Annotated in this window: 103 protein-coding genes (1 of these 103 only partly in view); 47 read left to right on the top strand and 56 right to left on the bottom strand. The window is 70.4% G+C overall.

Annotated features, from left to right (window positions below; genetic code table 11):
- The 5 genes from BLT59_RS14385 to BLT59_RS14365 all read left to right on the top strand — a co-directional run.
- Window positions 1-851, top strand: partial view of an MFS transporter gene (locus BLT59_RS14385; RefSeq protein WP_091781168.1) — the 3' portion only. It extends 421 nt beyond the left edge of the window; 851 of the gene's 1272 nt are visible here — the last part of the coding sequence; the start codon falls outside the window, past its left edge; the stop codon is at window positions 849-851.
- A gap of 28 nt (window positions 852-879) precedes the next feature.
- Window positions 880-1641, top strand: coding sequence for a 5-oxoprolinase subunit PxpA (locus BLT59_RS14380; RefSeq protein ID WP_091781165.1), 762 nt, complete (start codon window positions 880-882; stop codon window positions 1639-1641).
- On the top strand, window positions 1638-2372 hold the full coding sequence (locus tag BLT59_RS14375) for a 5-oxoprolinase subunit B family protein (RefSeq protein ID WP_091781162.1): 735 nt from the start codon (window positions 1638-1640) through the stop codon (window positions 2370-2372). Before BLT59_RS14380 ends, BLT59_RS14375 begins: the two co-directional genes overlap by 4 nt.
- On the top strand, window positions 2372-3388 hold the full coding sequence (locus BLT59_RS14370) for a 5-oxoprolinase subunit C family protein (protein WP_091781159.1): 1017 nt from the start codon (window positions 2372-2374) through the stop codon (window positions 3386-3388). Before BLT59_RS14375 ends, BLT59_RS14370 begins: the two co-directional genes overlap by 1 nt.
- Before the next feature lie 93 nt (window positions 3389-3481).
- A complete protein-coding gene (locus tag BLT59_RS14365) occupies window positions 3482-4270 on the top strand; it encodes an aldolase (RefSeq protein WP_091781156.1) in 789 nt (262 codons plus the stop codon).
- 7 nt (window positions 4271-4277) lie between these two features.
- On the opposite strand, the gene BLT59_RS14360 is transcribed toward BLT59_RS14365, so the two are convergent.
- On the bottom strand, window positions 4278-5570 hold the full coding sequence (locus tag BLT59_RS14360; RefSeq protein ID WP_091781153.1) for a lytic murein transglycosylase: 1293 nt from the start codon (window positions 5568-5570) through the stop codon (window positions 4278-4280).
- A 154-nt stretch (window positions 5571-5724) separates the two neighbouring features.
- On the opposite strand from BLT59_RS14360, the gene BLT59_RS14355 reads away from it, so the two are divergent.
- The 3 genes from BLT59_RS14355 to BLT59_RS14345 all read left to right on the top strand — a co-directional run bounded on the left by BLT59_RS14355 (window position 5725) and on the right by BLT59_RS14345 (window position 8009).
- Window positions 5725-6219 (top strand): SRPBCC family protein, encoded by a 495-nt coding sequence (locus BLT59_RS14355; protein WP_091781371.1) that lies wholly within the window; start codon window positions 5725-5727, stop codon window positions 6217-6219.
- Between the two features lie 153 nt (window positions 6220-6372).
- Entirely contained in the window at window positions 6373-7785 is a 1413-nt protein-coding gene (pyk, locus tag BLT59_RS14350) for a pyruvate kinase (RefSeq protein WP_091781150.1), read from the top strand.
- A 95-nt stretch (window positions 7786-7880) separates the two neighbouring features.
- Window positions 7881-8009, top strand: a complete 129-nt coding sequence (locus tag BLT59_RS14345) for a hypothetical protein (RefSeq protein ID WP_012320301.1) — start codon at window positions 7881-7883, stop codon at window positions 8007-8009.
- An 81-nt stretch (window positions 8010-8090) separates the two neighbouring features.
- Here the strand turns inward: BLT59_RS14345 and BLT59_RS14340 are convergent, their stop codons facing one another.
- A complete protein-coding gene (locus BLT59_RS14340) occupies window positions 8091-9278 on the bottom strand; it encodes a patatin-like phospholipase family protein (protein ID WP_091781147.1) in 1188 nt (395 codons plus the stop codon).
- Between the two features lie 437 nt (window positions 9279-9715).
- Between BLT59_RS14340 and BLT59_RS14335 the strand changes: the two genes are divergently transcribed.
- Window positions 9716-10243, top strand: a complete 528-nt coding sequence (locus BLT59_RS14335; RefSeq protein ID WP_091781144.1) for a GcrA family cell cycle regulator — start codon at window positions 9716-9718, stop codon at window positions 10241-10243.
- Window positions 10244-10255: 12 nt separating this feature from the next.
- Here the strand turns inward: BLT59_RS14335 and BLT59_RS14330 are convergent, their stop codons facing one another.
- The gene (locus BLT59_RS14330) at window positions 10256-11254 is read right to left on the bottom strand and encodes a TAXI family TRAP transporter solute-binding subunit (RefSeq protein ID WP_091781368.1); all 999 of its coding nucleotides are present in this window, start codon (window positions 11252-11254) and stop codon (window positions 10256-10258) included.
- Window positions 11255-11484: 230 nt separating this feature from the next.
- Here BLT59_RS14330 and cysK point away from each other — a divergent pair, with 230 nt between their 5' ends.
- From cysK to BLT59_RS31290, 5 genes are all read left to right on the top strand, one after another.
- Complete coding sequence (gene cysK / locus BLT59_RS14325) at window positions 11485-12459, top strand: cysteine synthase A (protein WP_091781141.1); 975 nt, start codon at window positions 11485-11487, stop codon at window positions 12457-12459.
- Window positions 12460-12767: 308 nt separating this feature from the next.
- The gene (locus BLT59_RS14320; RefSeq protein ID WP_091781138.1) at window positions 12768-13265 is read left to right on the top strand and encodes a hypothetical protein; all 498 of its coding nucleotides are present in this window, start codon (window positions 12768-12770) and stop codon (window positions 13263-13265) included.
- An 89-nt stretch (window positions 13266-13354) separates the two neighbouring features.
- On the top strand, window positions 13355-13534 hold the full coding sequence (locus BLT59_RS14315; RefSeq protein WP_091781134.1) for a hypothetical protein: 180 nt from the start codon (window positions 13355-13357) through the stop codon (window positions 13532-13534).
- Window positions 13534-13848, top strand: coding sequence for a hypothetical protein (locus BLT59_RS14310; RefSeq protein ID WP_091781129.1), 315 nt, complete (start codon window positions 13534-13536; stop codon window positions 13846-13848). Before BLT59_RS14315 ends, BLT59_RS14310 begins: the two co-directional genes overlap by 1 nt.
- The gene (locus BLT59_RS31290; RefSeq protein WP_175544013.1) at window positions 13845-14003 is read left to right on the top strand and encodes a hypothetical protein; all 159 of its coding nucleotides are present in this window, start codon (window positions 13845-13847) and stop codon (window positions 14001-14003) included. Before BLT59_RS14310 ends, BLT59_RS31290 begins: the two co-directional genes overlap by 4 nt.
- A 428-nt stretch (window positions 14004-14431) precedes the next feature.
- On the opposite strand, the gene typA is transcribed toward BLT59_RS31290, so the two are convergent.
- The gene (gene typA, locus BLT59_RS14300) at window positions 14432-16255 is read right to left on the bottom strand and encodes a translational GTPase TypA (protein WP_091781123.1); all 1824 of its coding nucleotides are present in this window, start codon (window positions 16253-16255) and stop codon (window positions 14432-14434) included.
- A 406-nt stretch (window positions 16256-16661) separates the two neighbouring features.
- Between typA and BLT59_RS14295 the strand changes: the two genes are divergently transcribed.
- Window positions 16662-19310, top strand: coding sequence for an ABC transporter ATP-binding protein/permease (locus tag BLT59_RS14295; protein WP_091781120.1), 2649 nt, complete (start codon window positions 16662-16664; stop codon window positions 19308-19310).
- Window positions 19311-19387: 77 nt separating this feature from the next.
- On the top strand, window positions 19388-20824 hold the full coding sequence (locus BLT59_RS14290; protein ID WP_091781117.1) for a cytochrome P450: 1437 nt from the start codon (window positions 19388-19390) through the stop codon (window positions 20822-20824).
- On the opposite strand, the gene BLT59_RS14285 is transcribed toward BLT59_RS14290, so the two are convergent.
- The 5 genes from BLT59_RS14285 to minC (BLT59_RS14265) form a co-directional block, all read right to left on the bottom strand.
- Complete coding sequence (locus tag BLT59_RS14285) at window positions 20814-21698, bottom strand: alpha/beta fold hydrolase (protein WP_091781114.1); 885 nt, start codon at window positions 21696-21698, stop codon at window positions 20814-20816. The two genes, BLT59_RS14290 and BLT59_RS14285, sit on opposite strands and share 11 nt — an antisense overlap.
- Before the next feature lie 159 nt (window positions 21699-21857).
- Window positions 21858-22199, bottom strand: coding sequence for a cell division topological specificity factor MinE (gene minE, locus BLT59_RS14280; protein ID WP_091781111.1), 342 nt, complete (start codon window positions 22197-22199; stop codon window positions 21858-21860).
- On the bottom strand, window positions 22196-23011 hold the full coding sequence (minD, locus tag BLT59_RS14275; RefSeq protein ID WP_091781108.1) for a septum site-determining protein MinD: 816 nt from the start codon (window positions 23009-23011) through the stop codon (window positions 22196-22198). Before minD ends, minE begins: the two co-directional genes overlap by 4 nt.
- 13 nt (window positions 23012-23024) lie before the next feature.
- Entirely contained in the window at window positions 23025-23753 is a 729-nt protein-coding gene (gene minC / locus BLT59_RS14270; protein ID WP_091781105.1) for a septum site-determining protein MinC, read from the bottom strand.
- Window positions 23754-24051: 298 nt separating this feature from the next.
- Complete coding sequence (minC, locus tag BLT59_RS14265) at window positions 24052-24816, bottom strand: septum site-determining protein MinC (protein ID WP_091781102.1); 765 nt, start codon at window positions 24814-24816, stop codon at window positions 24052-24054.
- A gap of 115 nt (window positions 24817-24931) precedes the next feature.
- Between minC (BLT59_RS14265) and addA the strand changes: the two genes are divergently transcribed.
- Window positions 24932-28429 (top strand): double-strand break repair helicase AddA, encoded by a 3498-nt coding sequence (addA, locus tag BLT59_RS14260; protein ID WP_091781099.1) that lies wholly within the window; start codon window positions 24932-24934, stop codon window positions 28427-28429.
- Between the two features lie 225 nt (window positions 28430-28654).
- Window positions 28655-28978, top strand: a complete 324-nt coding sequence (gene trxA, locus BLT59_RS14255; protein ID WP_091781096.1) for a thioredoxin — start codon at window positions 28655-28657, stop codon at window positions 28976-28978.
- A 122-nt stretch (window positions 28979-29100) separates the two neighbouring features.
- On the opposite strand, the gene BLT59_RS14250 is transcribed toward trxA, so the two are convergent.
- The 4 genes from BLT59_RS14250 to trpA form a co-directional block, all read right to left on the bottom strand.
- Entirely contained in the window at window positions 29101-30000 is a 900-nt protein-coding gene (locus BLT59_RS14250; RefSeq protein ID WP_091781093.1) for an outer membrane protein, read from the bottom strand.
- Between the two features lie 233 nt (window positions 30001-30233).
- Window positions 30234-31559 carry a bifunctional folylpolyglutamate synthase/dihydrofolate synthase gene (locus tag BLT59_RS14245; protein WP_091781090.1) on the bottom strand — a complete coding sequence of 442 codons (1326 nt, stop codon included), beginning with the start codon at window positions 31557-31559 and terminating at the stop codon, window positions 30234-30236.
- A 7-nt stretch (window positions 31560-31566) separates the two neighbouring features.
- The gene (accD, locus tag BLT59_RS14240; protein WP_091781088.1) at window positions 31567-32463 is read right to left on the bottom strand and encodes an acetyl-CoA carboxylase, carboxyltransferase subunit beta; all 897 of its coding nucleotides are present in this window, start codon (window positions 32461-32463) and stop codon (window positions 31567-31569) included.
- 76 nt (window positions 32464-32539) lie between these two features.
- Window positions 32540-33379, bottom strand: coding sequence for a tryptophan synthase subunit alpha (gene trpA / locus BLT59_RS14235; RefSeq protein ID WP_091781085.1), 840 nt, complete (start codon window positions 33377-33379; stop codon window positions 32540-32542).
- Between the two features lie 209 nt (window positions 33380-33588).
- Here trpA and BLT59_RS14230 point away from each other — a divergent pair, with 209 nt between their 5' ends.
- The 3 genes from BLT59_RS14230 (at window position 33589) to BLT59_RS14220 (ending at window position 37912) form a co-directional block, all read left to right on the top strand.
- Window positions 33589-34254 (top strand): HAD-IA family hydrolase, encoded by a 666-nt coding sequence (locus tag BLT59_RS14230; RefSeq protein ID WP_091781082.1) that lies wholly within the window; start codon window positions 33589-33591, stop codon window positions 34252-34254.
- A gap of 102 nt (window positions 34255-34356) precedes the next feature.
- Window positions 34357-35139, top strand: a complete 783-nt coding sequence (locus tag BLT59_RS14225) for a fumarylacetoacetate hydrolase family protein (RefSeq protein WP_091781079.1) — start codon at window positions 34357-34359, stop codon at window positions 35137-35139.
- Window positions 35140-35239: 100 nt separating this feature from the next.
- Window positions 35240-37912, top strand: a complete 2673-nt coding sequence (locus BLT59_RS14220) for an MGH1-like glycoside hydrolase domain-containing protein (protein WP_091781076.1) — start codon at window positions 35240-35242, stop codon at window positions 37910-37912.
- 42 nt (window positions 37913-37954) lie between these two features.
- Here BLT59_RS14220 and BLT59_RS14215 read toward each other — a convergent pair whose 3' ends face one another.
- Window positions 37955-38362, bottom strand: a complete 408-nt coding sequence (locus tag BLT59_RS14215) for a Ros/MucR family transcriptional regulator (protein WP_091781364.1) — start codon at window positions 38360-38362, stop codon at window positions 37955-37957.
- A 301-nt stretch (window positions 38363-38663) separates the two neighbouring features.
- On the opposite strand from BLT59_RS14215, the gene BLT59_RS14210 reads away from it, so the two are divergent.
- Entirely contained in the window at window positions 38664-39761 is a 1098-nt protein-coding gene (locus BLT59_RS14210; RefSeq protein WP_091781073.1) for an NAD(P)/FAD-dependent oxidoreductase, read from the top strand.
- Window positions 39762-39765: 4 nt separating this feature from the next.
- Here BLT59_RS14210 and BLT59_RS14205 read toward each other — a convergent pair whose 3' ends face one another.
- The 6 genes from BLT59_RS14205 to BLT59_RS14175 all read right to left on the bottom strand — a co-directional run bounded on the left by BLT59_RS14205 (window position 39766) and on the right by BLT59_RS14175 (window position 44495).
- A complete protein-coding gene (locus BLT59_RS14205; protein ID WP_091781070.1) occupies window positions 39766-40482 on the bottom strand; it encodes an LrgB family protein in 717 nt (238 codons plus the stop codon).
- A 3-nt stretch (window positions 40483-40485) separates the two neighbouring features.
- A complete protein-coding gene (locus tag BLT59_RS14200; RefSeq protein ID WP_091781067.1) occupies window positions 40486-40890 on the bottom strand; it encodes a CidA/LrgA family protein in 405 nt (134 codons plus the stop codon).
- Between the two features lie 15 nt (window positions 40891-40905).
- On the bottom strand, window positions 40906-41367 hold the full coding sequence (locus BLT59_RS14195; protein WP_091781064.1) for a tellurite resistance TerB family protein: 462 nt from the start codon (window positions 41365-41367) through the stop codon (window positions 40906-40908).
- Window positions 41368-41640: 273 nt separating this feature from the next.
- Complete coding sequence (gene tenA, locus BLT59_RS14185) at window positions 41641-42339, bottom strand: thiaminase II (protein ID WP_091781060.1); 699 nt, start codon at window positions 42337-42339, stop codon at window positions 41641-41643.
- A 3-nt stretch (window positions 42340-42342) separates the two neighbouring features.
- Window positions 42343-43017 carry a response regulator gene (locus BLT59_RS14180; protein ID WP_012320334.1) on the bottom strand — a complete coding sequence of 225 codons (675 nt, stop codon included), beginning with the start codon at window positions 43015-43017 and terminating at the stop codon, window positions 42343-42345.
- Window positions 43014-44495 carry an ATP-binding protein gene (locus BLT59_RS14175; RefSeq protein WP_091781057.1) on the bottom strand — a complete coding sequence of 494 codons (1482 nt, stop codon included), beginning with the start codon at window positions 44493-44495 and terminating at the stop codon, window positions 43014-43016. The genes BLT59_RS14180 and BLT59_RS14175 overlap by 4 nt, the downstream gene beginning before the upstream one ends.
- A 279-nt stretch (window positions 44496-44774) precedes the next feature.
- Here BLT59_RS14175 and BLT59_RS14170 point away from each other — a divergent pair, with 279 nt between their 5' ends.
- Entirely contained in the window at window positions 44775-45656 is an 882-nt protein-coding gene (locus tag BLT59_RS14170) for a hypothetical protein (RefSeq protein ID WP_091781053.1), read from the top strand.
- A gap of 52 nt (window positions 45657-45708) precedes the next feature.
- On the opposite strand, the gene BLT59_RS14165 is transcribed toward BLT59_RS14170, so the two are convergent.
- On the bottom strand, window positions 45709-47460 hold the full coding sequence (locus BLT59_RS14165) for a DEAD/DEAH box helicase (protein ID WP_091781050.1): 1752 nt from the start codon (window positions 47458-47460) through the stop codon (window positions 45709-45711).
- 403 nt (window positions 47461-47863) lie between these two features.
- Here BLT59_RS14165 and BLT59_RS14155 point away from each other — a divergent pair, with 403 nt between their 5' ends.
- Entirely contained in the window at window positions 47864-48961 is a 1098-nt protein-coding gene (locus tag BLT59_RS14155) for a calcium:cation antiporter (protein WP_091781044.1), read from the top strand.
- A gap of 102 nt (window positions 48962-49063) precedes the next feature.
- Here the strand turns inward: BLT59_RS14155 and BLT59_RS14150 are convergent, their stop codons facing one another.
- Window positions 49064-49825, bottom strand: coding sequence for an FAD-binding oxidoreductase (locus tag BLT59_RS14150; protein ID WP_244513984.1), 762 nt, complete (start codon window positions 49823-49825; stop codon window positions 49064-49066).
- The gene (locus BLT59_RS14145) at window positions 49800-50405 is read right to left on the bottom strand and encodes a sulfite oxidase-like oxidoreductase (protein WP_091781041.1); all 606 of its coding nucleotides are present in this window, start codon (window positions 50403-50405) and stop codon (window positions 49800-49802) included. The genes BLT59_RS14150 and BLT59_RS14145 overlap by 26 nt, the downstream gene beginning before the upstream one ends.
- A gap of 158 nt (window positions 50406-50563) precedes the next feature.
- Here BLT59_RS14145 and BLT59_RS14140 point away from each other — a divergent pair, with 158 nt between their 5' ends.
- Window positions 50564-50866, top strand: a complete 303-nt coding sequence (locus tag BLT59_RS14140) for a hypothetical protein (protein ID WP_091781038.1) — start codon at window positions 50564-50566, stop codon at window positions 50864-50866.
- Here BLT59_RS14140 and BLT59_RS14135 read toward each other — a convergent pair.
- The 3 genes from BLT59_RS14135 to BLT59_RS14125 form a co-directional block, all read right to left on the bottom strand.
- On the bottom strand, window positions 50836-51804 hold the full coding sequence (locus BLT59_RS14135; RefSeq protein WP_091781035.1) for a DMT family transporter: 969 nt from the start codon (window positions 51802-51804) through the stop codon (window positions 50836-50838). The two genes, BLT59_RS14140 and BLT59_RS14135, sit on opposite strands and share 31 nt — an antisense overlap.
- Window positions 51801-52076, bottom strand: coding sequence for a translation initiation factor IF-1 (infA, locus tag BLT59_RS14130; RefSeq protein ID WP_091781030.1), 276 nt, complete (start codon window positions 52074-52076; stop codon window positions 51801-51803). Before infA ends, BLT59_RS14135 begins: the two co-directional genes overlap by 4 nt.
- A gap of 211 nt (window positions 52077-52287) precedes the next feature.
- A complete protein-coding gene (locus BLT59_RS14125) occupies window positions 52288-53424 on the bottom strand; it encodes a branched-chain amino acid ABC transporter substrate-binding protein (protein WP_091781027.1) in 1137 nt (378 codons plus the stop codon).
- 212 nt (window positions 53425-53636) lie between these two features.
- Between BLT59_RS14125 and BLT59_RS14120 the strand changes: the two genes are divergently transcribed.
- From BLT59_RS14120 to BLT59_RS14110, 3 genes are all read left to right on the top strand, one after another.
- Complete coding sequence (locus BLT59_RS14120; RefSeq protein ID WP_091781024.1) at window positions 53637-54842, top strand: amino acid aminotransferase; 1206 nt, start codon at window positions 53637-53639, stop codon at window positions 54840-54842.
- Between the two features lie 5 nt (window positions 54843-54847).
- Entirely contained in the window at window positions 54848-55885 is a 1038-nt protein-coding gene (locus BLT59_RS14115; RefSeq protein WP_091781021.1) for an NAD(P)-dependent oxidoreductase, read from the top strand.
- 451 nt (window positions 55886-56336) lie between these two features.
- Window positions 56337-58361, top strand: a complete 2025-nt coding sequence (locus tag BLT59_RS14110; protein ID WP_244513983.1) for a TonB-dependent siderophore receptor — start codon at window positions 56337-56339, stop codon at window positions 58359-58361.
- Window positions 58362-58369: 8 nt separating this feature from the next.
- Here BLT59_RS14110 and BLT59_RS14105 read toward each other — a convergent pair whose 3' ends face one another.
- The 3 genes from BLT59_RS14105 to BLT59_RS14095 form a co-directional block, all read right to left on the bottom strand.
- Window positions 58370-59167: a hydroxypyruvate isomerase family protein gene (locus BLT59_RS14105; RefSeq protein ID WP_091781018.1), complete on the bottom strand. Its 798-nt coding sequence runs from the start codon at window positions 59165-59167 to the stop codon at window positions 58370-58372.
- A gap of 3 nt (window positions 59168-59170) precedes the next feature.
- The gene (locus BLT59_RS14100; protein WP_091781015.1) at window positions 59171-59842 is read right to left on the bottom strand and encodes an aspartate/glutamate racemase family protein; all 672 of its coding nucleotides are present in this window, start codon (window positions 59840-59842) and stop codon (window positions 59171-59173) included.
- Between the two features lie 102 nt (window positions 59843-59944).
- Window positions 59945-60934, bottom strand: a complete 990-nt coding sequence (locus BLT59_RS14095) for a LacI family DNA-binding transcriptional regulator (protein ID WP_244513982.1) — start codon at window positions 60932-60934, stop codon at window positions 59945-59947.
- A 265-nt stretch (window positions 60935-61199) separates the two neighbouring features.
- Here BLT59_RS14095 and BLT59_RS14090 point away from each other — a divergent pair, with 265 nt between their 5' ends.
- The 7 genes from BLT59_RS14090 to BLT59_RS14060 all read left to right on the top strand — a co-directional run bounded on the left by BLT59_RS14090 (window position 61200) and on the right by BLT59_RS14060 (window position 70535).
- On the top strand, window positions 61200-62507 hold the full coding sequence (locus BLT59_RS14090) for an alpha-hydroxy acid oxidase (RefSeq protein WP_091781012.1): 1308 nt from the start codon (window positions 61200-61202) through the stop codon (window positions 62505-62507).
- A gap of 374 nt (window positions 62508-62881) precedes the next feature.
- A complete protein-coding gene (locus BLT59_RS14085; RefSeq protein ID WP_091781009.1) occupies window positions 62882-63946 on the top strand; it encodes a lactonase family protein in 1065 nt (354 codons plus the stop codon).
- A 156-nt stretch (window positions 63947-64102) separates the two neighbouring features.
- Window positions 64103-65398, top strand: coding sequence for an MFS transporter (locus tag BLT59_RS14080; RefSeq protein WP_091781006.1), 1296 nt, complete (start codon window positions 64103-64105; stop codon window positions 65396-65398).
- A gap of 16 nt (window positions 65399-65414) precedes the next feature.
- On the top strand, window positions 65415-66248 hold the full coding sequence (locus BLT59_RS14075; protein ID WP_091781003.1) for an NAD-dependent epimerase/dehydratase family protein: 834 nt from the start codon (window positions 65415-65417) through the stop codon (window positions 66246-66248).
- Window positions 66249-66520: 272 nt separating this feature from the next.
- Window positions 66521-67222 (top strand): molybdate ABC transporter substrate-binding protein, encoded by a 702-nt coding sequence (locus BLT59_RS14070; RefSeq protein ID WP_091781000.1) that lies wholly within the window; start codon window positions 66521-66523, stop codon window positions 67220-67222.
- 206 nt (window positions 67223-67428) lie between these two features.
- Window positions 67429-69060: an ABC1 kinase family protein gene (locus tag BLT59_RS14065; RefSeq protein ID WP_091780997.1), complete on the top strand. Its 1632-nt coding sequence runs from the start codon at window positions 67429-67431 to the stop codon at window positions 69058-69060.
- 248 nt (window positions 69061-69308) lie between these two features.
- Window positions 69309-70535, top strand: coding sequence for a sensor histidine kinase (locus tag BLT59_RS14060; RefSeq protein ID WP_091780993.1), 1227 nt, complete (start codon window positions 69309-69311; stop codon window positions 70533-70535).
- A gap of 316 nt (window positions 70536-70851) precedes the next feature.
- Here BLT59_RS14060 and BLT59_RS14055 read toward each other — a convergent pair whose 3' ends face one another.
- Window positions 70852-71193 (bottom strand): Hpt domain-containing protein, encoded by a 342-nt coding sequence (locus BLT59_RS14055; RefSeq protein WP_091781354.1) that lies wholly within the window; start codon window positions 71191-71193, stop codon window positions 70852-70854.
- A gap of 538 nt (window positions 71194-71731) precedes the next feature.
- Here BLT59_RS14055 and BLT59_RS14050 point away from each other — a divergent pair.
- The 5 genes from BLT59_RS14050 (at window position 71732) to BLT59_RS14030 (ending at window position 77411) form a co-directional block, all read left to right on the top strand.
- Complete coding sequence (locus BLT59_RS14050) at window positions 71732-72517, top strand: YfdX family protein (protein ID WP_091780988.1); 786 nt, start codon at window positions 71732-71734, stop codon at window positions 72515-72517.
- A 70-nt stretch (window positions 72518-72587) separates the two neighbouring features.
- Window positions 72588-72941 (top strand): hypothetical protein, encoded by a 354-nt coding sequence (locus BLT59_RS14045; protein ID WP_091780983.1) that lies wholly within the window; start codon window positions 72588-72590, stop codon window positions 72939-72941.
- 160 nt (window positions 72942-73101) lie between these two features.
- On the top strand, window positions 73102-74559 hold the full coding sequence (locus BLT59_RS14040; protein ID WP_091780980.1) for a sensor histidine kinase: 1458 nt from the start codon (window positions 73102-73104) through the stop codon (window positions 74557-74559).
- Window positions 74544-75944, top strand: coding sequence for a sigma-54-dependent transcriptional regulator (locus tag BLT59_RS14035; RefSeq protein WP_091780977.1), 1401 nt, complete (start codon window positions 74544-74546; stop codon window positions 75942-75944). Before BLT59_RS14040 ends, BLT59_RS14035 begins: the two co-directional genes overlap by 16 nt.
- A gap of 147 nt (window positions 75945-76091) precedes the next feature.
- On the top strand, window positions 76092-77411 hold the full coding sequence (locus BLT59_RS14030) for an MFS transporter (protein ID WP_091780973.1): 1320 nt from the start codon (window positions 76092-76094) through the stop codon (window positions 77409-77411).
- Between the two features lie 57 nt (window positions 77412-77468).
- Here BLT59_RS14030 and BLT59_RS14025 read toward each other — a convergent pair whose 3' ends face one another.
- Window positions 77469-77696 carry a hypothetical protein gene (locus tag BLT59_RS14025; RefSeq protein ID WP_091780969.1) on the bottom strand — a complete coding sequence of 76 codons (228 nt, stop codon included), beginning with the start codon at window positions 77694-77696 and terminating at the stop codon, window positions 77469-77471.
- 170 nt (window positions 77697-77866) lie between these two features.
- On the opposite strand from BLT59_RS14025, the gene BLT59_RS14020 reads away from it, so the two are divergent.
- The 3 genes from BLT59_RS14020 to eda all read left to right on the top strand — a co-directional run bounded on the left by BLT59_RS14020 (window position 77867) and on the right by eda (window position 81888).
- Complete coding sequence (locus tag BLT59_RS14020; RefSeq protein ID WP_091780965.1) at window positions 77867-78988, top strand: asparaginase; 1122 nt, start codon at window positions 77867-77869, stop codon at window positions 78986-78988.
- 421 nt (window positions 78989-79409) lie between these two features.
- Window positions 79410-81236, top strand: a complete 1827-nt coding sequence (edd, locus tag BLT59_RS14015) for a phosphogluconate dehydratase (protein ID WP_091780962.1) — start codon at window positions 79410-79412, stop codon at window positions 81234-81236.
- A 22-nt stretch (window positions 81237-81258) separates the two neighbouring features.
- The gene (eda, locus tag BLT59_RS14010) at window positions 81259-81888 is read left to right on the top strand and encodes a bifunctional 4-hydroxy-2-oxoglutarate aldolase/2-dehydro-3-deoxy-phosphogluconate aldolase (RefSeq protein ID WP_175544012.1); all 630 of its coding nucleotides are present in this window, start codon (window positions 81259-81261) and stop codon (window positions 81886-81888) included.
- An 89-nt stretch (window positions 81889-81977) separates the two neighbouring features.
- Here eda and BLT59_RS14005 read toward each other — a convergent pair whose 3' ends face one another.
- The gene (locus BLT59_RS14005; protein ID WP_091780959.1) at window positions 81978-84089 is read right to left on the bottom strand and encodes an ABC transporter ATP-binding protein/permease; all 2112 of its coding nucleotides are present in this window, start codon (window positions 84087-84089) and stop codon (window positions 81978-81980) included.
- Between the two features lie 152 nt (window positions 84090-84241).
- On the bottom strand, window positions 84242-84559 hold the full coding sequence (locus BLT59_RS14000; protein WP_091780957.1) for a hypothetical protein: 318 nt from the start codon (window positions 84557-84559) through the stop codon (window positions 84242-84244).
- 291 nt (window positions 84560-84850) lie between these two features.
- Here BLT59_RS14000 and BLT59_RS13995 point away from each other — a divergent pair, with 291 nt between their 5' ends.
- Both BLT59_RS13995 and BLT59_RS13990 read left to right on the top strand, forming a co-directional pair.
- Window positions 84851-85483, top strand: a complete 633-nt coding sequence (locus tag BLT59_RS13995) for a 2OG-Fe(II) oxygenase (RefSeq protein WP_091780954.1) — start codon at window positions 84851-84853, stop codon at window positions 85481-85483.
- Between the two features lie 21 nt (window positions 85484-85504).
- Window positions 85505-86164, top strand: coding sequence for a peptidase inhibitor family I36 protein (locus BLT59_RS13990; RefSeq protein ID WP_091780952.1), 660 nt, complete (start codon window positions 85505-85507; stop codon window positions 86162-86164).
- Window positions 86165-86166: 2 nt separating this feature from the next.
- Here the strand turns inward: BLT59_RS13990 and lpxB are convergent, their stop codons facing one another.
- From lpxB to BLT59_RS13945, 9 genes are all read right to left on the bottom strand, one after another.
- Complete coding sequence (lpxB, locus tag BLT59_RS13985) at window positions 86167-87327, bottom strand: lipid-A-disaccharide synthase (protein WP_091780949.1); 1161 nt, start codon at window positions 87325-87327, stop codon at window positions 86167-86169.
- The gene (lpxI, locus tag BLT59_RS13980) at window positions 87324-88187 is read right to left on the bottom strand and encodes an LpxI family protein (protein WP_091780946.1); all 864 of its coding nucleotides are present in this window, start codon (window positions 88185-88187) and stop codon (window positions 87324-87326) included. Before lpxI ends, lpxB begins: the two co-directional genes overlap by 4 nt.
- An 11-nt stretch (window positions 88188-88198) precedes the next feature.
- Complete coding sequence (lpxA, locus tag BLT59_RS13975) at window positions 88199-89017, bottom strand: acyl-ACP--UDP-N-acetylglucosamine O-acyltransferase (protein WP_091780943.1); 819 nt, start codon at window positions 89015-89017, stop codon at window positions 88199-88201.
- Window positions 89014-89490, bottom strand: a complete 477-nt coding sequence (fabZ, locus tag BLT59_RS13970) for a 3-hydroxyacyl-ACP dehydratase FabZ (RefSeq protein WP_091780940.1) — start codon at window positions 89488-89490, stop codon at window positions 89014-89016. The genes lpxA and fabZ overlap by 4 nt, the downstream gene beginning before the upstream one ends.
- Before the next feature lie 109 nt (window positions 89491-89599).
- Window positions 89600-90661: a UDP-3-O-(3-hydroxymyristoyl)glucosamine N-acyltransferase gene (gene lpxD / locus BLT59_RS13965; protein WP_091780937.1), complete on the bottom strand. Its 1062-nt coding sequence runs from the start codon at window positions 90659-90661 to the stop codon at window positions 89600-89602.
- A 48-nt stretch (window positions 90662-90709) separates the two neighbouring features.
- Window positions 90710-93280 (bottom strand): outer membrane protein assembly factor BamA, encoded by a 2571-nt coding sequence (gene bamA / locus BLT59_RS13960; RefSeq protein ID WP_091780934.1) that lies wholly within the window; start codon window positions 93278-93280, stop codon window positions 90710-90712.
- 422 nt (window positions 93281-93702) lie between these two features.
- Window positions 93703-94857 (bottom strand): M50 family metallopeptidase, encoded by a 1155-nt coding sequence (locus BLT59_RS13955; RefSeq protein ID WP_091780931.1) that lies wholly within the window; start codon window positions 94855-94857, stop codon window positions 93703-93705.
- 166 nt (window positions 94858-95023) lie between these two features.
- On the bottom strand, window positions 95024-96610 hold the full coding sequence (locus tag BLT59_RS13950) for a DHA2 family efflux MFS transporter permease subunit (RefSeq protein WP_091780927.1): 1587 nt from the start codon (window positions 96608-96610) through the stop codon (window positions 95024-95026).
- 8 nt (window positions 96611-96618) lie between these two features.
- Window positions 96619-97869, bottom strand: a complete 1251-nt coding sequence (locus BLT59_RS13945; protein ID WP_091780923.1) for an HlyD family secretion protein — start codon at window positions 97867-97869, stop codon at window positions 96619-96621.
- A gap of 138 nt (window positions 97870-98007) precedes the next feature.
- On the opposite strand from BLT59_RS13945, the gene BLT59_RS13940 reads away from it, so the two are divergent.
- Window positions 98008-98646 (top strand): TetR/AcrR family transcriptional regulator, encoded by a 639-nt coding sequence (locus BLT59_RS13940; RefSeq protein ID WP_091780920.1) that lies wholly within the window; start codon window positions 98008-98010, stop codon window positions 98644-98646.
- Between the two features lie 8 nt (window positions 98647-98654).
- Here BLT59_RS13940 and dxr read toward each other — a convergent pair whose 3' ends face one another.
- The 6 genes from dxr to BLT59_RS13910 form a co-directional block, all read right to left on the bottom strand.
- Window positions 98655-99833 carry a 1-deoxy-D-xylulose-5-phosphate reductoisomerase gene (gene dxr, locus BLT59_RS13935; RefSeq protein WP_091780916.1) on the bottom strand — a complete coding sequence of 393 codons (1179 nt, stop codon included), beginning with the start codon at window positions 99831-99833 and terminating at the stop codon, window positions 98655-98657.
- Between the two features lie 19 nt (window positions 99834-99852).
- Window positions 99853-100710 (bottom strand): phosphatidate cytidylyltransferase, encoded by an 858-nt coding sequence (locus BLT59_RS13930; RefSeq protein WP_091780912.1) that lies wholly within the window; start codon window positions 100708-100710, stop codon window positions 99853-99855.
- A 19-nt stretch (window positions 100711-100729) separates the two neighbouring features.
- A complete protein-coding gene (gene frr, locus BLT59_RS13925; protein ID WP_091780909.1) occupies window positions 100730-101293 on the bottom strand; it encodes a ribosome recycling factor in 564 nt (187 codons plus the stop codon).
- Window positions 101294-101635: 342 nt separating this feature from the next.
- Window positions 101636-102358 (bottom strand): UMP kinase, encoded by a 723-nt coding sequence (pyrH, locus tag BLT59_RS13920; RefSeq protein WP_091781349.1) that lies wholly within the window; start codon window positions 102356-102358, stop codon window positions 101636-101638.
- 470 nt (window positions 102359-102828) lie between these two features.
- Window positions 102829-103755 (bottom strand): translation elongation factor Ts, encoded by a 927-nt coding sequence (gene tsf / locus BLT59_RS13915; RefSeq protein ID WP_091780906.1) that lies wholly within the window; start codon window positions 103753-103755, stop codon window positions 102829-102831.
- A gap of 118 nt (window positions 103756-103873) precedes the next feature.
- Window positions 103874-104941: a 30S ribosomal protein S2 gene (locus BLT59_RS13910; RefSeq protein ID WP_091780903.1), complete on the bottom strand. Its 1068-nt coding sequence runs from the start codon at window positions 104939-104941 to the stop codon at window positions 103874-103876.
- Window positions 104942-105178: 237 nt separating this feature from the next.
- Here BLT59_RS13910 and BLT59_RS13905 point away from each other — a divergent pair, with 237 nt between their 5' ends.
- Window positions 105179-105436, top strand: a complete 258-nt coding sequence (locus tag BLT59_RS13905; RefSeq protein WP_091780900.1) for a hypothetical protein — start codon at window positions 105179-105181, stop codon at window positions 105434-105436.
- 17 nt (window positions 105437-105453) lie between these two features.
- On the opposite strand, the gene BLT59_RS13900 is transcribed toward BLT59_RS13905, so the two are convergent.
- From BLT59_RS13900 to BLT59_RS13865, 8 genes are all read right to left on the bottom strand, one after another.
- Window positions 105454-106194, bottom strand: coding sequence for a pseudouridine synthase (locus BLT59_RS13900; protein ID WP_091780897.1), 741 nt, complete (start codon window positions 106192-106194; stop codon window positions 105454-105456).
- Window positions 106191-107096, bottom strand: coding sequence for a class I SAM-dependent methyltransferase (locus BLT59_RS13895; protein ID WP_091780893.1), 906 nt, complete (start codon window positions 107094-107096; stop codon window positions 106191-106193). Before BLT59_RS13895 ends, BLT59_RS13900 begins: the two co-directional genes overlap by 4 nt.
- A 151-nt stretch (window positions 107097-107247) precedes the next feature.
- The gene (gene era, locus BLT59_RS13890; RefSeq protein ID WP_244513989.1) at window positions 107248-108162 is read right to left on the bottom strand and encodes a GTPase Era; all 915 of its coding nucleotides are present in this window, start codon (window positions 108160-108162) and stop codon (window positions 107248-107250) included.
- A 98-nt stretch (window positions 108163-108260) separates the two neighbouring features.
- Complete coding sequence (gene rnc, locus BLT59_RS13885; protein WP_244513981.1) at window positions 108261-109025, bottom strand: ribonuclease III; 765 nt, start codon at window positions 109023-109025, stop codon at window positions 108261-108263.
- An 11-nt stretch (window positions 109026-109036) separates the two neighbouring features.
- Entirely contained in the window at window positions 109037-109822 is a 786-nt protein-coding gene (gene lepB, locus BLT59_RS13880) for a signal peptidase I (RefSeq protein WP_091780884.1), read from the bottom strand.
- Window positions 109823-110010: 188 nt separating this feature from the next.
- Complete coding sequence (gene acpS / locus BLT59_RS13875) at window positions 110011-110421, bottom strand: holo-ACP synthase (RefSeq protein WP_091780881.1); 411 nt, start codon at window positions 110419-110421, stop codon at window positions 110011-110013.
- Window positions 110418-111167: a pyridoxine 5'-phosphate synthase gene (locus BLT59_RS13870; protein WP_091780878.1), complete on the bottom strand. Its 750-nt coding sequence runs from the start codon at window positions 111165-111167 to the stop codon at window positions 110418-110420. The genes acpS and BLT59_RS13870 overlap by 4 nt, the downstream gene beginning before the upstream one ends.
- Before the next feature lie 307 nt (window positions 111168-111474).
- Window positions 111475-112329, bottom strand: an 855-nt coding sequence (locus BLT59_RS13865) for a transketolase C-terminal domain-containing protein (RefSeq protein WP_280141056.1), incomplete at its 5' end; no start/stop codon positions are given.

The following is a 112329-nucleotide window of genomic DNA, read 5'->3' as shown; positions in this document are numbered from 1 at the left end:
TCCAGTCGAGCTGGGCGGTCGGCTGGGCCTGCGCGGCGATCGCCTTCTGGGCCGTGTTCGCCCTGGCAGAGCCCGCCGTGGCGTGGCGGATCCTGTTCTGGCTCGGCGCCCTCCCCTCGGTGCTGATCTTCTGGATCCGCCGCAACATCGAGGATCCCGAGGTGTACCGGCAGACCCGCGCCGCCATGCGGGACGTCGGCGATACCGGCAGCTTCCTCGACATCTTCTCCCGGCCGCTGATCGGCCGGACCGTGCTGGCGAGCCTTCTCGCGACCGGCATGCAGGGCGGTTACTACGCGGTGACCACGTGGCTCCCGACCTACCTGAAGACCGAGCGCAACCTCTCGGTCCTGAACACCAGCGGCTACCTGCTGATGCTGATCTTCGGGTCGTTCGTCGGGTACCTGACCAGCGCCTGGCTCTCCGACCGGATCGGGCGCCGCCTGGGCTTCGTCCTGTTCGGCTTCTGCGCCGGCATCCTCGTCCTGGCCTACACGCTGATCCCGATCACCGACCCGGTGATGCTGGTCCTCGGCTTCCCCCTCGGCTTCTTCCTCTCCGGCGTGTTCTCCGGGATGGGCGCATTCCTGAGCGAGCTGTTCCCCAGCCGGATCCGCGGCTCCGCGCAGGGCTTCTGCTACAATTTCGGCCGCGCCACGGGGGCGATCTGCCCCGCCCTCGTGGGCCATCTCAGCGGCTCGCTGACACTCGGCATCGCCATCGGCGTCGTGGCGGCGGGCGCCTATTGCCTCGTGATCGTCGCGGCGCTTCTCTTGCCCGAGACGGCGGGCCGCGCGCTCGATTCTTGCAGCAAGGATCCGGCCGAGCCGGAACCCGTTGCGGCCCTATGAGACCCGATCGGCACGCGGAGCGGCGGCGATGACCAGCGTGGACCTGAATTCCGACCTCGGCGAGGGCTACGGCGCCTATGCCTGCGGCGACGACGCGGCGATCCTCGGGATCGTCACCTCCGCCAACGTCGCCTGCGGCCTCCATGCCGGCGACCCCGAGATCATGGCCCGCACCTTCGCGCTGGCGAAGGAGCGCGGCGTCGCCGTCGGCGCCCATCCGGGCTTCCCGGATCTCTGGGGTTTCGGGCGGCGGCGGATGCCGTTCAGCCCGGCCGAGATCGAGCGGCTCGTCGCCTACCAGATCGGCGCCGCGCAGGCGCTGGCCGCCTATGCCGGCCACCGCATCACCTACGTGAAGGCGCACGGGGCGCTGGCCAACGTCGCCGCCGAGGAGCGGCCGGTGGCCGACGCCATCGCCCGCGCGGTCCGCGCAGTGGACCGGGAACTCGCGCTGCTCGCCATCGCGCTGACCGCTCAGGTGCCGGCGGGCGAGGCCTGCGGCCTCGATGTGCACCAGGAGATCTTCGCCGATCGCGGCTACACGCCGACCGGCCTGCTGATCCCCCGCAGCCAGCCCGGCGCGATGATCACCGAGTCGGGCGAGGCGGCCGACCGGGTCCTGCGCATGGTCGAGGCGGGCGCGATCCTCACGGCGGACGGACGGACGCTGCCGACGCCGATCCGCTCGATCTGCGTCCACGGCGATTCCGGCCACGCCGTCGCCACGGCGCGGGCGGTGCGGACCCGGCTGGAGGGCGCGGGCATCACGCTGGCGCCGTTCCGGCCGTGAGCGCGGCGCTGGACGAGCCCCGCCTCCTCGACGCCGGCGAGGCGGCCCTCGTGGTCGAGTTCGGCAGCACGGTCGACCCCGCCATCAGCGACCGGGTGCTGGCGCTCGACGACGCCCTCGGGGCGGATCCGCCCGAGGGGCTGCGGGAGCGCGTGCCGACCTACCGCTCCCTGATGCTGCACTACGATCCGCTGGTGCTCGACCGCGGAACGCTCGCCGAGCGGGTCCGGGCGCTGGTGGCGGGCGCGACCGCGCGCGCGGCCAGCCCGACCCTCTGGACCCTGCCCTGCTGCTACGACGCGCCCCACGGGGAGGACGTCGCGCAGGTCGCCGAGCGGAGCGGCCTGACGCCGGAGACGGTGGTGTCGACCCATGCGGCCACGACCTTCCGGGTCTACATGTACGGCTTCGCCCCGGGCTTCGCCTATCTCGGCGGCCTGCCGGAGGCGCTGGCGGTGCCCCGGCGGGCGAGCCCGCGGCCGCCGCATCCGCGCAATGCGATCATGATCGGCGGCGGCCTCGCCGCGGTGGCGACCGTGCCGATGCCGACCGGCTGGTACGTGATCGGCGCGACGCCGTCCCGCCTCTACGCGCCGGAGCGCGACCCGAGCTTCTTCGTCGGCGCCGGCGACCTGATCCGCTTCGAGCCCGTGGATTCAGCGACCTTCGACGCCCTGACGGCCCGCGAGGCGGCGGGCGAGCCGGTGGCCCGACGCGGGGAGGCGCGCTGATGCCCACCCTCGTCATCGAGTCCGCCGGACCGGGCATCACCCTGCAGGACGGGGGCCGGCACGGCTACCTGCGTTACGGCATCACCGCCGCGGGCCCGATGGATCCGCTGATGCACGCCGCCGCCAATCGGGCGGCGTGCAATCCTCTCGACGCCACCGCCATCGAGATCTCCACCGGCGGCGTCACCGTCTCGGCGGAGGACGGCGCCGTCGGGATCGCGCTGCTCGCGCCAGGCTTCCGCGCCGCGCTGGACGGGGTGCCGCTACCCGACACGGTCGCGCTCACCCTGGAACCCGGCCAGACGCTCGTCGTGCGGGCGGGCGGTGCGGGTGCCTGGGGCTATCTGTCAGTCGCGGGGCGGCTCGACGTGGCGCCGGTCCTCGGATCGGCGGCGACCCATACCCGCTCGGGGCTCGGCGGCCTCGACGGGCGCGGCCTCGCCGCCGGCGACCGCCTGCCCATCGCCGAGGGCCGAACCCCGGACGGACCGCCGCAGCGGCTCGTCGCGCCCTGGCTCGACCGGGACGGCCGGGAGATCCGGGTCGTGCTGGGCCCGCAGGACGACTACTTCGCGCCCGACCAGATCGAGGCCTTCCTGGCCGGACCCTGGACGGTCTCGCCGCGGGGCGACCGGATGGCCTGCTTCGTCGACGGCACGCCGCTGAAGCACGCGAAGGGGCACGACATCGTCTCCGACGGCGTCGCCATGGGGGCGATCCAGGTCCCCGGCAACGGCCTGCCGATCATCCTGATGGCCGACCGGCAATCCACCGGCGGCTACCCGAAGATCGCCACGGTGATCGGCCCGGATCTCGGGCGGCTGGCGCAGGTCCGGGGCGGGGCGAGCCTGTCGTTCCGGCGCGTCTCGGTCGAGGAGGCGGTCGCGGCGCGCCGCGTCGAGCGCGATCTCCTGCGCGAGGCGGTGCCGCGCGAGCCGGTCATCCGCACGGATTTCGCGTCGGACTTCCTGCTCGGCCTCAACCTCGTCGGCGGCGTCACCGACGGCCGCGCCTGAGCGCGGAGCGGCTGCGCAGGGGCGAGCGAGCGTCTAGAGTGCGGGACCGGCCGAGTCTCAGGCCCGAGCCCCGACACAGGAAAGCCCGCACGCATGGCGCACGCCGTTACCGCCCCGGGAACCCCGCCCGCCCGCAGCAACGAGCCCCTGAACGCCGACCTCGTGCGCCGCGCCCGGATCGACCTCGCCGCCTGCCTGCGCTGGGCCGCGCGCAACGGCCTGGAAGAGGGGATCTGCAACCACTTCTCGGCGGTGCTGCCGGAGCGGCCCGACCTGTTCCTGGTCAATCCCTACGGCCTCGCCTTCGCGGAGGTCACCGCGTCGAGCCTGCTGCTCTGCGACTTCCACGGCAACGTCATCGAGGGTGATGGCCAGCCGGAGGCCACCGCCTTCCACATCCACGCCGAGCTGCACCGGCTGAAGCCCCGCGCCCGGGCGGCGTTCCACACCCACATGCCCTATTCCACGGCCCTGGCCATGCTGGAGGGCGAGCCCCTGATGTGGGCGGGCCAGACGGCGCTGCGCTTCTACGGCCGGATCGCGGTGGACGAGGATTACAACGGTCTCGCGCTCGATTCGTCCGAGGGCCGGCGGATCGCCGACAGCGCCGGCGAGGCGGACGTCGTGTTCCTGAAGAACCACGGCGTGATGGTGCTGGGCGAGACCATCGCGGAGGCCTGGGACGACCTCTACTACCTGGAGCGCGCCGCGCAGGCGCAGGTCCTGGCCATGAGCACCGGGCGCACGCTCAAGGCCGTGCCCGAGGCGATCGTGAAGCGCGTGGCGGCCCAGGAGGCGGCCGGCCGCGCCGAGAGCGCCCGCCTGCACCTGGAGAGCGTCAAGCGGGTCCTCGCCCGCGACGAGCCCGCCTTCCTGGCGTGAGAGGCCGTCAGGGCGCCGCCCGCACCCGGTCCAGCACCGGCGCGTCGGCGTAGCCGTCCGGCGGCAGGCCGACCGAGCCCTGGAAGGCGCGCAGTGCCGCCCGGGTCTTCGGGCCGATCTTGCCGTCGACCCCGCCGGTGGCGAAGCCGCGCTCGGTCAGGCGGGCCTGCAGGTCGCGACGCTCGTCGGCGGTGAGCGGCCGGTCGCCGCGCGGCCAGTCGCGAACCAGGCCCGGCTCGCCGCGCAGGCGATCCGACAGGAGCGAGACCGTCAGCGCGTAGGCCAGGGCCGTGTTGTAGCGGAGGATCACCGCGAAGTTCGGCTGCAGCAGGAAGGCGGGGCCGCGGATCCCGGCAGGCAGGATCAGGGTCGCCTCGGCCGAGTCCGGCAGGGCGCGGTCGCGCGCCGGCTTCACGCCGAGCGCCCGCCACGCCGCGACGGTGCGGAGTGTCGTCTCGTCGGCCAGCGCGGCGTCGAAGGTCTGGGGCAGCACCGCCTCGGTGCCCCAGCCCTCGCCGGGCTTCCAGCCGTGGCTGCGCAGGTAGTGCGCCGTCGACGCGAGGGCGTCCGGCACCGAGGTCCAGATGTCGCGCCGGCCGTCACCGTCGAAATCGACCGCCTCCCGCTGGTAGACGCTGGGCATGAACTGCGTGTGGCCCATGGCGCCGGCCCAGGATCCGGTCAGCCCCGCTTGCATCCGGTCGAGGGGCGCCTGGTTCCAGGCCAGGATCTGGAGCGCCGCCGCCAGCTCGTCGCGCCAGTAGGTGGCGCGGGCGGGGTCGCTGCAGCCGAGCGTCGCCAGCGAGCGGACGACCGGCTTCACCACGGCCGCGTTGTCGAGCACGGCGCCGTAGCTCGACTCCACGCCCCAGAACGCCGCGAGGATGTGGCGGTCGACCCCGTACTGGACTTCGATGGCCGCGAGCGTGTCGGCGTGCTCGGCGAGCTTGCGCAGACCGGCCTCGACACGGGCCGGCGTGACGCTGGCCTCGATGTAGTCCCAGAGTGGCCGGACGAACTCGCCCTGGCTCTGGGTCGCGGCGGTCACGTCCGGGTCGGGCGTGAGCTCGGCGAGCTGCGCCTTGGCGAGGCCCTGCGGCACGGCGCGGGCCGTGACCCAGGCGATCAGATCGGCCCGGCAGGCCTCGAAGGCCTGCGGCGCGGCCGGCGGCAATGGGTCCGGCCCCGCGGCGAGCGACGGCACGGCCGTGCCGACGAGGAGTGCGGCGCCGGTCGCCAGGACCGCGCGCGCGGCGCCGCTCCGGGTCGCGGATCGCTTCGGCGCGGCGCGGTCGTCCATAGGCATCTCCGGTGATCCAGATGGGCGCGGCGTAGCATACCGGGGCGGCATCGACATCGTCGTGACGAAACCCGTCGTCGCCCGGGCTCGCCGTAACCGCGGCGTCGCCCCAAGTCGCGTCACGTTGGCCTGATCGCCAGGAGACAAACCCGTGATTCAACCCGCTTCCCTGACGGCGATCGGTGCGGTCGTCCTGGCCGCCGGACCGGCCGGCGCCCTGGAAGTCACCCGCAGCCGCGACATCCCGGCCCCGCCCGCGGCGGTCTGGGCGCTGGTCGGCGAGTTCTGCGCGATCCAGAACTGGCACCCACAGGTCCAGCGCTGCATCCTGTCGGGCGAGGACGACGATGACGGCATCCGCGCGCAGATCCGCGGCCTCGTGGTGAAGGGCGCGCAGGGCACGATCGCGGAAGTCGAGACCGCACGCGACGAGGTGGGCATGAGCTACAGCTACAGCTTCATCCAAGGCCCCCTGCCGGTGCGTGCCTACAATGCGACGCTGACGGTCCGTCCCAATGGCGAGGGATCCACGGTGATCTGGAGTGCGACCTTCGACGCAGACGGCATGAGCGACGCCGACGCCGTCGCCAACATCACGGGCGTGTTCGACGCCGGCCTCGCGGGGATCGTTCGGGAATCGGCCAGATAGGCGCCGGTCGAATCGCCCCCCCCGCGCGAAATATCGCCCGCCGGGCGCCGCGGGGCCTCGCCGTGGGGCCGTCGCGGACCGATGTGAGCGGCGTCGGCGCGACCGAGCGCCCGGCTCGATTCCCAGAGGCAGCCTCAGGAGGCCGAGACCCGCATGCGCCGTCACCGCCACGCCAAGATCGTCGCCACCGTCGGTCCCGCCAGCTCCGCTCCGGACCAGCTCCGCGCCCTGTTCCTCGCTGGGGTCGACACGTTCCGGCTCAATTTCAGCCACGGCCTCCAGGAGGATCACGCCAGGGTCCACGCGGCCATCCGCGCCCTCGAGAAGGAGGTCGGCCGGCCGATCGGCATCCTCCAGGATCTCCAGGGGCCGAAGATCCGGATCGGCACGCTGCAGGGCGGCCGGCTCGATCTCCAGGCCGGCGAGACGGTGCGCTTCGTCCTCGAAGGCGCCGACGGCGACAAGCAGGCGATCCCGCTGCACCACCCGGAGATCTTCAACGCCGTCGTGCCGGGCCAGGAACTCCTCATCGACGACGGGCGGGTGCGCGTGCGGGTCACCGGGCCCGAGCGGACCTCCATCACCGCCGAGGTCGTCACCGGCGGGCCGATCTCGAACCGCAAGGGCGTGAACCTGCCGGGCACGCTGCTGGACCTGTCGCCGCTCACCGAGAAGGACCGGGCGGATCTCGCCTTCGGGCTCGATCTTGGCGTCGACTGGGTCGCCCTGTCGTTCGTCCAGAAGCCGTCCGACGTCATCGAGGCGCGGGGGATCATCGGCGACCGCGCCGGCATCATGTCGAAGATCGAGAAGCCGCAGGCGCTGGAGCGGATCGACGACATCATCCGGCTCTCCGACGCCGTGATGGTCGCCCGCGGCGATCTCGGCGTCGAGATCCCGCACGAGGACGTGCCGGCGCGGCAGAAGGAGCTGATCCGGGCCTGCCGGCTCGCCGTGAAGCCCGTGGTGGTGGCGACCCAGATGCTCGACTCGATGGTCAACGCCCCCGCGCCCACCCGGGCGGAGGCGTCGGACGTCGCCACCGCCATCTACGACGGCGCCGACGCCGTGATGCTCTCGGCGGAATCCGCCACCGGCCGCTACCCTGTCGAGGCGGTGGCGATGATGGACCGGATCATCCGGAGCGTGGAGGGGCACAAGCTCTACCACTCGATCGTCGCGGCCTCGGAGCCCGGCGAGGAGGAGACGCCGCCGCACGCGGTGGCGACCGCCACGGCCGACCTCGCCGAGGCCGTGCGCGCCGCCGCGATCGTCGCCTACACGGCGAGCGGGACGACGGCCGCGCGGGTGGCGCGCAAGCGCCCCGCCGCCTCGATCCTCGCCCTGACACCCAACGTCGCGACCTCGCGGCGGCTCAGCCTGCTCTGGGGGGCGCACAGCGTCCTGACGGAGGACGTCGACAGCTACGAGGAGATGACCTCGAAGGCCTGCCACCACGCGCAGGACGAGGGCTTCGCGCGGCCGCACGACATTATCGTGGTCACCGCCGGCATCCCGTTCCACACTGCCGGCAATACCAACAACATCCGTCTGATGCAGGTCTGAGCCGTCCCATCCGGCACAGGGCTGGAACGCGGCCCGCGCCTCAGCCGTTGTTGGGGAAGCTGCGCCATTTGGGCGCGATCACGGAGGGCCGACCCATGAACCTGATCGGACGCATCGTCACCAAGATCCTCGGCAACGAGAACCGCCCCGTCGACCGCGACGACCGGAACGCCAGCACGGCGACGCCGCTCGGCCGGCTCGTCACGAAGATTCTGGGCAAGTAAGGATCCCGGGCCGGCGAGCACGCCGCCGGCACCACGCCGGCGGCGCGCCCGCCCGGGCGCGCGGCGGAGCCGCTCGGACGATCAGTTCGCCACGGCGCTCGCGGTCGCCTTGAGCAGCGGCGCGGCCGGGATCGTGTGCTGCCAGAACGTGCCGGTCCGGCCCTTCTCGTAACCGGCCTCGTACAGAGCCCGCATGTAGGCGGTGTCGAAGCCCTTGGCGGCCGACGCCTTGGGGCCGTTCTCGTCGATGTAGGTGAGGTTGAAGCCGATGCCGTTGGCGCGTGCCAGCGCATAGGTCGCCGTCAGCGTCGCGCGGGAGCGGGCGCGGCTCGCCGTCGTGAAGGAGCGCTCGACGATCGAGAGCGTGTTGTCCTTCGTGACCTCGAAGTCCGGCTCCAGGCGGCCGTTGATCACCACGTAGATCTCGGCCTTGCCGCCGGTGCGGATCCGTCTATCGCGCAGCAGCAGTGTCTGCGGCAGAGTGAAGACCGGGGTCACAACTGACCCGTCCACATGCATCTCCTTGAAGCGCGCATCCCCGGCCGACACATCGATGAACTGGGGCGGGAAGACCGCCGGGATACTGGCGGAGGCCGCTAGGACGTCACGGAACAGCTCCCGGGCATTCGGCACGCCACTCCCCGCGATGGCGCCCATGTTCCAGATCACCGCCCGCTGGGAATCCAGATTCGTCGTCACGACGAGCAGGCGCCGGCCCTTCGCGTGCTCCTCGGCCACGGCCTTGAGGAGATCGTCCGTCACGTAGCGGTCGATGAGGCTGCGCAGCCGGCCGTCGCCGAACAGGCCGGAGCCGAACAGCACGTTCGCCAGGTTCGGCGAGGCCACCAGCTCGCCGGCGACGCCGCTCGTGTAGAACTCGGTCAGATAGGGGTCGTAGGCTGAGCCCAGGAACGCGAAGGGCGCGATCAGTGCACCGGTCGAAACGCCCGAGACCAGGGTGAAGTCCGGCCGCTTGCCGGATGCCGACCAGCCATTGAGCACGCCTGCCCCGTAGGCGCCGTCGCCGCCGCCGCCCGACAGGGCCAGATAAGAGAAGCCCTTGAGGCGCCGCTCCGGATTGGCGGCGAGCTCTGCGATCGTCTCCACCGACGCGTCGGCGAAGACGCGGGCGCCCGGAATGCCCGGCACGGTCGCGAACGCCGCCTGCTCGGCGGTGTAGGGCGTCCGCGGAACGCTGCCGCAGGCCGCCACCTGACCCGCCAGCCCGAACGCAATCGCCATGCGCAGGCTGACCTGACGAACACCCATCGTCACTTCCTCGAACCGCGTAACCCGCCCACTCTGCCACACGGAACGAGCTTGGCCGTATCGCCTGTTCCGTCTTAGCCGGCTCAGCGGAGCGATAAGGCCGCGCTGTTGCGGTGAGGTCACGATCACACGTGATCGGGGCGCAAGCGTGGCCGCTGCAGCAGGCTCGCCAGCCGCCGCCGCGCTGCGCCAATGTCGGTGGACAGGCGGCGCAGCGGCACGCGCCCGGAGCCTGCCTGCCCTTGCAAGCCGCGCGAACGCCGCGCTAGGGTTCCCCCGTGGCCTGGCGAGACAGGGTGTCGCACGCGATGCGGCAGCCGGCGCGCGAGGGTGCGTCTGCGCGGCGACATGGCCGGCCGAGATCCGGCTCCTGTTGGCCTGAAACACACGGACTCGCCTTCGGAAACGCAGCCGAGCCGCACGGGGCGGAGGGGATGATGGAAGCGGGTCTCGGCTGGACGGATGATCGCGTGGCGCTGCTGCGCCGGCTGTGGGAAGACGGGCAGAGCGCGAGCAAGATCGCGGCGCAGCTCGGCGGCGTCACCCGCAACGCGGTCATCGGCAAGGTCCACCGCCTGGGCCTCGCCGGGCGCGCACGGGGCGGCGAGGAGGCTCCCGCCGTTGCGCCGCCCGCGAAGTCCGTCGAGATCGAGACGGCCATTGCGGTGGTCGAGACACAGGCGCCGGAACCGGTCTCGATCCTGACGCACCGTCCGGCCCCGGAATTCCCGGCACCCGCGCCGACCCCCGAGCCGGTGGCCCTGGCGGTGTCGCAGCGTGTCACCATCATGGACCTGCGTGAATCCATGTGCCGCTGGCCGCTCGGCGACCCGACGACCCCGGAATTTCGCTTCTGCGGCGCCCGGTCGATCACTGGTCTGCCCTACTGCACCCACCACGCCGAGATCGCCTATCAGCCCGCCGCCGAACGGAAGCGCGATCGCCGCGTCGCCTCGTTCCGCTGAGGCGCCGCGCCTTCAGCGCAGGATCACACCGGCTTCGCGGAGGACGCGCGCGGTCCCGGCATTGACCCTGTCCGCCTGGACGAGGCCGACGAGGTTTTTCGGCTGGGCGTCGGTCAGATCGGTCCGCGCCAGCGTCCGGCCGACGCGATAGGCCGTCTCCTCGTCAAGCCCGGGCCGCGCGAGCACGAAGCTCCAGGATCCAACCGTCTCGATCGCGTCCGCCTGTCCGGCGAAGCTGCCGGCCGGAACCGTCAGGCGCCGCATCGCCGCGCCGGGCTGGGCGAGGCGGGCGATGGCGGCCTCGGACGGTCCGAAGAAGCGGGCACCGCCCGGGTCGCCGGCCAGGGCGTGGAAGCCCGGCCAGTCGAGTCCGCCGCCCCAGAGCGCATCGGCGTGGCCCTCCCGCACCAGGGTCGGACCGTCGCCGGCCCGATCGAGGAGGATCGGGCTGATATCCCGCTCAGGATCGAGGCCCGAGGCGCTGAGGGCGCTCCGGCCCATGACGGTGAGCCCCGATTTGTGTGTGCCGAGCACGACCCTGCGCCCGCGCAGATCCGCCACGGAGCGGATCGCGCTGCCGGCCTGAACCACGAACAATCCGGGCGTGGGGTACATCGGCGCCAGAACGGTCAGGCCGCCGCCCTCGGCAAGGGCCGGATAGGCGTACTCGCCCTGAACGAGGCCGAGATCGACACGACCGGCGCGAAGGAGGCCGATATTCTCGGCCGACCCGCCGGTCGCGCGCCGCTCGATCGTCAAGGCCGGGTCGGTCGCCGTGATGGCGGCGGAAAACGCCTCACCGAAGGCCGGGAACCCGCCCCCCGGCGTCGCGGTGGCGAGGACGACGCGGACCGTCTCCGCCGAGCGCGCCGGCCGCGCCAGCAACAGCCCGACCGCGGCCAGCAGCGCGATCCGGCGAGTCGGCCGTCGGGACGGATCACCGCCTTCGGGAACAGCGGTCGCCCCGATCCCGGTGGTCGAGTCCGCACGGTCAGGAGAATGAAATTCCATCAGGATCGGATCGCTCAATAAAGGCCTTCCACCCCGTGCCGAATGCTTGCGGAATTCCGGAAAGAACTTTCGACAACGGCACTTAGCCCAATTGCTCCCGCCGCGGCAACGCGATATCGCAGCCTCCGGTCCGGGACCGGCAGCACTTTCCGCGCAAGGACGATCCCTTGGCGGGATCTGTCCCGGACACGACATCTGTCCGACCCGTCACCACGAGCAGGAGTTCCGCGATGGCCGATACCCTCAACGCACCGGCGAAGGTCGGCCACGGCCGTGTCTACGGCTCTATCACAGAAACCATCGGCAACACGCCTCTGGTACGCCTGAACCGGCTGCCGAAGGAGCACGGGGTCGACGCCGAGATCCTGCTCAAGCTCGAATTCTTCAACCCGATCGCCAGTGTAAAGGACCGCATCGGCGTCAACATGATCGATGCCCTGGAGGCCTCGGGCAAGCTCCAGCCCGGCGGCACGCTGGTCGAGCCGACCTCGGGCAATACCGGCATCGCCCTCGCCTTCACGGCCGCAGCCCGTGGCTACCGGCTCATCCTTGTGATGCCTGAGACCATGTCCCTCGAGCGGCGCAAGATGCTCGCCTTCCTGGGTGCGGAGCTGGCGCTCACCCCCGGGGCGCAGGGCATGAAGGGCGCGATCGCCAAAGCCGAGGAATTGCTGAAGGAAATTCCCGGTTCGGTGATGCCGCAGCAATTCTCGAACCCGGCCAATCCGGAGATTCACCGGAAGACCACCGCCGAGGAGATTTGGAGCGACACTGGCGGCCAGCTCGACGCCTTCGTGGCTGGTGTCGGTACCGGCGGCACCGTGACGGGCGTCGGCGAGGTTCTGAAGCCGCGCCTCCCGAACCTGAAGATCTTCGCCGTGGAGCCGGAGGATTCCCCGGTGATCTCCGGCGGCCAGCCCGGCCCGCACAAGATCCAGGGCATCGGTGCCGGCTTCATCCCGGACAATCTGCACACCGACATCCTGGACGGCGTCCTGAAGGTCACCAACCAGGCTGCCTTCGAGACGTCTCGGGCGCTGGCCCGGTTGGAAGGCATCCCCGGCGGCATCTCCACCGGCGGCAACGTCGCCGCGGCGTTGGAACTGGCCAAGCGGCCCGAGTTCCAAGGCAAGCGCATTGTCACCGTCGCCTGCTCGTTCGCCGAGCGCTACATCTCATCGGCCCTGTTCGACGGGATCGGCTGAGGCAGACACCGGAGCGGCCCGCGCGCCGCTCCACAAACGGACCGCACCAGGATCGCGCCGGCGCAGGCCGGCGTGAGACTCCACCGGGGGATGAGCGCGCCTCATCACCCTGATCATTTGAATATTCTTTATCTGTATCCGATGTGTGAATATAGCTAAGACATTACTAGATTAATGTTTGGACGATCATTGCTTTTCGTCAGATGATTTTATGCACCCCTGCGAGGAGATGCCTTCAGGGTTCGGGCCTGGATTCAGAAAGATCTTTCCGCTAACGCCGCACCAAGCGATTGGACGGTGATTCATTCATGCGCGGCCTCTTGATACTCCTGTTCGGCCTCTGGGTTCAGGCGGCGATGGCGGGGGGCTTCGCAACTCACGACCTCACCGGGCTGGCCGAAGTTGCCCGAACGGCGCTCGGGCCGGACGCCACAGCACAGGTTGCGCCCGTGCATCTCAGCCTGCACTGCGCGGCCTGTACGGGCGCACCGACGCTGGAGCTGCAGCTCGGGCGCCTGACCGACGGAACCGAAAAGCGGGTCCGCTCCGGCAGAACATCCTTCGCCGCACTGGAGGCGATCTGCATCCAGCGCAATCCGGGATGCCGACTCTCGACTCTGCCTGCCGGTCGGGCGATCGGCTGGCTGAGCGTCTACGCGCTCGACAACGGTGCGGGTGCGACTGCCGTCATCCTGCGGGATGGCGATCTGCTGACGATCGAGGCTCAGGCGGCGGACCGTGGGGCCGCCGAGGACTCGGTGCGGCGCCTGACGCAGACCGTCCTGCCTCAGATCGTCGGGCCCTGACACTCGACCTGCGAGCTTTCGATCGCCGCTTCCCGCGCAACCCTCCTTCGCCGCCTCCGTTGTCCCACGAAGACGCAGCGAGGCGAGCCATGACAGACCAGAGCGGACGACCAGCGCGGGAGGGTGCCGACACCAACGGAACGACCGAGACCAAGACGCCGCGCGAGGTGTTCGGCCACGTGGAAGACCAGGCCAAGTCCGGTACCGATCTGGGCGAGGCCATCGACCGTGCCACTGCGGCCGTCGGCCAGGACGACGGGAAGCGCTGATGGTCAGGCCGACGAGCGATTCCGAAACGGTCACCCGCAAGCCTGACGACAAGGTCGGAACGCGCGGGACGCCACCCGCCGGGGGCGGCCATCAAACCCCCGAACAGGCGGCGATCACCGACATGGGATCCGATGGAATGCCGCAGAGCGAGCCGAAGGACGGTTGGGGTGCCACCGGAGAGCCGGGCCGCGCGCCGCCCGCAGTCGGCGGCTCGTCCGGCGGTCACTCGGATCAGAAAGCCTCACGGGGTCCGGCCGCCGACGCGAAGATCGCCGGCGGTCACTCGCGCGCCGAGCGGGAGAACCCGAAATGACCGAGCGCCGAGACACCGACCCGCAGCCGGAAAAGCCGAAGAACGTCGCACCCGACGCGGTCAAGGATCCAAACGAGAAGACCGAGGGCAAGCCCGGTCACGGGACCTCGACCGGTGGAACCCAGCACGACGAGACCGACCCCGGCAGCAGCTGACGCAAGCAGGTCGGCCGCTGCCGCCGCAATGGCGGAGCGGCCGCGCGGCCTTCAGGAGAGTCGGAACGGAATTGGCCCCGTCGCCAGCGGCACGTCCCCGGGACGGCAGCCGGTCTCGATGGAGGCGTAGCGGATCGCGTCCTGGCGGCTGCGGAAGATTCCTCCGGCTCGTCCTCCGGTCGCCATGGCCACCCAGTGTCCCTCGCCGTCCTGACCGACGAGGTAAGAGGGCGACGCAGCAGCCGGGGGGAGCGGCGGAAGTGGGTTCAACGCGACGGGCATCGATGTCACGGGGTTCACGCGGGCCTCTCCGGGCCGCCGTACCGAGGTATCGTCCCCGGCATAAGCGTTCGATGGGCCCGAGAGCGGCCAGAGATAAGGGCCGCATCAGCAACCGGGCCTGAGGGCCCGGTTGCCGGTTGTTCAGCTCAGGCGGCGTTTTCCTTCGAACGCTCGGCACGCTTGCGGTCGTTCGGATCGAGGATGGCCTTGCGCAGACGGATCGACTTCGGCGTCACCTCGACGAGTTCGTCGTCCTGGATCCAGGCCAGCGAACGCTCAAGGGTCATCCGGATCGGCGGGGTGAGGCGCACGGCCTCGTCCTTCGACGTCGTGCGGATGTTGGTGAGCTTCTTGCCCTTCAGCACGTTCACCTCGAGGTCGTTCTCGCGGTTGTGCTCGCCGACGATCATGCCCTGATACACCTTCCAGCCGGGCTCGATCATCATCGGGCCGCGGTCCTCCAGGTTCCACATGGCGTAGGCCACGGCCTCGCCCTGGTCGTTGGAGATCAGAACGCCGTTGCGCCGGCCCGGCATCTCGCCCTTGTAGGGCTCGTAGGCCTTGAACAGCCGGTTCATGATCGCGGTGCCGCGGGTGTCGGTCAGCAACTCGCCCTGGTAGCCGATCAGGCCGCGGGTCGGCGCATGGAAGACGAGGCGCAGGCGATTGCCGCCGGACGGCCGCATCTCCAGCATCTCGGCCTTCCGCTCGGACATCTTCTGCACGACGACGCCGGAATGCTCCTCGTCGACGTCGATCACGACCTCCTCGATCGGCTCAAGCAGTCCGCCCGCCTCGTCGCGCTCGAACACGACCCGCGGCCGCGACACGGCGATCTCGAAGCCTTCACGACGCATGGTCTCGATCAGGATCGAGAGCTGAAGCTCGCCGCGGCCCGAGACGTAGAAGCTGTCCTTGTCGGCTGCCTCCTCGATCTTCAGCGTGACATTGCCCTCGGCCTCCTTGAACAGGCGGTCGCGGATCATGCGGCTCGTGACCTTGTCGCCCTCGGTGCCGGCGAGCGGGCTGTCGTTGACGATGAACGACATCGTCACGGTCGGCGGATCGATCGGCTGGGCCTGGATCGGGGTCTCGACCTGCGGATCGCAGAAGGTGTCGGCCACGGTGCCCTTGATCAGGCCGGCGATCGAAACGATGTCGCCCGCCTCGCCGATCTCGATCGGCGCGCGCTCGAGGCCGCGGAAGGCGAGGATCTTCGACACGCGGCCGGTCTCGACGACCTTGCCGGTGCGGTCCAGCACCTTGATCTGCTGGTTCGGCTTCACCGAGCCGGCCGCGATGCGGCCGGTGATGATGCGGCCGAGGAACGGGTTGGCCTCCAGCAGGGTGCCGAGCATCCGGAACGGGCCCTCGTCGGTCCGGGCCGGGGGGACATGCTTAAGCACGAGCTCGAACAGCGGCTCCAGGCCCACCGACGGATCGGCCTCCGGGGTATCGGCCATCCAGCCGTTGCGGCCCGAACCGTAGAGGATCGGGAAGTCGAGCTGCTCGTCGGTGGCGTCGAGGGCGGCAAAGAGGTCGAACACCTCGTTCACGACCTCGTTGATCCGCGCATCCGGCCGGTCGACCTTGTTGATCGCCACGATCGGGCGCAGGCCGATCTTGAGCGCCTTGCCGACCACGAACTTGGTCTGCGGCATCGGGCCCTCGGCCGCGTCGACCAGCACGATCACGCCGTCGACCATCGACAGGATGCGCTCGACCTCACCGCCGAAATCAGCGTGGCCGGGGGTATCGACGATGTTGACGCGGGTGTCCTTCCAGAGGACCGAGGTCGCCTTGGCCAGGATCGTGATGCCACGTTCCTTCTCGAGGTCGTTCGAGTCCATCGCCCGCTCCTCGACCCGCTGATTCTCGCGGAAGGTGCCGGACTGGGCCAGCAGCTTGTCGACGAGCGTCGTCTTGCCGTGGTCGACGTGGGCGATGATGGCGATGTTGCGCAGATTCATGGCGGCCCGAAACGGGTTGTGCCGGCTCCCTGGCGGCCGCGCGGCGCGGCCGTCCGCGCCGGTTCAGGTACGGAGTCGTGGTGGTTGCGTCGCAATATAAGGACGCGCGCTCTTGAGCAAGGCCGCTGTTCTCATAGGGGCGCTGCGTGACCTGGAATGCTGGGGGCAGATGCCGGTGCCCGCACCCGGCGCGGGCCGCCGTTGCAGGGCAGCCCTGCGCGCCTGATTCTCTGCCGTCCGCCCTATATGACGGCGCGATGACACTGCGACCGGCCCGCTTCCGTTCGCATCGGGTTGTATTGGATGAAACCGGATCCCTCGGGTAGCGTATCGACCAGGATCAGGCGTCCGGCTGCGGCGATTCGGCCTTCGGGCCGCCAGGACGGGCTTTCGTCGGAAGGACACGATGCGCGCGCTTGAGCCGCGGCTGTTCCCGTATATCTGGCGCTATTCGAAGGGCGATCAGCTCCGAATCTGCGCCGTGGTGCTGGCGTCGCTCCCGTTCTATTTCGCCTCGCTCGACCTGCCGAAGCGCATCGTCAACGATGCGATTACCGGCAAGGCCTACGCGCACGGCGAGACGACTGCGCCGTTCCTCGAACTCACCGTGGAATGGCCCGCATTCCTCGGCGGCGGCACGACACATCTCTTCGAGGGGTTCCAGCTCGACCGGTTCGATCTGCTCCTGAGCCTGTCGACCCTGTTCCTCAGCCTCGTCCTGATCAACGGCGCGTTCAAGTTCTGGATCAACCTACAGAAGGGGATCCTCGGCGAGCGGATGCTGCGCCGCCTGCGATTCCAGCTGTTCTCGCTGATGCTGCGCTTCTCGCCGGAGACGCAGCGGGAGGTGAAATCCTCGGAGACGGCGACGATCATCCGCGACGAGGTCGAGCCCATCGGCTCCTTCATCGGTGACGCCATCGTGGTGCCGGTGTTCCTGGGCACCCAGGCCGCCACGGCGCTGGCCTTCATCATGATGCAGAACATGTGGCTCGGCATCGCGGCCGGCGGCATGGTCGCCGTGCAGATGATCGTGATCCCGCGGCTGCGACGCGAGATCATCCGCCTCAGCCGCCAACGCCAGATCGCGTCCCGGGCTCTCGCGGGACGCGTCGCCGAGGTGCTCGACGGGCTGCAGGCGGTGACGCTCAACGACACCGGCCGCTGGGAGCGGGCGGAGATCGGCGGCCGGCTCTACCGGCTCTACGATCTCCGGCTGCGGATCTACCGCCGCAAGTTCGCGGTGAAGTATCTCAACAACCTTCTCGCGCAGGTCACGCCGTTCCTGTTCTACGCCATCGGCGGCTATTTCGCCCTGAAGGGGCAGCTCGATATCGGGCAGCTCGTTGCGGTCCTCGCCGCCTACCGGGACCTGCCCCCGCCCCTGAAGGAGCTGATCGACTGGGACCAGCAGCGGCTCGATGTCGAGGTCAAATACGAGACCGTGGCGGCCCATTTCGGTCCCCACCGCCTGCTTCCGGCGGAGCATGAGTCCGAGCGCGCAGCGCCGCGCCTCGGCAGCCCGCTTCGGATCGAGGGTCTGCAGCTGCGCGATCCGCAGGGCGGCTCGCTGATCGAGGTCGGCGACGCGCAGGTGCCTCTCCCGGGGCGGCTCGCCCTGGTCCCTCCCGGCCCGATCGCGCAGGAATTCGCCCGGACCCTGGCCGGGCTGCAGACGCCTCCCGGAGGAACGATCCGGATCGGGGAGCACGACCTGTCGACATTGCCGCGACGCGACCACACGCGCCGCATCGCCTATGCGGGGGTTCAGCCCGTGCTGTTCCCCGGGACGCTGCGCGACAACATTCTCTACGGCTTGCGCACACACCCCTTGCGCACCAGAAGCCTCGACCTCAGCAAAGCGCGGATCAACGAGGCGGTGAAGACCGGCAATCCCTGCGACAGCGTCGAAGACCCCTGGATCGACTTCAACCGCCTTGGGGTCCGCGATGCCGCAGAACTCGACGATCATCTGATCGATCTGCTCGGCCGGCTCGACCTCGGCGATGAACTCTACCGATTCGGGCTCGGCGCCCTGAGTTCGGTGGCCCACGACACGCCGGTGGGCCAGCGGATGATCGCGGCGCGCGAGCACCTGCGCGAGCACTTTGCCCGGAAGGGCCTCGCCGACCTCGTGATTCCGTTCACCCGGGGGCGCTACAACGATCAGGCGACCGTGGCGGAGAATCTGCTATTCGGCGTCCCCCGTGACCCGACGCTGACGGATCCGCGCCGCTTGGCCGGGGTGCCCCTGTTCCGTGCGGCGCTGGAGAAGGTGAGGCTCCTCGACGACCTCGATCGGATGGGCCTCGCCATCGCCAGCAATCTCAAGGACATCTTCGCCGACGTGCCGCCGGGCCACCCCCTGTTCCGGAGATTCTCGCTGATCACACCGGACGCGCTGCCGGATTACCTGCGCCGGCTCGCGCGCCTGCCGACGGAGGGACGGCTGAGCGAGACCGACAGCGCAGCCTTCCTGGCCTTGGCCCTGGCTTATGTGGAGCCGCGGATGCGCTTCGGCTTGCTCGATCAGCCGCTGGTCAAGCGGATCGTCGGCGCGCGGGGCGTCGTGCAGGGCTTCATGCACGGGGACGATGGGTGCGACGTCGAATCCTATGATCCGAACCGGATCAACCCGCGCAGCACCGTCCTGGACAACCTTCTGTTCGGCCGCATCGATACGGCGCGGATGCACGGCGAGGCGCTGATCCAGAAGGAAGCCCGTGCGGTGTTCCGGGAGTTCGATCTGGAGCGGCCGATCCAGCGGCGCGGGCTGGAGAAGGAGGTCGGCAATCGCGGGCAGTTGCTCGCCGAGCGTGTCCGGGTTCGTCTCGGTCTGGCGCGTGCGATCCTGCGCGAGCCGGAGATCCTTGTGGTCGACCGGGTGGACGAGCATCTGGAGCGCGGCGTCGAAACGCTCCTCGACGTCACCGAGGCTGCTCTGCCGCGGGCCAGCCTCGTGGCGAGCCTGTCGCCGGAATCGGACCCTGCCCGGTTCCCCGGACACTTGCCGATCCAGAGTGCCGAAACGCGCCTGCGCACGGCGGCCGAATGACGTAAGCGTGACGGGTCCGCGCAGCGCGCGGGCGGCGGTTTACAGGCCTGCCCGTCTTCGGCACAGGATGGTGCCACATGCCCATACTCTCGGACGCATCCGCGACCCCGGACCGGACGATCCCCAGCCTCGCCGGACTGCCGCGCGTGGTGCCGCCGCACCGCGTGCCGCCGGAGCGGGAACTTCCTCTGGCCGCCTACCTGCGCTCCATCCGCGACAATGCGCTGGAAGGCTTCCCTCGGCGCGCCTTCGAGGAACCGGTCACCCGCCGGGGGCTGCTCGGACGGTCGAGCTTCGTGCTGAACGACCCGGAGGCGATCCGCCGGGTGTTGGTCGAGAATCAGGCGAATTACGCGCGCACCACCGGGACGACCCGGATCCTGCGCCCGATCCTCGGCGACGGGCTCCTGATCAGCGAAGGTTCGGCGTGGCGACATCAGCGCCGGACGTTGGCCCCGGCCTTCACGCCGCGGGCGATCGACGGGCTGGTGCCCCATATCGCGGCCGCCGTCACGGCCGGAATGGAGCGGATCGCCACCGAGGCCGCGGCGGGACCGGTTGACCTGTTCACGTCCTTCTACAGGCTCGCCCTCGAGATCGCCGGGCGTGCCATGTTCTCGGTGGGCATGGACGAGCACGGGACCGAGCTGCGCCAGTTCATCGCCGAGTATGCCGAGCGGATGGGGCGGCCGCACCTCCTCGACATCGTGATCCCCCCGGGGTGGCCGGTGCCCCTCGACTGGGCGCGAGGGCGGTTCCGGCGCCGATGGATCCCGTTCCTCGACCGGATCATCGCGGCGCGCCGTGAGGCTGAGCGGACCGAGGCGCATTCGGGCGACCTCCTCGACCTGCTCGCGGCCGCGCGCAATCCGGATACGGGCGCCGCCTTCACGGCCGACGAGTTGCGCGATCAGGTCGCCACCATGATCCTGGCCGGCCACGAGACCACGGCCGGGACGTTGTTCTGGGCGGCCTACCTGCTGGCCCTCGCACCGGAGATGCAGGAGCGGGTCGCCGCCGAGGCGCAGGCCGCCGACCTGACCGATCCCACCGGCTGCCAGAGCGACGGGCGGCTGCCGCTTACCCGCGCGGTGATCGACGAGACCCTGCGCCTGTACCCGGCGGCTTTCGTGGTGGTCCGGCGGGCGCTCGGCCCCGACACCGTGGCCGGCCATGCGGTGAAGGCGAGCGACATCGTCATGGTCAGCCCCTGGGTGCTCCACCGGCACCGGATGCTCTGGCCGGATCCGGACGCGTTCGATCCGGGCCGCTTCCTACCGGGCGCCTCTGCCCCGCGTCGCTTCGCTTACCTCCCGTTCGGAGCTGGCCCACGAGTCTGCATCGGTGCGCAATTCGCCTTGAGCGAGGCCGTCATGTCCCTGGCATGCGTCCTGAAGCGGTTCCGGCTGGTGCTCGACGAGCAGGAGCCGGTGTTGCCGCAAGCCGTCGTGACGACCCAGCCGGACCGGCCCGCCCGGTTCCGGCTGATCCCCCGCGAGCCCGTCAGCCCTTGATCCCTGTGATCGTCGTCGAGATCGCCCGGGGATCCCGCATCGGCCAGCGGCCGCTCTCCACCTGCGCCAGGAACTCGTCGAGAAGGCGATTATAGGCGTCCGGCTCCTCGACCGAGAGGGCATGGCCGGTATTGGGCAGTATGGCGAGGGCGGCGGAGGGAATGACCCGCTTGAGCATCAGGCTCGGGGCGAGGCAGGGCCAGTCCTCGTCGCCGGCGACGATAAGGGTCGGGACGGTCATGCGGCCGAGGGCGTCCGTGAGGTCGTAGAGCGACGGTCGCCCCTTCTGCACGCCGGCCTGGGTGTTGGCCGAGCCGAGGGCCGAGTGCTCGGCGAGCATCCGCTTGAACTCGGCGTGACCGCGCGGATCCTTGGTTTCGAACTGCACCCGCGTCGGCCCGACGGCGTAGCGCGCCGCGAAGGCCTCCATGCCGTCGCGGAGCAGCATCTCGGCGGTGGCGTCCGCCTCGGCGCGGAACAGGGCCTGCCGCTCGGGCTCCGCGCCGTAGCCGCAGCCGCCGAGGCAGAGCGACAGCGCGCGTTCCGGGTGCCGCAGGCCGAAATGCAGGGTCGCGAAGGCGCCCATCGAGATGCCGGCGACGTGGGCCTTCGGCGCGCCGAGATGATCGAGGACGGCCAGGATGTCGTCGGCGGCGCGCGCCTGCGAGTAGGCCGAGACGGACTCCGGCACGTCGGAGGGCGGGTAGCCCCGGGCGTTGAACGCGACCGCGCGGTAGCGCCGGCCGAAATGGCGCAGCTGCGCCTCGTAGCTGCGATGATCGCCGGCGAATTCGTGGACGAAGATCAGCGGCGTCCCCTGGCCGCTCTCCTCGTAGTGGAGCCGTATCCCGTCGTCCGTCGTGGCGCTCGGCATGGCGATCCTCTCATCGACCCCCCGGTTTTCCGAGATGGCGCGACGGGGCGCCCGGTCGAGACTCGATACCGGAGTTCGTGGGGGAACGACGAAGCCGCACCCGGCGGACCGGGCGCGGCTTGCGGATCTCCGTGCCGGCGGGGACGCTCCCCGCCCGGCTCAAGCGGCCTTCTTGGAGGAGGCCGGCTTGGCCGACCCCTTGTTGGCCGCGACCTCAGCGAGCTTGGCCGCCAGCTTGGCGTCGAGCTTGCTCGAGGCACCGAGCGGCAGCTCGATGTCGAGGCCGAGGGTCGAGACACCCTCGCCGCGCTCCAGGGTGACCTTCACCTTGTCGGGCTCCACCGCGACATGGTTGGCGATCACCGCCAGGATTTCCTCCCGGAGCTGGATCACGAGGTCGGGGCGACCCGACTCCGCGCGCTCATGGGCGAGGATCAGCTGCAGGCGGTCGCGGGCGACCGCGCCGGAGCTGCGCTTCTGGAACAGACCCAGGATGCTCACGCCGCCCTCCGCATGAACAGCTTATCGAGGAAGGACTTGCGCTCGACCGGCAGGCTCATCGGGATGGTCTCGCCCTTGAGCCGGCGGGCCGCGTCGGCATAGGCCCGCGCCGGGGCGCAGAGCGGGTTGTTCAGGGTCACCGGGCAGCCGAGGTTCGAGGCGCGCAGCACCTCCTGGCTCTCCGGGATGATGGCGAGCAGCGGGATCGACAGGATGTCGAGCACGTCCTCGGTCTTGAGCATGTCGCCGCGATCGGCCCGCATCGGGTCGTAGCGGGTGAGGATCAGGTGCTTCTCCATGTCCTCACCCTTCTCCGCCTTGGCGGTCTTGGAGTCGAGGAGGCCGATGATCCGGTCGGAGTCGCGCACCGAGGACACCTCGGGGTTGGTCACGACCACCGCCACGTCGGCGTGGTGCATGGCGAGCTGGGCGCCGCGCTCGATGCCGGCCGGCGAGTCGCAGATCACCCAGTCGAACTTGGCGCGCAGCTCGTCCATCACCCGGGCGACGCCCTCATCGGTGAGCGCGTCCTTGTCGCGGGTCTGCGAGGCCGGCAACAGGTGCAGGGTCTCCAGCCGCTTGTCCTTGATCAGGGCCTGCGGGAGCTTGGCGTCGCCGTTGACCACGTTGATGAGGTCGTAGACCACCCGGCGCTCGGCGCCCATGACGAGGTCGAGGTTGCGCAGGCCGACGTCGAAATCGACGACGCACACGCTCTGCCCGCCCTGTGCCAGGGCTGCTCCGAGGGCCGCGGTCGTCGTCGTCTTGCCGACGCCGCCCTTGCCCGATGTGACGACGAGAACCTTTGCCACGCGTCGATCTCCCTTAATCCAGGCTTGCCATTCGGATGTTGCCGCCATCGAGCCAGACCTGGGCGGCCTTGCCGCGCAGGGCCGTGCCCATGTCCTCCGCCGTCCGCACGAGGCGGTCGATCCCCAGCAACTCGGGTTCGAATTTGCGGCAGTAGATTCGTGCGCGCGGGTTGCGCGCGGCCCCGGCGATCGCGCGACCGCGCAAGGCGCCGTAGACGTGGATGGAGCCGCCGGCCAGGATCTCGGCCCCCGAGGAGACCGAACCCATCACGGTGACGTCACCGGTCGGGTTGATGACGCTCTGGCCGGATCGGACCGAGCCCTCGACGGTGATCGAGGTGACCACCTGCGGCTCCGGCTCGGCCGGGACGCTCGGGATCTCGATCGTCTCGGACGGATGTCCCTTCACCAGAAGCGGCGGCAGGCCGTCCGCGACCGCGTCGGAGCCCTCGATGCCCAGGACCACGATGCCGCGCGCCTTGAGCTCACGCATGAGCGTTTCGAGGGCGTCCGGCTCGGGCTTGAGCTGGGCGCAGTCCAGGATGACGGCCCGGCCTTTCAGCAGGGTCGGCGAGCGCTTCAGCGCCGCGTCGAGGCCCGCGAGCCACTCGGGAAGCGGCGGCTCGGGGGAAAGGGCCAGGGCCTTGAAGGCCCGTCCGCGCAGGCTGAGCGGCCGGGGCGCGGAAGGAGCCGCCGCTTGGGCGGTCTCCGGATCGATCGGCTCGGGGTGGGTCTCGCTCATGTCCGCCCGTTAAGAGTCCTTACCGGACCATTGACGGCGGGTATGGTTACCGAAGGGTTAAGTTTCTGATACGGTCGGCAAATTCTGCCGGGATCCTTGTATCGGGGCAGCGGAGGACGCTTTCACGACCCTATCAGGACCGTCGCAAGGGGGGTGCGCACGTCGTGCCAGCGCGCAGGGTTGCGCCCAAGGCCGGTGGGATATCTTCGAGCGTGGCGCAGCTGGTTTGCTACGCTGCGCTCGCTAAGACGGACCTGGTCTTGGACCGGCTGCGCGAACGCCGTCGGCGGAACGCGTCTCAACCCCGCTCGAACAGGTTGAGCTTGATCGCGTCCTCCAGCAGCCGCACCTCCACGGCCTGCCCCCGGAAGGCCGGATCGAGGTCGTCGGCGGCACGATAGAGGCCGTCGATCGCCACCAGCTCCGGCTCGAACCGGCGGCACCAGATCCGCGCCGTCGGGTTCCCGGCCGCGCCGGCGATCGCGCGGCCGCGCAGGGCGCCGTAGACGTGGATCGAGCCCCCCGCGATGACCTCGGCGCCCGACGCTACGGCGCCCAGCACCGTGACGTCGCCTTCGAGATGCAGCACGGTCTGGCCGGAGCGCACGGGCGCGTCGAGAATCAGCGAGCGGGCGGTCTCCTTGGCCGGCGGCTCGCTCTCCGAGGACGCGTCCGGTGCCGACTCGTCAGGAGTGGAGATCTCTCCCGCGGGCCGCCCGCCCGCCAGGGCCGGCGGTGTTCCGGAGTCCAGGAGCGACGGTGCGGCGCCCTCGATCCCCAGGATTGCGATGTGGCGGGCGGCCAGCTCGGCCAGCAACCCGTCGAGATCCTCGCGGGTGAGCCGCAATCCGGACAGGTCGAGGATCACGGGCCGGCCGGCGAAGAAGTTCGGAGCGCGGCGGTTCAGGGCATCGAGGTCACCGAACCAATCGGCCACCGGTGGTATCGGCGCCAGGACGGTGGCCATGAAGGAGCGGCCGCGGAAACGGATCGGCGGGCGCGCCGGCTCGGATGTCGGCTGGGTCACGGGCGTGTTCGGTGTCGCGGAAGGGATCGTCCGCATCCATGCGGCGGCGGCGCGTCGGGGGCAATCCCGCAACGTCTGGTGTGACGCCTTGGCGGGTCCGCGGACGCGTTTCTGTTGTAGAGAGAGCCGGCAGCCGAGCCGGACCGGACCGTTGAGCAGCGCCACCCCGCACGCCCCCATCCCCTTCGTCGTCGATGACCTCACCCGCGCCAACCAGCGGCGGGCGGCCGACCCGCGCGCCTCTGCCTGGGTCTCGGCCAATGCCGGCGCGGGCAAGACCAAGGTTCTCACTGACCGGGTGGTGCGGCTGCTCCTCGACGGCGCCCCCCCGGGCCGGATCCTCTGCCTGACCTTCACCAAGGCCGCCGCGGCCAACATGGCGATCCGCGTCTTCCGGCTCCTAGGCCGGTGGGTGACGCTGGATGACGAGGCCCTCGCGGCCGAACTCCTCGACCTCACCGGCGAGCGCGCCGGGCCCGAGCGCCTGCGCCTGGCCCGCCGCCTCTTCGCCCGGGCGGTCGAGACGCCGGGCGGCCTCAAGATCGAGACGCTGCACGCGCTGTGCGAGCGGCTGCTCCACATGTTCCCCTTCGAAGCAAACGTCCCGGCCCGCTTCGTGGTGCTCGACGAGACCAAGGCCCGGGAAGTGTTCGACATCGAGATGGCGAACGTCCTGGCCGATGCCGTGGCGAACGGCGACACGCCCCTGAGCGCCGCTCTCTCGCGGGTCACGCCGGAAGCCAGTGGCGACACCCTGCGGGCGGCGATCCGGTCGGCCATGCGTGCGCGGAGCTTCATCGGCGATGCCGCCGCCCTCGAGCGGGCCTTCGGACGGCTGCACGGGGCGCTGGGTCTCGCGGCCGAGGAATCCGCCGAGCGGATCGAGGCCGCGATCCTCGAGGGCGGCCCCGGATGCCGTCCGGAGGAGCGCGCCGCGCTGATCGCGGCGCTCCGCACGGGCAAGGCCAACGACGAGAAGCTCGCCGATGCGCTGGAGGCCGCCGAGGCTGAGCGGGTTCGCGCGGCAGACCTTCCCGACCGAGCCGAGGCGCTGGCCCTCTACCGCGCGGTCTTCTTCACCCAGAAGGACGAGCCGAAGGCCGACAGCAGCCTCGGGACCAAGAGCGTGCCAGCCGGTGCCAAGGCGGCACTGCTCGCCGAGCGGGACCGGCTGGAGCCGCTGTTCGACCGCCTGCGCGCCGCGCGGGCCCATGCCCGCACGCAGGCGCTGTTCCAGATCGCCGCCGAGATCCACCGCCGCGTGGAAGCGCAGAAGGCGCGCCTCGGCGCCCTCGATTTCGACGACCTGATCCACAAGGCGCTGGACCTGCTCGGCCGCGTCGGGGCCGGCTGGGTCCTGTACAAGCTCGACCGCGGCATCGACCACGTCCTGGTCGACGAGGCGCAGGACACGAACCCGGAGCAATGGGCGATCCTGCGGGCGATCACGCAGGAATTCGCCGCCGGTGAGGGCGCCCGCTCCGGCAGCCGCACACGCTTCGCGGTGGGCGACCCCAAACAGTCGATCTACGGCTTCCAGGGGGCCGAGCCGCGGGAATTCGCCCTGACCCGCGCGTCCTGGATCGCGGAATCGCGCTCGGCCGGCCTGACCTTCGAGGACGTGCCGCTCACCCTGTCGTTCCGCTCGACCAGCCTCGTCCTGCGCGCGGTCGATGCGGTCTTCGCCCTCGACGCGCACAACGAGGGCCTGTCCTTCGAGGACACGGTCCGCACCACCGTCCATGCCAGCGCCCGGCCCGGCGCGCCCGGCGCGGTGGAGCTGTGGCCGATCGCCGAGCCGGAGCCGGCCGCGGAGCCGGATGCCTGGACCGCACCCGTGGACGCGCCGGAGACCAGCGCCCCTGCGATCGTCACCGCCCGCCGGGTGGCGCAGGCGGTGCGTAGCTGGACCACCACGGGCGACGCGACCGGCCGGATCTGGCGTCCCGGGGACGTCCTGATCCTGGTCCGGAAGCGTGGACCCGCCTTCGAGGAGGTGATCCGCGCCTTGAAGGGGCTGGGGGTCCCGGTCGCCGGACAGGATCGGCTCGAGGTCTCCGCGCATATCGCCGTGGCCGATCTGGTCGCCGCCGGGCGGGCGGGCCTCCTGCCGGCCGACGACCTGACCCTCGCCACCGCCCTCAAGACACCGCTGGTCGGCCTCACCGACGAGGATCTCGTGCGGATCGCCGCCCGTCGCGACCTCGCCGAGACCCTTGAGGATGCCCTGCACCGCCTTGCCGCCGCGGGCGACGCGGCGGCAAGGCGCGGGCTGGAAGCCCTGTCGGGCTGGATTGCCCTGGCGGGGCTCCACGGCCCATTCGGCTTCTACGCGCGGCTCCTCGGCCCGCAGGGCGGCCGGGCGAAGCTGGTGGCCCGGCTCGGCGGTGAGGCCGGGGATGCTATCGACGTCTTCCTCGCGGCCGCCGCCCAGGCAGAGACCGGCGAGGACGCCCCGTCCCTCGGCGGCTTCCTCGCCCGCTACGTCGGCGCCGAGGCCGGGCACACGGTCAAGCGCGACCTCGAATCGGGCCGGGACGAGGTCCGGGTGATGACGGTCCACGGTGCGAAGGGGCTGGAGGCGCCGGTCGTGGTGATCCTCGACGGATGCGAGCCCCTCGGCCGCAACGATCCCCCCCTGTTGCCGCTGCCGGAGACGGAGATCGCGCTGCCGCCGGTCTGGTCCGGCGGGCGGACCCAGGATTGCGCGGCGACCGATGCCGCGCGAGCGGCCCTGCTCGCCAAGGCTCGGCAGGAGCACAACCGTCTGCTCTACGTCGCCATGACACGCGCGGCCGACCGGCTGATCGTGGCCCCGTTCCGCGGCCACGAGCGCGAGAGCGAGGCGGCGTGGTGCCGCATGATCCATGCCGGCCTTGAGGCGGCCCTCGGCGCAGGTCGGGCGCTGGACCTGCCCTACGGGCCAGCTTTTCTCTGGCAGGACGGTGCGACCCCGATTGCGGCAGCGGCGCCGGCGGGCTCCGCTCCCGCGCCGTATCCCGACCGGGAGCCGGAGTGGCTGCGCAGCCCGATCCCGTCTGAACCGGAGGTCCAGACACTGAACCCGTCCGGCGCGCTTCAAGCGGCGGACGGTGCGCGCGTACCGCCACCGCGCCTCGCGGACGCACAGGCCCGGCGCCGTGGGATCCTCACGCACGCCTTGCTGCAGCACCTGCCCCGGGTCGAACCCGCTCGACGGGAGGCGGCCGGCCTCGCCTTCGTGCGGGCTCGCGCACCCGGCCTGCCGCCTGCGGCCCCGCGCGCGATCGTCCGATCGGTGCTTCGCATCATCGGCGACCCGGCGCTGGCGCCACTCTTCGCCCAGGACGCCCGCGCGGAGGTGGCGCTTTCGGGGCGGGTTCGCGCGGCCGGCACGGAACGCGTGGTCCAGGGACGTGTCGACCGCTTGGCGGTGACGGCGGACACGGTGCGCATAGCCGATTTCAAGACCGGCCGCCCGCCCGAGCCGGGCGCGCCACTGCCAGCGGCGGAGGCCGGCCAGATAGCCCTCTACGCACGCCTCCTCGCGCAGATCTATCCGGGTCGAACGATCCTGCCGATCCTGGTCTGGACGTCCGGTCCGGTGATCCGCGCCCTCGACTCCGATGATGTCACGGCGGCGCTGGACCAGGTCGGGATCGAGGCGTGACGGCGGTCCGACTTGTCCCGGTGCAGAGACGTTTCCCGCATGCGCCGCCGCACATCACGATGCGCCAGCGTGCTCGCGAGGGCGATCTGTCCGAGCGGCCGCGGCCAAGCCCAGGGCCGGGACTTCTTGACCGGGCGCCGGGCCGTCGCCAATTCTGGCAGGACCGCGCGGGCCCCTGCCCGTTCGACGCCGTCCGACGGACGGCGGCTTCCGAAAGGTGACGTTATGGCGACGGTGAAAGTAACCGACGCGAGCTTCGAGCAGGACGTTCTCAAGTCCGCCGAGCCCGTCGTGGTGGATTTCTGGGCGGAATGGTGCGGCCCGTGCCGTCAGATCGGTCCGGCGCTCGAGGAGATCGCCACCGACATGCAGGGCAAGGTGAAGATCGCCAAGGTCAACGTCGACGAGAACCCGCAGATCGCCGCCCAGTACGGCATCCGCTCGATCCCCACGCTGCTCCTGTTCAAGAACGGCGAGCGCGTGGACCAGAAGGTCGGCGCCGCCCCGAAGGGCGACCTGTCGCGCTGGATCGGCGCTCAGACCGCCTGAGCGGCTCGCAAGCCTGCAGCAGACAAAAAGAAAGCCCGGCCGCAAGGCCGGGCTTTCTCGGTTTCGAGCCCAATTTATTTTTTCGGGATCCCGGTGCGAGGCCCGGGATCCCGTAGTCAGTCTTAGTACGAGCCGAACTTGTAGTTCAGGCCGGCGCGGACGACGGCGAAGGCGTTCTCGTTCCGGCTCGCGTTGGTGAGCGAGTAGACCGGCACGAGGCCGACCGGCGAGATCGCGGCGCCGACCAGCGGCAGCTGAGCGCGGCCGTTGTTGTTGTCGAGGTTCACGTACAGACCTTCCACCTTCAGCGTCACGGCCGAGGAGCGGAAGAAGTTCAGGAACGAGTCGGTGGGCAGAGCGTATTCGACACCGCCGCCGACCGTCCAACCGGTCTTGAAGTCGTTCCGGCGGCCAGCGAAGTTCTGCAGGCCGACGCGGGCGCCGTCATCCGTGCCGGTGGCGTAAGCGAAACCGCCGGTGGCGTACACGAGGGTGCGGTCGAAGGCGTAGCCGAGGCGGCCGCGGACGGTGCCGAAGAAGTCGATGGTGTTGAGGGTGCCGTTGACCGGGATGAAGCCCGGGTTGATCGCCGCAGCGTTGGTGGCGAAGCGGGCGCGACGGCCGAAGTCGAGGTACTGAGCGTCAGCCTCGAAGCCGATCACGGCGCCGTTGCCCGGGGTCAGCTGCCAGTTGTAGCCGATCTGGCCACCGCCCGAGAAGCCTTCGCGGCTGTCGTTGCTGTAGGCCAGCGACGAGCCGAACGGGGCCAGGGCCTGGTAGGGGACGAGACCGCCCGGCACGAGAGCGACCGGATTGCCGGGCGTCTGCACGAAGCCGCGGTTGGAGTTGCTGCTGGCGTCGAACGCGTAGCCGGCGTTGATACCGAAGTAGGCACCGGTCCAGGTGAACACCGGGACGGGGGTGAACACCGGCGGCGGCGCAGCGCGGCGCGGCAGGTCGGCGGCGGAAGCGGCGGCGGTGAGCGCGGTGAAAGCCGCAAGAGACGTGAGAAGCTTCTTCATTACTGTGATCCCCAGCATAAGCCCGATCGAGGGAGAAATTATGCGATCGGGCCCCGCGTGGATGTAGCCTAGCTGCCACAGCGGGAGGAAAGCGTGGCCGTAAGCCGGTCTCCATCCGGGCGATTGCGGCGAATCGACGGATATCCGAATGCAGAATCCGGACTTCGAAGATGTCCGGTATTCTTGCCAGCCGGTACACCGATCGCGGTCGGCCCCGACGGACTGGATACGACTCAGACCGGCGGCGTGTCGTTGGCTGCGAGAACCATGCCGGCCAAGTAGAGGGATCCGCAGATCAGGATTCGCGGGGGCCGCTCGAAGGCGATGTCGCGCACCAGGGCGAGCGCCGCCTCGATGCTCGGCGCGGCGTAGGTTGAAAGGCCGACATCCTCGCCGATCCGCGCGACCTCCTCGGCCGGGCGCGCGGCCATCGTTCCGGTGATCGGGACAGCCACGAGGGCCCGGGCCAGACCGACGAAATTGCGCAGGAACCCGTCGGCATCCTTGGTGCCAAGCAGGCCCACCACGAGAACGAGCGGCACGTCGCTCTTCTCGCCGAGATCCGCCATGGCGGCCGCGAGGATCCGGCCGCCATCGATGTTGTGGCCACCGTCGAGCCAGAGCTCGGTGCCGGGATCGAGCTGGGCGGCGAGACGGCCGCGGCCAAGTCGCTGCAGCCGCCCCGGCCACTCGACCTCGGTCAGCCCACGCTCCAGGGCCGCTGTGCCGATATCGCCGAATCCGGCGGCGCGCAGGGCGGTGATCGCCGTGCCGGCATTGACCAGCTGATGGCGCCCGGCAAGGCGCGGCCGCGGCAGATCGAACAGGTCGGTCTCGTCCTGATAGACGAGGCGCCCGCGCTCCTCGTGCACGGAGAAGTCCTGGTTGCCCACGAGCAGCGGCCCGGCGCCGATCGCCTCGGCACGGCGGCAGAGGACGGCATCGGCCTCGGCATAGTCCTGCGCGGCGATCACCGCCGGGCAGCCGCGCTTGAAGATCCCGGCCTTCTCGGTCGCGACCGATTCGACCGTGTCGCCGAGATACTCGGCGTGGTCGCGGCCGATCGGCGTCACCACCGCGCAGGCGGGCCGGTCGATCACGTTGGTGGCGTCGAGCCGGCCGCCGAGACCGACCTCGAGGAGCAGTACGTCGGCCGGGCTCTCCGAGAAGAGCAGGAAGGCCGCCGCCGTCGTGATCTCGAACATGGTGATCGGCTCGCCGCCATTGGCGCTCTCACAGCGCGCAAAGGCGTCGGCCAGGCGATCCTCGTCCACGAAATGCCCGCCGCCGATCCCGCCGATGCGGATCCGCTCGTGGAAGCGGACGAGGTGCGGCGAGGTGTAGACGTGGGCGGCCAGGCCCCCAGCCTCCAGGATCGACCGCATGAACGCGATGGTCGACCCCTTGCCGTTGGTGCCGGCCACGTGGATCACGGGCGGAAGGCGGCGCTCTGGATGGTTCAGCCGCGCGAGCAGCCGCTCGATGCGGCCCAACGACAGGTCGATGGTGCGGGGGTGGAGCGCCAGGAAGCGCGCCATCAGGGCGTCGGACGAGGCCATCGCCGGTTCAGGCCGCCTCGGAGGCCGCGGCCGGAGCGCCGGCCTGGGACACGTTGGTCAGGAGGCTACAGAGACGCGTGATCGTCTCCTTGAGCTGGTGCCGGTGGACCACCTGATCGACCATGCCGTGCTCGCGCAGGTATTCCGCCCGCTGGAAGCCGTCCGGCAGCTTCTCCCGGATCGTCTGCTCGATCACCCGCGGTCCCGCGAAGCAGATCAGGGCGCCCGGCTCGGCGAGGTGCACGTCGCCCAGCATGGCGTAGGACGCCGTGACGCCGCCCGTGGTGGGGTTGGTCAGCACCACGATGTAGGGGAGCCGCGCCGCGTTGAGCCGGCGCACCGCCACAGTGGTCCGCGGCATCTGCATCAGCGAGAGAATGCCCTCCTGCATCCGCGCGCCGCCGGAGGCCGCGAACAGCACGTAGGGCGTGCGCTTCTCCAGCGCCGTCTCGGCGCCGCGCACGAAGGCCTCGCCCGCCGCCATGCCGAGCGATCCGGCCATGAAGCCGAATTCCTGCGCGGCCAGCGTCATCGGCAGGCCGCCGACCCGGCCGAAGCCGATCTTGAACGCGTCCTGCAGGCCGGTCTTGGCCCGCGCCTCCTTGAGCCGGTCGACGTAGCGCTTCTCGTCGCGAAACTTCAGCGGGTCGGGGACGACCTCGGGCAGGGCCACATCGATCCACGTGCCCTCGTCGAACATCATCTTCAGGCGCGCCTGGGCGCCCATCTTCAGGTGATGCTCGGAGCCGGGGATGACCCAGTGATTGGCCTCCACCTCCTTGTGGAACACCATCTGCCCCGTGTCCGGGCATTTGACCCAGAGGTTCTCGGGCGTCTCGCGCTTGAACAGGGTCTTGATCCGGGGGCGCACGACCTCCGAGATCCAGTTCATCGGTTCGACCATCGACTTGCGTCCGTCCGCTTCAAGCCCGTGCAGATATCAGGTGCGGCGCGTCCGGCCGCCAGGGGAGTCTGATCCGTCAGGCGGCCCGACCGACGCCCGCCGACCGCACGCCCGCGGCGAGTTCGCGCACCAGCTCCGTCACCGCCCCGACGCTTCCGGCCTGCGGCCTGCCCTCGCCGTCAAGAGAGCGCACCAGGGCGTCCACGAGGGCAGAGCCGACCACGACGCCGTCGGCGCCCTTGGCGATCGCCGCAGCGTGGGCACCGGTCTTGACGCCGAAGCCCACGACGACGGGCAGGTCTGTGTGGCGGCGGATGCGGGCGACCGCCTCGGAGACCTTGCCGAAATCGGGCGTCGCCGTCCCGGTGATGCCGGTAATCGACACGTAGTAGACGAAGCCCGCCGTGTTCGCGAGGACGGCCGGCAGGCGCCGCTCGTCGGTGGTCGGCGTGGCGAGGCGGATGAAGGCGAGGCCCTTGCCGAGGGCCGGCAGGCACAGCTCGGCATCCTCTTCGGGCGGGAGGTCGACGACGATCAGCCCGTCGACGCCGGCCGCCACCGCGTCGTCGAGGAAGCGGTCGACGCCGTAGGTGTGGATCGGGTTGTAGTAGCCCATCAGCACGATGGGCGTCGTGTCGTTGCCGGCGCGGAAGCGGCGTACGAGGTCGAGGGTGCCAGACACCGTCTGGCCCGCCTTGAGCGCCCGCAGGCCGGCGGCCTGAATAGCCGGGCCGTCCGCCATCGGGTCGGTGAACGGCAGGCCGAATTCCAGGATGTCGGCACCGGCGGCCGGCAGGGCCTTCAGGACCTCCAGCGAAGTCTCCGGATCGGGATCGCCGGACATCACGTAGGTGACGAGAACGGACCGGTTCTCCGCGCGGGCGCGGGCGAAGGTGGCGTCGATGCGGCTCGGCATGGTCGGTCGATATTCGCTTCTGCAGGGCCGCCGACGGCCCGGGGTTGCACCCGCGCTACACCAAAGGCATCGGCCCGTGAAGCGGGCGAGCCTCTGGCGACCGCGCTGCGGCGCAGGATGGTGCCGGCCCTAAGGCTTGGCCCCCAGCGAGATGCGGCCATGCGCGCGGGTCTGTTGCCGTAACGACGGCGGCGGCCTAGCGGTCTCGCATGTCCGAGAGATCCCTACCGTCTCGCGCCCTGGCCGCACTCCTGTTCGACATGGACGGAACGCTCATCAGCTCGATCGCCTCTGCGGAGCGGATCTGGTCGCGCTGGGCGGAGGCGCATGGCCTCGACGTAGCGACCTTCCTGCCGACGATTCACGGCGTGCAATCGGTCGAGACGATCCGGCGGCTGAACCTGCCGGGCATCGATCCCGTCGCCGAGGCCACCGCGATCACCGAGGCCGAGATGGAGGATGTCGACGACATCGTCGCGATCGAGGGCGCGCGGACCTTCCTGGAGGCGCTACCGCGCGACCGCTGGGCGATCGTCACCTCGGCGCCCCGGCGGCTGGCGGAGCGCCGCCTCGCGGCGGCCGGCATGCCGGTCCCCGATTTGCTGGTGGCCGCCGAGGACGTGGCGCAGGGAAAGCCCGCCCCGGATTGCTTCCTGATGGCGGCTGAGCGCCTCGGCGTCGCGGCGTCGGACTGCCTCGTCTTCGAGGACGCCGCGGCTGGCATCCGGGCGGCGGAAGCCGCGGGCGCGGGCGTCGTGGTGGTCACCGCGACCCATCGCGAGCCGGTGAGGACCGGCCATCCGGCGATCGCGGACTACATCCGGCTCGGCGTCTCCGCGGAGCGGGACGGGATCCGGGTGACACGGACCGCCTGAGCCTTTCCAAGCCGGCCGCGGCCCCGCTGGCGGCCGGTACGGCTTGGTCGTATCGCCCGCAGGCGCCGCGCGGCGCGAGGCATCTCGGCGGAGGGTTAGGCCATGGCAATGATCGATCGACGCCGCGTGCTCGGGGCAGTCGCGACCGGCGCCGCCGCGGGCCTCGCCCCTGCCGCGGCCGCCGAGACGCAGCCGGGCCCGCTGTTCCCGCTGCCGCAGACAACCATCCCGATCCTGGGCGAGGCGCAGGTCTTTCCGGTCCGCAGGATCTATTGCATCGGCCGCAACTACGCGGCCCATGCCCGCGAGATGGGCTCCGACCCCTCGCGCGAGCCGCCTTTCTTCTTCCAGAAGCCGGCCGATGCCGTGCAGGTCGTCGCGGGCGGCGTCGCCGACCATCCCTACCCGTCGCTGACCCAGAACTACCACCACGAGATCGAGCTCGTCGCCGTGCTGAAGTCGGGCGGGCGGGACATCCCGGCCGCGCAGGCGCTCGACCACGTCTACGGCTATGCCACAGGCCTCGACATGACCCGCCGGGACCTCCAGCGGGGCATGGGCAACCAGAAGAAGCCCTGGGAGATCGGCAAAAGCTTCGACCATTCCGCGCCGCTCACGCCGATCCTTCCCGTCGCCCGGGCCGGCCATCCGGGGCGCGGGCGCATCCAACTCGCCGTGAACGGCACCGTGCGGCAGGACGCCGACCTGTCGGACATGATCTGGTCGGTGGCCGAACAGATCGCGGAGCTGTCGCGGGCCTTCGAGCTCCAGGCCGGCGACATCGTCTTCTCCGGCACGCCCGAGAATGTCGGGCCGGTCGTCCGCGGAGACGTGCTCGCGGGCTCGATCGCGGGCCTGCCGGACCTTTCGATCCGCATCGTGTGAGGCATCCCGCGGGGATCCGGGCACGGCGGGGCGTTGACTTTTCCTGCTGGCGTCGCGGCTTTATCCGGTACGGATCCGCGGGGGCAGGAGCAGCGCGCGTATGACCAAGCCCAACGGCGTGCCGCCGAACCTCTTCGAGACCGCCGAGGGCCGCCGTCTCGTAAAGGCGCGCTCCGATCCGGCCTGGCGCCGCTGGGGACCGTATCTCAGCGACCGGCAATGGGGCACGGTGCGGGAGGATTACAGCCCGAAGGGCGACGCCTGGGATTACTTGCCCCACGACCACGCCCGGTCCCGCGCCTATCGCTGGGGCGAGGATGGCATCGGCGGCTTTGGCGATCGCCACCTGAACTGGTGTCTATCGCTGGCCCTGTGGAACGGGCGGGACCCAATTCTGAAGGAGCGCCTGTTCGGCCTGACCAACCAGGAGGGTAATCACGGCGAGGACGTCAAGGAACTCTATTACTATCTCGACGGGGTCCCGACCCATGCCTTCATGCGGATGCTGTACAAGTACCCGCAGGCGGCCTTCCCCTACGAGCACCTGGTCGAGGAGAATGCGCGGCGCGACCTCGACGACCCGGAATTCGAGCTCCTCGACACCGGCCTGTTCGACGAAGGCCGCTACTTTGACGTTGAGATCGCCTACGCCAAGGCCGCGCCCGACGACATTCTGATGCGGGTCACCGCCACCAATCGCGGCCCGGACGCCGCGGACCTGACGCTGCTGCCGCAGCTCTGGGCGCGCAACACGTGGTCGTGGAAGCAGGGCACGCCGAAGCCGGAGCTGATGGCTGGCTCGGAGGGCTCGGTCTGGGCGCGCCATCCCGAGATGCCGACCTTCCGGTTCTTCGCCGAGGGCGCGGGCGCCCCGATGTTCACCGAGAACGAGACGAACACGCACCGGCTGTTCGGCAGCGGGCCGGCCGAGGGCTTCTACAAGGACGGGATCGACCGGTGCGTGGTGGGCGGCGACCGGGCCGCCGTCAACGCCCTGTCGGGCACCAAATGCGCCGCCCGCTACGATCTGCAGCTCGGCCCTGGCGAAACGCGTACCCTGCGCCTGCGCCTGCGCGCCGAGACGGCGCCGGGCGAGCCCTTCGCGGATTTCGATGCCGTCTTCGCCACCCGCGAGGCCGAGGCCGACGATTTCTACGGGGCGCTGCAGGCGCCGATCGCCGATCCCGAGATGCGGCTCGTGCAGCGACAGGCGCTCGCCGGCATGCTCTGGTCGAAGCAGCTCTACCATTACGACGTGCGCGAGTGGCTCGCCGGCGACCCGGCGCAGCCCGCGCCGGCGCCGGAGCGGCGGCACGGCCGCAACAGCGACTGGGCGCATTTGCGCGCGAACGACATCATCTCGATGCCGGATGCCTGGGAATACCCCTGGTTCGCCTCCTGGGACCTCGCCCTCCAAGCGATCGTGTTCGGGCTCATCGATCCCGACTTCGCCAAGAACCAGCTCCTGCTGCTCGTCGACGAGGCCTATACCCACCCGAACGCCGCGCTGCCGGCCTACGAGTGGGGCTTCGGGGACGCCAATCCGCCGGTCCACGCGCTGGCCGCATGGCGGGTGTTCGAGCTGGACCGGGCGCTGACCGGCACGCCGGACCACGCTTTCCTCAAGCGGATCTTCAACAAGCTGACCTTGAACTTCACCTGGTGGGTGAACCGCAAGGATTCCGACGACCGCAATCTGTTCCAGGGCGGATTCCTCGGCCTCGACAATATCGGCATCTTCGACCGGTCGAAGCCGGTCGGCGACGGCGCCACGCTGACCCAGTCCGACGCGACGGCCTGGATGGCGACCTACGCCCTCAACCTGATGCGGATCGCCATCGAGCTGGCCCTCGACGATCCGACCTTCGAGGACATGGCGGAGAAGTTCTTCGAGCACTTCCTCCTCATCGCCGGCGCCACCGGCGCGGGCGTGTGGGACGAGCCGGACGGCTTCTTCTACGACGTGATCGAGACAAGCGACGGGCAGCGCCTGCCCATCCGCGCCCGGACCATGGTCGGTCTGATCCCGATCTTCGCGGTGGCGGTGATCAACGAGTGCGACCTCGCGCGGCTGCCGTCCCTGCGCAGCCGGATGGTGTTCTTCCTCAAGAACCGCCCGGACCTCGCGACGCTTGTCTCGCGCTGGAACGAGCCCGGCGAAGGCCAGACGGCTCTGCTGTCGCTCCTGCGCGGGCACCGGTTGAAGGCTCTGCTCAGCCGCGCCCTCGATCCGAACGAATTCCTTTCGGATTTCGGGCTGCGCGCCGTGTCCCGCGTCTACGCCGACAAGCCGTTCTGCTTCGCGTGGAACGGGCGGGACCTGGGTCTCGCCTACGAGCCGGCCGAGTCGCGCTCGCGCCTGTTCGGCGGCAACTCGAACTGGCGGGGCCCGGTCTGGATGCCGGTCAACTACCTGCTCATCGCCGGGTTGAACCGCTTCCACGACTATTACGGCCCGGATTTCCGGGTCGAGGCGCCGACCGGGTCGGGCCGGACCTACGCCCTGCGCGAGATTGCTGCCCACCTGTCACGGCGCCTGATCGGCCTCTCGACACGCGGTGCGGACGGGCAGCGGCCCGTCTACGGCGACAGCCGGATTCAACAGGAAGATCCGCATTTCCGCGATCTGGTCCTGTTCTACGAATACTATCACGGCGATACCGGCCGCGGGGTCGGCGCGTCGCACCAGACCGGCTGGTCGGGCCTCGTGGCTCTGCTCATCCAGGAAGTGGCGACCGCGGCCGCCGAGGCCCCGGGCCCCGGCTGGCCGTGACAGCCGGTCGCCGGTGCGCCGCACCGGCGGCCGAAGCCCGCGCTATTCCGCGGCAGACGGCATCCGCTGGCGCTGTCCCTGCCCGATCCGGCGGGAGATCATCGAGCGGCGGGCGCTGTAGGCCGCGGAGACCAGCGGGTAATCGACCGGAAGTCCCCATTTCGCCTTGTAGACCTCGGGCGTAAGGCCGCGCATCGTCAGGTGCCGCCGCAGAGCCTTGTAGGGCTTGCCGTCCTCGAAGCTGATGAGCGTGTCGGGTCGGATTGAGTCGCGGATCTGGGCCTCAGTCGGACGCCTGACCTGTGGCTTCGCATGCTTGCGCAAGGCGGTGAGCGAGCGGTGAACCTCGGAGAGCAGGTCGGGCAGCGTTCCCGCGGGAATGTTGTTGCGCGTGACGTAGGCACTCAAGATCTTCGCGGCCAGTTCGACGCTCAGCAATCTCATCTGCATGGTCGTCACCTCGATTCGGCGTGGATCGGATGTGGCTCTCGTTGGGTTTCGTCGGTTCCGCACCGTCGACCGCAGCTCGATGTCCCGGAACAATGGTGGGTGCGGCCGGAAGCGGCGAACAGGGGCATTATGCGCCAGACCGCCGCTGCCACAACCGGGCCGCGCATTCCTTGCGACAATATTTCTACCGGGGATTGAGAGCTTCGGTCATCGGCGAAGCAGCGGATGCGTCGTTGTTCGGGCCGGAGTGCGGTATTGAGCACTTGCCTGCCCTTCAGGGCACGATGGAGAATCGGAACACATGGAGGCCCTGGTCGTCGGAGCGGGCGTCGTCGGACTTGCCATCGGGCGAGCCCTGGCGCTGCGCGGGCACGCCGTCGTCGTGGCGGAAACCGAGGACGCCTTCGGAACCGGGGTCTCGGCCCGCAGCTCGGAGGTGATCCATGCCGGCATGTATTATCCGAGCGGATCGGAGCGGGCGCACCACTGCGTCGCGGGTGCCCGCCGGTTGTACAGCTTTTGCGAGAGTCACGGTGTCCCGCATCGCGCCTGCGGCAAGCTGATCGTCGCGTCCGACGACGCGGAAGCCGAGAAGATCGCGGCGATCCGCCGACAGGGCGAGGCCAACGGCGTCGTGGGCCTGGAGCTTCTCGACGCGGAGGCGGCCCGGCGCCTGGAGCCCAATCTTACCTGCACGGTGGCGCTCCATTCGCCGCGCACCGGCATCGTGGACAGCCACGCGCTGATGCTCGCCCTGCTCGGCGAGATCGAGGATCACGGCGGCGCCCTCGCCCTGCGCACTCCGGTCGCGGGTCTCAAGCGACGCGATGGGCAGTGGCAGGCCGCCTTCGGAGGCGCCGAGCCCGGCACAATGGCGTTCGACGCGGTTGTCAACGCCGCGAGCTTCGGCGCGCCGGTGCTCGCATCGCGCACCGAGGACTATCCAGCCGAGCGCGTCCCGACGCTGCGCCTCGCCCGCGGCAACTACTTCGGCTGCACCGGCAAGCCGGCCTTCTCGCGGCTGATCTACCCGGCGCCGCGGATCGACGGCGGCCTCGGCATCCACCTGACCCTCGATCTCGCCGGTCGTACCCGCTTCGGGCCCGACGTGGAATGGGTGGACGGGTTCGACTACCGGGTCGATCCGCAGCGCGCCGAGGCCTTCTACGGTGCGATCCGGCGCTACTGGCCCGCCCTGCCGGATGGTGCACTCTATCCGGATTACGCCGGCCTGCGCCCGAAGCTGACCGGACCGGGCGAGCCGGCAGCCGATTTCTGGATCGACGGACCGGCCGAGCACGGATTATCGGGCCTCGTACACCTGTTCGGGATCGAGAGCCCGGGCCTGACCTCCAGCCTGTCGCTCGCCGAGGCCGTGGCCGATCGGCTGGACGCCTGACGCTTCAGAACAGCAAGTGGAGCGCCAGCGGGGCGAGGATTGCCGTCAGGAAGGCGTTCAGCCCCATGGCGATGCCCGCGAAGGTCCCGGCCACCTCGCTGACCTGGAAGGCCCGCGCCGTCCCGATGCCGTGGGCCGCCAGCCCGGCCGCGAAGCCCCGGGCACGCATGTCGCGGATGCGCAGGAGGTTCATCATCGGCGTCACGAGGATCGCTCCGATGATCCCGGTGAGGATCACCAGGATCGCCGTGAGCGTCGGGTCGCCGCCCAGCGCCTCGGCAATGCCCATGGCCACGCCCGAGGTCACGGATTTCGGAGCGAGGGAGACGAGGATCGGCTGCGGGATGTCGAGGAGCCGCGCCAGACCGATCACGACGGCGAGCGTGGTGGCCGAGCCCGCCGCGAGGGCCGCCAGCATGGGCGCCAACGCGCGCAGAACCGTGGCCCGCCGCTCGTAAAGCGGCATCGCCAGCACCACGGTGGCGGGTCCGAGCAGGAAGTGGACGAATTGTGCGCCCTCAAAATAGGCCGGGTAGGGCGTCTCGGTGACGGCCAGGACCGCGCCGACCAGCGCGACAGTGATGAGCACGGGGTTGGCGATCGGGTGCCGCCCGGTCGCGGCGGCGATCCGATCCGCCAGCACGTAGGCGGTCAGCGTCACGGTCAGCCACAGGAGCGGCGTCTTGGCGAGATAGACCCAGAGCGAGAAGTCGCCGCCCATGCGTCAGGATTCCCCGTCGGGCTTGCGCCGCTCGACCAGTGCGGCGACGGCGCGGAAGACCAGGACGGTGACCAGCAGCGACAGCGCGGTCGAGACGACCAGGACGAGAGCGAGCTTGCCGCCCTGCGCCCGCAGCAAGTCGAGACGGCCGACCACCCCGACGCCAGCGGGCACGAACAGGAGCGACAGGTTCATGAGCAGGCCGCGCGCCGTCGTTTCGAGCGTCCCGTCCGTCAAGGGCTTCGGCAGGTAACGCGGCAGGCCGAACCGCGCGCTGTCGCGCAGCAGCAGGAACGCGAACATCAAACCCATGCCGATCACCGGCCCCGGCACCGGCACCCCCGCGCCGCGCGCCAGGGCCTCGCCCAACAGCTGGGCCAGCAGGATCAGCGCAAGACTGGCGATCATCGCGGAACGCCGAGGCTAGGCGGCCGCGACACCCTGCTGACCGCTCCGCCGGGCCGCCGCGATGGCGGCCTCGTCGAAACCGAGCAGACGGCCGAGGCGCTCGACCAGCGCCTCCTCGAACTCATCGACGTTGCCGTCAGCCGCCGCAACCGACCAAGCCATGGTCAGCAGCTCTTCGCGTTCGGCCCGGTCGGCCTCGTGCGGGATCATCTCCACGAGGCTCGCGACGTCGCGCACCTCTGAATCCATGGCGGCAGCCCGCTCGATCAGCGCCCGCGCCGCATCCGGACCATCGGCGTAGTGCCCCTGCACGAGGCGCGACAGGCGCTCGCTCTCGGCGGGAGCCAGGATGCCATCGACGCGGGCGACGTGGACGAGGAGCGCGGTGGCCGCGAGATGGGTCTCGTCCACGGCCTCGGGGTTGCCGACGCCGAGAGCCTCGGCCGCGTAGGCGCGCAGGCGTGCGATCAGGGACATGGCGGCTCCGGGGATCGTGCACCGCAACAGTTCGGTCCCCGGACTCTCCCCGTCAAGGACGGTGCCGCACGCGGCGCCGGACCGTGGCCGAGTTGCATCGCCGTAGCGCCGCCCTCGACGGCACTCGACGGCGATGACGGGCGCGCAGCGGCCCCGGCGCCCCTGACCAGCGGCGCGAGTCTCGCCTCGGCCGCCCGAACCACGGCCGGACCGGCCTTGGCCGGCGTACCGGCCCGAAAGGGCGGCGCGTGGGCATATGCTGTGCCGGGCGGGTCACAGGGGCCAGGCCGCATCGCGGTAGGCACCGTCCCAGAACTGCCATTCGAGGCGCGTGGCCTGCGCGAAGGCCTGATGCATGCGCGCGCGCTCGGGATCCGAAGCGGCCAGGGCTGCCCGGTCGGTGGCGGCGATCATGGCCGCGACCGCCTCCGCAAAATCCGCACCCGCGTAGGTGTCGATCCAGGCCCGGTAGGGGTTGCCGGGTGCGGCGCGGGCGAAGATGTCGTCACCCACGGCCTTGTAGATCCAGAAGCAGGGCAGCAGAGCCGCGCACAGCACTGCGAACGATTCGGCATAGGCAGTGGCGAGCAGGTAGCAGACGTAATGATCGCACGCGGGTGTCAGGGGGGTGGCCGCGAACATCTCCGGCCCGATGCCGTAATCATGGAAGAAGCCTCCGTGGAGCGCGCGCTCGACGACGATCGCCTCCTGCGCGGCGCGGGAGAATTGCACGATCGCGTCCGGATCCGGCGCCTTCGCGGCGGCAAGGCTCAGCGCCCGGCCGAAGCCGATGAGGTAGTGCGCGTCCTGCACGATGTAGTGCCGGAAGCGACCCTGGGGCAGCGTGCCGGCGGCAAGCTCAGCGTTGAAGGGCATCGACCGGATGGTCTCGTAGGCAGCGGCGTTGCGCAGCCACGCCTCCTGGGAGAACGAGCCCGGACCGCCCGCCCCCACCGTCCCGGGAGACGCCATGCCCTAGCCCTGCCGCTGCGCGTGGGTGACGGCCACGTGGATCAGCTCGGCCAGAGTGCGAACGCCGAGCTTCTGGCGCATCTGCGAACAGGCGTTCGTCACGGTCTTGTAGCTCACGGACAGGTCGGCCGCGATGGCGCCGTAGGAGCGCCCCTGCGCGAGGCGGGCCAGGATCTGTTGCTCGCGGGGGGTCAGTTGCGATTCCGGCGCCCGGCGGGCGTCGGCCCGCAGCATCGCCACTTCGGTGGCGAGCCGCCGGTCGAGATAGACCTCGCCGACACGCACCTTGGCGAAGGCCTCGAACAGCTCGGCCGAGGCGTGGTCCTTGAGGACGTAGCCGAGGGCCCCCGCCTCGAGGGCGCGGGCGACGATCACCGGGTCGTTGTGCATGCTGAAGACCAGGATGCGCGTCTCGGGCGCGACCGCCCGGATGCGCCGGATCAGGCCGAGGCCGGCCATGCCGCTGCCCTGGAAGGTCAGGTCGCAGATCACGACGGGCGGACGGAGCCGGTGGAAGATCCGGTAGCCGCCGACAACGGTCGTCGCCTCCGCGATGGTCTCGACGCCAGAATCCTCCAGGACGCGCCGACAGCCCTGCAGGACAATCGGATGGTCGTCGATGACGAGGACCGGCAGGCGCGTGGCGGCGGCGTCGATTTGAGATGCGATGGCGTTCATGCGCTCGGCGCGGTGTTGTTCTCGTCGCCCCGTTCAGGCGGAACGGGGATCGTGATCCGGACGATCGCCCCGGGGCCGGCATTGTCAAGGGCGAAGGTGCCGCCGAGTGCCTCCACGCGCTCCCGCATCCCCGATAGACCGAGCCCGGTTCCGTGATCGGGCGAGATCCCGGTGCCGTTGTCGCGGATCATGAGCTCGAGCCTGCCTTCGGTCTCGGTCGCCACGGCTTCCACCCGGGTCGCGGCGCCGTGCCGCACGGCGTTGGTGGCGCTTTCCTGCACGCAGCGGAAGACCGTGAGATCCACGAGGTCGCCGTAGCCCCGGGCCAGACCGTCGAAACGGCCCGCAAAGGCGATGCCGGGGTGGCGCTGCCCGAAGCCGCGGAGCAACAGATCGAGGCAGGTTGCCAGCGGCGCCTGCCCGAGCCCGTGCGGCCGCAGGCGGTTCAAGAGTTCCCGGTTGACGGTCTGGACCTGACCCACGATGGCGCTGATCTCGGCCGCCCGGGACGCGAGCTTCTCGCGACTGGGTTCGGCGGCACCGGAGGCGATGCGACCGATCGAGGCCGCATTGGCCTCCAGCGCGAACAGGCAGGGGCCGAATTCGTCGTGCAGCTCCAAGGCGGTGCGGCGGCGCTCGTCGTCCTGCGCCGTCAGAAGCTGGCGGTTGAGGCGGCCGTTGGCGGCGCGGACCTCGCCCAGGGCCTCGGCGACCTTGTTGAACCGCTCGGCGATCACCGCCAGCTCCCGGGCGCCGGGCGGGTCCAGGCGGGCGGTGTAGTCGTGATGCTCCAGCTGAATCAGGCCGGCGCCGAGCCGCCGCAGCGGCGCGAGGATCCGGCCCAGCGCGATGTAGAGAGCGATCAGCATCGCGGCGTTGATCGCCAGCGTGGTCAGCGAGAGCGCGCGGGCATAGCCCCAGATCTCGTCGATCTCGTCCATCGGCTGCGTAGTGATCTGCGCCGTGCCTAGCCGCTGCCCGTTGACGACGATCGGCAGGGCGTGGCGCTCGATCGGCGGCATGATCAGGTCGGCGAACCAGTGCGGCGCCTCCCGGTCTGCGCGCGCCGGCGGCAACGGTCGCCCGACCTGATCGCCGCCCGCATCGAGCACCGCGACCCGGACGTGCCGCAGGACCTTGAAGCGGAGATCCAGGGTCTGGAGCAGCGTGTCGGGCGAGGCCGTATCGGACAATCGGATCGTGTCGGCCACCAGCGACTCGACGGTGGCAAGTGAGGCGCGGGTCTCGACGCGCACGGCCGAGCGGGCGTTCAGCACGATGACCGCGCAGGAGATCAGGGCCGCGAACGCGTCAATGAGCAGGACCACCGCGACGAGCCGGGCGCGCGTGGACCAGGCCGACCAGGGCCAACGGCGGAGTCGCGGGTGGGGCGGCGCGGCGGCCGTCACGGGCTTCGGGTTCAGGTTCGGGCGTGTGTCCACACCGAGACGCATAGCGACCGCACCGATGAAGTCCATGCCGCTCGCATTGGGTGGCCCACCGACGGTAGCGCCCGGTACGCCGCGCCGGTACGGCGTGGGCGAGCCGAACACGGTTTCTTAAGCGGCGCCGCGTAATCTTGTGGATAGCCGAGCAAGGACTGGCTGGGCGGGCAATTCGGGCCGACATCATTGCGCCGTATTGCAGCTCCTCTATGGCGTCCTGAGTCGAACCACCTTCGAATCCTCGGAGTGTAGCGGCCGGTCATGGGGAGCCCGGTCGCGCGCGGCGTGCATCGTGTCTAGAGACCCCGGCCCATGATCGCTCTCAATCTCGACGCATCCGAGACCCGGCCCAACCGGATGCCGGCGGCCAAGTCCGGGTCGTCGATGAACCTTAAGGTGGTCCTGTTCGGTCTGGTCGGCGCCAGCGCGCTGGTCGGCTTCGGCGTCGCCGCCTCGACCGTGCTGGCCGGGCTCGCGGCGCCGGCGCCCGTCAAGATTGTCTCGTCGGGCAAGGCCGCAGACTGGCCGGAACTGAAGGATGGGCTTCCGGTCATCGCAGGCTCCGTCCCGGCGGCGCCCGCTCCGCCGAAGCCGGCCCAGCCCGAGACGCCGGCCCTGCGGATGGCGTCGTTGCCCGAGGCCTTCACCCCCATCGCAGCCCCGGCGGAGACGACCGCCGCGCCAAAGCCCGTAGCCTCGAAGCCCGCGAAGGTCTCCGCGGCCCCGGTTCCGCCGACGCAGCGCATTCCGGTTCCCACCTCCGTCACGCCCGTGGCGACCACACGGGAGGTCGCGCCGCTGGTTCCGACCCGCACGGCCGCGCTCCAGACGCCCCGCGCCTCCGAGACGGTCCGGGCCCGCGAGCTGGTCGATGCGGCCATGCCGTCACCGGCCAGCGACAAGCCGGCGCGCGTCGAAAAGGTTGAGCGCTCCGAGAAAGCCGAACGTTCCGAGAAGTCTGGACGCACCGAGAAGGCGGCGTCCAAGACGGCGGCGACCCGCAAGGCGGCCGCGCCGGCCCGGGCGATCGACAAGCCCAAAGGCGCTACACCCGCGACTGTCGCTCAAGCGGAGCCCGCCGAGGCGGAGGATACCGAGGTGCTCGGAATCAAGATCCCGTCCTTGGCACCGGCCGGGCGGAAGCTGAAGGAGAGCGTCGACGCCCTCGGCGACGCCGTCAAGAACGTGTTCTGATCCGCTGCACCGGCCCCGAGCGCGGGGCCGGACACTGATCCCAATCCGCCGCTCAGGCCCGGCCGGTTTGGCGCCCGGCCTTGTCGCCCCTCGGCCCGGTGCGCTCGGCCTTGCGCTGATGCTTTCCGGCGCGCGGGCTCGCAAAACCCTTCGGACCGGTGGGACGATCCTTGCGTTCGGCTGGCCCGGCATCGCCCGCCAGTGCCTCGATCTGGATCTCCGGCGAACCGTTGCGGGCGAACGCTTCGGCAAAGCGCGCAGCCGCATTACCCCGGACCTCGAACTTGGTCTCGCGGTCAAAAATCCGGATCGCACCGATCTCCTGGCGGCCGATGCCGCCGCGGCGGGTGAGCATCGGCAGCAGGCGGCGCGGGTCAGCGTTGTCGCGGCGGCCGAGATTGAGCCGGAACCACACCGCCGGACCCATGGCGGCGATTCGCTCCGGATCCATTGGGTCGTAAGGAGGACGCTCGCCTCGCGGCGCGCGGCCCTCTCCGGGATCGCTGACCTCCTCGGGGGCCGGCAGGCGGGTGCGGTAGACGCGGGCCAGGAGCGCGGCCAGCTCCTCCGGGCTCTTGCCGGCGAGCAGCGTCTCGGCCAGCGCCACATCCTCCTCGGCCGGCGGCTCGGCAAAGAGCGGGTCGGAGAGCATGCGTTCACCGTCGAGCCGGCGGATCTCGTCGGCCGAGGGCGGCCCAGACCATTCGGGGCTCACCTTGGCGATGGCGAACATCTGCTCGGCCCGGCGGCGGCGGGAATTTGGGATCAGCAGCACCGAGGTGCCCTTGCGGCCGGCACGCCCGGTGCGGCCGCTGCGGTGCTGAAGCACCTCGGCATCGTGCGGCAGGTCGGCGTGGATCACGAGGCTGAGGGACGGCAGATCGATGCCGCGGGCGGCCACGTCGGTGGCGACGCAGACCCGGGCGCGGCCGTCGCGCAGGGCCTGGAGCGCGGCGTTGCGCTCGCCCTGGCCGAGTTCGCCTGACAACGCCACTACCGAGAAGCCCCGCTCAGTCAGGCTCGCCTGGAGATGGCGGACGGCGTTGCGGGTGTTGCAGAAGATGATCGCGGTCGCGGCATCAGCCTCGCGCAGGAGGTTGAGCACGACGTGCTCGGTCTCCCGCGGCATGATCCGCACCGCCCGATAGGCGATGTCGGCATGCCCCTTGGTCTCACTCTTGATCGCCAGACGAAGGGCACCGCGCTGGTAGCGCTCGGCCAGGGTTTCGATCGCCTTCGGCAGCGTCGCCGAGAACAGGTAGGTGGCCCGCTCAGGCGGTGTCGCCGAGAGGATGAACTCAATATCCTCGCGGAAGCCGAGATCGAGCATCTCGTCGGCCTCGTCGAGGACCACGGCCCGCAGCGCCGTTGGGTCGAGGTTGCGGCGCTCGAGATGGTCGCGCAGGCGGCCTGGCGTTCCGACAACGATGTGGGTGCCCTCGCCCAGCATCCGGCTTTCCCGGCGCGGATCCATGCCGCCAACGCAGGCCGCGACCCGGCCGCCGGCGGGGCCGTAGAGCCAGGCTAGCTCGCGCTGCACCTGGAGGGCGAGTTCCCGGGTCGGGGCAATCACCAGGGCGAGCGGGGCCGCCGGGGGCGGCAACATCTCCGCGTCACCCATGAGGATGCTCGCCATGGCGAGGCCGTAGGCCACGGTCTTGCCGGAGCCGGTTTGGGCGGACACGAGGAGATCGCGGGAGCCGGCGGCCGCCTCCAGCACGGCGGCCTGGACCGGTGTGGGCTCGGCGTAGCCGCGGTCGGCTAGGGCCCGCGCGAGGGGGGCGGGCAGGGTCGGGAAAGGCAAGCTTCGTGAACTCTCAACGGCCGCGCCGCGCCCGGCAGCGCGCCATCGCGCGGCGGGGGAATCAGACGCCGGACTTTATTCGGGTGTCGAGAAGGTAACGCTTCGCGTGCCGACTGACCACTCCCGTCGCAGCATGGGGCGGTTGCACGGGCTCAACCCAGGGCCGCAGAGGCCCATGTCCTCGAACGTCCCACCCAACGACCTGCCGCAACTCTCCGTCGTCGCGAGCGCCGCGAAGCAACCCACCTTGGCCACGTTCACCGAGAAGTCGCGTTGCATCAGGTTGCTCCACTCCGCTCGCGAAGACGAGGCGGAGCCGATTCAGCGGCCGCCACTTGATAAGGCACAGTCAAGTATCGCACATCGCAGCGTTGACGCAGCCCGACCGGAGAGCACCACGGACATGATGGCAGGCCTGCGGGTGACGGTAGCCTGGGCGACGGTTCTCGCCTTCGCGTGGTTCGGCAAGGATTGGCTCGGGGACCTGTCGCAGCCCGTCTTCGCCGGCGGCCTGTTCGCGTGGCTGCTCGCGGTGATCGTCTGGGCGGCCTTCGGCGTGGTTCACGAGGCCGAGGAGCTGGCCCATCGCCTCGGCGAGCCGCTGGGCACCCTGGTCCTGACGCTGTCGATCGTCATCATCGAGGTGGCGCTGATCTCCGCGGTCATGCTGTCGGCAAAGGATGCGCCGACTCTAGGGCGCGACACGATGTTCGCGGTCCTGATGATCGTGCTGAACGGCGTGGTCGGGCTGGGTCTCCTGGTCGGCGGCCTTCGCCATCACCAGCAGCGCTACAACCTTCAAGGCGCGTCAGCCTTCCTGTCGGTGATCATCCCGCTCACCACCATCGCGCTGATCATCCCGAATTTCACCAGCTCCACGAGCGACGGGACGCTGACGATTCTGCAGGCGGTGACGTTCTCGGCGTTCACTCTCGCCCTCTACGGCGTGTTCCTGCTGATCCAAACCGGCCGTCACAGCGAGTTCTTCATCGACGCGGAGGCGCGCGAGGAGTCCGAGCCGTCCCACGGCGCGGCCCCGGTCTCGGGCGGCAGCGTCGCCAAGCATGTCGGCCTGCTGCTCGCCAACGTCCTGCCGATCGTCATCCTGGCTAAGAGCCTCGCGGTAATCCTGGATCACGGCATCGCGGCACTCGGCGCACCGACCGCACTCGGCGGCGTGCTGATCGCCGCCATCGTGTTCACGCCGGAGGGGATTTCGGCACTCAAGGCGGTGGCCCGCAACGAACTCCAGCGGGCGATCAACCTGTGCTTGGGGGCGGCCACCTCGACGGTCGGCCTCACCGTGCCGGCGATCCTGACCATCGGGCTGCTCACTGGCCAGACCGTGGTGCTCGGCCTCAAGCCCACCGAGATGACTCTGCTCGCCGTGACGCTGATCCTCAGCGCGCAGACCTTCTCGGGCTCGCGCACCACCGTGCTGGAGGGCGCGGTGCACCTCGTGCTGTTCTTCGTCTACCTCGTGCTGATCTTCAGCCCCTGACCCTCGCGGGGACCGAATCCGGCCGCGGCGCCCCGGGATGACGGTGCGGTCCACGCAACTCAGGGCATACCCGTCTGCGTCGGTGACGGCGCAACCCGGAGGTCAGGCGCCGAATCGCTCGGTGCGGATCAGGCCTGGCGCGACGCCCTGCGCCAAGATCAGGTCGGAGGCCGCGGCCACGAACCGGTTCGAGCCGCAGAGGAACACCTTACCGGGCGCTCCGATCCGGGCCAGCGCGTCGGCGACGAGGGCCGCGTCGATGCGCTTGCCGCCGGCCTCGCGGGTCGTCGCGAGATGCAGGGAGAAGTTGGGATCCGTTTCGGCGAGCCGCTCCAGCTCGGCGACCGCGATCGCCTCCGCGCGGGTGCGGGCCGAGTAGATCAGCGCCGCCGGGATTGCCCGCCAGCGCTGCGCCCGCCGCCGCAGCATCGCCAGGAGCGGAACGACGCCCGACCCGCCGCCGCCCAGGAGCAGCGGCCCTCCGTCGGACCCGTCCCAGGAGAAGGAGCCGCCGATCGGCCCGCGCAGCTCGACCCGGTCGCCGATTTCGGCGCAGTGTGAGAACCAGCCGGAAACCTCGCCGTCCGGCAGGGCCTCGATCATCAGCTCCAGAGTGCCGCTGGCGTCCGGCGCCGAGGCGATGGAGTAGCTGCGCTGCGCCTGATAGCCGTCCTCGGCGGTCAGCCGGACATCGACGTGCTGCCCGGCCCGGTAGGCCTCGGCGAGGCCGCAGCGCAGCCGAACGCTCTTCACGTGCGGCGTGACCGGCGCGATCGCGGTGATCTCCGCCTCGTGCCAGCGAAAGACGATGGGCTCGACCACCGAGTCAGTCGCCGCGTCAGTCACCGATGTAGCGCTGCTCACGCCAGGGATCCCCGTACATGTGGTAGCCGCGCAGCTCCCAGAAGCCGGCGGTGTCGGTCTGGGTGAACCGGAGGCCCTTCACCCATTTGGCGCTCTTCCAGAAATAGAGATGCGGCACGAACAGCCGCGCCGGGCCGCCGTGATCCGGGTGGATCGGCTGGCCCTCGTAGCGCGTCGCCACCAGGGCGCGGCCGCCCACGAGGTCGGCCACCGGCACGTTCGTGGTATAGTCGTCGTGCGATTCCGCGAGGAGGTAGCCCGTCGGCGCCGTGATCCCGGCATCCGCCAGGATGTCGTCGAAGCTGACGCCCTCCCAGGTCGTGTCGAACTTCGACCACTTGGTGACGCAGTGGATGTCGCCGTGCCAGGTGGTCCGGGGCAGCGCCTCGAACGCCTCCCAGCTCCACGCCTTGATCGGCCGGGACCCCTCGCGCAGCGTGAACCGCCACGTGGCCATGTCGACGGTCGGGTTCGGGCCGATCTGGAGGATCGGGAAGTCGTCGGTCAGGTACTGACCCGGCGGCAGGCGCGCGCCGGTCTCGGGCGGCTGCCTGCGCCCGACGAAGCCCCGTGTCACCATGACGGTCGCCGCTCCTCTCGCTGTCCCCCGGGTTTGGTGCGGCGGAACACCCTACGTCAAGCCGGCACGTGCGGCCGAACAAACGCCCCAAAGCTCGGGTGTGGTAGCAGCTCTGTGCCGATCGATCGGCACGAATCGCCTGCTTTCAGGGGGATGTCATGAAGTACCTTCTCGCGACGAGCCTTGTCGTCGGGAGCCTCGCCACGCTCGCGCCGGCCGCCCAGGCCCGCGACGGCATCGGCGCCGGCGGCGCGGCCGCCCTCGGCGTGCTCGGCGGCCTGGCTGTCGGCGGCGCCATCGCGTCGGCCAACAACGGCTACTACCCGGGCCGCCCGGTCTACCGCGCCCCGCCGCCGGTCTACGTCGAGGAGGATTACGGCCCGGTCTGCCACTTCGAGCGCCGCCGGACCGTCGATCCGTACGGCGACGTCTACATCCGCCGCGTCCGCGTCTGCGAGTAGGCGGCCCCCGGGGTCGCCTCCGCGGCGAGCGCAGGTTTCAGGCGCTCGGCGCAGGCGATCCCGCCGAGCACCAGGGCCAGGGCGAGGGCCTCCGTCGCCCCGAACGGCTCGCCGACCAGCAGGACGGCGAGGATCGCGCCGAAGATCGGCACGAGGTTGACGAACAGGCCGGCGCGGTTCGGGCCGATGATCTCGACGCCGCGCATGAAGAAGAGTTGCGCCAGCAGCGACGGCCCGAGGCCGACGAAGGCGACCATGAGCCAGCCCTCGCGGTTCGGCCAGACGGCGTGGCCCGTCGCCCACTCGACCGCGAGCGGCGGCAGCGAGGTGACGAAGGCCGCGACCGCCATCGCGGCGAAGAACACCAGTGCCGGCACCTGCGGGCGGGTCGGCAGGAAGATCGTGTAGCCCGCGTAGAGCAGGCAGGCCCCGAAGACGAGCACGTCGCCCCGGTTGAAGGCGAGGGTCGTGAGGACGGACAGATCGCCGTGGGTGGCGGCGAGACCGGCCCCGATCAATGTCAGGATCACACCCAGCACCTGCCCCGGCGTGACCGGCACCCGGTAGGCGAGCCGGTTCAGGACGATCACCAAGACCGGGATCGCCCCCTGGAACAGGGCGAGGTTGATCGCGCCGGTATGCGCGCCGGCCGCGTAGAACAGGCAGTTGAAGGCCGTGTAGCCGAGGCCGCCCATCAGCAGGATGCGCAGCCCGTGCGGCCGCAGGAGCGGCCACGCAACGACGAGACGGCGCCCGGCGACGGGCATGAGCACCAAGCAGGCGACCGCCCAGCGGAGCGTCGTGATAACCTGGGGCGAGACGTGACCGGGCGCCCAGCGGCTGGTCACGGCGTTGCCGGCCCAGAGAAGCGCCGTGACGGTCAGCAACAGGTAGGCGGGCGCGACCGAGGAAGTCCGGCTCGCGCGCCCGATCGTCAACGGCGGCGGAACTGGCCGCCCCGAACCTGCGGACGGGGGCCGGACGAGCGCTCGTCTTTGTGGCGGAACACGAGCCGCCCCTTCTCGAGGTCGTAGGGCGACATCTCGACCGTCACCCGGTCGCCAGCCAGCGTCTTGATGCGGTTCTTCTTCATCTTGCCGGCCGTGTAGGCCACGATCTCGTGGCCCTGGTCCAGCTGCACGCGGTAGCGCGCATCCGGCAGGATCTCGATCACGAGACCATCGAACTGCATCAATTCTTCTTTCGCCATGCACCTTCTCCAGTCGGACCGTCTGGCAGCAGGCGTTCCGGCAATGCGTGTCCGGCTGTCATCGAGCTCGGGAAACGCCGCAGGGCGCGGATCCGATCCGGTGGACCGCCCGCGCCAGCTCAGCAGCACCGCCCGCATGTAGTCCCCGCGGGAACCCGCCGCAAGTCGCGGACGCCGAACACGTTCCGTCATCGACACGATTCGCCGGCTTTCACGGCTCCGCGTCGTTGCCGGCATAGTCGAGGCGCCCGTCCGGCGTCCGGCGCCAGACCCGCAGGGCGATCGGCACTCCGGCGCGGTCACCCCTCGCATCGAAGACCACCGATCCGAGTAGCGTGCGCGACGGCCCCGCCCGCAGGGCCTCGGCCACCTTGCGGCCGTCGGCGATGCGGCCGGTCTTCGGGTCGGCGGCATGGGCGCGCTCGGTCGCCTGTGCGAGGAGCTCCACGGCCGCGTAGGCCCCGGCCGCGACGCTCTCCGCCTCGGGGGAGCGCGGTGCCGGGCGGGCGCCGCGGGCTTCGGGCAGGCGCGGCGGGTCGGGAACCAGGGTCATGACGGTGCCCTCCGCGTCCCCGCCCGCCGCGGCGGCGAAGGCCGGATCGAGGATGCCGTCGCTCGCCACCAGCGTCGTGCCCAGGCCGGCCTCGCGCATGGCGTGGAGCAGGGTCGCGGCCTCGGGCGCGAGGCCGCCGAAATACACTGCGTCGAGGCGCGCCGCCTTCAGCCGCGCGACGAGATCCGCAAGGTCGCGGGTGCCCCGGGGAAAGCCGTCGAACAGCACCTCCGCCATGCCGGCCTCCTTCAGCCGCGCCGCCACCACGTCGGCGAGGCCGCGGCCGAAGGTCGAGCGGTCGCTGAGGATCCCGACCCGGCGCCCCGCGAAGGCCTTCGCCAGGTAGGCCCCGGCCGCCCGGCCCTGCTGGGCATCGCTCGGTCCGAGGCGGAACAGGTTCCACAGGCCGCGCCCGGTCAGAGGCCCGTAGGCCGCCGCGGGCGCCACCATGACGGCCCCCGCTTCCTCGTAGATGGGCGCCGCGGCCGCGGCCGCCCCGGATTCGAGCGGCCCGACCACGAGGCGCACGCCGTCGGCGGCGAACTTCTTGGCGAGCGCGGCCGCCTGCCGGGCCTCGCCGCCGTCGTCGGCCGGGACCAGGACCCAGCGCGGGCGCCCGCCCGAGGCGCGGTTGAGATCGGCCACCGCCTGCTCGGCCCCCTGCCGCAGACCCAGTCCGTAGGCGGAATCGGGCCCGGTCAGCGGCGCCGACAGCCCGATCCGGATCGGCGCCTGCGCGACGGCCGGGGCGGCCGCGAGGAGGCCGGCGAGGAGCGGGACGAGGCGACGCATCATGGCGTCACTCTAGGGCCGTCGGAGCCCCGACCGGAAGGGCGCTGAGGCCGGATCGGTGCCGGATCATTGAGCGGATCGGGACGCTGATGCGCGCGGAAGCGCTGGCGGGCGGGCGCGATGTGCGGAATAAGGGCGTCGGTCCGGCCCGTCGCCGGGCGTGCCGGCACCTCTCCACGCGTGCGGGCCGAGACCCTCTGGGACGATTGACGATCATGACCTCGCTGTTCGCCGGCATCCAGGACGCGCCGCTCGACCCGATCATGCGCCTGTTCGAGGCCTTCAACGCCGACCCGAGCCCGAAGAAGCTCAACCTCGTCGTCGGCGTGTACACGGATGCGGACGGCAAGGTGCCGCGCCTGCGCGCCGTGCAGACCGCCGAGAAGCGCTGGATCGAGAAGGGCCTGCCGAAGACCTACCGGCCGATCGAGGGCACCAAGCCGTTCCGCGACGCTGTCCAGGAGCTCCTGTTCGGCAAGGGCGCGCCGATCCTGTCCCAGAACCGGGCCGCGACGCTCCAGAGCATCGGCGGCACCGGCGCCCTGAAGACCGGCGCTGACCTGCTGGCCAAGCTCTACCCGAACGCCACCGTGGCGGTGAGCAACCCGAGCTGGGAGAACCACAAGGCGCTGTTCGGCCAGGCCGGCTTCACCGTGGTCGACTATCCCTACTTCTCGGCCGAGACCGGCGGCGCCGACTACCCGGCCATGAAGGCCTATCTTCAGGATCTGCCGAAGGGCTCGATCGTGGTGCTGCACGCCTGCTGCCACAACCCGACCGGCGCCGATCTCAGCCTCGACGAGTGGCGCGATCTCGTGCCCCTGATGGCCGAGCGCGGCCTGATCCCGTTCCTCGACATCGCCTACCAGGGCTTTGGCAATGGCCTCGACGCCGACGCCGAGCCGGTGCGCCTGTTCGCCGAGTCCGGCCAGGAATTCCTGGTCGCCTCCTCGTTCTCGAAGTCGTTCTCGCTCTACGGCGAGCGCGTCGGCGCCCTGACCATCGTGGCCGAGAATCCGGCCGCGAAGGCCAAGGTCGAGGCCTTCGCCAAGCGCCTCGTCCGGGCGAGCTACTCGAACCCGCACACCCACGGCGCCGCGATCGTCGAGATCGTGCTCACCGACCCGGAGCTGCGCGCCGACTGGGAGCGGGAGCTCGGCGAGATGCGGGACCGGATCCGCGCCATGCGCGAGCGGATGGCCGACAGCCTGCAGCAGCGCCACCCGGAGCGCGGCTTCGACGCCATCAAGGCGCAGAAAGGCATGTTCTCCTACACGGGCCTCAGCCCGGCCGAGGCCACCCGCCTGCGCGAGGAGCACGAGGTCTACGCGCTGGAGACCGGTCGGATCTGCGTCGCCGCGGTCAACACCCACAACATCGACTACGTCATCGACGCGATCGACGCGGTGGTTAAGGGCTGAACCGGGTGGCGGCCCTCAAGCGCGTCTGCCGTTTCAACGTCTGGATCAATCCGGTCTTCGACGCGCGCCTGGGGGCCGAGCCCGACATCGACCTGCAGGTCGGCGACCTGAAGGGACCGGAGGACGCGCTCGCCGCGCTGCTGGCGCACGCCCACGTCCTCCACGTCTCGCCGGCGCGGGACGAGCTGCCGCGCCGCTGGCACGTGACCGACGCGCTGCTCGCCGACTGCCCGAACCTCCTGGCGGTCTCGTCGGCCGGGGCGGGCTTCGACACGGTGGACGCCGCCGCCTGCACCCGGGCCGGCGTCGCGGTGGTGAACCAAGTGGGTGGCAATGCGCGGTCGGTGGCGGAGCTGGCGATCGGCCTGATGCTCGCGGTCTCGCGCAAGATCTGCGTCTCGGACCGCCTGCTCCGGACCGCGCGCGGCTTCACCCGCGAATCGCTCATGGGCCACGAGATCGGCGGCGCGACCCTGGGCCTGATCGGGATCGGCCATACCGGCCGGGAGGTCGCCAAGCTGGCCCGCGGCTTCGACATGCGGGTTCTCGCGCACGATCCCCTGCTCCCGGACGCGGAGATCCGGGCCCGCGGCGCGGAGCCGGTGGACCGGGCGCGGCTGCTCGCCGAGTCCGACATCGTCTCCCTGCACTGCCCCCTCGACGACACCACCCGGGGCAGCTTCGACGCCGTGTCCTTCGCGGCGATGAAGCCGGGGGCCCTGTTCATCACCACCGCCCGGGGCGGGGTCCACGACGAGGCAGCGCTCGCCGCCGCGCTGACCGCCGGCCATCTCGCGGGGGCGGGCCTCGACGTCTGGGCGCCGGAGCCGCCGCCCCTCGACGCGGCCCTGCTGCGGCTCGACACCGTGGTGGCGACCTACCACACCGCCGGCGTCACCCACGAGGCGCGGCGCAACGTGGCCGCCTGGGGGGCCGAGCAGATCGTCGGCCTGCTCCGGGGCGAGACGCCGCCGCGGCTCGTCAACCCGGAGGTCTGGCCCACCGTGCTGGAGCGTCGGGCGCGGCTGCTCGGCGGCGCCTGACTGGGAGCTGGGGCGCGCTGTCTCGGCGGCGTGCGAACCTGTCTTGATCTTTCGGACGGGGCCAGAGGCGTCGGCGTTGCAGGTGCCCTGCGGTTCGGCGTGTCCAGAGCCCGGCCGCCGCAGCGGCCCTCTCTGGCCGAACCGGCGATGAAGGCGCCCCGGTGCGCCGCCGGCGCAAGCGCATCGTCGATCCTGCACAGATTGTACTTATTCAAAATCTAGCCTTGAGAGACTCTCCGCCAGCAAGCTTGACCGTGAATGTTTCCGCACCGTATCTGGCGCCACGCGAAACAGATTGGTCGACATCGTGGTATGGCGTAACTGTGCAAAATCTTGCACGCCGGCAGCGCGCGGCATTTCCAAGCGCGCAGTCGGACTCTCCCTCTTCCTCGCTCCGGTATTGTTACCATCTCCAGGCTGGGCACAACTTGCCGCTGACAGTGCCCAGGAGGTGCAACTCGAGGAACTCTCGGTGGCGGGGACCGGCGTCGGGACGTCGCGCGTCGACGGCTACCGGGCGACGCGGGCAGTGAGCGCCACGCGGACCGACACGCCCGTGCGCGAGGTGCCCCAGACGATCGTGGCGGTGCCGCAGGAGGTGCTGGAGGACGCGGCGGCCACGCGGATCGACACCGCCCTCGACCTTGCGGGCGTCGGCCGCGGCAACAATTTCGGCGGCCTCGGCCTGACCGAGTTCACGATCCGCGGCGTGGCCACCGGCGAGTATTACCGCAACGGATTCCCGATCAATCGCGGCTATCCGAACAGCCCAGACATCGTCTCTATCGAGCGCATCGAGGTGCTCAAGGGCCCGTCGGCCTTCCTGTACGGGCGCGGCGACCCCGGCGGCACCTTCAACATCGTGACCAAGCAGCCCCTCGCGGCGCGCTCCCTCACGATCGGCACGCAGTACGGCAGCTTCGGCGCCAAGCGGAGCACCTTCGACGCCACGGGCGCCCTCGACGAGAGCGGGCAGGTGCTGGCGCGCGTCACCGGCGCCGTCGAGGACAACGGCAGCTTCCGGGACTTTGTAACCAGCGACCGCTATGCCCTCGCCCCGGTCATCGCCTGGAAGCCGACGACGGATACGACCATCACCCTGGAGGGTGACTTCATCAGCACGGCGCAGACCTTCGACCGGGGCATCGTGCCGTTGGGGGGCAACGTGCGCGCCCTGCCGCGCAGCCGCTTCATCGGCGAGCCGGGCCTGCCGCCGGCCCATGTCGACAACGCCCTCGGCCAGCTGCGCGTTGAGCACCGGTTCGACCAGGACTGGGTACTGAACGCCGGCGCGCAGGTGCTCGGCGGGAACCTGTCGGGCTACGGGGTCGGCGCCATCGGCCTGCTTCCGGATGGCCGGACCCAGCGGCGGACCCTGGAATGGCGGGACCTGACGTGGTCCGACCTCGACCTACAGGCGAATCTCGCGGGCAAGTTCGAGACCGGCCCGTTCCGCCACACGCTCCTGCTCGGGCTGGAATACGACAGCTACCGCTACCGCGAGGTGTTCAACCGCTCGAACGTCACGACGAACCCGTTCCTCCTTGACCTGCTGGCGCCCCGCTACGGCCAGCCGCTGCCGCCGATCACCGCGCGGGTCACGAACTTCCTGCAGAAGACCGAGAGCTACGCCGGCTACGTGCAGGACCAGATCGACCTCACGCCCCGCCTCCACGCGCTCCTGGGTGTGCGGGTCGAGGATCTCGGGCTGGTCTCGACGAACAACCTCACGAAGAGCACCACCAGCCTGCAGGGTCTGGTGGCGACGCCGCGCTTCGGCCTGCTCTACGACCTGACCGACACGGTCGCGCTCTACGGCAACTACGCCCGCTCCTTCCGGCCGAATACCGGTACGGATCGCAGCGGCCGGCCCTTCGCGTTCGAGGAAGGCGAGGGCTACGAGGCGGGCGCGAAGGTTAGCCTCCTCGACGGCCGCCTCGACGCCACCGCTGCCCTGTTCGAGATCCGGCGCTCCAACGTCCTCAGCACCGATCCGGTCGACCCGAATTTCAGCGTGGCCACGGGCACGGTCCGCAGCCGCGGCTTCGACCTGACCGCCGCCGGCTACCTGGCCCCGGGCTGGCGGGTGATCGGGACCTACACGCGGGTCGACGCGGCCGTTGCCCGCGACAACACCCTGCCGGTCGGAACGCGCATCGCCAACGTGCCCGCTAATAGCCTCGCGTTCCAGACCGTCTACGAGTTCCAGAGCGGCGAGCTGAAGGGGCTCGGGCTCGGCGGCGGCCTCGACTTCGTCGGCCGGCGCGCCGCGGGGACGGCGCTCGCGACGTTCAATCTGCCGCAATACACGCTGGTCAACCTGATCTCGTACTACCAGATCGCGCCCGGCGTGCGGATCTACCTGAACGTCGACAACGTGTTCGACGCGACGTTCTACGACCGCGCGTTCCAGAACCGCTACGCGACGCCGGGACAGCCCCGCACGATCATCGGCGGCGTCGCCGCCCGCTTCTAGGCCCGGCCCTACGCCGCTGCCGCCCGCATCCAGCCGAGCCCCGCCTCGGTGCCGGAGGCGGGATGGTACTCGCAGCCGACGAAGCCCGCGTAGCCGACCTCCTCCAGGGCGGCGAAAATCGGGTCGAAGGCGATCGTGCCGGTCCCGGGTTCGTGCCGCCCGGGATCGTCGGCGATCTGGACATGGGCGATGAGCGGGGCATGCGCCCGGATCAGCGCCGCCGGATCGTGGCCAAGGCAGACGCTGTGATAGGCGTCGAACAGCAGCTTGACGTTGTCGCGGCCGATCGCCCGGATCGCATCGACCGCCACCAGCGGGTCGTCGATCACGTAGTCGGCAATCGAGCCGGGGCCGATCGGCTCGACGATCACCGTCATGCCGCGCACCTTGGCGGCGTCGGCCGTGAAGGCGAGATTGTCGAGGTAGGTGTCCCAGAGCCGCGCCCGCTCGACTCCGGCGGGCCGGCCGCCGGCCATCGGGTGGACCATCCGGCAGCCGAGCTGCGCGACGTAGTCCAGGGTCGGCTCGATCGTGGAGCGGTAGTACGCGACCCGGTCGGGCAGCGCCGCGAAGCCTTTCTCACCCTTGGCGGCGTCCCCCGCCGGGAAGCCGGTCTGGACCAGGGGCACGCCCGCACGTTCGAGCCAGCCCGCGACCTCATTGGCCGGCGTCGCGAACAGGTTCGGATGCTCGACGGCGCGAAATCCCGCCCGGGCCGCCGCCGCGAAGCGCTCGGCCAGCGGCAATTCCGTGAACAGGAAGCCGCAATGGCCGCTGAGGCGGTCCTCGAAGACACCGAGTTTCATGGTTCAGGCGCTCCTGCCAGTCTCGATCATCGCCCGCATCCGCTCCACCGCCGCGTGGGGTGCGGTCAGCACCGGGATGCCGACGGCCTTCCGCACGGCCTCGGCCGCGCGCGAAGTGGAAAAATGCGCGAGCATGATCGCGTCGCAGTGGAGCAACTCCGACGCCCGCTCGGCGATCAGCCGGTTGTGGGTCTCGGCATCGCCGGAGCGCAGGCGCGCCATCGCGTTGTCCACCAGGATCGTCTGCAGCGTTGCCGGGCGTCCGGATTGACCCACGAACTCCTCGAATTCGTCGGTCATGGTGCCGATTGAGGGTCCGAAGGTCGCCAGCATGCCGATGCGCGCACCCTGCGCGATCGCAGCGCGGAACATCGCCTCGTTGGGCTTGAGTACCGGGATCGGCACGGTCTCGATGAGCCGGTCGATGGCCGGCCCGAAAGCCGAGCAGGTGATCAGGATTCCGTCGGCGCCCATGTCGTGGGCGTAGCGCCCGAATCGCACGAAGCGATCGATCATCCCCTCTGAAATCTCGCCCGGCTCCTTCGCACGGTCGAGAGACAGGCCGTCATCGAGCAGGTTGACGGTCTCGGCTTCCGGCCAGCACTCGGCGAAGGCCGCCTGGATCGGCGCCATGGCGACCGGCGTCGCGTGCAAAAGGACTATGCGGGGAGCCATGCTCGGTCTCGGGTTGGGCGCGCCGGCCACGGACCGACACAGGCCATCAACTTGTAAGCGATTTCAGATAAGGAGCAAGATAGCGCAGGCTGTGACCGAGGCCTAGCGCGGCGGCGCCGTGCTGGCGCGCAGGATCAGCTCGGCGTCGATCTCGGTGAGGCGGACCATCGGCCGGCCCTGGATCCGGGCGATGAGGTGGTCGCCGGCGGCGTGGCCGATCTCGACGGAGTGGATGCGGATCGTCGTCAGCGGCGGGTCCAGGAAGGGCGCGAAGTCCGAATCGTTGTGGCCGATGACCGACAGGTCTCCCGGGATGGACAGCCCCCGGGCGCGGGCCTCGATCATCGCCCCGAAGGCGATCTGGTCGGTGCCGCAGATGATCGCGGTCGGCGGCGGCCCGCCGGCCAGCATCTGGCGGAATCCGTCGCGGCCGCCGCCGATCCCGTAGGAGATCTCGATGTCGTGCTCCGGGGCGAGCCGCAGGCCGCGGGCCGCGAGCGCCGCCGCGATGCCCGTCACCCGGGCACCGCCGCGGTCGTTGTCCTTGCGCAGTCCCGAGATCACCCCGATCCGGCGATGGCCGAGGTCCATCAGGTAGTTGGCCGCGCGGGCCGCCGAGGCGGCGTTGTCGAAGCCGACGCAAGGGCGCTCGCGGGACAGGCTGAAGGTCTGGACCACCGGAATTCCGGCGCGGGCGATCCGGGCATGGAGGTCCGGATGATGGATGTCGCCGACCAGCATCAGCCCGTCGACGCCGCGCTCAAGCAGGAAGGTGGCCTCCCGAAGCTCATCCTCCAGGTCGTAGCCGGCATTGGCCGCGACCAGGGTGTAGCCCGCCTGCCGCAGCCGGTCCTGGAAGCTCGACAGGACGCGCACGAAAGCCTCGTTCTCAATGTTGGGCACGACCGCGCCGACCGCCATGAAGCGGCGTGTCGAGAGCGCGCGAGCCGCCCCGTTGGCGACGAAGCCGAGATCCTGCGCGGCCCGCATCACGGCCTCGCGCTTGTCGGCCCGGACACCGGCGAAGCCGTTGAGCACCCGCGAGACGGTGGCGGTCGAGACGCCGGCGCGGCGGGCGACATCCCGCGCCACCGGCCCTCGGGAGGGCGGGTCGAGGATCTCTCCCGGCAAATCCCCGGTCAGTTCCAGTGTCGAAATCGGCCGCCCCCTCACCCTGCATCGACGTTCATCGCGATGCGCATCATCCCACATTCACGGCACATCCGCAGTGCGGCGATGCGCGACGCGCGGCAGCCGGTCTGCCGAACCGGCAGTATATTGACACCCCTCCCGTCCCCTGGCTATCTGAAAGCGCTTTCAAGAAGCGACCCGCTCGGGCGGCCCACAGGAGGATCCGATGGCGACGCTCGACCGGCCGGCCTCGGGGTTGGGAGCGCCCGAGCGCACGGCGCCGACGGTCGGCGGGGCCGATTCGACGGCGGCGGGCATCGCCGCCCCGCAGGCCATCGTGACCAGCCTGAAGCGCAGCGACGCGGTCACGCCCTACCGGTTCCGCGACCTGCTGGCGCTCGACGACTTCGAGCGGCACGCGCGCAAACTCCTGCCGCCGATGATCTTTCAATACGTGGCGGGCGGGGTCGAGACCGGCTCGGCGCTGGCGCAGAGCCGCGGCGCCTATGCCGATTACGCCCTGCTGCCGCGGCTGATGCGGGACACCTCGGCGCGCGACACCGCCACGACGCTGTTCGGCCAGACCTACGCGGCGCCCTTCGGGATCGGTCCGCTCGGCGGGGCCGCCTTCATCGCCTACCGGGGCGACCTCGTCCTGGCCGAGGCGGCGCGGCGGATGAACCTGCCGATGTGCCTGAGCGCCTCGTCGCTGATCAGGCTGGAGGATGTCCACGCCCAGAACCCGCAGGCCTGGTTCCAGGGCTACCTGCCGGGCGATCAGAACCGGATCGATCGCCTGCTCGACCGGGTCGCGGCCACCGGCTACCGGACCCTCGTGGTCACCGCCGACACGCCGACGCTGGGCAACCGGGAGCACAATACCCGCAGCGGCTTTTCCATGCCGATCAAGGTCACGCCCAAAGTCGCGTGGCAGAGCGCGACCCACCCGCGCTGGCTGCTGGGCACCGTCGCCCGGACCTTCCTCAAGCACGGGGCGCCGCATTTCGAGAACACCGAGGCCGAGCGCGGGCCGCCGATGATGTCGCAGGGCGCGGTGCGCAACACCATCGCCCGCGACCAGCTCTCGTGGAAGAACCTGGAGGCGATCCGCAAACGCTGGTCCGGCAACCTGCTGGTGAAGGGGCTCCTGGCGCCGGAGGATGTGGAGATCGCCCGCGCATGCGGCGCCGACGGCGTGATCCTGTCGACCCATGGCGGGCGCCAGCTCGATTACGCCATCGCGCCGCTGGACGTGCTGCCGGAGATCGCCGCCCGCAAGGGCGGGCTGAAGATCATCGTCGATAGCGGCATCCGCCGGGGCACCGACGTGATGAAGGCGCTCGCGCTCGGCGCCGACTTCGTCCTGCTCGGCCGGCCCTTCATGTTCGCCGCCGCGCTGGGCGGGGTGGCGGGGGTCGAACTCGCCATGCGGATCCTCAAGGAGGAGCTCAACCGCGACATGGCGCTGATCGGCGTGAACCGCCTTTCGGAGCTGAACCCCGATTTCCTCCGCCGCATCCCGCGGCGGACTTGAGCCGAGGGGGGAGGATTGCACATGATCGTCTCCCCAGCGACCGTCACCGCGGCGGACCATTCGGGCCATCCGCCGTTCAGGGGCGCCGCAGGCGGGCGCGAGCCCGAAGGGGCATGCCGGACACCCCGCCCCCGCCGTCGGCGCCCTGCCCCGGCGCTTCCGCGTGCCTGTGTCCCGGGCTCCGCTGCGGAGCCGTGGGATGACGGAAAGGCTGTCATCCTCGGGAAGCGGGCATGTCGGCGCAGTCGCTCCGGCGGGCTGCCAGGGCCGCGCTCCCGTCCTTGCGAGCGCAGCGAAGCGACCAGGGGCAGCGCGCCACTCGCCAGGACGGCGCGCGCCTCACAGCACCCTGCTCCTCCAACCGGACACGCCGCATGACCGAGGCCGTGCCAGCCCCTCTGGGCCTCGCCTTCGTGGGCTGCTTCACGACGGAGCGCCGCCGGGCCCGCGGCCGGGGCATCGACATCTACCGGACCGGTAGCAGCCTCGCCGACTGGACGCATCTCGGCCGGGTCGAGGGGCTGACGAACCCGTCCTTCCTGGTCACCGATCCCGGGCACGCCATCCTCTACACGGTCCAGGGTGACGGCGAGGCCGCGAGCGCCTTCGCGGCGGCGGCGGACGGCAGCCTGCGCGCCCTCGGCGCGGCGGCCACCGGCGGCACCAACAGCGTGCATCTGGCCCTCGATCCGAGCGGCCGCGCCCTGATCGTCGCCAATTACGCCAGCGGCTCGGTCGCCCTGCTGCCGGTGCGCGGCGATGGCGGGCTGGAGGCCGCGCGGCATGTCCTGCCGCTTCCGGGCGAGCCCGGCCCGCACCGGACCGAGCAGGCCTGCGCCCACCCGCACCACGTGGTTCTGGCGCCGGACGGTCGCCACGCGATCGTGCCCGACAAGGGCCTGGATCGGGTCTTCGTCCTGCGGCTCGAGGGTGAGCGGCTCGCCATCGCCTCCGAGACCGCGATGCGCCCGGGCGCCGGACCGCGCCATATCGCGTTTCACCCGAATCGGCCCCTCGCCTTCCTGGTCAACGAGCTCGACTCGAGCGTCGCCTCCTGCCGCTGGGACGCGGAAACCGGCACGCTGACGCCCCTGCACCTCGCCCCGACGCTGCCGCCCGACTTCTTCGGCGCGAGCACGGCCGCGGCCATCGTGGTCACGCCGGACGGCCGGTTCGTCTACGCGTCGAACCGCGGTCAGGACGGAATCGCGCGATTCCGCGTCGCGGCGGAAGCCGGGCGGCTCGATCCCGCCGGCTGGACGCCGGCCGGTGGCCGCGACCCGCGCTTCATGACGCTCGCGCCGGGCGGGAAGCACCTCCTCGTCGCCAACGAGCAGGGCGACAGCCTCGTCGAATTCGCCATCGATGCCGCGAGCGGAGACCTCACCCAAACGGGCCTACGCCCCAGCCTCAGCCCCTGCACCATCGCGTTCCTGTAGGAGGCACGTCGCCGTGTGACCGGGCAATGCGCGGCGGCCCCGCTCTCCGACGCACCCTCACCCGCCGGAGAGAGGAGAGAGGGAAGCGGGACGGGTTTCGACCCATAAAAACAAACAAGAAATCAGAAAAACCGTAAACCACCTGGAGGAAACGCCATGGTCGCCAAGCGCTACAGGTTCGTCATCGCGTCCCTGCTGTTCATCGCCGGGATCATCAACTACATGGACCGTGCCGCCCTCGGCGTCGCGGCGCCGTTCGTCAAGCAGGACCTGAATCTGTCGCCCTCCGAGCTTGGGGTGATCTTCAGCACGTTCTTCTTCGGCTACGCATTGTTCGCCTTCGTGGGCGGTCAGCTCGCCGATCGCTACGGGCCGCGCAGCGTCTACAGCTGGGCCGCCGCCTCATGGTCGATCCTGTGCATGCTCACGGGCGCGGTGACCGGCTTCGCCCAGATGTTCATCGTCCGCGCCCTGTTCGGCTTCGCCGAGGGGCCGATGAACTCGACCACGAACCGCACCATCACCACGTGGTTCCCCCGCGAGGAGACCGCCCGGACCATCGGCTTCACCTTCTCGGGCCAGACGGTCGGCAGCGCCATCGCGGCCCCCGTGGTCGGGCTGCTGGCGATCCAGTACGGCTGGCGCGTGGCCTTCGTCGCCATCGGCGCCGTCGGGCTGCTCTGGGTGGTGGCGTGGCGCCTCCTGATGACCGACCGGCCGCAGGACAATCCCCGGGTCGACCCGGCGGAGATCGCCCTCGTCGAGCGCAGCCGGGCCGTCACCCACCTCGCGCCCTCCGACCACGCGCGCTCGCTGAAGGAATACCTGTTCCTGCCGAGCACCCTGTCGCTCGGCCTCGGCATGTTCGCGGTGAACTACACCCTCTACATCTTCCTCTCGTGGCTCCCGAGCTACCTCACCGACGCCCTGCACATGCCGGTGAAGGAGATGGCTCTGGTCGCCTCGATCCCCTGGGCCTGCGGCTTCGTCGGCTATGTCGGCGGGGGCATCGTGGCCGATCTCGTCTACAAGCGCATGGACGACAAGCTCGCGGCCCGGAAGATCACCACGATCGTGCCGCTGGCCATCGCGGGCGTCGCCCTGATCGCGGTCAACGCCGCGACCAGCACCGCCATGGCGGTCTCGCTCATCGCGCTCGCCGTGCTGATGCTGACGAGTTCCGTGCAATCCTGCTGGGCGACGATCCACGAGCTCGTGCCCGAGGCGCGGGTCGGCGGGGTCAGCGGCTTCATCCACCTCCTGAGCAACATCTCAGGGATCATCGGACCGACCGCCACGGGCCTGGCGGTGCAGTATCTCGGCGGCTACGCCAGCGCCTTCGTGATCGCCGCCCTGATCGCGGCTGCCGGCGTCGTCGCCATGGCGATCTTCGTGCGGCGGCCGCGCAATCCGGCGGAAGCCAGCCCCCTCACTGCGGCCAAGGCCATCTGACTCAGGAGCAGCACCCATGAGCGCCGAGACCGTTCCGCAGAAGCCCGTCCTCCTCACCGGAGCGTCGGGAGCGCTCGGGCGCGTGCTCACCCGCGCGCTCGGCGAACAGGGCTGGACCCTCCGGCTCACCGACCGCGTCCCCTTCCCCGACCCGTTGCCGGAGGGCGCGCGCTTCCAGCTCGCGGACCTGGAGGACGGGCCGGCGATCCTGCGGCTGGCGGAGGGCTGCGGCACGATCCTCCATTTCGGCGGGATTTCGGTGGAGCACCCGTTCGAGACCGTGATCGGCCCCAATATCCGCGGCCTCTACCACGCCTACGAGGCGGCCCGCCGCGAGAGGGCGCGGATGATCTTCGCCTCCTCGAACCACGCCGTCGGGTTCCACACGCGGTCCGAGATCCTGGACGACACGTGCAGCCTCGCGCCGGACGGCTATTACGGCCTGTCCAAGGCCTACGGCGAATTGATGGGCGGGCTCTACCGCGACAAGCACGGGGTCGAGAGCGTGTTCCTGCGGATCGGCTCGTGCTTCCCGGAACCGACCGATGCGCGGATGCTGGCGACCTGGTTGTCCTTCGCCGACCTGAGCCGGCTGATCACCCGCGCCACCCTGGCGCCGAACCTCGGCCCGGCCGGGTCGGTGGTGATCTGGGCCGCCTCGAACAACAGCCGCATGACGTGGTGGCGGCACGACGGGCGCGCCGTGATCGGCTGGGCGCCGCAGGACAGCGCGGATTCCTACGCCGCGGCCCTGGAGGGGAAGACCAGCGGCAACCCGGTGGTCGAGCGCTATCAGGGCGGCGGCTTCACGGCGATCGATTATTCGCGGCGGGATACCGGCGCAGCCTGATCTGGCAGCCTCACCTGGCAGCCTCACCCGCCAGGACCGGATCGGCCCGAGTCGCCTCGCCCGTCATCCCCGAGCCGCGCAGCGGTGCCCAGGATCGAGGGGCGCCGATAAGCCGGCCCAGGCAACCGCGGGACTTCCGGTTTCCGGCCTCGCCCGCGTCGCCCCGGGAACGACGGCGCGGATCCTGCGGTCGGGGTTCGAGGCCGAGTCGAACCACCCAACACATCGGCGCGTGGCCTGAAGGCGCGTCGGACACCGAGACGGGACACATCATGGCAGACGAGCAAAACCCGACGCGGCTGAAATGCGCCCTGGTGGTGCGCGGCGCCTTCGATGCGCACGTGATCCCGGCCTTCGAGGCCGCGGGTGGCCGGGCGGCAATCCACTGGGCGCCGACGACCGTCATCATGAAGGCTCTCGCCGAGGGGGAGACCGCCGACGCGGTGCTGGTCCTGTCCGACGCCATGGACCGGCTGATCGCCGAGGGCCGCGTCGAGCCGGGGACCCGGGTCGACGCGGTGCGCTCCCGCTACGGCATCGCCGTGAAGGCCGGGGCGCCGCATCCGGACATCGCCACCGTCGAGGCTCTGAAGCGCACGCTCACGGAGGCGCGCTCCGTGGCCTATTCCCGTGCGGGCGCCAGCGGCATCTACTTCGCCGGGCTGCTGCCGCGGCTCGGCCTCGCCGAGGCGGTCAACGCCCGGGCGACCATCATCCCGCAGGGATTCACCGCGGAAAAGCTCGTCTCCGGCGAGGCGGACATCGCCGTCCAGCAGATCAGCGAGCTGATGGTGGTGCCCGGAATCGAGGTGGTCGGGCCCTTCCCGGAGCCGGTGCAGGAGGTGACGACCTTCGCGGCCGCGATCCTGCGCGGCGCGACGGACCGGGACGGCGCCGCCCGGTTCCTGGCCCGGCTGACGACGCCGGAGGCCGCTGCGGCGTACCGCGCGAGCGGGCTGGAGCCGGCATTCTGAAATCAAATCCGGCGGAGACGCCGGATCCGCATCGCCTTTGCGCGCGTCGCGAAGCCACCGCGGGCGGCGCGACGCCGAACGTCCGGCGGCGCCCGCGACCGCATTGTCGTCCCGCTCGCGGACCTCCTGGGCTTCGCGACCGCAAAAAAGTCCTTATGCTCGTGCTGTCCGGACACCCAATCCCGTCCGACCGGATCGCCCCACTCATGCTGAAGACAGCCTTCGTTGCCGCCCGCGACCGCCAAAGGCTGTCGGAGATCGCGACGATCCTGATCGGCTTCGGCGTCACCCGCGTCGTGGACCGCCTCGGCCTGCGCTACCTGCCGCTGCTGCCGCGCCGTCAGCCGCGGGTCGACGTCACCCGCCTGTCCGAGCCCGAGCGTCTGCGCCGGGCGATCGAGGCGCTCGGGCCGACCTTCATCAAGTTCGGGCAGGTCCTGGCCAGCCGGCCGGACCTGCTGTCGCCGGCCTGGACCGAGGAGCTGCAGAAGCTCCACAGCCAGGTCGTGCCGGTGACGTGGGAGCAGATCGGCCCGCAGCTCGAACTCGATCTCGGCGCCTCGCCCATGGAGGTGTTCGCCGAGTTCGACACCAACCCGATCGCCTCGGCGTCGATCGCCCAGGTCTACCGCGCGCGGCTGCACTCGGGCGAGGACGTGATCGTCAAGGTGCTGCGGCCGAACCTGCGCAAGATCATCGAGGCGGATCTGCGCCTGATGGCGCACGGCGCCCGCATCGTCGAGAACGAGTGGCCCGACATGGCCCGCTACCAGCCGCGGGAGCAGATGCGCCACCTCGCCGACGGGCTCAACGGCGAGCTCGACCTGCTCAACGAGGCGCGCAACTGCGAGCTGCTGGCCCAGATCTTCGAGGACCGCGACGACATCGTCTTCCCGAAGATTCACTGGGAATACTGCTCCGAGCGCGTGCTGGTGCAGGACTTCATCCACGGCATCCCGCCCAACGACGAGGCGGCCCTGCGCGCGGCGGGCATCGACAAGAAGCTGCTCGCCCAGAAGGGCACCGACGCGTTCCTGCAGATGGCGCTGATCGAGGGCGTGTTCCACGCCGACCCGCATCCCGGCAACATGCTGGCCCTGCCCGGCAACAAGATCGGCTTCATCGATTTCGGCATCATCGGGCGGCTGTCGCAGCGGCGGCGCTCGCAGCTCCTGGTGCTGATCGGCGCCATGCTCAAGCAGGATGCCGACGGCCTCATGGCCGTGCTCCTCGACTGGACCGGCACCAGCAACCCGGACCTGACCCGTCTCCAGGTCTCGGCCCAGTCCTTCGTGGAGAGCCACTCGTCGATCCCGCTGAATCTCGGGCTGGTGCTCACCGACTTCATGAACATGGCCCGCGAGAACGACCTCGCCATGCCGACCGACCTCGCCATCCTGTTCAAGGGGCTGGTGACCGCCGACGGCGTGATGCGCCACCTCGACCCGAACTTCGACCTGTTCGCCGCCGCAGGTCCCACGGTCCGGGCGAGCATGCAGACGCAGTTCTCGCTCTCCGCCCTCAAGCAGAAGGCCGAGGCCCTGGGCGTCGGCCTCTACGGCGCCGCCTCGGAATTGCCGACCCTGATCCACCTGATGCTGGTGCGGCTGAAGCAGGGCCGCGTCACCGTCGAGATCGAGGTGAAGGGCCTCGACAAGGTCACCCGCGGCATCGAGCGCGCGGCCGCGCGGGTGGCCGTCGCCCTGGTGGTGGCGGCCTTCGCCACCCAGCTCGCGCCCCGCCTGATCGACCTCGGCACGCCGGTCTTCGTCTCGATCGGATTGATTATCTTCATCCTGGGGATCGGCTGGCTCGTGCTGCTGATGCGAAACAAGTAGCTGTCTTCGCACCCGCACGGGCGAACAACATAAGTTTTGATCGGCAGCCCAATACCGGCCTCGTTTGAATATCCCGGCTGTCATGCTAGCGTGACACAGTCAACGATTCGCTCGGCTGCGGGCGGGGAACCGGCACCAGAAGCGGTCTGAGCCGCCTGTGCGTCCCTGCCTCCGACGCCCATCGCCGCACCGGGCGATCGCGGGACCTCCGGCGGCGCGCCGCGGGGACGACGAGGTGGGGGCGGGCGATGGAAGCGGACATCGTACGGCCGCGGATCGACGGCGCAGAGCGCCGGGTCGCGATGCTCGAGGCGGAGAATATCCGCCTGCGCGGCCTGCTCACGCAGGCGACCGCGCAGGCCGACCGGGAACGGCAGCGGAGCCGGCGGCTCGGCCACATCATCGAAGCCGCGAGCCGCGTGGAGGCCGGACGCCTGGCGACCGAGCGGGTCGAGGCGTCCCGCAAGCAGGCCGGGCCGGGCCCGGAGGCGCGCCCGCGCATGCCCGGCCGTGTCGGCCCGTTCAATCCGCCGCAGATCCCCAACGATTACCTCGAATTGCTGGACGGCGAGGGGTGCCTGATCACCGCCAGCGCCGACGGGCCGGCCCTGTCGGCCGCCGAGGACGAGGCGGAGGCGATCGGGCGCCCCTGGATCGACGCCTGGACCCGCGCCGAGGACCGGGCGGCCGTGGCCGCGGCCCTCGACGGGGCGCGGAGCGGACGACCGAGCCGGTTCCAGGCACAGTCGGAGATCGGCGGGACGATCCGGTGGTGGGATGTGGCGGTCACGCCGATCGGCGCGGCACCGGACCGGCCCGCGCGCATCCTGGCCGTGTCGCGCGACATCACCGAGCTGAAGCTGACCGAGGCGCGCCAGACGCTGCTGATGCAGGAACTCGCCCACCGGATGAAGAACACGATGGCCATGGTCCAGGCCGTCGCGGCGCAGACCATGCGCAACGCGCCGTCCCTGGAGGCGGCCGGCGAGGCCCTGGCCGCGCGGCTGCTGGCCCTGGCCAAGGCCCACGACGTGCTCCTGCAGGGTTCCTTCGCCCGGGCGTCCCTGACGGGCCTGGTCGAAGGGGCCGTGTCCCTCCACGGCGACGGCGTCGCGGGCCGCTTCCGCATTGCCGGACCCGACCTGACGCTGGGCCCGCGGCATGGCATGACCCTGGCGCTGATGCTGCACGAGCTCGGCACCAACGCGGCCAAGTACGGCGCCCTGTCGGTGGCTGCGGGTTGGGTCTGCGTCACCTGGAACGTGGCCGAGGCGGAGAACGGACAGACCCTCCGGTTCCGCTGGGAGGAGAGCGGCGGACCGCCGGTCACGCCGCCGACCCGGACGGGCTTCGGCACCCGGCTGATCGCCCGCAGCCTCGCCCACACCTTCGGCGGGACCGCCCACATGAGCTATCCCCGCGAGGGCGCGGTGCTGACCTTCGAGGCGCCCCTCGACACGGTGATGGCGGCCTGATCCGCGCACGCGTGTCCGGCGCCGCGTCCATGCGGGCACGACGTCTCGCTCAGAGCTTTATGGTGGGCGCATCGTCGCCGTCTCACTTCAGCGCCGCGCAGCGGTGCCCGGCATCCCGACGGGCCGACGCGTCCGGCCTCTGCGCCGGCAGCGGTGCCCGATCCCACGCCCGCCCGCCACGCCCGGGGATGACGGCGCGGATCAGACGATGAAGATCTGCACGGAGCTGGATTGCCCGCCCGCCAAGCCTGCAGCCCGCCGCAGAGACGGGACGCGCCCCGTTCGGCGGCAGATCCGGCGCCGCGCGAGAGCGGCGCTACACGCTGCGGCGGGTCTCCGCCTGAAGCGCCCGCAGAGCAGCGATCGTCCGGTCGCGCAGGGTTCTGAGGTCGACCAGCGTTCCCGTCAGGTCGACGCCCGTCTTGGCGGATTCCTCGAGGCCGCGGCAGGCCTGGGACAGCTCGGCACAGCCGAGCATGCCCGACATCGAGACCAGCGTATGCGCTTCGCGGCCGTAATCGTCGTTGGCGCGATCCACCCCCTCGAAGGCGGTGGTGAGACTGACGACGAACCGGTCCAGGATGCGGACGAGCTTTTCCGTGCCGATCACGGCCGTGAGTTCGTCGAGCGCGTCCCGGTTCACCAGGGAGTGCGACACCGCCGGTCTCCAATTGCGGATCCGCGACGCGATCCGAGCGAGGAACGCAACCGAGGCGCCGCCCAACGTCCAAGTTTGCACAGAAGCGTTTACACCGGCCTACAGCAGCCTTTCAACGAAGCGTGACCGTTTCGCGCTGTGTGCAGGATTGCCTGCGGCGCATGGGTGGGCCGGCGCCCGCGTGCGTGCGACTGGCCGCATCCCGCCTTCCCCCGCTCTGCCCGGCTCTGCCGCCCCTGAACCCTATCCCGTCCGATGCAGCCGGCACGCATCCTCGCGACGATGCGCCTCTGTCGTTCGGAACCGACGCGCTGCGCGTCGGGCACATGCATCTCGCTGTCCTCTCCCCGTCGGGCGACTGCGTTCCGTCGCATCGTGCCTTCGCCACCCGGGGTTCCGGCACCCCGCGTCACCGCATTGCCGTTTTTTAATCCTTGGGACATGAGACCAAATCATCGTCCGTCTATTATCTGAACACGGACTGAATAAGGCCAATGCAGATGAAGGCCTTATCTCCGCACCGGAAGGAGATAGTAAGATGTCCTACCGCACATCCATTGCTGCGGCCCTCGTGCTGACCACAATCCTCGGTGGAACTGCCTTCGCGGCCGAACAGGCGGCCCAGCATGACGGCACGCAGATCAATGCGCGCCAGACCGCGATCGGCAAGGATGTCGGCAAGCTCTCGAAGGATGGTGCGCAGGGTTTCCGGGATCTTCAGCTCACCCGCCTGGCGATCTTCGAGGCCAATCCCGCCCAGGCCAAGGACATGATCGCCAAGGCTCAGGCGGCCTTCGCGAAGGCCAGGACCGACGACGCGGTGTTCACCAAGGCCGAGGCCGAACTCAAGTCGCCCGCCGATATGGCCGCCCGCAAGGCGACCGCGCAGACCGACAAGGCCGACGCCAAGCCGGTCTCCAAGGAGCAGGTCGCCTGGGTCCCGGTCGATGCGCAGCTGACCTTGGGCGACGATTTCGTGGCCACACCCATCAAGGCCTCCGCGGTGACCGAGGCCAACAAGAACCTCGCCCAGGGCGACCAGAAAGGCGCCTTGGAGAAGCTCAAGCTCGCCCATGTCGACGTCAACTTCACCATGGCGGTCCTGCCGCTGAACAAGACCATCGCGGATGTCGATCAGGCCGCGACTCTGATCGGACAGGGCAAGTATTACGAAGCCAACGCGGCCCTGAAGTCGGCCCAGGACAACATGCGCTTCGAGGTGATCGATGCGGTTGCCGTGCCGCAGACGGCCAAGGGTGCCCCGGCCGACGCGACGGGGCCGCAGGCCACCGGCACGACCGCGGGGGCCAAGGTCGGCCAATGAAGGGCCTCTGACGCTCAAGGCCGCGCCTGACCGATCTCAGGCGCGGCCGACTTGGACGGGAGAAAGCCGCATGGGACGCTTCTGGATCTCGATCATCCTGGGACTTGAACTGATCCTCTGCGGATCCGCCGTCGCCTCCGCGCGGACAGCGGGAATCCCGGATTTCAAGATCCGGGCGATCTGCGCGCCGGAGCATCGCGCCGGATCCGACCCCGTCGACCGAGCGAGCTACCGGGGTTGCCTGTCCGACGAAGCCGCCGCGCGGCGTACCTTGATCAAGCGGTGGGCGACCTTCGACGTGGCGGAGCGCCGGACCTGCCGGACGGAGAGCCAGATCGGCGGCGCCCCCTCCTACGTGGCGATGCTGACCTGCGTGCAGCTTGGAAGCGGCGCGCTGCCGGTCCAGCCATCGGGCCGGCCCTGAGATGCTGGCCCTGAGATGCCGGCCTCCGCGCGGGATCCGGAGCCGAGGCTCGATCGCCGCCGGTTGAGTGGTCACAGGGACGGGGCATGGCTTAGGAATCGGGTTCGGGCGTGCACGACACCGCCGCAGGAGCCAGCGTCATGCCCGGGCGGATCTTGCCGTGACGGCCTACAGCCTGCGTGCCCGGCTGCTCGCCCTCTGGGTCCTGCTGCTCGCCTCGGCGGCCGCCACCGCCTACCTGATGTGGGGCGTCTACAATCAGTCGACGGGCGTCCAGGTGGCGCAGGCCGAGCTCGCGGTCGGACGCGCCTGCCGCGAGATCATCGACCGGTTTTCCGCGCAGGCCGGCACCCAGGGGATCGCGGAGGCCGATCTCGCCGGACTCGTGTCCGCCGCGCTGGCGCGCTTTCCCGGCATCGAGGGCGGGATCTGGAGCGCCTCGGGCGGGCCGCTGGCCTACGCCTATCCGACCTACGAGGGATCCGGACCGAAGACCGACCTTCCGGCGGCCGAGCACGACACCATCGCGGCGCTGAACGGGCAGGTGCTGCGCGTCGACCACGCGGTCTCGGTCCGCCGGCCGAGCCGGACCCAGGTGCTGATGCTCCAGGGCTGCCCCCTGCACGGGCCGGCGCCCGGCCTGACCGCGTGGGCGATGGCGCGCGCGCATGTCAATGATGGCCCGACCTACACGCGCTTCCTCGCGGGACTGGGTTTCCTGGCCGCGACCGTGCTCGGATCGGCGGCCTTCCTGGGCTGGTTCCTGTACGGCTTCTCCGGACGGATCGCCCGGCTCGAAGCCAAGCTCGCCGCGCCGCGCCCGGACGGCGAGGACCTGCCGCATCTCGACCATACCGGCGAGCGCGAACTCGACCGGCTGGTGGACGCCCTCAACGCGGCCGGCGGGCGTCTGCGGGAGGCCCAGGCCCGGATCGTGGCGGCCGAGCGTCTCGCCGCCGTCGGCCGGCTGGCGGCGAGCATCGCCCACGAGATCCGCAACCCCATCGCGGCGATGCGGCTGAAGGCAGAGAACGCCCTGGTCAGCGGCGATCCGCACCGCGCCGCGGCCGCCCTCGAGACCGTGCTGGGCCAGATCGCCCGGGTCGACACGCTGCTGCGCGACCTCCTCAACCTGACGCAGGCGCGCGCGCTCAACCGGATCCCCACGCCGGTGGCGCCGTTGCTCGCCGGGTGCGCGCAGCTGCACGAGGATCTGGCGCATGCGCGCTCGGTGCGGATCACGGTCGCCGCCGACGGGCTGCCGGCGGCGGACCATCCGCATCTCGACCGGGCGCAGACCGCCCGGGCCCTCGACAACCTGCTGCTGAACGCGCTGCAGCACGCGCCGCCGGGGGGCCGGGTCCGCCTCGGTGCCGAGCGGGTCACGGTCGACGGCGCCGTGCGGCTGCGGCTCAGCGTCGCCGACACCGGCGCCGGGATCGACCCGGCGATCCGCGCCGGCCTGTTCGAGCCCTTCGTCACCGGACGGCCCGACGGCACCGGGCTCGGGCTCGCGATCGTGCGCGAGATCGCCCTGGCGCATCGCGGCGAGGCCAGGCTGGTCGAAGGCGCGCCCGAGACCACCTTTGTCCTGGATCTGCCATGGCAACCATCCTGATCGTCGACGACGACAGAGCCCTGCGTGACGGGCTCGCCGAGACGGTGACCGATCTCGGGCACACGGCGCTCCCGGTCGCCTCCGGTTCTGAGGCGCTGGCGCGGCTGCGCGAGACGTCGGTGGCGGCGGTGCTCCTCGACCTGCGCATGCCCGGCGACCTCGACGGCATGGCCACGCTGGAGCGGATCTGCGCCCTGCCGGAGCCGCCGCCCGTGACGGTGCTGACCGCCTTCGCGAGCCCGGCCAACACCATCGAGGCGATGCGCCTCGGGGCGCACGACCACCTCACCAAGCCGATCGGCCGCGCCGACCTCGCCGCCGTGATCGAGGCGATGCTGCGCGACGCCCGCACCGATCCGGGCAGCGCCGCCCCGCCGCCGGGCCATCCGGTCCTGATCGGGTCGAGCGCGGGCATGCGCAAGGTCCAGAAGACCATCGGCCTCGTCGCCGACAGCGCGTCCACCATCCTGATCCAGGGCGAGACCGGCACCGGCAAGGAGGAGGTCGCCCGGGCCCTGCATGCCTTCTCGCGGCGCCGCGCGCGGCCGTTCGTGCCGGTGAACTGCGCGGCGATCCCGGCCGAGTCCCTGGAGAGCGAGCTGTTCGGCCATGTCCGGGGCGCCTTTGCGGGTGCCGCCGCGGACCGCGCCGGCGCCTTCCACGAGGCCGAGGGCGGCACCCTGTTCCTGGACGAGATCGGCGACATGCCCGCCGCGATGCAGGCCAAGATCCTGCGGGTGATCCAGGATTGCGTCGTGACCCCGCTGGGGGGCCGGTCCGCTCGGGTCGACGTCCGCCTCGTGGCGGCGACGCATTGCGACCTGCCGGCACTGGTCGCCGAGGGTCGCTTCCGCGCCGACCTGTACTACCGGCTGAACGTCGTGCCGATCACCCTGCCGCCCCTGCGCGAGCGCCTCGCCGACATCGTGCCGCTGGCCGAGCACTTCCTCATTCCCTCGGGCAAGCGCCTGAGCGGCGGGGCCGCCGCGCGCCTGCTGGCCTATGAATGGCCCGGCAATGTCCGCCAGCTGCGCAACGTCGTGGAGCGGGCGGCGATGCTGGTGCGCGGCGGCGCCATCGCGGCCGAGGCGATCGACCTGCCGGCGGCACGGCCGGAGCAGCGCGGCGACGAGGCGGCGGTCGACTGGCTCGCCGGGGACCTGCCCGGGGCCGTGGCGCGCCTGGAGCGGACCATGATCGCGGCCGCGCTCCGCGAGGCCGACGGCAACCGCGCCCGGGCCGCCCGACGCCTCGGCATCCAGCGCCAGCTCCTCTACGCCAAGATCGAGCGCTACGGCCTCGGCGCACCGGGCGCCGATCTGTCGGAAGAGACGACAGATGGTGTCGGAAATCCCGACATTTCGGCGGGCACCGACCCGGCCTGAGGCTTCATCGGCCGGAGAATCGTTCACATCCCGCGTGAGGTCCCGGCAGCGCGGGAACCGATCCCGCGCGCGGGCGTCGAGCCCCGCATGCGACGGTGCAGCCCGGATCGGGGCCGCGCCGTCCGTCGGTCGGGGGATCGCGGCAGGATGAACAGGATCGAGACGGGCGCCCGCGGCGCCGGCAGCCGGACGCCCTCGGCCAAGGCCCTGCGCGGCCTCGACGCGCTCAACTTCTTCCTCGCCGACGTGCGCGACGGCCTCGGCCCCTACCTCGCCATCTACCTGATCGCCGTGCGCGGCCCGGATCAGGGCTGGAACGAGGCCACGACCGGCCTCGTGATGACCATCGCGGGCATTCTCGGCCTCGTGGCGCAGACGCCCGCCGGCGCGTTGATCGACGCCACCAACCACAAGCGCGCGGTGGTGATCGGCGGCGCCATCGCGGTGACGGCGAGCTGCCTCGTCCTGCCGTTCATCACGAACTTCTACCTCGTCACCGCCACCCAATCGATCGCCCACGTCGCCGGGACGATCTTCCCGCCGGCGCTCGCCGCGATCACGCTGGGCCTCGTCGGGCCGAAGATGTTCGCCAAGCGGATCGGCCGCAACGAGGGGTTCAACCACGCCGGCAACGCGGTCTCGGCCGCGCTGGCAGGCGGGCTCGCCTACTTCTTCGGGCCGGTGGTCGTGTTCTGGCTCATGGGCATCCTGGCGGCGCTGTCGATCGGCGCCATGCTGCTGGTACCGGCCGACGCCATCGACAACGACCTCGCCCGGGGCATGACCGAGGAGGAGGAGCAGGCGCAGGACAAGCCCTCCGGCCTCGCCACCCTGCTGCAGAACCGGCCGCTCCTCGTCTTCGCGGTGCTCTGCGCGATTTTCCACCTCGCCAACGCGGCGATGCTGACCTCGGTGGGCCAGCTCCTCACGCACGTCTCGGGCAAGGACCATGCGACCTCGCTGATCGCGGTCTGCATCGTGGCGGCGCAGTGCGTGATGGTGCCGGTGGCGATCTTCGTGGGGGCGAAGGCCGACGTGATCGGCCGCAAGCCGATCTTTCTCACCGCCTTCGGCATCCTGGCGCTGCGCGGCGTCCTCTACACCTTGTCGGACAACCCGTTCTGGCTGGTGGGCGTCCAGCTCCTCGACGGGATCGGGGCGGGCGTCTACGGCGCGCTGTTCCCGATCGTGGTCGCCGACCTGACCCGCGGCGGCGGCCGGTTCAACGCCGCCCAGGGCGCCGTGGCCACGGCCCAGGGGATCGGCGCGGCCCTGAGCGCCACGCTCGCCGGCGTGATCATCGTGTCCGCCGGCTATTCCACTGCCTTCCTGGCGCTGGCGGCCATCGCGGCGCTCGGGTTCGTCCTGTACCTCGCGCTGATGCCGGAGACCCGCACCACGATGCGCGCGGGCAGCGAGCCCGAGAGCGGCGCAGGCATGCCGCCGGCCGTGCCGGCGAGCGCCTGAACGCGGCTCCGACGCGCTCGAACGGAGGGGCGCGTTCCCGGCCCTGTCGGCCGCGCCTCAGGACACGGCGGCGAGTTCCAGCGCGGCGCGTTCCGGGCCGGCCTGCGCCGGGGCGACCGCCTCCGGCGGCGCCTTCCGCGAGACGTAGTAGATATCGACGGCGCGCCAGAACGCCCCCTGCTCCTCCATCGAGCGGCGCGCGAGGGATTTCTCAAGGATCGACATCGCGGCCCGCGCGGGCTCGCTCCGCTCGAGTTCCTCGAGCAGGCCGGCGAGATGCAGCATGGGGCTTTCCTCCGAGCGGACGGCAACCCCGATTAACGCCCGAGCCTGCGTAACGATCCGTTACGCCCTGCATGTCGGCGCCCTGCATGATCCTTGCCTCGGGACGGGGCGCGGCTACCATCCCCGCGTCGAGTCCGACTCGCTCCCCCGTCAACCACCGAGGATCTCCGATGTTCTCCTGCCGAAGCGGCACGGCTCTTCCCCTGCGCGGAGCGGTCTTTGCCCTGGCCCTGGCCAGCGGATTCGGGGCGGCCCCCTTGAGCGCCCGCGAGATGCCCGAGGCCGGCACCGCGGCAGCGGCGAAGAAGCCGAACGTCGTGATCCTCGCCACCGGCGGCACGATCGCCGGCGCCGGGGCGGACGCCGCCAACAGCGCCACCTACACGGCCGCCAAGGTACCGGTCGACAAGCTGATCGCGGCCGTGCCGCAGGTGAACACCATCGCCAATGTCCGCGGCGAGCAGGTCTTCCAGATCGCCTCCGAGAGCTTCACCGACGCCCAGCTCGTCCAGCTCGGCAAGCGCGTGTCCCAGCTCCTGAAGCAGGACGACGTCGACGGCGTCGTCGTCACCCACGGGACCGACACCCTGGAGGAGACCGCGTTCTTCCTCGACCTCGTGGTGAAGAGCGACAAGCCGATCGTGGTGGTGGGCTCGATGCGGCCGGGCACGGCGATCTCGGCCGACGGCGCCCTCAACCTGCTCGACGCCGTCACGGTCGCGGCCAGCAAGGAGGCGATCGGCCAGGGCGTCACCGTGACGATGAACGACTACATCCAGTGCGGCCGCGACGTGAACAAGCGGACCAACATCGTGCCGAGCGCCTTCTACAGCCAGTGGGGCCCGCTCGGCATGGTGGTCGAGGGCAAGACCTACTTCTTCCGCTCGCTGACGAAGCGGCACAACATGAGCTCCGAGTTCGACATCGACCAGATCGACAGCCTGCCGCTGGTCGGCATCGTCTACGGCTCGGGCAACATGATCCCGGGTGTCTACGACGCCGAGGTCCAGGCGGGGGCCAAGGCGATCGTCAACGCCGGCACCGGCAACGGCTCGGTGCCCGGCTACCTCGTCGACAAGCTGAAGGACATCCGCTCAAAGGGTGCCATCGTGATCCGCTCGTCGCGCGTGCCGGACGGCTTCGTCCTGCGCAACGCCGAGCAGCCCGACGACAAGTACGACTGGGTGGTCGCCCACGACCTGAACCCCGCCAAGGCCAAGATCCTGGCGGCCGTGGCGCTGACCAAGACCAACGACACCAAGGAGCTGCAGCGGATCTTCTGGGAGTATTGAGCTCAGGAACGCGCCGCGTCTCTGAGGTGCGACCCCATCCTGATGCATGCCTCGAAGGAGCGCTTTGAGGCGTGCTGAGGTCAGGCGTCCAGGATGACCGGCCGCCACGGCCTCCGGACGATGGCGTGAGGTCACCGTCTTTGCGTGCGCAGCGAAGCAATCCAGGCTCGCGCTGTCCTGGATCACTTCGCTCCGCTCGTGATGACGATGCGGGGGCATCGATCGAAACCGTGAGCGAACGCTGACGTGGACTTGGGGTTTCCTGAGCCGGCGGGCAGACCTCATGTCGTCACCGGCGCTCACCCGGGTTACATCCCGCGGCGCACCCCCTAGATACCGGTCACCGACGCGGCCGCCTGGGCCGTGCCCGAATCGCGGCATCAGCCTTGCGCCCGTCGGCATCGAGCCTGGAGGAACGAGCATGACCGAGCTTCATCCCGAAGTTGCGGCGGTCACCGAGCGCGTCGTGGCGCGCTCCCGCGAGACCCGGCGCGCCTATCTCGACCTGATCGCCCGCGAGCGCGAGGCGGGGGTCCGGCGCGGCAAGCTCGCTTGCGGCAACCTCGCCCACGGCTTCGCGGCCTCCGGTGAGGACAAGGCGGCGATCCGCGACGAGCGGACGGTGATGAATATCGGCATCGTCACCGCCTACAACGACATGCTCTCGGCCCATCAGCCCTACGGACGCTACCCGGACCAGATCAAGCTGTTCGCCCGGGAGCGCGGCGCCACCGCGCAAGTTGCGGGCGGCACGCCGGCCATGTGCGACGGGGTCACGCAGGGGCAAAGCGGCATGGAGCTGTCGCTGTTCTCCCGGGACACGATCGCCCTCTCCACCGCGGTCGCGCTCAGCCACGGCATGTTCGACGGCGCGACGCTGCTGGGCATCTGCGACAAGATCGTGCCGGGTCTGCTGATCGGCGCGCTCCGCTTCGGTCACCTGCCGACGATCCTGATCCCGGCCGGGCCGATGCCCTCGGGGCTGGCCAACAAGGAGAAGCAGCGGATCCGCCAGCTCTATGCCGAGGGCAAGGTCGGCCGCGCCGAACTCCTCGAATCCGAGTCGGCCTCCTACCACGCGGCCGGGACCTGCACGTTCTACGGCACCGCCAACTCGAACCAGATGATGATGGACATGATGGGCCTGCACATGCCGGGCGCGTCCTTCATCAATCCCGGCACCAAGCTGCGCCAGGCCGTGACCCGGGCGGCGATCCACCGGCTCACCGAGATCGGCGGCGCCGGAAACGACTACCGGCCCCTCGGCCTCTGCGTCGACGAGAAGGCGATCGTGAACGCCGCGGTCGGCCTCCTCGCCACCGGCGGCTCCACCAACCACGCGATCCACCTGCCGGCCATCGCCCGCGCCGCCGGAATCGTGATCGACTGGGAGGATATCGACCGGCTCTCCAGCGCCGTGCCGCTGATCGCGCGCGTCTACCCGAACGGGGCCGGCGACGTGAACCATTTCCACGCCGCGGGCGGCATGAGCTTCGTGATGGCCGCGCTCCTCGATGCCGGCATGCTGCACGACGACATCCTGACGGTGGCGGGCCAGTCGCTGCGCGACCATGCCCGCGACCCGAAGCTCGACGGCGACGAGCTGGTCTTCGAGGACGCCGTGCCGGAGAGCCTCGACGACACGATGCTCCGCCGGCCCGGGAACCCGTTCCAGCCGGATGGCGGGATGCGGCTGGTGAAGGGCAATCTCGGCCGGGCGACGTTCAAGACCAGCGCGGTCGAGGAGCACCGCCGCAACATCGAGGCGCCGGCGCGGGTCTTCTCCGACCAGGACGAGGTGCTCAAGGCCTTCAGGGCCGGCGAGCTGGAGCGGGATGTCGTGGTGGTGGTCCGCTTCCAGGGCCCGAAGGCCAACGGCATGCCCGAGCTGCACAAGCTCACCCCGCCGCTGGGCGTGCTGCAGGATCGCGGCCACAAGGTCGCGCTGGTGACCGACGGGCGCATGTCGGGGGCATCCGGCAAGGTTCCGGCCGCGATCCACGTCAGTCCCGAGGCCCTGGGCGGCGGTCCGATCGGGCGGATCCGCGACGGCGACATCGTCCGGCTCAGCGCCGCCGAGGGCTTGCTGGAGGTGCTGGTCGATGACGCGGAGCTGGCTGCCCGGCCGGAGGCCGAGGCGCCGGAGCCGGCACAGGGCACCGGGCGGGAGTTGTTCGCGTTCATGCGCCAGGGGGCCGATACGGCGGAGCGGGGCGCTTCGGCGATGCTCGCCGCCGCCGGCCTCTGAGATTGACGAGGAGGTGCCGACCATGAACGATCTGACCAGCATCGACGCGCTGATGCGCTCCGTGCCCGTCATTCCGGTCCTGGTGATCGACGACGTGGCCCAGGCCCGGCCCATCGCCGAGGCCCTGGTGAAGGGCGGCCTGACCGCCCTGGAGGTCACCCTCCGCACGCCGGCCGCCCTCGACGTCATCCGGGAGATGACCCGGGTCGAGGGTGCGGTGGTGGGCGCCGGGACGGTGCTGAACCCGCGCGATCTCGACAGGGCGCTGGCGGCGGGGGCCGAGTTCATCGTCTCGCCGGGTCTGACGGAGCCGCTGACCGACGCCGCCAAGGCCAACGGCGTGCCCTACCTGCCGGGCGTCGCCACGGCGGCCGACATCATGCGCGGGCTCGATCACGGGCTCGACCGGTTCAAGTTCTTCCCGGCCGAGGCCGCGGGCGGGATCAAGGCGCTGAAGGCGCACGCGGCGGTGTTCGGCGCGGTGCGGTTCTGCCCGACTGGCGGGATCACCGAGGCGACCGCCCCCGACTGGCTGGCGATCCCGTCCGTGCTCTGCGTCGGCGGCAGCTGGGTGGTGAAGCCCGGCGCGCCCGATCCGGCGGCGATCGAGCAGGCGGCCCGGGCCGCTTCGAAGCTGCGGAAGGCAGCGTAGGCGGACGGGCCCCTACTGGTGACGCTGGAGCGGAACGCGCGCCTCTGCCTCCCCTCCGCGGGGAGGCAGAGAAGCGGATGCGGCCCGCCCTACTCCGCCGGCAGCGGCTGCCTCTGCTGCCGCGGGATGAACACGCCGCCCTCCGGCTCCAGCGTGATGCGCCGGTCGTGGAAGGCGTGCAGCGTCGAGCGGTGGCCGATCGACACGATCGTCGTCCCGGGCAGGCGCTCGCGCAGCATCCGGTAGAGCGCCGCCTCGGACGGCTCGTCGAGCGAAGCCGTCGCCTCGTCGAGGAACAGCCATTCCGGCTTGGCCAGGATTGCGCGGGCGATGGCCAGGCGCTGCTGCTCGCCGCCCGAGAGCCGCCGCTCCCAGGTGTCGGTCTCGTCGAGATGGTCGATTAGGTGGGCGAGCTGGGCGGCCGTCAGCGCGTCCTGGATCGCCGCGTCCGAGAACTGATCGGTGGTGTTCGGGTAGACCACGGCGCCGCGCAGGCTCCCCTGCGGGATGTAGGGCCGCTGCGGCAGCAGCAGCGCCGATTGCCCAGCGGGCACATCGACCCGGCCCTTGCCGAACGGCCAGATCCCCGCGATCGCCCGGAACAGGGTCGACTTGCCGGAGCCCGAGGGGCCCGTGACCAGGGTCGCACCGCCCCGCGGCAGCGTCAGCGCGTCGGCGGTGACGATCGGCCGTCCGTTCGGCAGGGCGAGGACGAGGCCGCGCGCGGTGACGTCCCCCGTGCTGTCGTTGCCCTGGACCAGGCCGTAACCGGCCGATTCCAGCGCCTCCGCCTTGGTCATCGCCCGGCGGAAGGAATTGAGACGGTTGGTGTTGGCCTTGTAGGCGGCCAGCGTCGTGTAGGAATCCACGAAGAAGGACAGCGAACTCTGCACCTGCCCGAACGCCTGCGAGGTCTGCTGGAGGGCGCCCAGCGTGATCTTCTTGGCGAAGAACGACGGGGCCGCGATCACGAGCGGGAAGATCACGCTCGCCTGCCGGTAGCTGAACGTGAAGGCGATCAGCTTGATGCGGCGGAAGATGATCCCGATGTAGTTCTCGATGACGCTGTGGAACAGGCTCGAGAGCCGCGAAATCTCCGCCCGCTCGCCGCGCAGCAGGGCGATCTGCTCGGAATAGATGCGGTTGCGAGCCAGCGCGAAGCGGAAATTCGCCTCCACCTTCTCCTGCCGGAAGTCGAGCCCGATGAGCGGCCGCCCGATCAGGTGGGTGAGCCACGTGCCGACCACCGCGTAGGCGATCACGAGGAAGACCAGGAAGCCCGGGATCACGGTATCGGTGAACGGCAGGACGAAGTCGCGCGACAGCGTCCAGAGGATCACGATGAACGAGACGAGCTGCGCGGCCTGGCTCAGGAGACGGATCGACAGCGTCGTGGTCTGCACGATGAAGCTGTTGACGTCGGCCTGGATGCGCTGATCCGGATTGTCGGCTTCCTCGTCGGTGAACGGGATCCGGTAATGCGTGCCGTTGCCCAGCCAGCGCTCGTACAGGCTGTGGGTCAGCCATGTGCGCCAGCGGATCAGCAGCGAGGAATCCACGAACAGGTCGAACATGCCGATGGCGATGTTCAGCACGGCGATCGGAATGAACACCCAGAGCAGCTGGTACCAGAAGGCGTCCGCGTTGTACTCCTGAAGGGCGTTGAACATGTCGCGGTAGAAGAAGTTGAACCGCAGCGTCAGGGCCACGTCGGCGAAGTTCACGAAGATCGAGAGCGCCACGAGGTTGCGGCCGATCCGGCCCTCCGTGGTGCCGAACCAGCGGAACAGGCCGATCTCCTTGGTCGGCTTGTCGCGGTTGGCAAAATACGGGTCGGCGATGTTGGTGATCGCCCGGATCGGTTCGAGATACGAGATGCCGAGCACGATCGCGGCGAAGACCACCGCGCCGGTGGCCGCGAAGGCGGGCGGGAGCAGCGCCGCGATCACCGGCGGCAGCAGGCCCATGGCGCCGATCGTCTTCGATCCTGCCAGGAGCAGGTAGCCGACACCGTAGACCGAGACGAAGACCTTCAGGTAGGCCGAGATGCCGTTCGAGGCGATCAGGATGCCCGCCATGACGAAGCCGGCGAGCGAGACGTAGAGCGGCGGGCTCGGGATGCCGGGAAACGCCAGCAGGATCAGCGCGGCCAAGGCCGTGAGCACGGCCTGGATGCCCAGTCCGGTCCTGAGTGCTGCCACGCGTCGATCCCCCATCCGTGCGCGCCCGCTCGTCAGGACGCTGCCGGCGGCCTTGGCCGCAGGTGATGGCCAGATAGTGGCACTGGCCCCGCGCTGTCGCGTGAAACTTTGGTCACGTTTCGGCGGTGCGGCGATTTACGCGGGTGGCGCGGCTACCAGTTCCACTCCTCGAAGCCCGGCTCGCGGCACTGATAGCCGATCGGGCATTGCGGATTGTCGCGCGTGGGGGCGAAGCGCAGCTCCGCGATCTCGGAGCTGGCGCATTGGCCGGGGCCGCTGACGAAGCGCTCCGGCGCTGCCCCGGTGGCGATGACGACGTCGCCCTCGCTCCTCACCAGGGCCATCGCCTCGGCACAGGTCATGCGCGCCGTCATCGAGCCGCGCGGCGGCCGCGATTGGGCACGGGCCTCGATCCCGGCCGCGACGGCGGCGAGGTGGGTGAACAGCAGAGCGAGGGCCAACGGCCTCATCGGTAACGGGTTCCGGCACGCACCCGGGAAGAAAGCCCGCGGGTCTGACGCCATCCTGCACAAGCGGACCGTCCGCGACTGTCACCGGAATGTGCCACCGGGCTGCTTTCGCCGTCGAGCCGCCGCAATCACCGGATTAGGAGATTCCGGGATCGCCGAAAGCAGCTGTAGATTTGTGATCGCGGGTGCCTGCAAGGGCGGCCCCGGCACCACGGCGCAAGCGGCCCCGCGGCACGCGTCTCCGGCGCCCGGCGTGCCGACCGACCCGCGCCGGATCCAAGGGACCCAGCGATGTCCGCTCTCTCGATCCTCGACATCTCCGCCGTGCGCGCCGCGCCCGTCTCCCGCGAGCCCTACGCCTTCACGCTCGGCCAGAACGTCCTGAATCCGGACGCGATCGACGACATCCGCCGCGACTTCCCCGACATCGCCAAGCCCGGCTACCTCACCGTCGACGAGGTCGCCCTCAAGGGCCGTTTCAAGGCGCTGATCGACGAGCTGGAGAGCGACGCGTTCTCCGAGATCCTCGGCGAGAAATTCGGCATCGACCTCGTGTCCTGCCCGCGCCTGACCACGATCATGCGCCGCAGCCAGCTGAAATACGGCTCGATCCACACGGACGGCCCGTCGAAGGTGCTGACGCTTCTCGTCTACATGAACGACGCCTGGGACGCCCCGGCCGCGGGCCGGCTGCGCGTGCTCTACGACGGCCGCAACTACGAGCCCTTCGCGGTCGAAGTGCCGCCGACCATGGGCACGATGTTCGCGTTCCTGAGGGCCGACAATTCCTGGCATGGCCATGAGCCCTTCGAGGGCGAGCGGCGGGTGGTGCAGGTCGCGTGGCTCAAGGACGCGTCGGAACTGGAGCGCAAGCGCAAGCGCAACCGCACGGCGCAGTTTCTGAAGGGTATCTTCGGCCGCTGAACGGACGATAGGGGGCGGACCATGGGGGCGGTCGTGCTGGTGGATCCGGGCGACGGGGCGCGTTCCGGCTCCGGGCGTCGCTACGCGCTGCCGACCCTTCTGGTGGTCGGCTGGATCGGCCTCTTCGCCTACAGCGCCGCCTACCTGACGGAGGACCTGCCGTTCCGCCCCGCAGCACCGGAGGCCAGTGCCTCCGCGGCCTCCGCCGGGCAGCGCGCGACCTCGCGCCGGTTCGTGATGCTCGACACGCCCGACGAGGCCGCCGCCGCGCCGGCCGCCGGCGCCGTCACGGCGAGCCCGCAGGTGGCCGCCGCGACGCCGGCCGCGAACGCCCGCCTCGCACAGGCGACCGCGCCTGCCTCCCTCTCGCCCCCTGTTTCCGCACCCGCCGAGTATGTCGGCGTCTGGGGCCCGAGTCCCGAGGCCTGCGGAGCCCAGTCGCGGCGGCGGGGCTATATCCCGGCCACGATCACGCAGGACCGCGCCCGCGCCGGACGCACGATCTGCAGCTTCCATGACACGCGGCGGGTCGGCGGCGGCTGGGTCACCTCGGCCGAGTGCAGCGACCGCGGTCGGCGCTGGTCATCGCAGGTTCGCCTTCAGGTAGACGGGGACCGTCTGACCTGGTCGAGCAGCCGCGGGACCTCGGCCTATACGCGCTGCAGCCGCCGCGCCGGCTGAGGTCAGCCTGCGCCGGCCGCGCGCAGGACGATCCGCGCGGCCGCCCGGCTCGGCGTGTCGGCTTCCGCGAGCCGCATCAGCCCGTCGATCCGCGCGAGCGCGGCAAGCTGGGCGTCGCGACCGGCGCCCCCGGCCAGGAGCGGCCTCAGGGCGTCCGCGAGCCGCTCCGGGGTGCATTCGGCCTGGACGAATTCCGGCATGGCGTTCTCGGCGAGGATCAGGTTCGGCAGCACGATGCTGGGGACCTGGATGAGCCGACGAGCGATGAACTCTTCCGCCCGCGAGACCTTGTAGGCGACGACCATCGGAACGCCCGCGAGCGCCAGTTCCAGCGTGACCGTGCCGGAGGCGGCGAGCGCCGCCCGCGCCTCCCGGAAGGCGGCGTATTTCGCCGCCTCGCCGGTGACGATCCGGACCGGTACCGTCCAGTCGGCGGAGAGCCGCTCAATGAGCGCCCTGTGGCGCGTCACGGCAGGCAGGACCGCCTCGACCGCGAGCCCGGCGGCGACGCGTGCCAGCGTCGCACCGAAGACCGGCATCAGCCGCTCGATCTCGGACCGGCGTGAGCCGGGCAGCACGACGAGGCTGTGGGGAGCGGCGTCGCGCCGCCGCAGATCCGAGCGGGCAGGCCGCAGTTCCGGCAGACGCTCGATCAGCGGGTGCCCGACATAGGTGCAGGGCGGCCCGCCGAGCCGCAGATGTGCGTCCGGCTCGAAGGGGAGCAGGGCCAGGACATGGTCGATGAACGGCCGCATGCCCTTCGCCCGCCAGGGCCGCCACGCCCAGACGCTCGGCGAGACGTAGTCGACGATCGGGATGGCGGGTGCAGTCTTGCGCACCCGCCGCGCCACCGCGTGGGTGAAGCCGGGACTGTCGATGATCACCAGCACGTCCGGCCGGGCGCGGATCGTGGCCTCCACGGTCTCGCGGATACGCCGCAGCAGGGTCCGGGCGCGGGCGAGGACCGGGAGGTAGCCCATCACCGCCACGTCATCGAGGGGGAACAGGGACGCGAAGCCCTCCTCCGCCATGGCCTCACCGCCGACGCCGCCGAAGACGGCGTCGGGCTCTGCCTCGCGCAGGGCGCGCATCAGCTTGGCGCCGAGCTGATCGCCGGAATCCTCGCCCGCCACGAGCCAGATGGTCCGGTGCCGGTCGGTCACGGCGTCGCTCCGTAGCCGACCACGAAGAGGCCGAGGCTGTCGGCTACGGCGGCCGTGGCAACCCGGTCGATGATCAGGGTTCCGCCGGCCTCCAGCGCCAGGCCGACGCAGCCCGCCCGGGCCGCGTTCCGCACGGTGCGCGGCCCGATCGCGGGGAGATCGATGCGGCGATCCTGGCCGACCTTGGGCGCCTTCACCAGCACGGTGGCGGGCATCGCCCGGCCGAACCCGAACGGGCGCCGGCCCAGAACCCGCGCCCGGGCGAGCATGCGGTCGGTGCCCTCCGGCCCCTCCACCGCGAGGATCCGATCGCCGGCCAGAGCCACCGCCTGACCGAGGTCGTAGGGCGAGAGGGCGTCCAGAACCCCGCGCCCGGAACGGATCGAGGCGGCCGCTTCGGCATCGGGCGTCCGGCGTCCGATCGGGCCTTCCGGGCAGAGCAGATCCGGCGCGGCCTCGTGGACGCCCACGACCCGATGGCCCTCCTCTTCCACCAGCGTGACGGCGGCCCGCAGGAGCCGGTCGTCGCCCCCGCCGGCGATCGCCCGCAGCGCTTCCCGGTTGCGCAGGGCGGCGCCGGCATTGAGGATCGCGGCCGGGCTCGGCCGGGAGACCCCGCCGGCCGGCACCACCACAGCCGGCCCCCAGCGCCGCAACAGCTTCAGGGTGGCGGCGAGGTCGAGCAGGTCGACCGTGGCATCGGCGCTGGCGCGCAGGGTCGCCCCGGTGAAGCCCCGCAGGGCGATCACCCGGAACGGCCGGCGCGCTCTGCGCAGCGACTCGGCGACGAGTTCAGGCAGGCGGCCGGCCCCGGCGATCAGGACCAGGGCACCCTCGGGGGTCGGATCGGCCTCGGTCACTGCCCGGCCGCTCAAGCGGCGCTGATGGGGGTCGGAATCTCGCGCGGCGTGCAGATCGAGCGCTTGCCGCCGAGGCGGATGAAGTCGAGGATCTCGCGGACTGCGGCGTGGGATTCGAAGGTCGCGGCCACGTCCTCCACACGCTCCATCAGCGTGCCCTCGGGGGCGAAGAGCAGGCGATAGGCCCGGCGCAGGGCGTGGATGTCCTCCCGGGCGAAGCCGCGGCGCTGCAGCCCGATGATGTTGAGCCCCGACAGGTAGGCCCGGTTCCCGAGTACCATGCCGTACGGGATGCAGTCGTTCTCCAGACCCGACAGGCCGCCCACGAAGGCATGCGCGCCGACTCGCGCGAATTGGATCACCGCGGCGCCGCCGCCGAGGATCGCGTAGTCGCCGACGCTGCAATGGCCCGCCAGCATGACGTTGTTGGAGAAGATCACGTGGGCCCCGACTTGGCAGTCGTGGCCGACATGTGAATTCGCCAGAAAGGTGCAGTGATCGCCGACCGCCGTTTCCAGGCCACCACCGCTGGTGCCCGGATTCATCGTGACCCCCTCGCGGATCAGGCAATCGGAGCCGATCGTCAGGGTCGAGGCCTCGCCCCGAAACTTCAGGTCTTGCGGCTGGTGTCCGATGGACGCGAAGGGGAAGATCCGGGTCCGGGCGCCGATCGTGGTGCGGCCGGCCACGACCACGTGGCTGATGAGTTCGCAATCCGGTCCGAGCACGACTTCCGGCCCGACATGGCAGAAGGGACCGATCCGTGCCCCGTCGCCGATCCGGGCGCCGGATTCGATCACGGTACTCGGATGGATGAACGGCGCGCTCACTCCGTCACCAGCATGGCGCTGATCTCGGCTTCGGCGACCAGCGTGCCGTCGACCCGGGCCTCACCGCGGAACCACCACATGGTTCGGCGCTGATTCAGCTTCGTCATGTGGTAGCGAACCTGGTCGCCGGGGGTGACGGGCTTGCGAAACTTGCACTTGTCGATGGTCATGAAGAACACCTGCTTGGTGTTCCGCCCATCCGCCCGGATGTGGCGGCAGCAGATCGCGCCCGCCGTCTGCGCCATGCCCTCGATCAGGAGCACGCCCGGGAAGACCGGCATGTCCGGGAAATGACCCATGAATTGCGGCTCGTTGGCCGTGACGTTCTTGATCCCGACGCAGGATTCGTCCCGGTCGATCTCGACGATCCGGTCCACCATCAGGAACGGGTAGCGGTGCGGCAGCAGCTCCAGCAGCGTCTGGATATCGGCTATGCCCAGCTCGGTGCCGGTCTCGCGCGCCGCCTCACTCATAGAAATCCGCACCTCGACTTGCCGCCCCGGGCGGCCCACAATCCGGCCGCCATGGGCGCACCGACCGCCCTCTTCGGAAGAAATCGCCGGAAGTGCAAGGCCTGCCCGGTCAGGCGTCGTCGCCGGCCGGGTCCTTGCTCGAGCGTTCGGCGAGACGCGCGAGCGTCGTGAGCTCGCGGAACCAGGCTCGCACGGGTTTGGCGGGCGTCCCGCCCCAGCGGCTGCCCGGCGGTACGTCGCGGTTGACGTTGGAGGAGCCGGCGATCTGCGCGCCACGGCCGATCCGCAGATGGCCGACGACGCCGACCTGTCCGCCGAGGACGACGTAATCCTCCAGCGTGGTCGAGCCCGAGATGCCGACCCCCGACACGATGACGCAGTGGCGGCCGATGATCACGTTGTGGGCGATCTGGACGAGATTGTCGATCTTGGTCCCCTCCCCGATCACCGTGTCGCGCGAGGCGCCCCGATCGACGGTGGTGTTGGCGCCGATCTCGACATCGTCCTGCACGATCACGCGCCCGACCTGCGGCACCTTCAGGTGGGAGGCGCCCATGGCGAATCCGAACCCGTCCTGGCCGAGACGGGCTCCCGGATGGAGGATCACCCGGTTCCCGAGGAGCGCGTGGCTGAGCGTCGTGCCGGCACCGACCGAACAATCGCGCCCGATGCGGACGCCGGGACCAATCACGGCGTTTGGTCCGATCACGGTCCCGGCACCGATCTCGGCGCCCGGCCCGATCACCGCACCGGGATCGACCGTGACGCCGTCCTCGAGCCGGGCCTCCGGATGGACATGGGCGCCGGATGCGACGCCGCGGACGGCGAACTGCGACCCGGGACGCAGGGCGTCCGGATGAAGACGACCGAGCAGGGCCGCATAGGCGCGGTAGGGATCGCGGCTGACAAGGGCGATGGTGGCGGCGGGACAGCGCGCCGCGAACCGGGGCGAGACCAGGCACACGCCCGCCCGCGTCGCCGCGAGGGCGTCGCCGTAGCGGGCGTTGTCCATGTAGGCGAGGTGGTCCGGACCGGCACTCTCCAGGGAGGCCGCGCCGCCGAACCGACGATCCGGATCCGCTCCCTCGGGGAGGCCGGTGCCCGCGGCTGCCGCGATCTCGGCCAGGGTGAGGCCGGTGGCGGCGGCGGTGAAGAAAATGGGATCTGACATGTTCGACAACGCGCCGGCCGGGACAATCCGGCCGGCGCGCGTTTTTTATCAGAAGCGCGAGCCGCCGGAGAAGCGGAACGCCTGGACCTGATCGGCGCCGATATGGCCGTACTTGCCGAGGATCGGGACGAACACCTTCTGACCCTCGTCCTTGGACAGAGCGTAGGCGTAGTCGAACCGGATCGGGCCGAGCGGCGAGTTCCACAGGATGGACGCGCCGATCGAGGATCGGATCGCCGCCGTGTCGCGGACGTTCACGCATTCCGGCTCCACGCCGATCGTGAAGGCGTTGAAGTTGCACTTCCCGGTCGTCGGCGAGACACCGTTGATGAAGGCGTCGCCGTTCACGTTGAAGTTGCGCTGGCCGTGATAGCCGAACAGCGTGCCGGCGTCGGCGAAGAGCGCGCCCTTCAGGCCCAGATCGCGCGGAACGAGGGGCAGCGGGAACTGCACTTCGAGGGTGCCGCCGACGTAGGTGGAACCGCCGATCGCGTTCGAGCGGGCGTCGGCGATGCCGACGTCGCGCGGACCGATGCCGTTCGGCGCGAAGCCGCGGACCAGCGACGGGCCGAGGAAGAACTGGTCGGTCACCCGCAGCGGATCGTTGTTGAGCGACGAGATGTGGCCGCCCTGGAAGCGGATGAAGCCGACCACGTCCTCGAAGATCTCCTTGTAGTACCGCGCGTCGGCGGTCACGCGGAAGAACTTGGAGTCGCCGCCCAGGCCCGCGACGTCGGGCTTCAGCTCGGCGTAGAGGCCGTTGCGGGGCGCGCCGATCACGTCGAGGGTCGAGTAGGCGAGCGTCAGGCCGGCCAGCGAGGTCAGCGTGTTGCCCTGCGAGCCCTTGATGGCGATCGAGGCTTCGCCGTCATACGCGCAGTTCGGGTAGACCGACTGGCCACCGATGTTCCGGCCCGTGTTCGGGTCGATCGTGCCCGCCGCGTAGGTGGCGGTGTAGCCCGGGATCGGGATCGAGCAGTCGTTGTACGGCCGCTTGAGGGTGTTCGGCACCTTCAGCTCGGTGTTGTACAGCGAGTAGCGCAGCGTGATGCCGAACTCCTCGGTGATCGGCAGGCCGAGGCGCAGCTGACCGCCATACACCGTGGTCTCGTAGCGCGAGTACCGGGTCAGGTCGGAGTACTTGTAGAAGGCATCGAAGCCCGCCGCGAGACGGTAGCCGAGGAAGTACGGCTCGGTGAACGAGAAGTCGACGCCGCGCGAGTACTGGCCGCCCGTGCCGGCGAGGCGAACGTACTGGCCGCGACCGAGGAAGTTCGACTCGGAGACCGAGACCTCGCCGATGATGCCGTCCTGGGTGGAGTAGCCGCCCGCCACCGAGAACGAGCCCGTGGGCTGATCCTCAACGTCGATATTGATGACCACGCGGTCCGGGGCCGAGCCGGGCTCGTTGGAGAAGCGGACCTTCTTGAAGAAGCCCAGGCCGTTCAGGCGCCGCTCGGCGCGGTCGGTCAGCACGCGGTTGTAGGCATCGCCCTCCGCGATATCGAGCTCGCGGCGGATGACGTAGTCGCGGGTGCGGGTGTTACCGCGGATGTTGATGCGCTCGACGTAGACGTGCGGGCCGTCCTCGACCACGAAGCCCAGGGAGACCTGATGGCTGGCCGGATCGCGCTGGCCGGTCGGGCGAACCTGCGCGAACGGGTAGCCGGCGCGGTTGACCTCGCGGGTGACGTTGTTGAGCGTCTTCTCGACGTCGTCGGCGTTGTAGATGTCGCCCACGGAGGTCGCGATGTCGGTGTCGAGCTTCGTGGTGTCGAGGCCTGGCAGGCGCGAATCCACCTGGACGGCGCCGACCTTGTACTGCTCGCCCTCGTTCACCGTGACAGTGATGACGTAGCCGGACTTCTCGCCCTCGACGTAGCGCGCGTCGGCGCTGACCACCTGGAAGTCGGCGTAGCCGTTCTTCAGGTAGTAGCGGCGGACCTGGTCGAGGTCGTTGGTGATGCGGTCGGGATCGTAGACGTCGGAGGTCTTGATGAACGACAGGAAGTTCATCTCCGAGGAGCTCATCAGCCCCTTCAGGGTCCGCTCGGAATAGGCGTTGTTGCCGACGAAGTTGATCGAGATGATACCGGTCTTATCGCCTTCGTCGACCTGGTAGATCACGTCGACGCGGCCGTTGGGCAGGTCGACCGTGCGGTAGGTCACCTTGGCGGTTCCGCGGCCGAAGCGCTTGTAGACGTCGCGAATACGCGCGAGGTCGGCGTTGATGATCGCCTCGCTGTACGGGCCCCGGGCCTTGGCCTCGACGATACCCTCAAGGGTGGCCTTCTCGACCTTCTTGTTGCCCTCGAAGACAACGCGGTTGATCAGGTTGTTCTCGCGGACGGTCACCACCGTGCGGCCACCCGACTGGGCGACCTTCACGTCGGAGAACATCCCGCTTGCGAGCAGGTTGCGGCGGGCCTCCTCGGCGGAGCCGGACGCCGTCCCGGTCACGTAGGACCGGATCGTGTCCGCATCGACGCGCTGGTTGCCCTGGACGACGATCTGCTGCGCCTGGGCGGCCCCGCTCAGGACAACGCCAAGACCCGCAGTGACTAGGACGATGGTTTTCCGCACCGACTTACGTCGGGGCTTCCCCGTCAACGACATCATGCAATCGCCCGTTTCTGTTCTGGTCGCGGGGGTTAGCCCGTCACAGGCGACCGTTGATCGGCCGTCCCGTCACCTGGTCCAAGCGTGGCTTCGGTCCAAGCGTAGCTCTTAGCGGGATTCCCCTGCCAAGCAAACGCGCGGGAGGCCATCGTCAGGGGATTTTGGGGGGTCGTGGCCTTCGCGCCACTTAACGGTGCGGTCAGCATGCCGACAAACCGCAGATCGTGGTGAACGGCGCGTAAACGTCTCAGTCTTCGAGCGTTTTCAGCTGGGCTCGCGATGCCGTGAACCCGATCTTAACCCCGTTTCGACGCGCCGCGGCGGCGTCATCCGGGCGGTGTCCGGGCGAGATCGCGGCGGGATTGGGGCAGCCTTTCCGGTGGAGATCCGGCGGGGATCCCGGGATCCCTGCCGAGCTCGGATCAGGTGTTCCGCCAGGAGGCGCCGAGATTGAGGATGTCGTTCCAGGCGGCGAACAGCATCAGCATCAGCACCAGGGCGAGCCCGATGCGGAATCCGATCTCCTGGGCCCGCTCGCTGAGCGGACGGCCGCGCACCACCTCGAAGGCGTAGAACAGCAGGTGCCCGCCATCGAGCAGCGGCACCGGGAACAGGTTGAGCAGACCGATCGAGACCGAGAGCAGGGCGATCAGCCCGACCAGACCGCCGACGCCGCCGGTCTTGGCGACCTCGCCGGAGACGCGGGCGATGCCGATCGGACCCGAGAGCTGGTCGGCCGATTCCCGGCCGGTGACGAGCTTGCCGAGATACGAGAACGTGCGCTCGACGACGAAGTAGGTCTCCTTCACGCCGAGGTTGAGCGAGTCGAGCGCCCCGTAATTCACGAGTCGGGCCTCCGAGCCCGCGGGCGAGCGGATGCCGAGCCGGCCGATCCGGTGGCGGCCGAAGGGCGTCTTCTCCTCGAAGGTGGCCGGCGTCGCCTGGATCGTGATGGGCTGGTCGTTGCGCTCCACCGTGAAGGTCAGCGGTGTGCCGGCGCTGCCGGTCACCGTGCGGTACATGGCGTTGAAGTCGCCGATCTTCTCGCCGTCGATGGCGGTGATCACGTCGCCGGGCTGGAAGCCGGCCTGAGCGGCGACGCTGTTCGGCTCCACCGACGAGACCCGAGCGGGCAGCTCGTAGCGGCCGCCGAGCCAGATGGCGCCGGCGAAGAGCAGGATCGCCAGGATGAAGTTCGCCACCGGCCCGGCGGCGACGATCGCGGCGCGCTTGGAGACGGGCTGGGTCGGGAAGCTGATCGCCCGCTCCTGCGGGCTCATCCGGGCGACGGCCTCGGGATCGGGCATGCTGGCGCCGTTCACGTCGCCGTGGAACTTCACGTAGCCGCCGAGCGGGATCGCGCAGAGCTTCCAGCGGGTGCCGCGGCGGTCGTTGAACCCGAACAGCTCGGGACCGAAGCCGAGCGAGAAGGCATGCACGCCGACCCCGCACCAGCGCCCGACCAGGAAGTGGCCCATCTCGTGCACGAACACCACGACCGTGAGCACGAACAGGAACGGGATCACGGCACCGAAGAAGCCGCCGGCGGTGCCGCCCATCGCGTTGAGGAAGTCCATAAGCCGTATCCTGGCCGTCTCGGCGCCGGCTTCTCGGGCCGGCCATCCGCCCTGTCTAGCAGATGGGCGGTGCCGACCGCCAACCCAATCCTGCACGCCGGCCGCGGAAGGTCGCACGCACCGTCCGATTCCGCACCCGCCGATCGAACGGGCTCGGAGCTGCCCGTCAGTGGCCGCCCCCGCCGCTCGCCCCGGGACTCGGCCTCCGGATCACGGGAACCGCACAGGCCATCGCCAGGAACAGGATTGTGAGCGCCAGGAACACATCCTCGAAGGCCATCACGAGGCCCTGGATCCGCACCGTGTTGGTCATCGCCTTCAGCGCCATGTCGGATGCGGCGCTGCCATAGGCGTCGAAGCCGCGCTGCATCGTGTCGAGGCGCTCCACCGCGGCCGTGCTCGCCCAGGTGAAGCGCTCGTGCAGCCGCGCGAGGTGGAGGTCCCACCGGTCGTTGAGGATCGTATTGATCAGCGCGAGACCGACCGCACCGCCGAGGTTGCGAGTCAGGTTGAAGAGCCCCGACGCGTTCTTCATCCGCGCCGGCGGCAACGTCCCCAGGGCGATGTTGTTGATCGGGATCATGCACAGCATCAGCGAGCAGCCGCGCAGCACCTGCGGCAGCAGCAGCTCGTAGAAGTCCCAGTCCTTGGTCAGGCCGGTGACGATCCACGTGCCGCAGGCGAAGCCGACGAAGCCCACGCCCATCATGATGCGCGGATCGACCTTGCCGGAGAGCCGCCCGGCGATCGGGGCGGTGGCGAACATGCACAGGCCCGAGACGAACATCGTCTCGCCGATCATCAGCGCCGAGTAGCCGCGGACCCGGGCGAGGTAGACCGGGTAGATGTAGGTCAGCCCGTAGAGGCCGATGCCCAGCACGAAGCTCGCCACGCAGCCGCTGGCGAAGTTCCGGTCCGAGAAGGCCCTGAGATCGACGATCGGCTGCTTCGCCGTGAAGACCCGCCAGAAGAACAGCAGCGCCGAGGTTCCGCAGACGATGGCGCAGGCGAAGACCGCCTCGTCCTGCAGCCAGTCGTGGTTCGGCCCCTCCTCCAGCACGTATTCGAGGCAGCCGAGGAAGCCGGCCATGAAGGCGAGCCCGGCCCAGTCGAACGATTTGATCAGGCCGTAATTGGGCTCGTCGAAATCGACCAGGATCCAGGTCGAGACCGTCACGAAGATGCCCGGCACGACGTTGATCAGGAACAGCCAGTGCCACGACAGGATGTCGGTCAGGTAGCCGCCGACCGTCGGCCCGATCGTCGGCGCCAGCGTCGCCACGAGACCGATCATCGGCGAGACGATGGTCCGCTTCGAGGGCGGGAAGATCGTGAAGGCCGCCGCGAAGACGGTGGGGATCATGCCGCCGCCGATGAAGCCCTGGAGCGCCCGCCAGACGATCATCTCGCCGATCGACGAGGAGGTGGCGCACATCAGGCTCATCACCGTGAAGCCGCCCGCCGAGATGGCGAACATCCACCGCGTCGAGAGCACCCGCGACAGGGTGCCGGAGAGCGGGATCGAGATGACCTCCGCGATGAGATAGCTGGTCTGGACCCAGGGGATCTCGTCGCCGGAGGCCGAGAGGCCGGCCTGGATCTCGTTCAGGGAGGCCGAGACGATCTGGATGTCCAGGATCGCCATGAACATCCCGAAGACCATGCAGACGAACGCCACCATGCGGCGGCGGTCGAGGGGCGCCTCGGCGGCGCCGGCGGGCGCTCCCGGCGCGAGGGCTGCAGTGGCGGCCATGGCCGGCCTCAGCGGCTCGCGGTGCTGATCGGGCGCGCGACCGAAGCCCGGTCCAGGACGGACCGGTCCGCGCCGGCGCGGGTATCGACCCGCACCACCACCGACAGGCCGGGCCGCAGCAGGCCCTCGCGGGCGACCTCCTCGGGCACGCGCACCCGCACCGGCAGGCGCTGGACGATCTTGGTGAAGTTCCCCGTCGCATTGTCGGGCGGCAGCAGGCTGAACACCGAGCCGGAGGCCGGCGAGAACGATTCCACGACGGCGTGGATCTCGCGGTCCGGATAGGCGTCGACCGTGACCGTCACTGGCTGGCCGGGACGCATGCGCTCGACCTGGGTCTCCTTGAAGTTCGCGTCGATCCGCACGCTCTGGAGCGGCACCAGCGCGGCGATCCGGGTACCCGGCCCGACATAGGCGCCGGCCTCGACGGCCTTGTTGCCCACCACCCCGTCGAAGGGCGCGCGGATCTCCGTGAAGGCGAGGTCGCGGCGGGCCCGGTCGACGGCGGTGCGGAGTTCCGCCGCGAGGCTCTCGGCCTCGCGCTTCTGCGCCTGCAGGACATCGACATTGGCGCGGGCCGCCACCAAGCCCGCCTCCATGGCCTTGACGGAAGCGTCGGTGCGGTCGCGGTCGGCGCGGGTCTGATCGATGCGCGACTTGGCGACATAATCGGCCTGCATCTGCGTCGCCCGGGTGAAATCGGCCTGGGCGCGGACCGCGTCGGCGCGGGTCGCGTCGAGTTGCGCGGCGGCCTGGGCGACCTGCGCCTGGGCGGCCTCGGCCTGCCGGGCGATCCGTGCGATCGTGCTCTCCTGCGTGGCGAGCTTGTCCTGAGCGGCCTGCAGCGCGAGGCGGTAATCGCCGTCGTCGAGCTTGGCGATGACGTCGCCCTTCCTGACCGCGAGACCGTTCACCACCGGGACGGAGTCCAGGTAGCCGGAGACCTTGGCCGCGAGCACCGAGATATCGGCCTGGACATAGGCGTCGTCGGTGGAGACGAAGAACCGCCCGACGGACCACCATTGCCATCCCTGGTAGGCACCGCCGCCCAGCACAGCCGCCAGCAGGCCGAGCAGGACGAGCCTCTTCAAGGGACGCTTGCGGGCCGGACTTGTCTCGGCAGCGGCCGGGCTCGGTGCGGACACGCCGACGGCGACGGGCGCTGGCGGGGCGGGTTGCTCGGCGCGCTCCTCGTCGCTTGTGGCAATACGGGCCTCAAGACCGGTATCGAGCCGATCGGCGTCCTCGCGCAGGGACATGTCAGCGCCTCGAGATCAATGACCGAACCGTTCGGTCAATAACGAGGCACGACTTGACGCGCCCCCGAAGAAGCCACAGGTTATTTTGACCGAACGGTTCGGTCAAGCGTGGCGGCGTCACGGACGCGGAGCGGAATGATGGCTCAGGGTGCGGTTCTGGAACGGGGTCAGGCCCAGCACGAGGGCGACAAGCGTCAGCAGATTCTCGAGGGCGCGCGGACCGTCTTCCTGGCGGCGGGTTTCGACGGCACCAGCATGGGCGAGATTGCCCGCACGGCCGGGGTCTCCAAGGGCACGCTCTACGTCTATTTCGAGAACAAGGAAGACCTGTTCGAGGCCCTGATCATCCAGGAGAAGAGCAGCCTCGCCGAGGCCCTGTTCACCCTCGACGCGGACGATCCGGACGTGACCGCCGTGCTGACGCGTCTCGGCACCAGCTTTCTCGCCGAGATGTGCCGGCCGCAGCATGTGTCGGTGGTGCGGATGGTGATCGGCGCCTGCGAGAAGTTCCCGCGCTTCGGGCAGGTCTTCTACGAAGCGGGACCCGCCTGCGGCGTCGACCGCCTCTCGCGCTATCTCGACGCGCAGGTCCAGGCGGGACGCCTGGTGGTCGCCGATACCGAACTCGCGGCCCGGCACTTCCTCCACCTCTGCCAGGCGGGGCTGCTGACGCGCCTGCTGTTCGCGGCGGGCGGCATCGCCGGCGAGGCCGAGATGCGCCATCAGGTCGACGCGGCGGTGCGGGTGTTCCTGGCCGGCTACGGCCCCACGCGCTGAGCCGGGGGTCAGCCGGCGGCGCGCAGCTCGGGCAGGGCCTCGGCGCTCCAGATCCGTACATGCGCGTCGATGGCGAGCGCCTCGTCGACGTCGGCCGGCGCGGTGCGATACTGCGCGGCGAAGTGCGCGCAGGCGCGCTCGACCAGATCGCTGATGCCGTAGAAGCCGATCCGGCCGGCGATGAAGGCCGCCACCGCGATCTCGTTGGCCGCGTTCATCACGGTCGGCGCCGCACCGCCCGCGGCCAGCGCCGCCCGGGCGATCCGCAGACAGGGAAAACGCGCCTCGTCCGCCGCCTCGAAGGTGAGCGACCCGAGCGTCACGAGGTCGAGGGGGCGGCCGCGCTCGATGGCCAGCCGGTCGCCGAGGCCGAGGCAGTGCGAGATCGGCACCCGCATGTCGGGCAGCGCCAGCTCGGCCGTCACCGCGCCGTCGAGCCAGTAGACCATGCCGTGGATCACCGATTGCGGATGCACCACGACATCGAGGCGCTCGGGCTCGATGCCGAACAGATGGTGCGCCTCGATCAGTTCGAGGCCCTTGTTCATCAGGCTCGCCGAATCGATGTTGATCTTCATGCCCATCGACCACGTCGGATGGGCGGCGGCCTCGGCCGCGGAGGCGGCGGCGATCCGCTCGCGGGTCCAAGTCCGGAACGGGCCGCCCGAGGCCGTGATCATCATGGTGCGGACATCGGCCAGCGGCCGGCCGGCGAGCGCCTGGCTCAGGGCGTCGTGCTCGGAATCCATCGGCAGGATCGTGGCGCCGTAGCGCGCCGCGTCGCGCATGAAGGCGTCGCCGGCACAGACGAGGCTCTCCTTGTTGGCGAGCGCCACCTTGCGGCCGAGGCGAAGCGCGGCATGGGTCGATTTCAGGCCCGCAGCGCCGCTCACGGCCGCCACGACGATGTCGGCGTCCCGGGCAGCGGCCTCCATGACGGCCCCCTCCCCCGCACCGTTGGGGATGCCGGAGCCCGACAGGGCCTCGGCAAGCGCAGCGCCGGCGGATTCGTCGGCAAGCGCCGCGAACGAGGCGTTCAGCTCACGCGCGACCTTGGCCAGGGCTACGGGATCCTTGCCGCCGACCAGGGCGCCGACGCGGAACCGGTCGGCATGCTGGGCGAGCAGGTCGGCGGTGGAGCGGCCGATCGAGCCGGTGGCGCCGAAGACGGTGACGACCTGGGTCACGGGTTCAACTCCCTCATCGTCACGCGATCAGACCGCCCCCGCGCAGGGCGAGATAGAGAGCCGCCAGCACGGCGACCGCGAAGAAACCGTCGAGCCGGTCCATGACGCCGCCATGGCCCGGGATGATCTTTCCGGAATCCTTCACGCCGTAATGGCGCTTGAGACCGGATTCGATCAGATCCCCCGCCTGGCTCAGGACGGAGGCCAGCGCACTCACGCCCGCCACCACCGGCAGCGAGGCGGCACTGGGCAGGGCCATTCCGGCAAGGTCGGCGATCACCGGCACCAGGGTCCCGGCCGCGACCGCGCCGACGAGGCCGCCGAGGGCCCCCGACCAGGTCTTGTTGGGCGAGACCCGAGGCATCAGCTTCGGGCCGCCGATCTTCCGGCCCGAGAAATAGGCGGCGATGTCGGTGGACCAGACCACCGCGAACATCCAGGCCGGGCCGACGAGGCCGATGGCGGGATCGTCGCGCAGAGCCACGGGCACCGCCGCGATAGCGGCGGCGCCAAGCACGCCCACGAAGGCGCGAAAGCGTCCCCGGCCGGTCCGCGCCACCGTGGCGCAGGCGGCGGCGCCGAGCAGAAGGACCGCGAGGCAGGCCGGCGTCGGGGCGCCGCCGCGCTGGCAGAGCAGCAGGGCGCCTAGCGTCGCCGCACCCAGCGCGATCAGAACCTCGCGTGGCTCGGTGCGGCTCATCACCATCCACTCGGCGAAGCCGACGATGCCGGCGGCGAGCCAGATCCCCGCGAAGGGCCAGCCGCCATAGACCAGGGCGGCCAGCACGCCGGCCCCGAGCACGAGGCCCGAGGCGACGCGCAGCCACAGCTCGCGCCGCCCCGAGGGACGCGCGGCCGGTGCGGCGGCGGAGGTCACGCGCGTCCCGTCCTTCGCCTCAGACCTGCATGATCTCCTTCTCCTTGGAGGCCAGCACACCGTCGATCTCGGCGATGTACTGGTCGGTCGCCTTCTGCACGTCGGCGGCCTGGCGCTTCTCGTCATCCTCCGAGATGGCGCTGTCCTTCAGGAGCTTCTTGAGATGATCGAGCCCGTCCCGGCGGACGTGGCGCACGGCGACGCGGGCCTCCTCGGTGTATTTGTGGGCGACCTTGACCATCTCCTTGCGGCGCTGCTCGTTCATCTCGGGGATGCGGAGCCGGATGGTCTGCCCCTCCGTCTGCGGGTTGAGGCCGAGGTCGGATTCGCGGATCGCCTTCTCGACGGCCGTGACCATGCTGCGGTCCCAGACCGAGATCGACAGGAGCCGGGGCTCCGGCACGCTGACGGTGGCGACCTGCGCCATCGGCATCATCGAGCCGTAGGCGTCGACCTGGATCGGGTCGAGGAGCGACGGCGTGGCGCGCCCGGTGCGCAGCGAGCCGAGATCCTTCGAGAGCGAGGCGACGGCGCCCTGCATCCGGCGCTTGATGTCGTTGAGATCGAATTCCGGTGTGGCCATGAGGGTCGTCCCGAGACGTCTGACGGTATCTTGAGCCCGGCGCGGGCAATCGCGGCCTCAATGGACGAATTTTTTCAGGGCCGCAAACCGTCTTCCGGTCGGGAGGAGCCCAGGCAGGGGTAGCCGATGGGATGGGCCGGCGCGTCGCCCACCGTCATTCCGGGGCGCCGTGGGCGAGTCCGGACCCGAAGGGACCCGCCGGAGGCGGGCGACCCCGAAACACGGACGGCGCCTTGCTTTGACTTGTCGGCGCGTCCGGATCCCGGGCTCCGCTGCGCGGCCCCGGGAGGCCGAGGCGGCCGGCAGGCACCGGACCGAGGTCAGACGAAGGGGTCGCCCCGTCTAGGGCGCCACGAGGGTCGAGGGCGCCTCGCCCGACAGGATCGCGGCGATCGAACTCGGCGGGTGCAGCGATCCGACGAGGATCGACAGCTTGCTCTCCCGGGCCAGCGCGAAGGCGGCGGTGTCCATCACCTTCAGATCGCGGGCGATGGCCTCGTCGTGGGTGATGCGGTCATAGCGGGTCGCGCTCGGGTCCTTCTTCGGGTCAGCCGAGTAGACCCCGTCGACCTGCGTCGCCTTCAGCACCGCGTCACAGCGGAGTTCCGCGGCGCGCAGGACGGCGGCGGTGTCGGTGGTGAAGAACGGGTTGCCGGTGCCGCCGGCCAGGACAACCACCTGACCCTTGTCGAGGTGATGCAGCGCCGGCTGCCGGGCGTAGGTCTCGCAGATGGTCGGCATCGATACCGCCGACATGGTTCGCGCCTGGACGCCGGCCGCGTTCAGCGCCGTCTCGATCGCCAGCGAGTTCATGACCGTGGCCATCATCCCGAGCGAGTCGCCGGTGGCCCGGTCGATCCAGCCGGCCGCCGAGATCCGGGCCCCGCGGATCATGTTGCCGCCGCCGACCACGATGGCGACCTCTGCGCCCGCCTCGATCGTGCGGGCGATGTCCTCGGCCAGCCCCGCCAGGGTTGGCGGGTGCAACCAGTACCCGTCCGGGGCGGCCAGAGCCTCACCCGACAGCTTCAGCAATATCCGGCGAAACGGCGTCGTATCCGGCATCGGGGTTCCCGGCTCCATCCCGCATCGCGCAAACCGGGGAGGCTTCTACGTCAGGCGCGGGAGCCGCGTCGAGGGGCTGAGGCCGATCAGACGGGTGGCATCGATCGAATTGCAGCGGAGGCATTGCAGCGGAGGCACGACTTGTCGTGAGACAGGCCCCTCGCGTTCCGACGGGGCACCGGCACGACCCTGCGCGCGCCGGTGCCGGTTTTCAGCTGCCCGCCAGGACGCCAACGGCGCCCAGAACGGTCATGACCAGACCGGACGCGAACACGCCGATCATCAGGTAGGAGAAGGGTTTCAAAGCCATGATCCGACAATAGCGCTGCGCCGCAAACCAAGGTGTGCGGCGCAACACGACGCGTGCGGGAACGCTTTCGTGTGCCGGAAAACGAGAAGCCCCGCCCGGTACGAACCGGACGGGGCTGGTCTCGGTGCAGCCCGGCGCGCCGGGCGGTCGGGACTGACCGTCAGGCGCGACCGGCCTGCTGAGCGACCTCGGTGGCGAAGTCCGGTCCCTCTTCCTTCTCGATGCCCTCGCCCAGCGCGTAGCGGACGAAGCCCGTCAGGGTCACCGGGCCGCCAACCTTGGAGCCGGCTTCCTTCAGGACCTGGCTCACCGTCTTCGAGCCGTCGTGCACGAAGGGCTGCTCCAGGAGGGTGACCTCCTTGTAGTAGCTCTTCAGGCCGCTCTCGATGATCTTGGCGAGGACGTGATCCGGCTTGCCGGCGTTCTTCTCGCGCAGGATGTTCGACTCGCGCTCCACCGTGGCGGCATCGACGCCCGAGGCGTCGAGCGCCACCGGGTTGGTCGCCGCAACGTGCATGGCGATCTGACGGCCGAGGGCCGACAGCGCCTCGACGTCGCCCTCGGATTCCAGCGCCACGAGTACGCCGATCTTGCCGAGGCCCTCTGAGATCTGGCTGTGCACGTAGGAGGCGATCACGCCCTTCTTGACCTCGAGCTTGGCAACGCGCCGAAGGTTCATGTTCTCGCCGATCGTGGCGATCAGGGCCTGCAGCTTCTCCGAGACGGTCTCGGTGGCGCCGGGGAAATGGGCGGCCTGGAGGCCTTCCAACGTGCCGTCGGTGTTGAGCGCGATCTTGGCGGCCTCGCGGGCGAAAGCCTGGAAGGCGTCGTTGCGGGCGACGAAGTCGGTCTCGGAATTCACCTCGACGATCGCGGCATGGTGGCCAGCGGACTCGACCGCGACCAAGCCCTCGGCGGCGACCCGGCCGGCCTTCTTGGCGGCCTTGGCGAGACCCTTCTTGCGCAGCCAGTCGATGGCGGCCTCGATATCGCCCTGCGTCTCGTTGAGCGCGCCCTTGCAATCCATCATGCCGGCGCCGGTCTTCTCCCGGAGCTCCTTCACCATCGCGGCGGTGATGTTGGCCATGGCGGTCCCTTTCGTGTGGTCTGGATGCGAGAGGCCCGGCGCGCGGGTGAGCGGCCGGGCCCGGTATGCCTGGAACCGCGACGGCCCGATGACGGAGCCGCCGCGAGAACCCGATGGATCAGGCCGCGGCGGCGGCCTCGACGAAGCCGCGGGCCTGCGAGACCCACGAATCGCGATCGATGCGGCCGTTGAGCTTCAGGTCGGCATCGACCTTGGCGACATCCTCGGGGGTCATCGCGGCGAGCTGCCAGTAATGGTAGATGCCGGCGTCGTTGAGCTTCTGCACGATCTGCGGGCCGGCGCCATTGAGCTTGGTCAGGTCGTCCGGCGCGCCGCGCGGGGCGGCGAGCAGCTCGAAATGCTCCGTCGTCTCGGCGAGCATCGCCACGTCGGCCGGATCGAGGGCATCGGACTCGACCGAGACGGCCGCGTCGTCGTTGGCCGGCAGCTCCTCGGCCATCGGCTCCTCGGAGGCGCCGAGGTCCATGCCCGACGAGCCCTGCGCGCGCGAGATGCCGTCGATGGCAGCCTTGGCGATCAGGTCGCAGTAGAGCGCGATGGCGCGGCCGGCATCGTCATTGGCCGGAACGATGTAGCTGATGCCGTCCGGGTTGCAGTTGGTGTCGACGATGGCGGCCACCGGGATGCCGAGGCGGTTCGCCTCCTTGATCGCCAGCTGCTCCTTGTTGGTGTCGATCACGAACAGCAGGTCGGGGACGCCGCCCATGTCCTTGATGCCGCCGAGCGCCTTCTCGAGCTTCTCCTTCTCACGGGAGAGCATCAGGCGCTCCTTCTTGGTCAGGCCCGGGCCGCCGGTCTCCAGCGTCTCGGTGACCTTGCGCAGGCGCGAGATCGAGCCCGAGATGGTCTTCCAGTTGGTGAGCATGCCGCCAAGCCAGCGGGAGTTGACGTAGTACTGGGCCGAGCGCTTGGCCGCCTCGGCGATCGTGTCGGCCGCCTGACGCTTGGTGCCGACGAACAGCACGCGGCCGCCCTTGGCGACGGTGTCGCTCACCGCCTGCAGCGCCTGGTGGAGCGCCGGCACGGTCTGGGCGAGGTCGATGATGTGGATGTTGTTGCGCGTACCGAAGATGTACGGCTGCATCTTCGGGTTCCAGCGGTGCGACTGGTGTCCGAAATGGGCGCCCGCCTCGAGGAGCTGACGCATAGAGAAATCGACGGCCATTCTTTGTGCTCTCCGGTTAAATCCGCCGCGGAGGGATGCGGTCGGCCGAGCGTTCGGACGACCACCGGAAACGCCTCATTCAGGCATGAGGCCGGCTCCGCGTGTGGGATGGGCCGGCGCTTAGCAGAGGGCGGGTGCGAAGGCAAGGCTTTGCGGAGCGGCGCGGGCCATCCCTCAATCACAGCCTGCGTTCAATCCGCTTGCAACACGCGGGCTTGCCTCGCGATAGTGAGGATCGTGGCGGCGGTCGCATTCGACACCCTGAAATTCGCTCGGACCGTCCGGGAGAAGGCCAAGCTCTCACCGGAACAGGCGGAGGGCTTGGCCGATGCCATGGCGGAAGCGTTGCAGGGCGATCTCGTCACGAAGGCGGATCTGCGCGCCGAGCTGGCGGATACGCGGTCCGAAATCGTGCGCTGGGTGGCTGGCTTGATCGGCTTCCAGACACTCGCCGTCATTGGCGCGGTCGTTGCCCTCGACCGGGCGCTGCACTGACAGGTGCGCAGCCCGGATCACCTGCCCGCGAACACCGCCGCCACGTCGTCGCCCGTCATCACCCGGTACGCCCCCGCCGCCAGATCCGCCGGCAGGTCGAGGCCGCCGACACGATCCCTGTGCAAGGCCGCGACGTGGTTGCCGACGGCGGCGAACATCCGGCGGACCTGATGATAGCGCCCCTCCGTCAGCGTCACGGCACAATGCGTGGCATCGGCGGCGTCGAGCTGCACCGGCAGGAGCGGGCGCTCCTCGCCCTCCAGCATCAGCGCGCCCGACGCGAAGATGTCCGCCTCCCGGCCGGTCAGCGGCCGGTCGAGGGTCACGCGGTAGCGCTTCGCCACCTGGGCCTTCGGGCTGATGATCCGGTGCAGCAGCGCCCCGTCGTCGGTCATCAGCAGGAGGCCCGACGTCTCCTTGTCGAGCCGCCCGACGGTGGAGAGCGGCGGGTCGCGGCGGCGCCAGCGCTCGGGCAGAAGCCCGTAGACCAGCGGACCGGCCTCCTTGTGCGAGCAGGTCACGCCCAGCGGCTTGTGCAGCATGAGGCACAGGCCCGGCAGCGGATCGAGGGGCGCGCCGTCGATCGTCAGCCGGCCCGGCAGGCCCGGGTCGAGGACGATCCGGTCGCCGGCATCGTCCAGTTCGGCGCCGTCGAGGCGGATCGCGCCGGCGCGGGCGAGGTTCTGGATCTCGCGGCGCGAGCCGTAACCCAGATTGGCCAGGAGCTTGTCGAGCCGGACGGACTTTGCCGCGCTCACCGGCGCGCCTCGTAGACGCGGTAGCCGTTCGCCTGCACGGCGACGGAGACGATCCGGAACGCCTCGCGCAGGGCCGCCTCGTAGGGCAGGTGCGCGTTGGCCACGAGCCAGAGCGTGCCGCCCGGCCGCAGCACCGCGGACGCCCGCGCGATGAAGGCGCGGCCGAGGGATGGGTCCTCGGCTCCGCCTTCGTGAAACGGTGGATTGGTGACGATGAAATCGAGCGGGTCCGGCACCACGCCGGGCGTCCGGACATCCGCCCAGTGGATCGTGGCCCGCGGGTCGGCGACGTTGCGGCGCGCCATCTCGACGGCCCGGCGGTCGATCTCCACCAGCGTCATCGCGGTCACCGCCTCGGACGCGAGCACCGCCCGAGACAGGATGCCCAGGCCGCAGCCGAAATCGGCGCCCCGGCCCTTCAGGGCCGGCAGGTTCGCCAGGAGCAGCGCCGTGCCGGGATCGAGCCGGTCCCACGAGAAGATGCCGGGCTGCGTGCACAGGGCGAGGTTGTCGACGTGGCGCGGACCGCCCTCGTCGATCGCCTCGGCGAGGCCGGCTGGCGCCGTCGGGCGCTCGGCCGTGCAGATCCGGTGGTGCCGGCGCGGCTGGTCGGCGGCCGCGCAGCCGAAGGTCGTCAGCTCCTTGGCCAGGCGGGTGCCGCCGCGATCCTTCGGCGCCAGGGCGACCATGCGGCCGCCCGGCCCGAGGGCGCGCAGCACCTGGGCCAGCACGTAGCGCCGCTCGACCGTTCCGGGCGGTGCGAGCACGGTGGCCGAGGCGAGGCTGTTCTCGGACAGATCCTCCAGCCGTTCGGCGCCGGGGATCAATGGGGAAAGCTGGACGGCGTCGCCGGGGACCTCGGCGAGGTCGGCCGGCGGCAGGCCGTAGACGGCATGGCGCATGAACGGTTCGGGATCTGGAGTGCCGGCTCCGGAACGCAAATCCGCGGCGGAGCGGGGTAAACCCGCACCCGACTCGGTTCATCCGGGGGGAACACCGCGTTTATACCGGAACCGGTCGGGAAGCCCAGCCTCCCGCGCGCGGCCCGGCGCGTCAGCCTCGCGGGAATTCCAGGCCCATCTCGCGGTAGCGGGCCGGATCGTCGGCCCAGTTCTCCCGCACCTTCACGTGGAGGAACAGGTGGACCTTGGCGTCGGCCGCCTCGGCGATCTCGATACGGGCCGCCTGCCCGATCGACCGGATGGTCTGGCCGCCCTTGCCGAGCACGATCGAGCGCTGGCTCTCCCGCTCGACGAAGATCGTCTGCTCGATCCGCACCGACCCGTCGGGCCGGATCTGCCACTGGTCGGTCTCCACCGTGGAGCGGTAGGGCAGCTCCTCGTGCAGCCGGTCGTAGATCTTCTCCCGGGTGATCTCGGCGGCGAGCATGCGCAGGGGCGCGTCCGAGACCTGATCCTCCGGATAGAGCCAGGGACCCGGCGGCATCCGGGCGGCCAGCGCCCGGCGCAGGTCTGCGACGCCGTCGCCGTTGAGCGCCGAGATCATGAAGGTCTCGGCGAAGGGCGCGGCGGCGTTGAGCTTGGCGGCGAGATCGAGCAGCCGCTCCCGCGGGATCAGGTCGATCTTGTTGAGGATCAGCAGCTTCTCGCGCCTCACCTCGCCGAGCCGCCCGAGCACCGCCTCCACTTCGGCGTCGACACCCTTGCGCGCGTCGACCAGCAGGCAGACGGCATCGGCGTCGGAGGCGCCGCTCCAGGCCGAGTGCACCATCGCGCGGTCGAGGCGGCGCTTGGGCGCGAAGATGCCGGGTGTGTCGACCAGCACGACCTGGGCCGAGCCCTCGATGAGGATGCCCCGCACCAGGGCCCGGGTCGTCTGCACCTTGCGAGAGACGATCGAGACCTTGGTGCCGACGAGGTTGTTGAGCAGGGTCGACTTGCCGGCATTCGGCACGCCGATCAGCGCGACGAAGCCGGCCCGGGCGTCGGCGGGCGTACCCGGGAGCATGGACGGGTCGCGCGCGGGCTCCTGGCCCGGCCTGCCGCCAGGGCCGTCCTGCGTGTCGTGATCGGCTTGCTCGTCGTGATCGTCCTGGTCGTGCGCGTTCATGCTGTCTCCGTCAGCCCCGCATCCGCAGAGGCCCCGATTCCCTCGCGCTCCATCAACGCCCGGGCAGCGGCCTGCTCGGCGATCCGCTTCGACGTGCCGTCGCCGAGACCGGGCTCGAGACCCTGCACCTGGACGGCGATGCGGAACCGGGGCGCGTGATCGGGGCCGGTGCGTTCCACCACCTCATAGGTGGGGATCGGCAGGCTGCGGCCCATGGCCCATTCCTGGAGGGCGGATTTGGCGTCGCGGCCCCGCGCCGCCGCCGTGGGCTCGCCCGGGTGGAAATGCGCCTCGACCACCGCCCGGGCGGCATCGAACCCGGCGTCGAGATAGATCGCACCCAGGATCGCCTCGCAGACATCGGCGAGGATCGTCTGGTTGCGCCGCCCGCCGCCCATCACCTCGCCCTGGCCGAGGATCAGGTGCGGGCCGACTTCCCAGGCGGCGGCCACGACCGCGCAGGTCTCGCGCCGGACGAGGGCGGCCAGCCGCCGGGAGAGGTCGCCCTCGTCCGCCTCGGGGAAGGCGCCGTAGAGGCGATCGGCGACCGCGAGCCCGAGCACGCGGTCGCCCAGGAATTCCAGGCGCTGGTAGCTGCCGCCCCGGCCGCTGGCCTTGCTGGTATGGGTCAGGGCGCGGGTGAGCAGGTCCTGATCGGCGAAGCTGTGTCCGATCCGCTCCTCGAGTGCGCTCAGGGGCGGGCGCGGCTTGTGGGCCCGGCGGGATCGGGCATTGGCTCGGGGCTGCGCGGCGTCGTCCAAGTCCGGACCGGTCAATGGATCGTGGTGAACAGGCGCGACCAGCGCACATGGGCCGGCCAGTTCCAGACCTGCCAGGCCGGTGTGCCCTCGTCGATCGAGAAGAAGATCATCTCGGCGCGCCCGACCAGATTGGCGAAGGGCACGTAGCCGACGTTGGCGAGGTCACGCGAATCGGTGGAATTGTCGCGGTTGTCGCCCATCATGAAAAAGTGACCGGGCGGGACCGTGTACAGCTCGGTCTTGTCCCAGAACCCGTTGTCGCCGTCGCGCTCGATCACCCGGTGGACCACGCCGTTGGGCAGCGTCTCCATATATTGCGGAACCTTGGTGGGTTGCCCGTAGGGATCGGTCGTCTCGTAATCGGCGATCCGCTCGCGCTTGACCGCCTTGCCGTTGATGTTGAGCACGCCGTCGATCATCTGGATCTTGTCGCCCGGCAGCCCGATCACGCGCTTGATGTAGTCGGTCGAGTTGTCCTTAGGCAGCTTGAACACCGCGATGTCACCGCGCTTCGGGTCCGCGCCCCAGATCCGGCCGTCGGCCTGGATCGGAATGTATTCCGAAAGCGGCAGCGAGTACTTCGAATAGCCGTAGGAATATTTCGACACGAACAGGTAGTCGCCGATCAGCAGGGTCGGCACCAGCGAGCCCGAGGGGATGTTGAACGGCTGGAACAGCAGCGTCCGCACCACCAGGGCGATCAGCAGCGCCTGGATGCCGACCTTCAGCGTCTCGCGGATGCTGGCCCAGGTGCCGGTCTCGGCAGGTTTCCTGAGCGGCTTGCCGTCGTAATCCACGCGCGCGTTCCGTCTTCGGTTGAGGTTCGTCGCCCGCCGCCAGCGGGGCGCGGCCCCGCCGCGCGCGGCCTGATATGCGGTTGTCCCGAGGAATGCGCCGCAATCGTGTCCGCCGTGACCGGCGGTCTAGACCATGCGCGAGCCCCCCGCAACGCGCGACCGTGGCCGGCTAATCCGCGGGGACCGCCTCAACCGGCGACAGAGACCGGCACGGCCTCAATGATCACGAAGGCCTGCGCCATCGGCGGGTCGTCCGTGAGACTCACGTGCAGGCGCGCCGCGTGCCCCGCCGGCAGGAGTTCCGCGAGCCGCTCGGCCGCGCCGCCCGCGAGGCGGAGGGTCGGCTGCCCGGAGGGCAGGTTCACCACCTCCATGTCGCGCCAGAACACGCCGGCGCTGAGGCCGGTGCCGAGCGCCTTGGCGCAGGCCTCCTTGGCGGCGAAGCGCCGGGCGTAGCCCTCGGCGCGGGCGGCCCGCCGGTCGCAGCGGGCCCGCTCGCCATCGGTGAAGACCCGGTGGGTGAAGCGCTCCCCATGCCGATCCAGGGTCCGGGCGATCCGGCGGATGTCGCAGAGGTCCGATCCGATCCCGACGATCATGCCGGCCGCGCCCGATCCATGGCGGCCCGCATGTCGCGCACCGCCCGGTCGAGCCCCACGAAGATCGCGTCGGCGATCAGCGAGTGGCCGATATTCAGCTCCCGGATCTGCGGCAGCGCGGCCACCGGGCCGACGCTGCCGAGGGTCAGCCCGTGGCCCGCGTGGATCTCGAGGCCGAGGCCGGCCCCGTGCTCCGCCGCGCGCCGGATGCGGGCGAGTTCCCGGGCTGTGCGGCTCTCATCGTCCTCGAGCGCGGCCTCACAGTAGCTGCCGGTATGCAGCTCAACCACGGGCGCCCCCAGGGCGCGGGCGGCGTCCATCACCGCCGGCTCCGGCTCGACGAACAGCGACACGCGGATGCCGGCTTCCGCGAGGTCGCGGATACGCGGCGCGAGGTGTTCGCGCCCGCCGACGATGTCGAGGCCGCCCTCGGTGGTACGCTCCTCGCGCTTCTCCGGGACGAGGCAGGCGGCGTGCGGGCGCGTGGCGAGCGCGATCGCCACCATCTCGTCGGTGGCCGCCATCTCGAAATTGAGCGGCACGGACAGGCCGCGCTTGAGCGCTTCGATGTCGGTGTCGCGGATGTGGCGCCGGTCCTCGCGGAGATGCGCGGTGATGCCGTCAGCCCCCGCCTCGACGGCGAGCAGAGCCGCCCGCACGGGGTCCGGGTAGTCTCCGCCGCGGGCGTTGCGGACGGTCGCGACGTGATCGATGTTGACGCCCAGGCGCAGTTTTTCGGAGGTCATCCGCTCGTTCGTCCCCGTGTCGGCGCAATGCGACAGGCTTACCGGGGGTTCGGAAGGCTAGGCGCGCCCTCACCCCGTGCCGGCGATATGCGGAGGATCGCGCGCGGCGGCAAGACGGGACGGGCCGGGTGTTTCACGGTTCGTGTCGCGCTCTCGTCGCAATCGGGAGCAGCGTGGCGAAGGACGGGCTGCGACGACACGGATCGGGCGCCGCCCGGGTCGGCGGCGCCACGATGCGGGGATGTAGGCGCGCCCTCACGGCAAGCGGCCCGGCCCGCATTTCCGGAGGGCCGAAGGGCCCGCCCGTTCAGGCGAGCCGCAGGCGCGACCGGCCGTCCTTCCGCTCGGGCAATGTGTCGAGGGCTGTCTGGACGATGGTTTTGGCATCGAGCCCGGCCTCGGCGTACATCTTCTCGGGGCTGTCGTGGTCCTGGTAGGCGTCCGGCAGCGTCAGCGTCCGCACCCGCACCTGGCCCGCATCCAGCGCGCCCCGCTCGGCCAGCAGGTGCAGCACCATCGCGCCGAACCCGCCGCGCGAGCCCTCCTCGATGGTGAGCAGAACCTCGTGCTCCCGCGCCAGGTCCAGGATCAGCGCCTCGTCCAGAGGCTTGGCAAACCGCGCATCCGCGACCGTCACCGCAACCCCCTGCTCCGAGAGCGTGTCGGCCGCCTTCAAGGCCTCCGACAGGCGCGTGCCCAGGCTCAGGATCGCAACCCGCGCCTCCCCGTCGCGGCGCACCACACGGCCCTTGCCGACGGCCAGGACCTCGCCCCGCTCCGGAAGCTCGACACCCACGCCCTCGCCGCGCGGGTAGCGCAGCGCGATCGGGCCGCTGTCATGCGCGTGCGCCGTCGCCACCATGTGCACCAGCTCCGCCTCGTCGGAAGCCGCCATCACGGTCATGTTCGGCAGGCAGCACAGATACGCCAGGTCGAACGCCCCCGCGTGCGTCGCCCCGTCCGCACCCACCAGACCCGCCCGGTCCAGGCAGAACCGCACGGGCAGGTTCTGCAGCGCCACGTCGTGCACCACCTGGTCGTAGGCCCGCTGCAGGAAGGTCGAGTAGATCGCCACGAACGGCCGGTAGCCCTCCGTCGCCAGTCCCCCCGCGAACGTCACCGCGTGCTGCTCGGCGATGCCGACGTCGAAGGTCTTGTCCGG

The organism is Methylobacterium sp. UNC378MF (assembly GCF_900103195.1).
Lineage (GTDB): Bacteria > Pseudomonadota > Alphaproteobacteria > Rhizobiales > Beijerinckiaceae > Methylobacterium.
The sequence above is the reverse complement of the archived record's forward strand: the minus strand, read 5'-3'. Positions and strand labels throughout refer to the sequence as shown.

What these genes read in the sequence shown, in the direction of transcription:
- bamA (WP_091780934.1), bottom strand. Translation starts at nt 93,280, where the DNA reads ATGATGTCGTTGACGGGGAAGCCCCGACGTAAGTCGGTGCGGAAAACC.
- BLT59_RS14225 (WP_091781079.1), top strand. Translation starts at nt 34,357, where the DNA reads ATGGCAATGATCGATCGACGCCGCGTGCTCGGGGCAGTCGCGACCGGC.
- BLT59_RS14000 (WP_091780957.1), bottom strand. Translation starts at nt 84,559, where the DNA reads ATGAGGCCGTTGGCCCTCGCTCTGCTGTTCACCCACCTCGCCGCCGTC.
- BLT59_RS14210 (WP_091781073.1), top strand. Translation starts at nt 38,664, where the DNA reads ATGGAGGCCCTGGTCGTCGGAGCGGGCGTCGTCGGACTTGCCATCGGG.
- BLT59_RS14100 (WP_091781015.1), bottom strand. Translation starts at nt 59,842, where the DNA reads ATGGCTCCCCGCATAGTCCTTTTGCACGCGACGCCGGTCGCCATGGCG.
- BLT59_RS14045 (WP_091780983.1), top strand. Translation starts at nt 72,588, where the DNA reads ATGGGACGCTTCTGGATCTCGATCATCCTGGGACTTGAACTGATCCTC.
- edd (WP_091780962.1), top strand. Translation starts at nt 79,410, where the DNA reads ATGACCGAGCTTCATCCCGAAGTTGCGGCGGTCACCGAGCGCGTCGTG.
- typA (WP_091781123.1), bottom strand. Translation starts at nt 16,255, where the DNA reads ATGAATCTGCGCAACATCGCCATCATCGCCCACGTCGACCACGGCAAG.
- BLT59_RS14295 (WP_091781120.1), top strand. Translation starts at nt 16,662, where the DNA reads ATGCGCGCGCTTGAGCCGCGGCTGTTCCCGTATATCTGGCGCTATTCG.
- BLT59_RS14250 (WP_091781093.1), bottom strand. Translation starts at nt 30,000, where the DNA reads ATGAAGAAGCTTCTCACGTCTCTTGCGGCTTTCACCGCGCTCACCGCC.
- BLT59_RS13870 (WP_091780878.1), bottom strand. Translation starts at nt 111,167, where the DNA reads ATGACCTCCGAAAAACTGCGCCTGGGCGTCAACATCGATCACGTCGCG.
- BLT59_RS13940 (WP_091780920.1), top strand. Translation starts at nt 98,008, where the DNA reads ATGGCTCAGGGTGCGGTTCTGGAACGGGGTCAGGCCCAGCACGAGGGC.
- BLT59_RS14230 (WP_091781082.1), top strand. Translation starts at nt 33,589, where the DNA reads ATGTCCGAGAGATCCCTACCGTCTCGCGCCCTGGCCGCACTCCTGTTC.
- acpS (WP_091780881.1), bottom strand. Translation starts at nt 110,421, where the DNA reads ATGATCGTCGGGATCGGATCGGACCTCTGCGACATCCGCCGGATCGCC.
- BLT59_RS13945 (WP_091780923.1), bottom strand. Translation starts at nt 97,869, where the DNA reads ATGTCCCTGCGCGAGGACGCCGATCGGCTCGATACCGGTCTTGAGGCC.
- BLT59_RS13895 (WP_091780893.1), bottom strand. Translation starts at nt 107,096, where the DNA reads ATGCGCCATGCCGTCTACGGCCTGCCGCCGGCCGACCTCGCCGAGGTC.
- BLT59_RS13995 (WP_091780954.1), top strand. Translation starts at nt 84,851, where the DNA reads ATGTCCGCTCTCTCGATCCTCGACATCTCCGCCGTGCGCGCCGCGCCC.
- BLT59_RS14125 (WP_091781027.1), bottom strand. Translation starts at nt 53,424, where the DNA reads ATGATGCGTCGCCTCGTCCCGCTCCTCGCCGGCCTCCTCGCGGCCGCC.
- BLT59_RS14220 (WP_091781076.1), top strand. Translation starts at nt 35,240, where the DNA reads ATGACCAAGCCCAACGGCGTGCCGCCGAACCTCTTCGAGACCGCCGAG.
- lpxD (WP_091780937.1), bottom strand. Translation starts at nt 90,661, where the DNA reads ATGTCAGATCCCATTTTCTTCACCGCCGCCGCCACCGGCCTCACCCTG.
- BLT59_RS14170 (WP_091781053.1), top strand. Translation starts at nt 44,775, where the DNA reads ATGATCGCTCTCAATCTCGACGCATCCGAGACCCGGCCCAACCGGATG.
- BLT59_RS14070 (WP_091781000.1), top strand. Translation starts at nt 66,521, where the DNA reads ATGGCAGACGAGCAAAACCCGACGCGGCTGAAATGCGCCCTGGTGGTG.
- BLT59_RS14180 (WP_012320334.1), bottom strand. Translation starts at nt 43,017, where the DNA reads ATGAACGCCATCGCATCTCAAATCGACGCCGCCGCCACGCGCCTGCCG.
- pyk (WP_091781150.1), top strand. Translation starts at nt 6,373, where the DNA reads ATGCGCCGTCACCGCCACGCCAAGATCGTCGCCACCGTCGGTCCCGCC.
- BLT59_RS13910 (WP_091780903.1), bottom strand. Translation starts at nt 104,941, where the DNA reads ATGGCCGTCGATTTCTCTATGCGTCAGCTCCTCGAGGCGGGCGCCCAT.
- BLT59_RS13955 (WP_091780931.1), bottom strand. Translation starts at nt 94,857, where the DNA reads ATGGACTTCCTCAACGCGATGGGCGGCACCGCCGGCGGCTTCTTCGGT.
- infA (WP_091781030.1), bottom strand. Translation starts at nt 52,076, where the DNA reads ATGGCGAAAGAAGAATTGATGCAGTTCGATGGTCTCGTGATCGAGATC.
- BLT59_RS14315 (WP_091781134.1), top strand. Translation starts at nt 13,355, where the DNA reads ATGACAGACCAGAGCGGACGACCAGCGCGGGAGGGTGCCGACACCAAC.
- BLT59_RS14345 (WP_012320301.1), top strand. Translation starts at nt 7,881, where the DNA reads ATGAACCTGATCGGACGCATCGTCACCAAGATCCTCGGCAACGAGAAC.
- tsf (WP_091780906.1), bottom strand. Translation starts at nt 103,755, where the DNA reads ATGGCCAACATCACCGCCGCGATGGTGAAGGAGCTCCGGGAGAAGACC.
- BLT59_RS14215 (WP_091781364.1), bottom strand. Translation starts at nt 38,362, where the DNA reads ATGCAGATGAGATTGCTGAGCGTCGAACTGGCCGCGAAGATCTTGAGT.
- BLT59_RS14035 (WP_091780977.1), top strand. Translation starts at nt 74,544, where the DNA reads ATGGCAACCATCCTGATCGTCGACGACGACAGAGCCCTGCGTGACGGG.
- BLT59_RS14200 (WP_091781067.1), bottom strand. Translation starts at nt 40,890, where the DNA reads ATGATCGCCAGTCTTGCGCTGATCCTGCTGGCCCAGCTGTTGGGCGAG.
- BLT59_RS14285 (WP_091781114.1), bottom strand. Translation starts at nt 21,698, where the DNA reads ATGCCGAGCGCCACGACGGACGACGGGATACGGCTCCACTACGAGGAG.
- BLT59_RS14145 (WP_091781041.1), bottom strand. Translation starts at nt 50,405, where the DNA reads ATGGTGACACGGGGCTTCGTCGGGCGCAGGCAGCCGCCCGAGACCGGC.
- BLT59_RS14105 (WP_091781018.1), bottom strand. Translation starts at nt 59,167, where the DNA reads ATGAAACTCGGTGTCTTCGAGGACCGCCTCAGCGGCCATTGCGGCTTC.
- fabZ (WP_091780940.1), bottom strand. Translation starts at nt 89,490, where the DNA reads ATGAGTGAGGCGGCGCGCGAGACCGGCACCGAGCTGGGCATAGCCGAT.
- BLT59_RS13990 (WP_091780952.1), top strand. Translation starts at nt 85,505, where the DNA reads ATGGGGGCGGTCGTGCTGGTGGATCCGGGCGACGGGGCGCGTTCCGGC.
- frr (WP_091780909.1), bottom strand. Translation starts at nt 101,293, where the DNA reads ATGGCCACACCGGAATTCGATCTCAACGACATCAAGCGCCGGATGCAG.
- accD (WP_091781088.1), bottom strand. Translation starts at nt 32,463, where the DNA reads ATGGTCGAACCGATGAACTGGATCTCGGAGGTCGTGCGCCCCCGGATC.
- BLT59_RS14060 (WP_091780993.1), top strand. Translation starts at nt 69,309, where the DNA reads ATGGAAGCGGACATCGTACGGCCGCGGATCGACGGCGCAGAGCGCCGG.
- pyrH (WP_091781349.1), bottom strand. Translation starts at nt 102,358, where the DNA reads ATGCCGGATACGACGCCGTTTCGCCGGATATTGCTGAAGCTGTCGGGT.
- BLT59_RS14085 (WP_091781009.1), top strand. Translation starts at nt 62,882, where the DNA reads ATGACCGAGGCCGTGCCAGCCCCTCTGGGCCTCGCCTTCGTGGGCTGC.
- trpA (WP_091781085.1), bottom strand. Translation starts at nt 33,379, where the DNA reads ATGCCGAGCCGCATCGACGCCACCTTCGCCCGCGCCCGCGCGGAGAAC.
- BLT59_RS14140 (WP_091781038.1), top strand. Translation starts at nt 50,564, where the DNA reads ATGAAGTACCTTCTCGCGACGAGCCTTGTCGTCGGGAGCCTCGCCACG.
- BLT59_RS14290 (WP_091781117.1), top strand. Translation starts at nt 19,388, where the DNA reads ATGCCCATACTCTCGGACGCATCCGCGACCCCGGACCGGACGATCCCC.
- minC (WP_091781102.1), bottom strand. Translation starts at nt 24,816, where the DNA reads ATGCGGACGATCCCTTCCGCGACACCGAACACGCCCGTGACCCAGCCG.
- era (WP_244513989.1), bottom strand. Translation starts at nt 108,162, where the DNA reads ATGCTCCCGGGTACGCCCGCCGACGCCCGGGCCGGCTTCGTCGCGCTG.
- BLT59_RS14245 (WP_091781090.1), bottom strand. Translation starts at nt 31,559, where the DNA reads ATGGCCTCGTCCGACGCCCTGATGGCGCGCTTCCTGGCGCTCCACCCC.
- BLT59_RS14330 (WP_091781368.1), bottom strand. Translation starts at nt 11,254, where the DNA reads ATGGAATTTCATTCTCCTGACCGTGCGGACTCGACCACCGGGATCGGG.
- BLT59_RS14175 (WP_091781057.1), bottom strand. Translation starts at nt 44,495, where the DNA reads ATGGACTTCATCGGTGCGGTCGCTATGCGTCTCGGTGTGGACACACGC.
- BLT59_RS14195 (WP_091781064.1), bottom strand. Translation starts at nt 41,367, where the DNA reads ATGTCCCTGATCGCACGCCTGCGCGCCTACGCGGCCGAGGCTCTCGGC.
- BLT59_RS14065 (WP_091780997.1), top strand. Translation starts at nt 67,429, where the DNA reads ATGCTGAAGACAGCCTTCGTTGCCGCCCGCGACCGCCAAAGGCTGTCG.
- BLT59_RS14320 (WP_091781138.1), top strand. Translation starts at nt 12,768, where the DNA reads ATGCGCGGCCTCTTGATACTCCTGTTCGGCCTCTGGGTTCAGGCGGCG.
- BLT59_RS14205 (WP_091781070.1), bottom strand. Translation starts at nt 40,482, where the DNA reads ATGGGCGGCGACTTCTCGCTCTGGGTCTATCTCGCCAAGACGCCGCTC.
- BLT59_RS14120 (WP_091781024.1), top strand. Translation starts at nt 53,637, where the DNA reads ATGACCTCGCTGTTCGCCGGCATCCAGGACGCGCCGCTCGACCCGATC.
- BLT59_RS14090 (WP_091781012.1), top strand. Translation starts at nt 61,200, where the DNA reads ATGGCGACGCTCGACCGGCCGGCCTCGGGGTTGGGAGCGCCCGAGCGC.
- tenA (WP_091781060.1), bottom strand. Translation starts at nt 42,339, where the DNA reads ATGGCGTCTCCCGGGACGGTGGGGGCGGGCGGTCCGGGCTCGTTCTCC.
- eda (WP_175544012.1), top strand. Translation starts at nt 81,259, where the DNA reads ATGAACGATCTGACCAGCATCGACGCGCTGATGCGCTCCGTGCCCGTC.
- BLT59_RS14020 (WP_091780965.1), top strand. Translation starts at nt 77,867, where the DNA reads ATGTTCTCCTGCCGAAGCGGCACGGCTCTTCCCCTGCGCGGAGCGGTC.
- BLT59_RS14360 (WP_091781153.1), bottom strand. Translation starts at nt 5,570, where the DNA reads ATGGACGACCGCGCCGCGCCGAAGCGATCCGCGACCCGGAGCGGCGCC.
- BLT59_RS14370 (WP_091781159.1), top strand. Translation starts at nt 2,372, where the DNA reads ATGCCCACCCTCGTCATCGAGTCCGCCGGACCGGGCATCACCCTGCAG.
- BLT59_RS14155 (WP_091781044.1), top strand. Translation starts at nt 47,864, where the DNA reads ATGATGGCAGGCCTGCGGGTGACGGTAGCCTGGGCGACGGTTCTCGCC.
- BLT59_RS14365 (WP_091781156.1), top strand. Translation starts at nt 3,482, where the DNA reads ATGGCGCACGCCGTTACCGCCCCGGGAACCCCGCCCGCCCGCAGCAAC.
- BLT59_RS14340 (WP_091781147.1), bottom strand. Translation starts at nt 9,278, where the DNA reads ATGGGTGTTCGTCAGGTCAGCCTGCGCATGGCGATTGCGTTCGGGCTG.
- trxA (WP_091781096.1), top strand. Translation starts at nt 28,655, where the DNA reads ATGGCGACGGTGAAAGTAACCGACGCGAGCTTCGAGCAGGACGTTCTC.
- cysK (WP_091781141.1), top strand. Translation starts at nt 11,485, where the DNA reads ATGGCCGATACCCTCAACGCACCGGCGAAGGTCGGCCACGGCCGTGTC.
- BLT59_RS31290 (WP_175544013.1), top strand. Translation starts at nt 13,845, where the DNA reads ATGACCGAGCGCCGAGACACCGACCCGCAGCCGGAAAAGCCGAAGAAC.
- minC (WP_091781105.1), bottom strand. Translation starts at nt 23,753, where the DNA reads ATGAGCGAGACCCACCCCGAGCCGATCGATCCGGAGACCGCCCAAGCG.
- BLT59_RS14075 (WP_091781003.1), top strand. Translation starts at nt 65,415, where the DNA reads ATGAGCGCCGAGACCGTTCCGCAGAAGCCCGTCCTCCTCACCGGAGCG.
- BLT59_RS13950 (WP_091780927.1), bottom strand. Translation starts at nt 96,610, where the DNA reads ATGGCCGCCACTGCAGCCCTCGCGCCGGGAGCGCCCGCCGGCGCCGCC.
- BLT59_RS14310 (WP_091781129.1), top strand. Translation starts at nt 13,534, where the DNA reads ATGGTCAGGCCGACGAGCGATTCCGAAACGGTCACCCGCAAGCCTGAC.
- BLT59_RS14025 (WP_091780969.1), bottom strand. Translation starts at nt 77,696, where the DNA reads ATGCTGCATCTCGCCGGCCTGCTCGAGGAACTCGAGCGGAGCGAGCCC.
- BLT59_RS14335 (WP_091781144.1), top strand. Translation starts at nt 9,716, where the DNA reads ATGGAAGCGGGTCTCGGCTGGACGGATGATCGCGTGGCGCTGCTGCGC.
- BLT59_RS14050 (WP_091780988.1), top strand. Translation starts at nt 71,732, where the DNA reads ATGTCCTACCGCACATCCATTGCTGCGGCCCTCGTGCTGACCACAATC.
- BLT59_RS14030 (WP_091780973.1), top strand. Translation starts at nt 76,092, where the DNA reads ATGAACAGGATCGAGACGGGCGCCCGCGGCGCCGGCAGCCGGACGCCC.
- BLT59_RS14380 (WP_091781165.1), top strand. Translation starts at nt 880, where the DNA reads ATGACCAGCGTGGACCTGAATTCCGACCTCGGCGAGGGCTACGGCGCC.
- BLT59_RS14080 (WP_091781006.1), top strand. Translation starts at nt 64,103, where the DNA reads ATGGTCGCCAAGCGCTACAGGTTCGTCATCGCGTCCCTGCTGTTCATC.